This window comes from Hathewaya limosa (assembly GCF_030815255.1).
Lineage (GTDB): Bacteria > Bacillota > Clostridia > Clostridiales > Clostridiaceae > Hathewaya > Hathewaya limosa.
Genome location: NZ_JAUSWN010000006.1, coordinates 1 through 115,343, shown reverse-complemented (window position 1 = coordinate 115,343; position 115,343 = coordinate 1). Strand labels below are relative to the sequence as shown.

Sequence of the window (115,343 nt, the reverse complement as noted above, 5' to 3'; positions counted from 1 at the left end):
TTCTCTTCTGGCCTTTCTTGACAAATTAGTAAATTTCTCTATTATATCAGTACCAGCCATAGCACTATTTTTAAAGCCTTGAACAAAAACTTTGAATAAAGCTTTTATTTGATCCATTGGATATGTTATTAATAATGCTGCAAAAGATCCTCCAACAGTAATACCAACACTGGCTGGATCCCAGAAAATTGCTATGCTAGCTTTCCCTGAAGCCATCCCCCAAATCATTAGTGCTATACCTATTACTAGCCCTATGGAAGTTGCAATATCGCTTTTTTTCATTTTTCTATTCCCCCTGTTAAAGAGTTTATTGGTCTTTACTTAATTATGTATGAGTTAACGTAATTTATCAAAATACCTTCTTTTGAATTGTAATATTTTTTCCATTACCTCATCTATGTTTTCTTTAACTAAATACTTTTTGTCATTACTCATAGTAATAACTGTATCAGGTACTTCTTCAATTTTTTCTATGTTATCTTCATTTAAATAAAACTCTTTATTATTTAAACTTGTCAATCTTATCATAATTGCAAGAACCTCCCTAAAATTAAAGCATATGGCATACATAGGATATACATGTATACCCTATGTTGCCTTATTTAATTAACTATCTTTTTAAGTTAATAATATCTTGAAGAATTTCATCCCCTGTTGAAATCATCTTAGAACTTGCTTGGAAAGATCTATTTGCAACTATCATATCTGTAAATTGAGCTGCAATATCAACATTTGACATTTCAAGAACACCTTGAACCATGTCTCCAAATCCTTTTGTTTTATCAGCTGCTCCACCAACACCAGCTCTTATTCTTGGTTCCCCTGAATTAGCAGAGTTAGTATAAAGATTTTTACCTTCTGTTTTTAATCCTTCAGGATTTTTAAAAGATGCCATAGCAATTTGACCTAAAATACTAACTTTTCCATCTTCAAGAACAGCTTTAAGTTGTCCATCTTTTTCAATACTAAAACTAATAATTTTGCTATCTTTACCTGCTCCATCTTTAACAACATCTGGAATAGCTAATGGTACTAAATTTGTTCCATCTGCTGTAGGACCTGGTTTACTATCCGCATCAACAAAATTGCAAGTTGGTTTTCCTGTAGCAGGATCATGTACTATACTGTCCTTACCACCAGCCTTTACCATGTATCCAAGAACTCTATATCCATCAGAATTTAATAGATTTCCTTGTTCATCGAGTGCAAAAGCACCATCTCTAGAAAACTTTATTTCCATTCCAGCACCATCTTGTATTCCATCATAACCTGCTTTTAATTTTACTACAGATTTGTTTTCACCCCTAGCTACCATAAAATAACTATTACCATCCATAGCTACATCAAGATTTCTTCCTGTTGGTTGCATCATTCCTTGAGTTACAACCCTATCAATTCCTGAAACCTTAACTCCTAATCCAACTTGTTGTCCATTAGTACCACCAACATTTAGTGATGGACCTGTTGCAGTTGCTTCACTTTGATATAACATATCTTGAAATCTTGTTCTTGAACATTTAAATGCTGTTGTACCAACGTTTGCAAGGTTATTTCCTATAACGTCTAATTTTACTTGATTAACTTTCATTCCTGAAATACCAGAATACATAGATCTTAACATTTTAAGTTCCTCCTTAAATTACATACGTACCTTGAAATTATTTTTTTATTACTAATATATTGTCACTAGAAACATCTAAATTATCTTTAGTTATTCCTGTTATAGTAGCACTCCATTGAACATCATTAGAAGGTTTGTTCTTTGGAAGTGTAAACTTAATACCATTTACTTCACTACCTGCTTTATACTCACTCCATTTATCTTCATCACCAAAACTATATTCATATACATCTTTAGCTTTTACATACCTTAAATTTAATGATGTACCCTTATCTTCTGCATATTTGCCGTTAAATTCAACCTTTTCAGTTGAAAATCCCTTACTAGGCTTCATCTCACCTTTAAAAAATTTATTTTCTATGTCTACATTCAAATTTATATTTGCACCATCTTTATACACTGAGTTTACTTTAGCAGAATATACTCCATCTTTCAGTGCAATTTCTACACTTTTTCCAATTAGTGAAGAAGATAATAGAAAGTTAATATTATTATTTATGTTATAATTTTGATCTGGCGCATTTATAACATCACTAACATCTTTAAGATCAAATTCCTTAGGTACATATTTACCATTCTCTAAAACATTCACTTCTAATTTCACATTATCTCCTTGCCTAATAACATCTTGTACTACTCCACCATATTGATTTCCGTACATATCATAAGAATTAAATGCAACAGTTTTTCCTACAAGTCCATATGCACTTGATGCTGTCATGGTAGAATTTAAGTTTGTAATCTGTTCCATAGATGCAAATTGAGCTAACTGAGATACATATTCTGTACCATCCTTTGCATTAAATGGATCCTGATTTTGAAGCTGAGCTGTTAAGATTCTCAAAAATGTATTCTTGTCTATTTCATTTTTCTTAACTATTTTAGTTCCTCTATCAGTTGCCCCATTCATCTTACTTGTCATAGTTCTTTTAAAAAACTTTGAATTATTAGTTGTAGATCCTACCTTAGTAGAATTACCTACCCCAATATTATTATCAGGCATCTCTACATTCCTCCTATGCTAATATATTAATTACATCCTCTATGTCCACAGTTTCCCTATTACTACCTTCTTCAACTACAATGTCTTCTATTGTATTGCTCGAATGTTTCCATGACTTTTGATTATATGAGTTAAAGTTCTCATTTCTATCTTTTAAATTTTGACTATTATTTGCTGTATTGTTTTGATCATATATATCAACGGAAAATTCTTCAACCTTTATTGATTCTGCTTGTAGCTTACTTAAAATTTCCTTAGCATTGTTTTGCAATAATTGATAAGTTTCTTTTGTTGTAGATGATATATTAGCTTTCATAATACCATTTTCAACTGAAACTTTAATTACTAATTCTCCTAATTCTCTAGGAACTATTCTTACAGAAAGTTCTTTTAAATTATTTAAATTCATAAATTTTATAGATTTAATAATATCATTGTTAAAAGTGTATTTATTGATAACTGGCATTTTAATTTGTTTTGCAATTTCCTGATTATCTATCTTTAAGTTACTTAGTTTATTCAATCCTAAGTGTACTTTATCCATGGAAATAGCTTTATCTTCCTTTGGATCTTTAGTTAATATCTTCAAAAAATCTTTTTCATCGCTATTTATAGAAGATAAGAAAGAATTATTATTTTTCAACTCTGTCTTAGACTTATCATCAAGATCTTCCTTAAAAGAAACCATATTTTGTTTTAAAGAATTCTTTATATCCTCTATGCTTTTAAGATTTTCTATTCCCTTAAACTTTTTTAAACTCTTTGTATTTTTTACTTTATCTATAGAGTTATCTCTGTTAAAATCCTCTACTTTTTTAAGTAGCCCTTCAATGTCACCTTTTAACTTTTCAACCGAATTAATATTTTCTTGATTATCATCTAAAGATAAAAAAGAACCTAAAATCTTTTTTAACCCATTATCATCTAAATTATATTTTTTTAATACTTCATTTAATACTTCTTTTTTATTGATATTTTCTATACTCCCTAAATCCTCTAAGATACCTATGCTTTCTTTTAATTTTTCTTTTATTTTATTTATAGTATCTTCTTGATTAAAAATTCCCAATATACTATATAGTAGTTCTTCTGCTTGTTTTTTTATTTTTCTTTTATTTTCTTGTTCTTCTTTCGCTTCATCTTTTATAGTATTTATCTTTTCATCTTCAGTTTTATAAGAATCTTTTTTTTCTTTAATAGAAGCTTGTTCAACATTCTTTGAAGATCCTTTTATATTTTTATCAAAAACTTTAGTAAAATCTTCACCAAATTTTTCACTACTTTTTTTATTATTTTTTAATTTAACATCTTTTTTTAAATCTAATTCCTTTAAATTAACTCCTGTTACTTGCATCATTTAACATCTTGCCCCCTTTCTTAAGATCTTGCTCTAATAAAACCATATAAAGCAAATTCATCATTAGCTTTTTGTTCTATACTATTTTGTTCCTTTTGAAATTCCTCTAACTTTTTTTGCTTTAGAATTTCAACTGTTTTTCTACTTACCTGTTTTTCTTTTAAAACTATACGTTTTTCTTCTACAAACTTATTTTTATGCTTTAGCTCTTCATTAACACTATTTATAGTAGAATTTAAGCATTTTAAATAATTTAATTTAAGTTTTCTTTCTATTATACTTTCTTCTTCATCAAATTTATTAAATTTATCATAACTATTCTTCAAGTTATTTAGTTTAATTTCTGTATTCCTTTTTTCTTCCATGGCTTTTTTAAATTCCATCTTGCTCTGGTCTTCTTCTTTCATTCTTATATCTAAGACTTTTTGCAATCTAAATTGAAATCTTCCCTGCATTTTTAAACGCCCCTAAAATTTACATTCTTGCACTTCTACATTCCTATACCTTGAAACATATTTAAAAGTGTACCTACACTTTCTTCTATTGAAGATTTTTCATCAACATACTGTCTCAAATATTTAATTAAGGCAGGATGATACTTTATAGCCATATCTATATCTTTACTACTACCACTAGCATAAGCTCCTATATTAATAAGATCCTCCGCTTCTTTATATGTAGACAATAAATTTCTAGCAAAAGATGCAGCTTTTTTATGCTCTGGTATTGCTATTTCAGACATCAATCTACTTACAGAACTTAAAATATCAATGGCTGGATAGTGATTTTGAGCCGCTAATTTTCTAGATAAAACTATATGTCCATCTAATATACCCCTAACGGCATCAGCTATTGGTTCATTAAAATCATCACCATCTACCAGTACTGTATAAAACGCTGTTATAGATCCTTCTTGCGATGTACCTGCTCTTTCCATAAGTCTTGGTAACATAGCAAATACTGAAGGTGTATATCCCTTAGTAGCAGGTGGTTCCCCTATAGCAAGTCCTATTTCACGTTGAGCCATGGCAAATCTAGTTACAGAATCCATCATTAATATAACCTTTTTACCTTGATCTCTAAAATATTCTGCAATAGCTGTAGCAGTAAACGCACCTTTTAATCTTACAAGAGCTGGTTTATCAGAAGTTGCACAAACAATAACTGATTTTTTAAGACCTTCTTCCCCTAAATCTTTTTCTAAGAAGTCTTTTACCTCTCTTCCTCTTTCTCCAATAAGTGCTATTACATTAACATCAGCTTTAGCTTCCCTTGCTATCATACCTAATGTTGTACTTTTTCCTACTCCACTACCAGCAAAAATACCAATTCTTTGCCCTTCTCCACAAGTTAAGAAACCATCTATAGCTCTTACCCCAGTAGGTAATATATCTTTTATTCTTCTTCTTTTTAGAGGATCTGGAGGGCATGCATCCATTGCATACCTTTCTCCTCCAACTACTTCATACTCTTCCTCATCAAATGGGTTCCCAAGCCCATCTAGAACCTTCCCTAAAAGTTCATATGAACAATTAACATTTAACGCTTTTCCTGTTGGAACAACCCTACATCCTGGAGCAATACCTGTAAGTTCTCCTAAAGGCATTAGAATAACATTCTCCTCTTTAAATCCAACAACTTCGCAATTTATTTTATTATTATCGGTATATATTATACAAACTTCCCCTACAAAAGCTTTTATACCACATACCTCAATAGTAAGCCCTATAACATTCTTAACTATGCCTTCATAGTATGTTACATTAACATCTTTAATTTTTTCATTTAATTTGTGAAAGTTAATATTCAATATTATCTCTCCTTAGTTTTAATACTATTTTAAAAGTTCATCTTTTATTTTATCCAAAGCATAATTAAGACTTAATTTACATTTCCCTTTTTCTTTTTCAATAACAACTGTACCCAGTTCTAAACTTTCATCTGGAATAAGAAATACTTCTCTAAGGGAATAAGCTTTTTTCCATGCATCTAAGTTCTTTTTTATTTCGTCATAATATTTAGGATTGAATTTAAGAACTATAGTGTCAGCATTATGAATTTTTTCTAATTCATCTTTTACCATACTTGTTATAACATCTTCATTCTCAATCTCTTTTCTTAAATACTTATAAGAAATTTCTAATATCATATTTATGATATCCTTTTCTTTTTCTTTAAGATAATTTTGATATTGTTCTTTACATGCATATATAATTTTTTCAGACTCTTCCATTAGCTCTTGCTTTTTCTCTTCCATTTCATCTAGAGCTTTTTTTATACCTTCATCATATCCTTTTTTATGTCCTTCATCATAACCAAAGTCATAAGCTTCCTTTTGAAGTTTTGTTCCCTTATTTTTAGCATCGTCTATTATATCTCTAGCTTGACTTCTAGCACTTTCAAGTATATTTGCCCCGATTTTCTCATAACTTTTTTTAAAATCTGGCAATTTTACTTGAAACTTTTTTTCCTCAGCCTTCTCTTCTTCTTCAGGAATTTCATACTCTGTATCAATTAAAGTATCACCTTTAAAATCCACATTAGGACTTTTTATAATGCTATACGATGATTGCATCTTCACCACCTCTTGCCATAATTATTTCTCCAGCTTCATCTAATCTTCTTATGATGCTAACAATTTTTTGTTGTGATTTTTCAACATCCATAAGTCTAACTGGTCCAAGGAATTGAATATCCTCTTTCAATGTAGCACCGGCTCTCTTAGATTGATTTCTGAATATAATTTCTTGAACATCCTCTGAACATCCCTTAAGCGCAAGAGCAAGTTCTTTATTATCAACTTCTCTAAGAATTCTTTGAATAGATACATCATCAAGATTAATGATATCTTCAAATACAAACATAGACTCTTTGACTTTTTCAGCAAGTTCTACATCTTCTCTTTCTAGTCCTTCTGTAATATTCTTTTCAGTAGTTCTATCTACTTGATTTAAAATATCAACAAGTGGAGGTATACCACCAAGATTTGTAGATTCTGTTTTTATTACAGATGATAATTTACTATCTAACACTTTTTCTATTTCTTTTACCATAATTGGAGAAGTATTATTCATAGTAGCTATTCTATATGCTACTTCTGCCTGTAACTCTTCTGATAATGCAGACATTATTTGTGCTGCCTTATCCGGTTGTAAATAACATAATACTAAAGCTATAGTTTGCGGATGCTCATTTGATATAACATTTAAAAGTTGATGGGCATCTGCCTTTCTTGCAATAGAAAAAGGTCTAAATTGTTGAGTAGCCTCTGTAACCTTATCTAAAATTTCTGAAGCTCTTTGACTACCTAATGCCTTAGATAAAAGTGTTCTAGCATATTCTATACCACCTTCTACAAGATAGTCTTTAGCCTTATTCATTTCTATAAATTCATTTAAGATTTGTTGTCTTTCTTCTGATTTAACTGAATTTATATTTGCTATTTCAAAAGTAATCTTTTGAATTTCTCTTTCTGGTAATTTTTTAATTATATCTGCCGAAGCCTCTGGCCCTAAGGTTATAAATAAAATGGCCGCTTTTTGAACTCCGCTTAACTCTTCCTTTTTCGCCACTTATAATCACATCTCATCCTCAGCTAACCATGACTTAACAATATCAGCAACTTGGTCTGGTTTACTTTGAGCATATTTTTTAACTTCTGATTCTATATGAGTCTTTGGATCATTATCTTCAAATACTATTGGTTCAAATTCAACTTCTGTTTCATTTGGTAAAATTTCTGATTCTAAAGTTTCATCTAAAAGATCATCATCATCTTCATCTTTACCCCATACTTTTTTATAAACTATAAGTAGTACTATTAAGGCTATAATTGAAGCGATTGCAATAGCTATTCCTTTTTCCATCATAGCTTTCTTTTGATCTAGTTCATTCTTTTGCATTTCAGCTTTAGCAGAATCCATAATATCTTGTCCACCATTTTTAAAGCTAAATCCTTGAACACTAATAGTATCTCCTCTTTGTTCATCAAATCCTATAGTTGAAGCTACAGTATTTCTTATTTTTTCCTTTGATAGATCATCTAATTTTTTATTAGTTTCATCTACAGCAATAGAAGCTGTAATTTTTTGAATTTTACCTGGTGCTTGCACTTCTGTTTTAGTAACTTCAGGCACATTATAGTTTTTTGTTACATCTTCATGACTTGAAGTATTATTTTTATCATTATTAGATGCCTGTCTATTAGTCATATTATTATCAACCGGTGAACTAGTTATATTTTTATTATCACCTGTCTTTTCATTATTTTTAATAATATGTTCACTTACTACAACACCTTTTGCATAATCTTTACTTTGAGTTTGTACAGCATCAAAGTTTAAGTCTACATTAACAGCAGCCTTAACACCCTCACCATATATTGGTTTTAAGATATCTAAAATATTCTTTTTTAAAGTTTCTTCCTTTTTCTGCTTCATTTCTAATTGCTTACCATTTTGCAATCCATCTTTATCTTTATCTTGGAATAAATCTTCTGTTACAAGTTGCATATCATTAACTGCAATGTGAACGTTTTCCTTAGGTAAATTAGGTATTGCTCCTGTTAGTAAGCTTACAATTGCTTTTACTTGTTCTTTTTTTAATTCCTTTATACCTGGATTTAATTTTATATATACAGCGGCAGTAGAATTTTCCGGATTTTCCTTTATAGCAAAAGTATCTTTTTCGGGTAACTTTAAAATAACCTTACATTCTTTTACTTCTTCAAAGGATTTAATCATTCTCTCAACTTCACCTTGAAGAGCTTTTTGATACTTTACACTATTCTCAAAATCCGTGGAAACCATTCCATCTGAATTAAATAATTCTAATCCCTTACTTCCATTAGAAAAATCTACTTTAGATAACATCTCCATTTTTATGGCAGATACCTTTTCCTTTGGAACTAGTATAGAACTACCGTCTATTTTATAATCTATTTTTTCCTCTTTTAAAGCTTCTACAACATTTCCAGAATCTTTAGGATCTAAGTCTGAAAAAAGTATTGAATACTTTGGTTTAAATGTGGTAATACCTAAATAGATTAGTATAAGTATAACTCCAGTTATAACAGATATTATTGCTGCTTTTTTACCCACACTAAGCTTTTTCCATTTTTCCAAAAGCTTATTAAACATTTCTGTTATTTTTCCCATTTTTAGCACTCCTAACTTTCTTCATACTATAACTGCATTCTATTTAACTCGTTATATGCGTCTACAAGTTTATTTCTAACCTCTACTGCTAGCTGTAAGGAAAGTTTTGCCTCTTGAGATGATATCATTAAATCATGCATATCTACATCTCCGCCATTTATGTACTTTTGTAGCATTTGCTGATTTTGTACTTGTTTATCATTTACATTATTGAGCTCTTCTTTTAATATGTTAGTAAATTGTTTTGGGTTTTCTTTTTGATCTATATCTGTTTTTAAAGTAGCTTTATTTAACATATCTATAGTTTGATTTGGTATAAACTCATTTATCTTCACTTAATTTCCCCCCCTATTTTCCTATTTCAAGGCTTTTCATAAGCATACTTTTCTCTGCATTTATAGCTGTAATATTGGCCTCATACGCCCTTGCTGATGCCATTAAATCAGCCATTTCATTTAATACATTAACATTTGGTTTTTTTACATAGCCATTTGCATCTGCATCTGGGTGAGTAGGATCATATACAACCCTTAGTGGTGAAGGATCTTCTTCTATACCTACTGATTTAACCCCTAAAAGCTTGTCTTCATTCTTTCCTGTTTTAGGATTAAGTACTTTTTGTAAGTTTTCTTGGAAAACAGCTATCTTTCTTACATATGGCTTTCCATCTTTACCTCTTGTTGTATTAGCATTAACAAAATTAGATGCTATGGTATCCATTCTAAGTCTTTCTGCTGCAAGACCACTTGCACTGATTCTAAGCGTATTAAATGCTTTCATCCCCCTATTTTCCTCCTCGTATTACATTACTTTTCATTGCAAACTCATTATTAATTTCAGTAACTAATGAATTAAATAGTATAGTATTTGATGCCAAATTTGTCATTTCTATATCTACATCTACATTGTTACCGTCATTACGCATACTACTACTATTGTCTTGTACAACTTTATATGGTTCATCAAAATCTACAAGTGATAAATGTTTTTTGTTAGTTCTTTTTAAATCTAAATCACCATTATCTAGATTCTCTTTTAACACTACATCAAACCTTTTATATCCCTTAGTATTAAAGTTGGATACATTATTAGAAATCGTTTTACCCCTTGTTGCAGTTGCATCCATTGTATTTTTCATCTGATTATATAATTTTCCACTTTGACTAGAACTATTAAAAAGACTTGTTACAAAACTCATACTCATCCTCCTATTCTTAAATGTTTAATTTAGATTATTACAGTATATTTTTAGTATATTTTATACATACTATTATATTATCTTTTTTAATTATCTATTATTCATAAAAATACAATTATTACATATATAGATACATTTATATTATACCCTAAATAATTTGAATTTTAAATATTAATTTAAATTTAGTTATAAAAATAATTCAAAAATTTTTTACATCTTTTTTTAGACAAGACTATTATATCCAATTTCAAACATTTTATTTGCTTTTTCAGAATATTTAACATTTTTTTCTTTTTTATTTGTTATTTGTTAAAAACAGTAAATTTATTTTATACTACTTAAAACATTATAAACTTCTTATAATCTTTTTTCAAATAATAATATTATTTATTTTTCATTAGTATAAATTTATTCACAATATATTTACAAAAGCAAAAAAAATTATACCATATTTTCGACTATGGTATAATTTTAAATAGAAAAATAATTATTTCATATTTCCTAGTATCGACAAAACATCCATAGGTAATTTATTAGTTTGAACCATAATAGCATTTCCAGCTTCCATTAAAATATTATTCTTAGCAAGTTCTACAGCTTCTTCTCCAACATCAGCATCACTTATTAAACTTAAAGATCTTTCAACTGCTGAATAACTTTCTTGAATATTATTATAAGTATCCTCAAGTCTGGAACCTAATCCACCAATTCTTCCTCTTGTTTCACAAATACTTTTTATAGCCTTATCAATACTATCTAAAGACCTACTAACATCATTTACATCTGCATTTAAACCTAAATCATGAACCGTAGCTTTTATATCAGGTATAACCACTTCTTCATGCTTATCTATAAGACTTTTTTTCTTTGTAAAACTTCCATCTAAAAGAGATACTTTATTAAAATTTGTACCTTTAGCTAAATAATCAATATCTGCTGTAACTTGATTAATTTCATTCTGAAGAACATCTTTATCTTTATCTGATAATGAACCATCGCCAGCCTGTACCATAAGTTCTTTAAGTCTTATTAAATTATCATTTATCTCTTGAAGTCCTCCATCAGCAGTTTGTAACATACTCATAGTATCTTGAACGTTCCTAGAAGAACTTTGCATAGTTCTAATACTCATAGTCATTAATTCTTTTTCACCAATTTTAGTTGGATCATCACATGCCCTATTTAATTTACTCCCTGTATTTATTCTAGTCATGCACTTGCTCTGCTTTGCTTCTGTTATTTCCATATTTCTATATATATTTAGAGAAGCTAAATTATGTGATATTCTCATTATTACACTTCCTTTTAAATTTAATCTTACTATTTAAATTATCGTTATCTTATAATGTTTCTTTATTATAGAAATAAGTCTAGCATAAATATATACTAGACTTATCCTAAGTTATTATTTTAATAACTGAATGGTATTATTAGTATCTTGATTTGCATGAGCCATCATAGCGTTTGTATACTTAACCAAAACATCATTCTTAAACAAATTCATACTTGCCATTGCAGTTCCTATATCTTCTATTCTAGATAAAGAAGCTGTTGTATTATTTTCAGCATTAGAACTATCCTTAAGAAGACTTTCAAATCTATTCATTGCAACTCCTAGACTTTCCCTATAATCAAGAACTTTTTCTAATGAATCATCAATTTTTTCTAAACACTTAGAACTATTTTGCCTAGAACGTATATTTTCTGAAGATAAATCTAAAGAATCTAAATTTATTTTTCTTAGACCTATTTCTTCTACTTTATATGGTTCATATCTTACCTGAATTTGAAGTTTTTTATCTTCACCCATAACTTTTATACCATTAACTTCTGCCGTTTCGGATATATAAGTTATATCTTTTTTCAATTGTTGAAATTCCTTATCTGCAACTTCTCTATCAGAATCACTATAAGTATCATTTGAAAATCTTACAGCCATTTCTCTCATTTTTAAAAGATTCTCATGTACACCTTCAAGTTGACCTTCAGCATACTGTAAAAATGAAAGTCCATCTTGAGTATTTCTTTGTCCTTGAGATAATCCTCTGATTTGAGCCTTCATACTTTCACATATTCCAAGCCCTGATGCATCATCTGAAGCTTTATTTATTCTCTTTCCTGATGCTAAAGTTTCAACATTTTTTTCTCTTCTTTGAACATTATTGTTATGTCTATTAAAAGTTCCTAATACTAGCGCATTGTTTATTAGCATTATTATGTCACCTCCTACTAATATGTAATATTACCTTTCATTACATATTATCGAATATTGTTTAATAAATTTTAATATTTTTTAAATTATTTTTTATTTAAACTTAAACAAAGTATCTTAATCCTTATTAATTTTTAAATAATTATATATTCTTTAATATGTTCAAGAATTATATGCATATATTTCTCAACTTTTTCTCCGTATAATTCAGTTTCATCTTCATCAGTTTCCTTATTTATTAATTGAAATTTATATCCATCTATTTTAAACCTTCCATCAACTTGGCATTCTTCTTTTGTTTCAAAGAAAAATTTATGTGTTAAATCATTTATAGTTGCTCTATATGGACTTTTAGGAAAAATACTTTCTGAATAAGTATATTCTCTTTCTCTTTCTCCACCAAAATATTTAGGCACATTTCCATCATTTAAATTTTCATTTTTTACATTTATTGCATTTAAAATTATAGGAAATAAATCTAACCCTTGAATCATTTCATTGCATTGTCCCTTAGGAATATTTTTTCCTCTAAACATCATAGCTACTTTAGTTCTCCCATCATCCAAGAATCTATCAGGTTGCACAAAATAGCCTTGACCATGATCTGCAATTAAACTCATTATATATTCATCTTCTTCATAATTATCTTTTATATAATTAAATAACAAACCTAAATATCTATCTATTCTTTTTAGCTGAGTTCCATATTTATATATTTTTCTTTCATCATAGCCTTTCCTAACACTTGTTTCATCTGTTTTTTCAAAAATACGGGTTTCAATATTATTATTAACTTGAACACTAATCCTATTTTCAAACTCATCTGCTATATCATGTAGATCAGGAAGACATATCCAAACAAAATTATTTTTTTCTTTAAATGCATCTAAATGTTCAATAGTTTCATTTATCACTTCATCAGTATGCATACCCATAACACATGGCTGATATAAATATCTATCAATTCCCTTTACATATGCCATAGTAGGTGTACTTCTCCAATCACCATCTATTTTTGCTGTAAAATATCCATTATCCTGAAGAATCTCACTAAATAATTTTTTATCATAAAGAGAAAAACTACTAAAATCAGGATGATAAAACTTATGATGATTTGAGTACATTCCTGTAAAAAAACTTGCCAAACTTACATAAGTCCATTCACCGCTTACATATGTATTAGTACATATAGTTCCTTCTTTAAAAAATTTATATGCATTAGGCATAACTTTTTGCAATCCATTTTCTTCAATAAATTTTTGTGATAATCCATCTATAAATATATTTAAAATTAGTTTAGGACTTTCTGTTTTCTTTTCTTCTAATTTTATAATTTTACCCATAATAAATTCTTCATTTGAAGTTATTTCAACAACATCATTTAAATAAAAAGCATAATAATAAAATCTATTAGTTAATGATTTATTTAATGTGTACTGTTCTTCATTTACCTTAACTTTAATTTCAGCTTTATTGTCTATTGTCATAATAGGAATTACTATTTTTTTATTTTGTACTTTTGTTTTATATGTTTTTAATTTCTTAGAATTAAACAATTCTAATTTATACATGGTATCTAATTTTAAATCAAAATCTTTAAAAATCCCTGTTCTCTCAGCAAAATAGTTATCATAAATGCCGACACCATAATTTTCATTGTTTATATCAAAAACTTTTCCTACATAATCACCCTGATTTTTAGCCTTCGGAAAACCTTTTTGATAGGTAGAAAATACCTGAAAAATTTCTTCTTTTATTTCATTAAACTTTTCTCTTGAAAATCCATTAAGTAATATATTTTCAACTTGATCCATAATCATATTAAATTTGGAATTATCTATACACATACTTCTTATAAAATACTTAACTGCTTCTTCATCTTTTCCTAATGTCATATATACAATACCTAGATTTAAATTTACATCCAAATTAAATTCAAATTTTTTGTATATATTTAAAAGTTTTCTTTCAGCTTTTTCTAAATTTCCTTTATAAAATTCAACGATAGCACTTATATTTTCAACTTCTATATCATATTTTGCGTTTAATTGATATTTATTGATTAATTCGTCTGCCCTATTAAAATCTTGTTTTTCTACTGAATCTTTTAATTTATTTTTCAATAATCTTAATTCTTCTAAATTAATCATTATTTTAAAATTCTCCTTTTATAATTCTTTTATTATCCTTTTACATCTATTATATCTTTCTTTAGAATATTCTTTCAAATCTTCTCCATAGCTAATTTTTATATTAGACCATAAACTCCATAGAAAATCCTGTAAAACCTTATATAATTTCATACGCCATTTTATACTTTCTTCGCATTTATTACCATAATATATTTCTAAAAACCTCATTTCATCTTCATATGTAAATCCACATTCTAAACTATGCGCTGCTAAATCCCAAACTAAATCATTCATACCACTATATTCCCAATCAATCATATTTAATTCTTCTTTATTTATTACAAAATTTTCAGGTACTGTATCATTATGACATGAAACTAATTTGATTTCATACTTTCTTAATTTTTCTTCAAAACTAAAAATTTGTTTTCTAATCTCATAATAGTCTTCAAAAAAATATCCTTTATTTTTTATTAAGATTTTTTCATATTTACAAATCATTTCATAAGGATTAAATACGTTATTAAACTTTACATTAGAATTATGTAATTTTTTTAATGCTTGTACTACTTTGATCATAGTTTGCTCCTTTAAAGCTGTCTTAGGAGTTAAATTTTCTCCATTATCGATGAACTTAGTAATCTTCGTTCCTAAGCATTCATCCATAAATAAAAAACTTTTATCTATTCCGTATTCCGATACTAATTTAGAATTTATAATCTCATCTTTTCTATTAATCATCTCACTAGTATCTTCTTTGCATATTCTAACAACAAAAATACCTAATTCACTAAAAACTTTTATATTTAGATTAGTCATTCCCCCTATTTTTTCACATTTTTGAACTTTACCTACATACTTATTTAATATATTAGAATCTATATATTTATTTATTTCTATCATGCTCTCTCTCCTTAATCTTTAATTTTTTTATTCTATAATCCTCTATTTTTAAGAATACTATGTATTTTATTTAGGTCTTTTATATTATCTATTTCATAACAACTATATTCATTTAATGGTTTTAAATATACATTAAGCTTTTGTATATTAATCCTCACTATATCATCCCAGTATAAATCCTTTATCTCTTTATTTTTTACATATTCTTCTAATTCTTTCTTTATAAATTTTCCAGCTTCACGATTCCAATAAGAAATACCAGATAAAATATATTTGTTTTTTGTACTTTCGATTGATATACTATTAACTTTTAAATTTTCATCGCTATTTATTACCCATTCATTATTAAAACAACTTTTATAAATGCCAAAATAAGTAGAGCGACTTATATCCTTAGTAAAAACATTTTTATCTATATAAACATCTCCATCTAATACATAAGAATTTTCCAAATATTGTCTAACTAAATACATGCTATAAATATTATTAAATTCATTATAATAAGGATTATGTATTATTTTTATTTTAAACTTCTTTTCTAAATATAATAATTTTTCTCCCTTATATCCTGACACAACTATAATATTCCTTATACCTACGCTTATCAAATGTTCTATTTGAGTTTCAATTATAGGTTTATCCAATACCTTTACTAACGGTTTAGGAATTTCATTTGTTAAAGGCCTAAGCCTAGTTCCCTTACCTGCTGCTAAAATTATTGCATTCATATATAAATACCACCTAATATTAAAGTTTATTAGTACTATTATCGTGTTAATTTTGAAAATATTGATTAATGTACAGAATAAAATGAAATGTTACAAAATAAAACTGATTTTTGTAACATTTCATTATAGAAATTTAACTTTTGATCTATTTAATATTATACTGATTTAATTATTATAAATTTTGCTTAATCCATTCTTCAGTTTCAGCTATTCCTTCTTCCAAAGTATATTCTGGCTTCCATCCAATTAACCTTTCTGCTTTTTTATAATTACATAAAAGTTTCATAATCTCACTTTGAGGATGGATGTGTTTTACATAATTAACTTTTACTCTATCCCTTGCAATAATTTTTGCAAGTTCACTTATAGTTACATCTCTTCCTGTACCTGCATTTACAACTTGTCCATTAACTTTATCTAAATATCCTGACATAACAACAAATCTAGCACAATCTTTAACATATAATAAATCTCTAGTTTGTTCTCCAGTTCCATAAATATTTAAATCAATATCTGCTAATGTATTTTTAATAAATATGGCTACAACTCCACCTTCTCCACCTGTCTTTTGGAATGGTCCATATGTATTAAATGGTCTTATAACAACTGTTGGAAGTTTATATGCATTATAATATGAAAGGACCATATTTTCTGCTGCTATTTTAGCTCCTCCATAAGGTGATACAGGTTTAACAGGATGATTTTCATCTATTCCTTCTGCTCCTGCTTTATCATAAACCATACAAGTACTCATAAATACAACTTTACATGGATGAGTTTTTTCTTTATCATCTAAAATCCATTCTTCTCCATCCATTTTTGCATTTTTACCAAACATTTGAACTTTAGCTTTTTCTAAAATATTAAAAGTTCCTACCGTATCATTATAAAATGTTGTATTTGGATCATCTATAGAATCTTGTACATTTATAGATGCACCTAGGTGATATATAATATCAAATTGTTCTTTTTCAAAAATATTATCTAACAATTTAGTATCTTTTATATCACCTTCTATAAAACTAAATTTGTTATTAACCTTAAATTCTTGTATATTTTCAATTCTTCCATTTGACAAATTATCTAATGCTAAAACTTTATGTTCTTCATCCAATAATCTTTTCACTACCCATCTTCCGATAAATCCTGCTCCGCCTGTAACTAATATATTCATATATACTTCCTCCAAAATATTTTTTTATTTACAAAAATTAATCTTTTATAAATATGATTATATGCGCCATACTATCTAGCTTTTCATCTTTTATACTATTAAATATCCATTCAATATAATTGTAATTATGCATTACTACTTTTGAGAATTTTTGAATAAACTTTACTACTATATCTTCCGAAAAATTTTCTTTATAGTATCCACTAAGACCTACCAAATGAACTTTAATAAGTGCATAATTAATAACCATTATAATATATTCATCAAATAATTTTTTATTTGTTACTGGAAATGTATTCTGAAACACATAATTCACCAAAAAGTTTTCCATTATATGTTCTTTATGTAAAATAAAATCTTTATAGTATTTTTTATAACATAGATTGTATCCTTTTACTAAATCAATTTCTTGATGTTCTTTTTCATATCCGAGTCCTGTTTTAGTCTTATAATAAAATTCCAAAAATTCTCTATCTATATTTAGATCATTTTCTATCTTTGCATCTATAATTTGTGTTAATATATGTAATTTTATATCTTGTAATTGTGAAATATCATTTAAAAATTTCTTATATACATTATCTAGTATTCGGTTTTTGAATTTTTTTATGACATCATCTACATTGGAATTTTCACTAATTTCTTTATAAAACATACCTAAAATAATTAATCTATCTTCTATTGAATAATTTCTATTCTGTAATAAATCTATAGTAAAAATCCTTATTTCCCAAAAACATTTATTAATATATTTATTACTTTGTGTATCTACATAGTTTATTATATTACTTATTTTTTCATTAGATTGAATTTCATCAAACTCCATTAACTCTTTATTTAGTAAAATCTTTTTAGCCGCAACAGGGCAAGATAAAGTTAATGACTTTTCAATCTTACTATCAATTCTATTATAAATTCTAGGATATTCAGTACAAACCTTAGATAAGTTATGTTCTCCTACATTTATAAATACTTCACATAAATTTTTATTATTTAAAAAAGGGCATCTTTCATTTTCTAATAACTTTATTTGAGCATAACTATTTTCATTTGTAGAATGTCTATTTCTTTTTATATATTTATCAACCTTTGCTTTAAATTCTTTATTATAAATCCTTTTATAATTTTTAAATGTATTTTTATCAATAAATACCCTCCACCCAATACAACAACTATCTTCACATTCTCCTCCTATACACTTAAATTCTTTTGTATACGAAGGTGTTAATATGATATTTTGCACTGTTTATACCTCCTTTATTCAGTAAACTTCCAATTCATAGGGGTTCCTTTTTTTATACTACATGAAGCCTTTTTACCCAATATATCATTTATATACTTCGTTTCTAATCCAAATCCTGGTCTTATGCTTCTTACATTCTCTTTTGTGAAAACTTCTCCTTCTTGAATATCTTGTACTACAAATAAACTTCTTGAATGTTCTCTTGATTTTTTTTGTTTTTCTGTTAAATCATAGGTAACAGTTCCAAGTGCTTTTTCTAAACCTCTTATGTTATCTACCATTATTTTAAATTCTTCTGGTTCCATGGAAAACTTAGAATCAGCTCCTCCATCTGTCCTTTTTAATGTTAAATGTTTTTCAACTATTTTAGCTCCTAATGCTACTCCACCAATGGCCACAGTATATCCCATAGTATGATCTGAAAGTCCTGTTATTACATCAAAAGTTTCTTTCATATTAGGAATAGTATTTAAATTTATATCTTCTAACGGCGATGGATATGCTGATGTACATTTAAGTAATGCAACATTTTCATTACCCATTCTCTTACAAGCATCTATAGCCTCTTGAATATCGCCCATTCTAGCTATACCTGTAGACATAATAATAGGTTTACCTTTTGATGCTATGTATTCTATAAATGGTATATCATTTAATTCGAAAGATGCTATTTTATATGCAGATACATCCATTTCTTCCAAAAAATCTACTGATGTATAATCGAAAGGTGATGAAAAAAATACAAGTCCCATCTCCTCTGCAATTTTCTTTAATTTAGGTTGCCACTCCCATGGAGTATAGGCTGTTTGATATAACTTATGTAATGTAGTACCATCCCAAATGGTTCCTTGTTTTATTTGAAAATATTCATTATCACAATCTAATGTTATAGTATCTGGAGTATATGTTTGAATTTTTATAGCATCTGCCCCTGATTCCTTAGCTGCTTTTATTATTTCCACTGCTCTATCATAATTTTGAAGATGATTTGCAGACATTTCTGCTATAATAAATGTTTTTTGACCCTTCCCAATCTTAATGTTATCTATATCAAATGAGGTATTCATAATTTCATCCCTTTCTTAAAATAAAACGTTTCATTTTTATTTATCGTATTATATATCGTACTTTTCAATCTCTTTCTTTACTCTATATACACCTTGTCCATCTATTATACTTTTCATATTATCGCTTAACTCTAATCTTTTCTCATAAGTTATTTTGTTTACTTTTTCTCCTATTGTATAAATATCAGATAAAATTATAGACTTTGTTTTATTCATATATTCTCCACTGGCCTTTTGATTATCCGCAACTATAACCCCTATAGTTGGAATTCCTAAAAAACTTAATTCATATAATGTAGAACCGCATGAAGATATAACTAAATCAGCCTTTTTCATAAGATTACTAATATTAACATTTTCATATAATCGTATGTTCTTCTGTTGATATTTTTTTAAACTATCTTTATATTTAAATGCGGGTCCTATAACTATATGTAAATTAAAATTAAAATTTTTAAGTTGTTTTAATATATTTTCTGTTATATTAAAATCATCACTACCACCTAATGTTATAAGAACATCTTTAACTTCCTTATTTATTGAAATAGGATTATTATTTCTAAACTCTTCCCTTAACATAGTATAATTTTTACCAAGTAAAAGCTTAGTTTCTTTCAAAGTATTATATTTTAATTGTTTTGCATATATATTTTGATTTATAATCATATCTACAGGATAAAAATCAAGTTCATTATTATCATCAAAATATATAACATTAAATTTTTCTTTTAAAGATGATAAATAACCTTTATCTATTCCATACTTATCCACAACAATAAATTGTCCACTTATATCCTTAATTTGCTTTAACTCATCTTTACAATCTATAGATATAACTTCAATACCTTCACTTTTAATCTTTTCTATTCCTTTTGAATACTTATCTGCATTATTACATATATATTTGATTTTATGATGTTTTAAAAGCTCCTTAGCTAAAACAAGCGTTCTCATAATATGTCCTAAACCTATACCTTCTCCACCATCAGCTCTAAATAATATTTCCATACTTAATTACACACCTTTTATTAGTATTATTAAAATAAAAGAGGCTAGTATAAACTATCCTCTTTTATTTAATCTTTTATAATACATCATTTTATTATTTAAATCTTTTTCAATATATCCTAAATTTTTAAATATCTTTTTAGATGGTTCATTATCTTTTTTTACATATCCAATAATCTCATCTATTTCATATAATTCTTCTATTTTTTTTTCTATTAATTTAATAATTAAAGTACCTAACTTTTGACCCCTAAACTCTTTATCAATACTATAACTAATTGTTGCACAATTTTCAATTACATCTATTCTTACTTGTCCTACAGAATTACTTCCATTATCCATAATATACATAAAGACATTAGGGCTTAAAATCATTTTTTTAAACCATTTAATATGTTCATCATATGAAATTTCCGTATTATTAAATGAATTTTTTCTTACTTCTTTATTATTAGCCCATTCAAATAATAAATCACAATCTTCTTCTTCAACTTGCTTTAAATAATAATTCACCAAACTCACCACTTACCTTAATAATTAAATTTTCTTCTGTAAGATAGTTCCATTAATATTCCTTAGTTCTGGATAATATTTGTACAAATCTAATATTTCTTTCATTCCAAATAAATTGTTTTTACTAGGGTATAATTTTTCATATATTTTGTTAACTAAATCAAAATCTTCTTTTGTATCCACTGTCCATCTGAAATCAGAATAATTTATATCTCCTTTAAATTGTTTAATTCTAAATTTTTCAGGATTATCCCAAATATAAGGTGTAACATGTTCTCTATCCCTCAATAATACCGATTCATTAAAAGCCTTTTCTAATACATCAAAACTAAAAACCTCTACATCTAATCCTCTTGGGAAAGTTCTCTCTAATGTATTACTTAGATAATCACATGTTTTAAAATTATTTAAATATAGTTTAATTATATCATTTGTAATATCCGTATCTATTAAAGGACAATCGCTAGTTATCCTTACTACTATATCAGCTTTGTTTTGTTTAGCAGCATAATAATATCTCGATAAAACATCCTCCTCTGAACCTCTAGACACACTTATTCCACATTTTTTAACCTCTGCTTCAATAATATCATCTCTTTTTAAGTTGGAAGTAGCTACTATAATTTCATCTATACTTTTCACACATTTTATTCTTTCTATATCATGTTGCAAGATACTTTTTCCACAAATTTGTTTTAGTACCTTTCCTGGTAATCGTGTTGAACCATATCTTGCCTGTATTATACATACTACTTTCATACTATTTGCACCTTCTTTTATTCTATAACAATTGCTCGGTTATAAATAATGAATTAACTTTTTCCCTACTTATAGGTTGCATATTATGCGATGAATAATTTCCTACTATACAATTTTCATAATTTGTATAGGCATTTGTATATTCATTCATATATATAGAAGAAAGTACGGCATACATTTCACCTAAATCTTTGGCATATTTGGATTCTTCTTCCGTCATAAGTTCTTCATATACTCTTTCTCCTGCTCTACACCCGATAACTTCTATCTTAATATGTTGTTGATTTAATTTATTCTTTTCACAAACTTTTTCTACTACAACTTCAGCTAAATCTTTAAGATTTATTACAGGCATTTTAAGAACGAATACTTCTCCTCCAACAGATATTTCACAGGATTTTATCATTAGTTTTACCGCCTGTGATAAACTCATCATAAATCTACTCATACTTGGATCTGTAACCGTTATTTTTTTATTTTCTAATATTTGTTTTTTAAATAATGGTATAACCGATCCTCTTGATCCCATTACATTTCCAAATCTCACGGCAATAAATTTAGTTTTAGCCTTTCCCTTACTAAAATTTGCAGATTGTACCAACTTTTCTGCAAGCATTTTTGTAGCACCATACGTATTAGTTGGACTTATAGCTTTATCTGATGATGTAAATAAAACACATTCAACATTATTCTTCATTGCAGACTTTATAACATTTTGCATACCATCTACATTAGTTTTTATAGCTTCATCTGGATTATACTCACAAGATGGAACATGTTTCATGGCCGCTAAGTTAAATACTATATCTATCCCTTCCATAGCCCTATCAACTCTTTCAAAGTCTCTCACATCTCCAATTAAAAATCTAAATTTTTCATTATTCTTTTGAATAATTGCTGAATGTTCCATTATAAATTGTTTATACTCATCCCTGCTAAATATTCTTATAACCTTAGGCTTATGATTTATAAGTTCCTTTACAAGACCTTTTCCAATGGTTCCTGTACCCCCTATTATAAGAATACCCTTATCTTTAAAAAAACTCATATTATCCCTCTTTACTCAAGTTAATTTGCAATTATTTTTTTTATTTCTTTATGAATGTTTTCTATAATTAGTAAAATTTCATAATTGAATAAATCTCCAACTAAAATATAATCTTCATTTTCTATAGCCTCTACAACTTCATCCAACTTTTCATCAATCATAGATATATCAATAAAATTAGGTTGACTTTCTCTTGTCAAGTTTACAATATCAACAATCCATTTAATTCCATCTGCCACAAGTGGTATTATTGAACATCCTTTATTATTATCTTCTTGCTGAAATGCTTCTACTAATTGATTTATTCCATTTTCTAAATTATATAGATAATCATTTGCTGTCATTAATGCTTGTATTTGCTCATTCATAAATATTCCTCCGAAGTTTAATTCTTTTATTTTAATTATCGTAATTACTTATTATTTCTTTATGTCATCTCTAAATATAAAAGTTAGTCGTAATTTTCTTACGACTAACTTTTATATTTAGAGATGTATTGTTTAAACCCCATATGTTTGGCTCCTTTTATAAAGGCCCCCTTACTACAGTTAATAAATTTCACATTTTCATTTAACTCAATAAGTCTTTCTATCTGTTCTTTAAAATAAATATATCCTTTAGTTGTTTCTAGCATTGTACCATCTACACCTTTAACTAATTTATTATATTTATTTATAATAGGATTATCTTTAGATCCATATATTCTTTCATAAGTATTAGTATGAGATTTACCATTTAAAAAAGCTAAATCTTGACCTAATAAAACTATCTCTTTTGCCTTACAGTGTAGTGCAATACTAATTGCTGCAACAGCTACTGTTTTTCCAGTTTCTATTACTATATTATCCTCATCTTTACTATTAAAGAATATATACTTAGGTCCATTATAATTTGCAACGGCCCATCTAGATGCCGTGGATAAAAAACATAGTGGAATTCTTTCATTTTCAAAACCTTGTAACTGTTTTGCCACTGCTTCTTTTCCATCTATAATAACAATTACATCTGGTTTTACATTATTATGCATTAAAGCATTAAGGGATGTACCTACAGCAATAATTATAAATTTATCCCTATTTTTACTTAATAAATCCAATTCGCCATCTAAAGATGGTCCAGCAGATGTAATAATAAACTTTTTATTATTTTTGTTAAACTGATCTATTAAAATCTCTATATCTTTATAATCACTTTGCAAATTTTGAATATAGTTACATTTTAAAAGTCCACTTTGATCTACAGATTCTATTGATACTATATAATTATTAATAACCCTATATAATTTAGAATTACTATCTTTTATTATTTCTAACGAAGGTTTGTGAATTATAATCTCTTGCACCTCTTCAATCTTTTTAATAAATAAATTGTAAAAATTTTCATGTGAAATAGAGACTATTTTTACATTTTTCATGTGAAATATCTTTTTATTTATATTTTGACATATTTTTATTATCTCCTTGTTTCCTTCAAAAACATAGATCTTAGCCATAGGATTTCTTCTCAAGATCTCTTCCACATGATATCCTAAGCCCAAACCATAAACAACTACTGCAGTATCTTGAAGTAAATGTTCATATTTATCAATTAAAACTTTACATTCTTTAATAGGATCATATCTACTATGAATATATTTATTATTATATTTTATTGTATATAATCCACTCCTACTCTCTTCAACCTTAATCATACTTAATCTCCATCGTTTCAATTTCATTTTTAACATTTTTTATAGGCTCTAATACCTCTTTTGATACATCTAGTATAGATTTGTAAAGGAACTTATTATTCTCTATAATTTCTTTATGAGTTTTAGGTTTTTTTCCACTTAAAATATTATAAATAGTAGGATATATTATACTTCTTAAAATATCTAATTTCTCATAATATTCTCTTATTTCATCATCTATATTATTTAAACTCTTAAGACATTTATTTATTTTCGACTTTTCACCAGTCCTTAAACAAATATTTAAATCTTTTATAACATCTAAAGCCTTAGTACCTTGTTTAATTATTTCCTGATCTGATTCTATTATCTCATTTAATATTTTAATAGTATTATTCTTGATTTTATTTCCATCTACTTGCTCTATATTTTGCATAAAACTAATCTTAGAGTTTAATTTATATTTACTAATGGCATCTTTAAGTGTCATCTGAACAGTTCCTTTTATCTTAGCTCCACCTTCTGTTGCATTTATAAAAGTAGTATCCTTATTACTTTCAATAAAAATTTCCATTTCTCTTCTGAAATTATCTAAAACTTTACTAGTTTTAACTTTATGTCCATTTATGTCTTCAACATATATATTTTCTTCATCATTAGCTACACTATTTTCATCAACCTTTTTAAATTGATTAATGGCAATATCTGCATGATATTTTTCTCCTGTATAGGCTAAATCTTGTCCTATAAAAATTATAGGATTACACCCTAAATATTTTGCAGTAGCTGTAAGGTCATGAGCAATTGATCCTCCAATCCCTATATCTTCTATTTCCATTCCGAATACATTATGCATCATAGAATTTTGAGTGAAAATAATTTTTTGCCCTTTATGAGCTTCAACAACTTTTTCATTTGTTCCTTCATAAAATAATAATGGAGATTTTGTTTTTTCTATATAATTCTCCACTAATTTATATGAAATTTCTCCTGGATCAACTACCCCTATAAGGCTAGGCTCTATATTTTTTTCGACTAAAGATCTTAAAGTTCTTCCTCCAGAAAAAATCAAAATATCTTTGTTTATGTTATGTAAATCATCTATATTTTTATTAAGCGATGGACCTGCAGACACAATAATGGCTGGTGTATTTTTGTACTTATCTTCTAATAAGTTTATAGGTGTTGCTCCTATCATATATTTTAAATTTTTTGTCAATGTTTCAAACCATCTTTTATAAAAATACATTTGAGTATTTCGCTTTATTGCAATATCGTTAATGGCATTTTTTACTACTTTGTTAAATTTATACATTTGTTGTTCATATATTTTATCATAATTTAAAAAAGATTTATAAATTATCTTAGTAAGATCAAATTCTTGTATCAATTTTTTCAAGCTCAAATATACTTCTTCTTCATTTTTAGCATTTAATAAATATATATTTTCTTCTTGTAAAAACTTATATTCTTCATAATTGTTTTTTATATATTCTATTAAATTGATATTAGGTTCAAAAATTATTACTTTTATATTCTTATGATTCTTGCAAATACCTTTAATATATTCCTCCATTGGTGTTCCAAAAATTATAAATGTAAAACCATCTTCCCCCTTATAATCTTCCTTTAAAATTTTATCTATACATTCTTTCATTCTATACTTGCTACCTATATATATTTTTTTATCATTTTTATGTATTTTTAATATTTTTAATCCATCTTTACTTTCTTCTATATCAAAATCATAATTTACTATCATTCTAAACACCTCTTTCCTTTACACAATTTTATTATCGATACTAATTATTTTTTCTTAAGCAAAAAGAGCCAAGGATTTTCCCCGACTCTCTTAATATATACATTAATTATTAAAACTATCTTAATAATTGAAGTACTCCTTGTGGTTGTTGGTTAGCTTGAGCAAGCATAGCTTGAGCTGCTTGTTGAAGGATATTCTTCTTAGAGAATTCCATCATTTCTTTAGCCATATCAACGTCTCTTACTCTTGATTCTGCTGCTTGTAAGTTTTCAGATGCATTGTTATCAGAATTGATTGTATGTTCTAATCTGTTTTGAACTGCTCCTAAATCTGCTCTTTGTCCTGAAACTGTGTTTATAGCTGAATCTAAAGTTGCTATTGCCTCTGAACATTTAGCAGCTTTTGTTGCTAATGTAATGTTAGAAACTGCTAATCCTTTAGCTCCCATACTTGCTATTGTAACTTTTATAGTTTGATCTTTGTTAGCACCAATTTGGAAAGTAACATCTTTAGCAGATCCATTTAATAATTTCTTAGTATTAAATTCTGTTTGAGAAGCTATTCTAGTTAATTCTGATTGTAATTGTGAAACTTCTTTTTGTATATTTTCTCTATCTTTTGTTACGTTTGTATCGTTAGCTGATTGAACTGCTAATTGTCTCATTCTTTGAAGGATTTCATGAGTTTCGTTTAAAGCACCTTCAGCTGTTTGGATTAAAGAAATACCATCTTGAGCATTTCTTGAAGCTTGGTTTAATCCTCTGATTTGGCCTCTCATTTTTTCTGAGATAGCTAATCCTGCAGCGTCATCTCCAGCTCTGTTAATTCTTAAACCTGAAGATAATTTCTCCATAGCTTTTCCAGCTGCGCCAATGTTTGAACCCATCATTCTGTGAGCGTTCATTGCATTTAAATTGTGATTGATTATCATTTTAAAATTCCTCCCTGAATTTTCTTGCACATCCATGTGCTTTTTATTTTTAATTACTTTTATATTATCGGTATAAGTTTTTTAAACTTTATACCTGATAAAAACTTTTTTATTATTTTTTTAAGCTTATTTTGACCTCAAACTTACATTTATATAATCGTCTCTATTTTTGTAAACTTTAGATATTTTTTTAATTTTAATTATGAAACGATATTACTTATTTATTATCGTTTCTTTTATTTTAAACTTTAGATATATTACTAAATTTTTTGATTTATAAAAGTTGGAGTTCTTCCTGCAAACTTATTATAATTATTACGCGCTTCTTTAGATGCATTAAACTCTCTTAATTGCTCTTTTACATCTCCTATATTTTCTTTTAATAAGTTTTCTAATTTTTTATCTAACTGCACTAACTCTAAGTTACTTACTATCTTTTGAAATTCACCTTTGGTATACTCTAATAACTTTAGCTCTTCAATGATTTCTTCTCTTTTTTTTATATGCAATTCTGCATTTTCTAAATCACCTTGTTCTAATGCTCTTATAGAATTTTTAGTAACTTCTATAAAATATCTTAGTATTTGTTCTAATTTAGGCATATATTATTATTTTCCTCCACCAAATTGTGCAGCTAACCAACTTGATTGTGCATTATAGGAATTCATCATTTTTTCTAATTTAGAGAATCTAATATATAACTCATTTTCTCTTTTATCATTTCTAGTGTTTAATCTTTTAATTAGTTCATCTTTTTCTTGCATTTGTTTTGAAATTATATTATTAAATTCGTTAAAGCTACCATACTCATCCTTCATACCAGCTTTTTCAATCAATGAACCTTTAGTTTTAGCACCATATCTAATTGTTCTTGTATAATCTAGAAATACATCATTAATTCTTTCTAGTATCCCTTGACTATTAAATCTATCTGATCTATTTTTTCTGTTATTTATATCTACCTTTCCCGCTGAATCTCTTTTATTAGGTGGTGTATATAATGTATCGCTTTTTTTAGTAAACAACTTAATTACTTCTTCTGGATTTTCTTCTAAATTCTTTTTAAATTTATCTTCATCCAAAACTATTTGACCTGGTTTTGTATAATCATTAGTCAAATTTATACCTAATTTATTGTCAAAATTAACATTACAACCCTCAACCGTAGCATAATGTCCAGCCTTCGGATCATTTCCAAAGAAACATTTTCTTAGATCATTTAACATATTTCTTAGGTCTGAATCATCTCTTAATACACCTTGATGAGCTTTTTCTTCCCAGCGTTCAATGTCTTCTTTTTTCATTTCTTTTTTTTGTTCTTCTGTTAGTGGTTGATATTTAAATTGTTTCTTTTCACAAGTCTTTGTATAAATTTTATCTACTAATTTATTATAGTCATCAACAAATTCTTTAAATTTCTTATACACAGCTTCTGTATCTTTTTTTACATTAACACTTGTTTTTCCCGCATCTAATAAGGTTATTTTTAATCCATCAATTTCATATTTATTTTCTGAAGATGTTAGTTCTTTAGATACTTTTCCATCTGGATTTTCTACTGTAAATCGTGCATCTTTTCCAGATTCCTTTAATTTTTGAGTAAATCCAGCTCCTGTTACATCAAGTGATGTCTTAACACCGGTTTCTTTAGTTTGAAATACTAATCCACCTTCTATTTCTGAAAATCTAGCTACTAATTTTCCTTGTAAGTCTTTATTATTTTTTATGCTACTATTAATATTTCTTACTACTTCATCAACATTTTTTCCTGTAAAATCTATAGTCACTTTTTTACTATCTATATTAATATCTACAGATTTACTGCCAGTAATACTATAATTTTTATCCATATCTAATATTACTTTAGAAGTTGTAGCTTTTTCGATTACATTAACTGTATACTTTCCCTCTTGTGCTGTACCTTTCACTACCTTAATTTCAGCTGCTGTACCACTTTGAGTTTCTGTAGTTAAAATATCTCCTGATTTTAAACTTAAAATATTTTTTTCTCCACCTTTTCCATCAAGATAAGTATATTTTAATTTATTAACATCTTTTATGATATCTCTAACTGCATCTTGCTTCCATTTAATCAATTCTCTTTGCTGTTTTACTTTATCTACTTTCATTTTATACGGTTTCATCATATCTGATACCATTTTATCTACATCCATACCAGTTGCAAGTCCTGTAACTCTCATAACCTTTCCCCCTATTCAGCTATTTTACTTCTTTTATATGCCTCATTCCAAGTATTTCTTATATCTTCTATAAGTATTATGGTTTCATCTAAGATCTTTATATCTTTCTTCATATTTGCCTTAGCTAAATTATCAACTATAAATTGATATATATTATATACATTTTTAGCCCATTCACCACCAAGATTTAAATCTAATGTGGCCATAAGTTCTATAAAAATATCTTCTGTTTTAACTATATTAGTATGAGCTTTCATTATATCTTTATCTAATATACCTTGTTTTGCCATTTTAGAAAATTTCACTGCACCGTCTAGTAACATTAATAATAATTGTTCCTTAGATGCATAATTTACACTATTATTTTTATATACATTATAAGCATTACCACCAAAGGCCATTATAGAACCTCCTATTTTCTTAAACATAAATTTTAATTCTTAAGTTCTTTTATCTATAAGTAAACCTTTATGAATTTCTTTTGGAACATCTTCTAATTCTTGTTCTCCATCTACTAAAACTCTTTTATTATTTTTTTCATTAAAATAATAAAACTTATTTTTGTTTTCTTTTTTCAAATCATTACTTATAGATATTTCATCTTTTGTATGAACTTTATCTGATTTAGTTTTTTCATTTATTTCTCGCCTTAACTCCGGATCGATTTTATTAAGCCTAAGTTCCATATACTACACTTCCCTAAACTTTTTCATCAATCATAATTCCTACCATTTCACACATTTTTGCTACCATATCCAAAAGTTTTTTTGGAGGAATTTCTTTTATAATTTCCTTTGTATCTGTATCTACGATTTTTATAATAGTTACAGATTTAAATTTATCATAGGTTTCATATTCTATATGAGATTTATGCTTTTTTAAAAGTTTATCCATTATTTCTTTAGCATCTTTTAAATCTTCTTCACAGTATATTTGTTTTTCTATAAAATTACTTTTATCAATTTTTTTATTTACATTCTTTATTTTATCTTCTGTAGGATTGTTAAAAGGATTTAATAGCGAACCGTTTATCTCCATATTATTCCTCCCACTACTTTTTTTCTAAATTTAATTTTTTAAGCATATCTAAGTCAAAATTTATAGCACTTTCGTTTTCATTTTCTACTTCTTTTATTAATTCACTTCTTAAAACTGTTATATCTTTTGGAGCTTTTATCCCTAACTTTACAGCTCCATTTTCGTAACCTAATACTGTAATTTCAACATCTTCTCCTAAAACAAAGGATTCTCCAAATTTTCTTTTTATAACTAACATTATTTTTCCTCTCCAACTATAGGTGTCTTAATCTTGTACTTTTCTGTACCGAGTATTATTTGTTCACCTAATTTCTCTTTTATATTTATTATAACTGGAGCTCGCAAATTTATAGTAGTTTTTTTCATATCAGAGTTAACATTTACAATTCCTAATACTAACACATTTTCTGGGGAATCAATTTTTAATCTTTCTAATGTACTATCACTAAGTCTTAATTCATAATTGTTATTCACAAAGAAAGGAGATGCTACAACAAATCCTGTGGCTGGATCTTCTATGGAATGTAAAACTTGAAAAATCTCATTTCCTTCTATAGAAAATTTAATGAACTTTTTTAAATGTTCAAAAGCTAACACACCCTTAGGAAATTCGATTATTTCACTTTCATCATAATTTATATCACCATGGTATTTTGTCTTTAAAATCATTTTTTATCTCCTATTTATCTATCTTAAATAATCCATTAAGGTAGGTTGTAATATTTTTGAACTTGTTTGAAGCGATGCTAAATACACAGATTGCATTACAGCATATTCCATATATTTCTCACTTACATCTATATCTTCAGTTTTAGATAAAATCTTAGTTAGATTAAAGTTTTGCTCTTTATTTTTATCTCTTGCAGATTCCATTCTGTTTTGCTTTGATCCAACCTCTGAACGCAATTTCAATAAATTTTCCATAATGTTATCTATATTATCTAAATCTACATTTAATTCGCCTGTTCCTGCCTTTGGATTATTAAGATTGTCTATTACCTTACCTAAAACATCTCTTACATCTACAACTTTTCCATTTTTATCTTTAAAGCTTAATAATTCTTTTGCAGTTATGTTATAATCCAAAACAACACCTTGTGATATCTCTACTGTTAATTTTTCTTCTAACATTTTTTCTTCATCTGGATTTGCTAGTTTGGTACCACTTCTTCCATTAAAATCTAAGGTAGTTTTATTTCCGGTATTTTCTACTGTTATAGGTTTTGTAGTTGCTCTTGTACCTGCAAAAATATACTTTCCATCAAAATTCGAATTAAGTATTTGTCCTAATTCTGACACTTTTTGATTTATTTCATCCCTTATAGCTTTTTTTTCATCTTCTCCATAAGCACCATTTCCTGATGTAACTAATAATTCACGTACTCTATGAACTACATTGGTTACCTGTCCTAATGCGGTATCTGTTACATCTAAAAAATTTATAGCATCTTCTATGTTTTTATTATATTGTTTGTTTATTCCTATGTCAGTATGAAGTTGCATAGCTCTTGCTACTCTAAAAGGATCATCTGAAGGACGTTTTATTTCTTTACCTGAAGTTAATTGTTGTTGTAATGTTTTTAAATTATTTAAATTAACGTCTACATCATTTAAAAAACTGTTTGATAACATTTTATTTGTAATTCTCATATTATATTAATTTCCTTTCTCTATTTAATTAATCCATTTACTACTACATCCAACAATTGATCTACTATAGAGATCATTTTAGCATTTGCTTGATAGGCATGTTGGAATTGAACTAAATTTGCCATTTCTTCATCTAAAGATACACCTGATGATGAATCTCGACTTTCTTGCAGACTTGATAAAAGTGTTTTTGTATTAGTAACTGTTTTTTTAGCTTCTGATTTTTGAATACCTAATTCGTCTACTATATCTTTAAAATAAGAATCAGCTTTAGTAGTTCCTACTTTGTTTTTAATAGTTAATACATTATTTAACTCTGAATTTTGTACTAATTTTCCAGTTAATTTATTAATAAATGTACTCCTATCCATTTTTTCTCCTAGCACAACACTACCATAATCCATTAATGTATATTGAAGTTGTGCAATAGCTAATGCCCTGTTTCCATCAGATTCTCCATTTTTACTATCATCATTGTTAGTTCCTGTTTTTATCTTCATTACATCATCTAATAATTCTTTGTTAATTTCAATATTTTCAGCTGTAATTTCTTTTTCTAGATTCTCTGTATAATTATTATTTAATACTAACTTGCCAGTAATCGGATCTTTATCATATATAGATATAGGTTTTTTAATATCAACTGTACCATTAACAAAAAATGGTTTATTAAATCCAGTAGCACTTCCTTTATCATCACGAACAAAATTTTGGTTGCCACTATGGACAGTATTTACAGACATTGCAAAACCTTTGGCTAATTTATTTAATTGTTCTTGATATTTATCTACATCTTCTTGAACAGTCATTAATCCTTTTAATTCTCCTGCATTTGGATTAAACAAGCCTAATTCTTTATCTAATTGATTAAAATTTGCAAAACCTATAGTTTTTGATTCTGAATAAGCCTTTCCTGTTTTATCAGCCCATACTACTCTACCTTCATCAATATGTCTTTTTACTTCTTTAATGTTATCTTTAGTTAATCCTGTTATGGTTATTTTTTGCCCTACTTTATTAGAATCTCCTAGCTTTAAGTAAGATATTTCAAGTGTTGTTCCCTTTTCTTCAATGTTATTAATGTAAGAAAATCTACTTACTGCTGCATTAGGGTCTTTTCTTACTAAAAGTTCATTTCCTGCTATTCCTGAATAACTTTCTGTATTTTGAGGCTTTACATCATAAGCATTAAATTCTTTTTCTTCTCTGTCAATGTTTAATACACTACTTAATTTATCTAAAATAAGATCTCTTTTATCCATTAAATCATTAGGACGTTGTTTTGTTATAGTTACTTGCATTATTTGTTGATTTAAATCATTTAATTTATCTAATCTCTCGTTAGTATCAAAGATATGTTGTTTAATTTCATCATGAACATTATTTTTAACTTCTTCCAATTGAGAATAAGTATGACGTAATTCCTTTGCTAATGCATCTGATTGTTGTGCTACTACCGTTCTTGTATTAGAACTCTCTGGTTGTTTAGATAAACTATACCATGCTTCATAAAATTTACTTATTTCTGTTGAAAGTCCATATTCTGTTGGTTCATTAAAAATACTTTCAACTTCACCTAAATATTTATCACGTGCTGAGAATCTTCCTAAAGTTGAAGTTTCTCTACGAACTTGAAAATCAAGAAATTTGTCTCTTACCCTATCAATTGCAGTTATTTCTACCCCAGTTCCCATTTGACCTGGTCCTATAGCACTATTCATTGATGGCGTATAAAATGGTTTTGTAGTTTCTCTCTGTACTCTTTGCCTTGAATATCCTTCTGTATTGGCATTAGCAATATTATGAGAAGTTACACCTAAAGCTTTTTGTTCTGCAAACATTCCTCTTTTTGATATACCAAAAATAGACATTAAATCTGACATATTATCACCTTTTGACCTTTCCGTAAGCATTATAAGTTTTAGGAGTACCGCTCTTTGGATTTAATAAATTTAACATCTGAGTTGTAAATCCTAATTCTTGTTTTATTAATACTTCATTTGTTTCTTTTTGAAGCTTAAGTTCATTTAAGACTTTCTTAATATCTCTATATAGCATGCTAAGCTCTTCATCTTCATATCTAGAAACTATTTCATTAACACTTTCTTCTCCTGTTAATTTTCTTCTTTCCATTTCACTTAGAGCTACACCTTTATTCATTTCTTCTATTTTACTTTTTATCTTTTCTAACTTAAAAACTTCATTTTTTACAATGTATTTATGCTGTTCTTCTAAAGTTTCTAATAACCTATTTAAAGCTTCTAGTTCTCTTATAAAAATATCTTTTAACTTTTTTTTCATATACTAAAAACTCTCCTTGCTTTAAATATCCCTATTTCTTATTACATCTATTAATTTTTTTGCTATAAGCTTGGAATCTCTATTATAAGTACCTTGTTGTACTTCTTTTCTTATTTCTTCAACCCTTTTATCCGAATTCTTTTGAAGAATATCACAGTTTAAACTACTTAACTTTTTTCCTAAATTAGAAATTTCTATTTTATCCTTATTTTCTTTAGATATTTTACTTTCTATTTTTTGTTTCTTATTATCATAAATGTTTATAACCTTATTAATAGAAACATTATTTATTTTCATTTTTTTCACTCCTAAACTAGGTTTAATTAAAATCTTGGAACTTTAAAAGGACTACTTGATTTAATTATATTATCGTATATGATACTTAAAAGTTTATATACTATTTTCCATAAACATGAAGCATTTAATACAAATTTCACAGTAATTTACTATATGTAAACTTTTTCATAAAAAAAAGACATGCACTCTATACATGTCTTTTTAATTACTATTTTCCTAAACTTCTAACTCTGTCTTCTGAACTTATTATACTTGTAATTCTTACACCAAAGTTTTCATCTACTACTACAACTTCTCCATAGGCAATTTTCTTTCCATTTACAAGTATTTCTACTGGTTCTTCAGCTAATTTATCTAATTCAATTAAAGAACCTACTCCAAGTTCTAAAATATCTTTTATATTCTTTTTAGATCTACCTAATACAACAGAAATATTCAAAGGTACATCTAATATTAAATCTATGTTTCTTGGTACATCTTGTACTCCTGTTCCTTGTAATGGAGCAAAAGTAGCCTGTTGAACATTTACAGGTGCACGTTCAATTGGTTTTTCATAAACTGGAGCTTGAGTATAATTAGGCGCAGGTGTTTCATAAACTGGCTGCTGTCTTACTGGCTCCTCATAAATTGGTTGATTATTTTGCACTGGTAACTGTTCTTCTACTGATTTAGCTGAAACCTGTGCATTATTTCCTTTTTGTTCATTACCCATCATTATATTTATAATAGTTTTTGTAGTATCCATAGGAAGAATTTGCATAATATTACTGTCTACTAAATCTCCTATAGTCATTCTAAATGAAACTCTAACTATTTCTTCATCTCCGTCAATACATTGAGAAAAATCAACTGTTTGATCATCCCAAACTTTTGATGTTGGAGGAGATATATTTACTTCTCTCGTAAACATAGTTGCCATTGAAGTAGCAGCAGAACCTATCATTTGATTCATAGCCTCAGATACAGCACTAATTTCAAGTTCTGACAGTTCTGTAGGTTTTTCTTCTATCTTACCGTCTCCACCCATCATTAAATTAGCTATAACTGCTGCATCTGTAATTTTCATAACAAATAAATTACTACCTGCTATTCCACTAGTATATTTCACATCTAATGCAACATTAGGAATTTCAAATTCATTCCTCATTTTATTTAAAGTAGTTGTAGATACTGTAGGAGTAGTTATATTTACAGGTTGACCAATAATTGTAGACAACGCTGTTGATGCAGACCCCATGGAAATGTTTCCAACTTCCCCCAAAATATCTTTTTCTATATTAGTTAAATCTTCATTATTATTTGCTTCTTCCACTGGCATACTACCTGAATTTTCTGTGTCATTGCCACCATTTAATAGTGCATTTATCTCTTCTTGTGAAAGAAATCCATTATTCATAGCTTTCCACATCCTTATCTATAATATCAAGAACTTGTACTCCTTTGTTTTTGCCTAATATTCCTGGTTTAGCATAATAATAAGGCTTTTCACCTATGTAAATTTCAACTGGATCTATAGCCTTTTGCTCTAACGAAACCACATCGCCAACAGAAAGTTTTAAGAAATCTTCTATTGTAATTTTACTTTCTCCTAAAACGGCTAACATCTTTACATCTACTATATCTAAACGTTTTCTAAGCTTAGTTGTTTCTACTTCTTCTTCTACTTCTTCATTATTTCCTCTAAACCAATATTGTACTTCTAACTTATCAAGCAACTTCTCTACGCTAAGATAAGGAATACAGATATTTATAAAAGTATTATATTCACCCATTTCCACTGTAAAAGTAATTAAAGCAACTGGCTCATTAGGTGCCAAAGTCTGATTTAGAGCAGGATTAGTTTCAAGCCCTTCTATTTCTGGTTGAACTTGTACTATATCCTCCCAAGCTAACTTCAAGTTTTCAATTAACCCTTGATTAACTCTCCACATTATCTTTTTATCTATGTCTGTAAATTCTCTAATTTCATTTTTTCTAGTACCACTTCCACCTAGAAGCATGTCTATAATTTGGAATACAAACTCAGGGTTTGTTTCAAAAAGTAAAGTACCATTTAGTGGTGGCATTTTGAAAATTGTAAGCATAGTAGGATTAGATACTGAATGTATGAATTCCTCATATGTTATTTGTTGAATCGTTTCAATCTTTACTTTTATATTTGTTCTTACTTGCCCTGTTAAATATGTGGAAATTATCCTACCATAGTTATCGTGGATTAACTCTAGAGTTCTTAAATGCTCCTTAGAGAATTTTTGAGGGCTTCTAAAATCATACTTTTTAACCTTATGTTCCTCTTCTTCTTGAAGCTCATCAGGTTCTAACTCCCCTGATGATAAAGCTGATAAAAGGGCATCTATTTCATTCTGCGATAATACATCAGCCATACTCTTCCCTCATTTCTGTTTTCAAATTGATATTAATAGTTTGGTATCATTTTATTAATGTCAATTAAAGTTACTATTCTATCTTTAAAATTAATTACACCTTTTAAGTAAGGTTTTTCTTTTAGTTCTTCGGTTTTTTCTATTAGACTTTCTTCTATATCTAATACTTCACTAACTTCATCTACTGCAATTCCAACAGATTCTTCTTGTAAATTTAATATAATAATACTACTTTGTTCTTTGCTCTGTTCCAATCCTAATAAAAGATTTACATCTAAAAGTGAACTTACATTACCTCTTAAGTTTATAAGCCCCTTAATATATGCTGGCGCCTTAGGCACAGCTGTAACTTCCATCATATCATTTATACTTTTAATCTTTTCAGTTTCTACTGCAAACTGTTCATCCAAAATTTTGAATATAACTACTTGCATATCACTGCCTCCTAGCCAACTACTTTTTTAATGGCTTCTATTACTCTATCTGCTTGGAATGGCTTTACAATAAAGTCTTTAGCTCCTGCCTTTATAGCATCCATAACCATTGTTTGTTGTCCCATAGCACTACACATAATAATCTTAGCATTTGGGTTTATTTTACGAATTTCTTTAACTGCCTCTATACCATCCATATCTGGCATAGTTATATCCATTGTAACTACGTCTGGTTTTTCTGCTTTATAAAGTTCTACAGCTTTCAAACCATTATCTGCCTCTCCTACTACTTCAAAGGAATTCTTTTCTAAAATATCCTTAATCATCATTCTCATAAATGTAGCGTCATCAACTATTAAAACTCTTGTAGACATTATAATACCTCCATAATTTGCTTATATTCCTAAAGCATTTAATATTTTTTCTAGTGAACCTGGCATTGGAACATAATAAAAATGTCCACTTAACTCACTTTCATCTTCTAGGAAAGATGTTTCTATATCAAGTACATGATCATCATATTGTCCAGATTCTATAAATGTAGTAGATAAAATTGCACCTAGCATATCATAAGTAACTGCTGGTACTGACGGAATTAAAGTTGTATTAGTAAATACCCCTATAGAATTCATATATGAACTTGAAATAATATTTCCTATTTCACATAATACTGATTTTCCCATATCATCAAATTCATCAGCTTTAGAACCTGTTAAGTCATTTATAATACTTAATGCAGAATCTTTACTAAATATAAATAATATATTTCCTGGTGCATCTCCTAAAACTCTCACCAAAACTCCAATAACTATTTCTTCAGCTCCTATTTTATTATATATTTCTTCGAAAGAAACTATATTTATATTAGGCACTGTAATATCAACTTTCTTATTTAAAAGCTGAGATAATGCTGTAGCAGAATTTCCTACCCCTATATTCCCAACTTCTCTTAATGCATCCAATTGTATGGGAGTTAATGATTTATAATCCATTAAACTCACCTCCTAAATAAGAGCACCAACGTCTAAAATTAACGTAACTAATCCATCACCTAGAATAGTTGCTCCTATATATTCTGTTAGATTTTGAAGAGTTTTTCCTAAAGGTTTAATTACAATTTCCTGTTGCCCTAACAATGAATCAACTAATAAGCCAACTGTTTTCTCTCCAACCTTTGTAATTACAATATATTTTTTACCACCTTTAACTTCTTCTAATCCCAATTTTTTACTAACTCTTATTAATGGTATAATATTTCCACTATACAGAATAACTTCTTTATTATTTGATTTCTTAATAAGTTCTTCTTTGAAATCAATTACTCTATCTATATATCCTAAAGAAATCGCCATTGTTTCAGTTCCAACTTTAACTAAAAGAGCTTGGATAATTTGAAGGGTCAATGGCAATCTAATTGTGAAGATTGTACCAACACCTTCTTGTGATGTAACATCAACAGTTCCTCCTAGTGTTGTAATTTTAGTTTTAACAACGTCCATTCCAACACCTCTACCTGATATATCTGTTACTTCTGTATTTGTACTAAAACCTTGGTTAAATATTAAGTTTTTAATATCATTTTCATCCATACCTTCAGTATTGATGCCTTTTTCTTCTGCTTTTGATCTTACTCTCTCAACGTTTATTCCTGCACCATCATCTACTACTTTAATTACAGCCTTTGTCCCCTCTTGATAAGCTATTAATTTGATCTTTCCAACAGGATCCTTTCCAGCTTTAATTCTTTCTTCCTTTGACTCTATACCATGGTCTGCAGAATTTCTTAATAAGTGAATTAGTGGTTCACCTATTTCATCAATTACAGTCCTATCTAGCTCAGTATCTTGTCCTTCGATTATAAGTTCCATTTCTTTGTTAAGTTCTACAGATAGGTCTCTTATCATTCTAGGGAATCTACTAAATACCACTTCAAGAGGCAACATTCTGATTTTCATAACTAGGTCTTGCAGGTCAGAAGTCGTTCTAGCTATTTGTTCTAGTGTTTCATTTAAATCAGTTAACTTATGATTACTTGCAAGTTGCTCAAGTCTAGTTCTATGAATAACTAATTCTGATACCATAGTTAAGAACTTATCTAATCTTTCTAAATCAACTCTTACTGATTGGTGAGCCTTCTTATGTTCACCATCTGAAGATTTCCTAGCACTCTTATTTACTTTAGCCTTTTTAGGTTCAGCTTTAGGAGTAACTTCTTTAATTTCTTTTTCTTTAACTTCTTCTGATTTTTTTTCTTTAATTTCTTCCTTTGGAGTAGATTCACTTAAATCATCTAAAGTAATCTCTTGTATGTCAACATTTTTAATTTCTGAAACACCCATAACTCCAGTCTTAACTGTTTCTTTATCACTTGTAGTTACAAAAACTAATTCTATATTAAACTCAAAATCCTCATTTTCAATATCGTCTGTTGATGGTATAGACTTTATAATTTCCCCTAAATCTTCTAATACTCTGAAAACTAAGAATGCTCTGGCTGTTTTTAAAATTGTGTTTTCATCTAGCTCCACATTTAATCTAAAAACATTAAAACTTTTCTCTATAGCTTGTTTTATAATATCTCTATCATACTCATTTAATTCTATACTATTAGCCTTTTGAGAATTATCACTTACTTCTACTTCTTTTTCTTTTACTTCTTTATTTGTCTCTTCTTCTTTAGTTTCTTGTTTTTCAGAATTTAAACTTACATTTTCAATATTTTTAAGTTCATTTATTATTTCATCTATTTCAACTTCATCTTCTATACCTTCTGAAATATTGTCCACCATAAGTTCTAAAGTATCTAGGCATTTAAATAAAGTAGTGACTACGTTTTCTGTTACTTTAAGTTCGCCTTCTCTAAATTTTGATAATACATCTTCCATCTTATGCGTAAGCTCTGCCATTTCAGAAAATCCCATAGTAGCTGCCATACCTTTTATTGTATGTGCTACTCTAAAAATTTCATTTAGCTTATCTACATCATCTGGATTTTGTTCAAGTTCAAGAAGAGATTCATTCAATGTTTGTAAATTATCCATAGACTCTTCTAAAAACATAGACATATATTGTGATGTATCCATCTCGCATCCCCCCTATAATTTTCTATAGATAAATGTAGAAGCTTTTTCAAATCCATAATCTTTATAATTATATATACTTTCTGTAGCTCCTACAAAAAGTAACCCTCCTTTTTTAAGGGAAGCACTAAATTTTCTATAGATTTTATCTTTTACATCTTGATTAAAATATATAACTACATTTCTGCAAATAATAATATCGAAGTCCTTTTCATAATTATCTAATATAAGATCTTGCCTTTTAAATGTAATCATTCGTTTTAAATCTGAATTAATTATATAATTATCGTCTGACTTTGTAAAATATTTATTTAAAAGTTCTGGCTTTATATTTTTAACTTCTAATTTTGTATAGCACCCTTCTTGTGCACGTTTTAAAATAGTAGCATCTATATCTGTTGCTAATATTTTAGGACTTTGTCTACTATTTACTTCCTTTAGTAGCATAGCTACTGAATATGGTTCTGAACCAATGGAACAGGCTGCACTCCAGATTTTTATACCTCTATTATTTTTAGCTATATAGTCTTTCATATTTTTTTCGAAATCTTTAAATATATCGGGATTTCTAAAAAATTCTGTAACGTTTATAGTTAAAAAATCTAAAAATTTTTGTTTTTGGGATTTATCTCCTTGTAATATATCTACAAATTGTTCTGCATTTTTGGCCCCTACTCTTGTTGCAAAGCTTTCTATTCTTCTATGCAATTGATTAGACTTATATGCTGTAAGATCTATACCATATTCCTTTTTAACCCATTTTTCTAAATATAAAAAATCCATCTAAATTATGCCCCTCTCCTTAAAACTACTTCAGTAATTCTACTTACCACTTCATTTAAAGGTATAACTTCATCTACTTTTCCAGTATTAAACGCTGCTTTAGGCATTCCATAAATAGTACATGTTCTTTCATCTTCTGAAAATGTTACGCCACCACCATCTTTTATAGCTACTGTTCCTTCTGCACCATCTTTACCCATACCTGTCAAAACTACACTTAAAATATTTTGTCTATATACTTTTGATGCTGATATAAATAGCTTATCTACAGCTGGTCTTACACCCCAAATTGCCGGTTCAGTATTAAGATGAATTTTTTTATCATTCCATATTTCCATATGATATCCACCTTTAGCCACATATACTGTGTTTCTTGAAACTTCCATTTTATCTTCAGCCTCTACAACTTTTAATACACTATTTTTATCCAATCTATCTGCAAAAACCTTTGTAAAGCCTACTGGCATATGTTGCACAACAAATACCGGCACATTTAACTCTGGTAATTTTGTTATTACTTCATAAAGTGCTTTAGGTCCACCGGTAGATGCACCTATTACAACCGCATCTATCTTTTTATTATCTATTACTCTTCTATTTAATCTAGAACCTTCTATATGATTATTAATTAAGTTCTCTTTATGTTCAACATGCTCCATTTTATACTCTTTATGCATAGTTGTTGACATAGTATTATGTTTAAACAAAGTCTCTCTTTCTCTTAGAGTTTCCTTATTTCTGGAGATTTTTTCTCTTGAATTAATAATTTCTGATGATTTATTATATGTCTTTTCGAAAGGACTTTTTGTGTTTCTAATAGCCCTATTAGCAAGGAATTTTCTTCTCCCATAGGCTGCTCTAATTTTTTCCACTAAGTTTTCTTTTACCTTCTCTATATCTAATGAAATAGATCCTGAAGGCTTTGCTACAAAATCAAAAGCTCCTAACTCTAAACATTCTAATGTAGTTTCAGCACCTTTTTTTGTTAAGGAACTTAACATAATAACCGGAATATTTATATTGCATTTTTTTAATATTTTAAGAGCTTCTATGCCATCTACTTTGGGCATTTCTACATCTAAAGTAATTACGTCTGGAGCTTTATCTAATTTTTCAAATAGATCATCTCCATTTCTAGCCGTATTAATTACTTCCATATCACTTTGCTGATTTATCATATCTGAAATTATTTTTCTCATTAAAGCTGAATCATCAACAACTAATACTTTAATTTTATTCAACTAAATCACTCCATAATTAAATTTCTTTTATTCCTAAGCCAGCAGTTTTAACTGTTACTATTCCATTAGAAGTGTCAAAAATTAAAGTTCTTCCTTTATTCCCTCCTACATCTTCTGAAATAATAGGAATTGATAACTCTTTTAGGGATCTCTTTACAGCATCTGCATTTCTACTTCCAATATCCATTGTCATTTTTTGATCAGGAAAGTTAAACATAGAAGCTCCACCTGCAATTTTTGCCTTCATTCCTCTTTTATTAGCTCCAAATTTTACTAATTTATCAACTAACATTGGTATAGCTAGATTCGCAAACTTCATTTCATTATTTATCTTAGAAAATTGTGTACTATCTGGTAACATTATATGTGCAAGTCCACCTATTTTATTTATTTTGTCATATATAGCTATACCTATGCAGGAACCCAATCCTACTGTTATTAAAATATCTGGGTTCTTTCCTACGTTTAAATCCCCTATGCCTATTCTTATATCGCCTTCCATAATTTCACCTTAAAATTCTAATGAGGCTTTTTCTTCATCAGATAATATAGAATTTAAATTTAAGAAAATTATTATTCTATCATCTAATTTAATAAGCCCCTTTACATATTTTTTAGAAATTCCAGATGCAATATCAGGAGTTTTTTCTATAACATCCTCCTGAACATTTATAACTTCGGATACTGAATCTACTAATATACCTATTTTTTGTTCTCCATTTTTAGTAACAATAACCTTTGATTCATTTTCAATACCATTAAATTCAACATTAAATTTTTTTGCAAGTATCATTACTGGAAGAATATTTCCCTCATAGTTTCTAACTCCATCTATAAAATAAGGTGCTTCAGGAATTTTAGTTGTCTCTTCATATCCTAAAATTCTTTCTACTTCCATTATATCTGCTGCAAAATATTCTTCATTTACCTTAAAAACTAAAACCTTAACTTCGTTATTATTCAACTTTATCTCCTCCCCATATTAAATCATATTAAATTTATCAATTTGTAATTCTCCATGTCTATCTAAATAAACATGTATATCTTTGCTAGGTTGTTCCAATATATATTCTAAATCACCAACTACAAATCTTGTGTTATTATATGCAAATTTAGCCCAAATTTCTCCACCTGAATCTACAATTAATTTAGTAGGTACTCCCGCATCACTTCCTACTTGATTGCATTGTATCTCATTCTTAGCTTTTATAATTCCACCTCTTGCCACTGAATTAAATCCTTTGAAGAATATACTATCATTTGAGAACATATTTGAAATATATTCCCCTTTTCCTGTAATATATATATTTCCTGTAGCTCTTAATACACTATCCTGACAATATGCTATCTCAATATCTGCTGGTTTTATAGAATCTAATGCTATGAATTCCTTCTGTTTAGCGATTAGATGTTCAATATCTAAAAGTTTTGAATAATTTTCTATATTTAAAGGTCCAAAACCTAATAAATTAGATTTTAAAACTAAGGTGAAATTTCTATCTAAATTTGGATGTTCCGCATATATTTTGTCCATTTCCTTTACTATCCTTGGGATATCATGAAATTTGTTTTCTATTAAAATCTTTATAATTTCTCCATCCCTTGCTTTTCTACCTAAAAGCTTATTTTTCAAAACTTTCTCTGTAGATTTTCTCAATTCTTCTAGATCACCTAGTAATTTACCCATATCCTTCTCTAATTTAATATTCACATTATTTTTTCCACCAGCAATAACATCTGATAATAAAACGTTCCCACCTATTTTTATATGATGGTTAGATTTGATTTCTGCACTAGCTACAGACTTATAAACCTCAACACCATTTAATCCTTCTACCTTCATACCTTCTAAAACATTTCCATAAACTATTACATCACCATCGAATTTTATGTTTCCTGTAGTTAAATCTACATTAGATTTAACTTCATGTACTGATGTTACTGTAAACAATCCACCCTTATACATAGGCTTTCCCTCAATAGTAGATTTTACTGTATTACCATGTAATTCACATCCACCACCACATTTAATACGCAACATCTTTCCCTTTTTAGCTTGGATAATTTTCCCTTTTACACTAACTCCATTAGTTCCTAATTTACCTTTATGAATTATTGCTAGAGTTTGTCCCTTTTTTACGGATTGAATACTACCAATAGCCTTATAGTCTATATTACCTTTTAAATCTACAGAATGTTTTTTTAAATTCTGTTCAAATTTAACTTCTAAAGTATCATCTTCACTATCTACAACAGGCTTTCCCTCAGCGATTACTAAATCTCTAACTTCATCAGCCTCTGAACATTGTTTTATTTTTTCTCTATCAATTCCAAACATTATTCCTGCGGCTATTAATTCCTTTTCTATCTCACTTACTGAAAAATTAGGAGGATATATTCTATCCTTTTCTACCTCTTCAAGAGCTATACATTTTTTTTCTTCAGTATCCTTTAATTTATAAGATATTTCTGGCTCATAAGAAATATCTATATGAGCACCCATGCAATCTCTTGATACAGAAATATTTAAATTTCTAACTGCTTTTTGTTCTTTAAATATAACATCTATTTTACTATTTTCATAAACTTCCGATATAGTGGAAATTGGCTTATCATCTACCATTACTTGAATATTTCTACCAGTAGAAATCATAGCGGGTTTACCACCGTTTTTACCGTTTTTCACAATTATTTTACCATCTATTACACATGCTTTACCATCAACTTTTTCACTATTTTCTATATCTTTTGAGGAAATGGATATAGTAACTTTATCTTGTGTCATAGTTTCTTCCTCCACTACTTTGTACTCAATCTCTTCAACAGGAATATTTAATTCTTTGGATGCTTGTTCTAAACATTTATCTATACTTACATTACTATAAATAAATTTCTCCATTTCCTTCACTCCCCATTTTTATTATTCTAAACATAGGATTGTGCCTTTACACAATCCTATGTTTTATTCTTATTATCGTATAAATAATAAATTACTTTATTATTAACTTTATTTCATATAGTAGTTTTTTATACTATTTATATCATCTTTTATAACCTCTTCAAAGGCGTTCTTTATTTGTTCTATAATTTTATTTTTAATATCAAATTTATAATTTTCTACAAAACTTATAGGTAACACTTTAGGAGATGTACCTGATATAAATAGCCCATCTAAATCCTTTATGAATTTTTCATGATAATTTATTTGTTCTAATTCTAAATTCAAAGTTTCAATTACTTCTAAAATTTTAGCACGTGTAATTCCTGGTAGTACTCCTTCTACTGGTGCTGTTAAAACCTTACTATTTTGTACCATAAATATATTGGATTTACTCCCCTCTGTAATATATCCTTCATTATTTATTAAAATAGCTTCAAAGGCTCCTGTTTCTTTGATCTTTTCATTAACTTTTCCTCTAAAATTATTATCTACTACTTTAGCGTTTGGATTATTTCTTTCCCCATGATATAGAATAGTTTTAACACCCTTTTCATATTGTTCTTTTTCAGGATAACTATGATGAATAAAATATATTGAATATTTTTTTGTAATAGAATTGATGATCAATTTAATATTTCCTATTTCCACATTATTATAAGTACATAATCTTCTAATATTTTCGAATATTTCTTTTCCTTCTATTGGACACTTTATATTCATAAGATTACATGAATTAATTAATCTTTCCATATGTTCTTTAAAAAATAATGGATATCCATTAATAATTCTTATAACCTCATAAATTATTTTTCCTTCTTGTAATATAGTATTTATTTTTTCTTCAGAAGTTTCTAAGTTTCCTTCTAAAATGTAATACTTATTCTCAAAAATTTTCATGTAGTACCTCCTTAGTATTATTTCCAATTCAATATCTCTATTGAATCATGTCCTTTTTTATAATTTATTAAATAAGGATTTCCTACTAAATTAAATAAAGGCAAATCTGATAGTGAATCTGAATACATATAAGAATTTTTAAAATCTACTTCAATTTTTTCTTCTTTTAGATATTCTTCTAATCTTTTCACCTTTTCCTGACCCTTGCAATTTTCACCATCCATCTTATTTTCATAGGAACCATCTCTACACGAAATTTTACTTCCTATTACTTTATCCACTTCTTTTATATTATAAAAACTCTTTAAATAGAATTCTGGAGAAGCTGATATTAAAACTATTTTACATCCTTCATTTTTCAACTTTCTAATGGTATCAATTGCATCCTTGTAAAGAATTTTAGATAAATTAGTTTCATAAAATTCTTTTACAAGTTCCTCCATATTATTTTCTTTTATGCCCCTTATAAATCTTATAAAAATCTCTTTTGTTCTTTTTTCATCATGTAATCCAAAGGCATAAAATACACCAGAATAAATCGCTCTAGGTATATATATTAAAAATTTAGGATTTTTCTTCATCATAAATTTATAAAACTGAAGTAATGTTTCCTTTTTAGTTAAAGTAAAATCCACATCAAAAATAGCTAGTTTAACCAAAATATTTCCTCCAAATAATAAAATTTAAAAAAGAAAAACCGCTGCGGAAGCAACGGTTCATTTTTTCTATTCTTCTTCTGCAGCAAGTAAATTTTCGTAGTAATCTCTAACTTCATCAAACTCTTTTTCTTCTGGAACTACTAATTCTCCACTTTCCTCGTCGCCTTCTACACCTTCTACTCTGAATATATAGTAAGAATCATCCTCTGGATTTACAACTACAGCATATTCCTTTTCTTTATAATCAAAACCATCAATTATTTCACAAGTTACTACATTTCCATTTTCATCTTCAAGCTCTACTGTTAAAACTTCCATGTCATCACATCCGCAACCACAACCACATTCATCATTATGTGTATGTTCTCCACAGTTACATCCCATTTCTTCGTGACAGTTGCAATTATGTTCTTTATCCATCATTTTAATATACCTCCTAATTTGGTTTATGTTATAATGATACCCTTATTTTGATAATATTAAAAGCATTTTTTTTAAACTTTTTTTATTTTTTATGATATTTCTTTATAAAAACCAAATTATTATGATATTTAACTTGTCTATTTAAAATTTATTCATATATCTTTTTATAAAAATTGGGATATGGCAATCCATATCCCAATTTCTACTTAGTGATATTATTTTAAATTATTAGTAGTTACAACTTTTATATTATTGATTATTAGAAAGTCTTTTATAATTTTCTAATCTTTCCATAGCATCTTTTTCTGTCTTAGCATATAGTTCGTCGGCAATTTCAGGTTTTACTTTTTGAAGTGCTGCAAATCTTACTTCGCCTTTTAAGAAATCAACGAAAGATGCTTTTGGATCTTTTGAATCTAATGAGAATGGGTTCTTACCTTCATCTTTCAATGTTGGATTATATCTATATAATGCCCAGTAACCACATTCAACAGCTTTTTTCTGTTCTAATTGGCTACAACCCATTCCTATTTTAATTCCATGATTAATACATGGAGCATAAGCTATAATTAAAGATGGTCCATGGTAAGCTTCTGCTTCTGCAATAGCTTTTATTGTTTGGTTCTTATCAGCACCCATAGCTATTTGAGCAACATAAACATATCCATAACTCATAGCCATCATTCCTAAATCTTTCTTCTTAGTTCTCTTACCACCAGCTGCGAATTTAGCTATTGCTGATGTTGGAGTAGATTTAGATGATTGTCCACCTGTATTTGAGTAAACTTCTGTATCAAATACAAAGATGTTAACATCTTCACCTGATGCTAATACGTGGTCAACACCACCGTAGCCTATATCATAAGCCCAACCGTCTCCACCAAAGATCCATTGAGACTTTTTAGCAATAAAGTCTTTTAATTCTAATATTTCAACTGCTAATTTATTAGATTTTTCTGCCTCTAACATTGGAATTAATTTATCTCTTAATTCTTTAGTTTTTTCTCCATCAAATCTATTATCTAATAATTCTTGTAATGCTTTCTTTAAGTCAGCACTTAGAGCACTTTCTTGAGCTTCTGTTGCAAGACTAAATAATTTTTCTCTCATTTGAGTTGAACCTAGGAACATACCCAAACCAAACTCAGCATTATCTTCGAATAATGAGTTAGCCCAAGCTGGACCTTGTCCTTTTTCATTACAAGTATATGGAGTTGAAGGAGCACTTCCGCCCCAAATTGAAGAACATCCAGTAGCATTAGCCACCATCATTCTATCTCCAAATAATTGAGTGATTACTTTTGCATATGGAGTTTCACCACATCCTGCACAGGCACCTGAGAACTCGAACAATGGAGTTTCAAATTGGCTTCCCTTAACTGTGTTTTTATTCATTGGATTTACTTTCTTAGGAAGTCTAACAGCATAATCATAAGCTTCTTGTTTATGAACTTGAGTATGAGCTGGTTTCATAACTAAAGCTTTTTCTGGAGCTGGACAAACTTCAGCACAGTTTCCACATCCTGTACAATCTAATTCACTAATAACCATTGTGAACTTATATTCTTTAATTGCTGGTCCACCATTAGCTTGTTTAAATTCTAATGATTTAGGCGCTTTGTTAGCCTCTTCTTCAGTTAATAAAACTGGTCTTATTACTGAATGAGGACATACGAAAGCACATTGATTACATTGGATACATTTATCAACATTCCATTCTGGTAAGTTAATAGCTATACCTCTCTTTTCATATGCAGCTGTTCCTGGAGGGAATGTACCATCAACATTTTCTATAAATGCACTTACTGGTAACTTATCTCCTTCTTGTCTATTCATAACTTCAACTATGTCAGTGATGAATTTTGGTTTTTCTACGTTTTCTTCACATCCACAGTTACATTCTTTAGCATCTTTCCATTCTGTTGGAACTTTAACTTCTACTATAGCATCTATACCTTTATCTATTGCATCATGATTCATTTTAACAACTTTTTCACCTTTTTTACCATAAGAAGTTACAACAGCATCTTTTAGATATTTAATAGCTTCTTCTAGTGGAATTATGTTAGCTAACTTGAAGAATGCTGCTTGCATAATCATGTTAATTCTTCCACCCAATCCAATTTCTTGGGCTATTTTAACGGCATTAATTGTGTAGAATTTAATATTATGTTCTGCAATATATTTTTTCATACTACCTGGTAGATTTTCTTCTAATTCTTTTGCATCCCATATACAGTTAAGTAGGAATGTTCCACCATCTTTTATACCATCTAAAACATCATATTTATTTACATAAGATTGATTATGACAAGCAACAAAATCTGCTTTATTAATTAAATAAGTGGATCTAATCTTATCTTTACCAAATCTTAAGTGTGATACTGTTATACCACCTGATTTTTTAGAATCATATGAGAAATATCCTTGAGCATACATATCTGTATGGTCACCAATGATTTTAATTGCAGATTTATTAGCTCCAACTGTTCCGTCTGAACCTAAGCCCCAGAACTTACAAGCTGTAGTATGTTTACCTGCAACATCTATCTCTTCTCCAACTTTTAATGAAGTATGAGTTATATCATCAATTATACCAATTGTAAAGTTATTTTTAGGTTCATTTTCTTTTAAATTATCAAATACAGCTACTACTTGAGCTGGAGTTGTATCTTTTGAACCTAATCCATATCTTCCACCAACTATTACTGGTTTTTGTTCACAGTTATAGAATGCATGAGTTACATCTAAGAATAATGGTTCTGCCATAGCTCCTGGTTCTTTTGTTCTATCTAATACAGCAATTTTCTTAACTGTTTTTGGTATATATTTATGGAAATGTTCAAGTGAGAATGGTCTATATAGGTGAACTGAAAGTAAACCTACCTTTTCTCCCTTAGCATTTAAATAATCTACTGCTTCTTCTGTAGCTTCGCATACAGAACCCATAGCAACAATCATTCTATCAGCATCTTTTGCTCCATAGTAGTTAAATAAATGATAATCTGATCCTATCATTTCATTAACTTCTCCCATAAAATGTTCAACTACTTCTGGTAATCTATCATAGTATTGATTTGAAGCTTCTCTGCCTTGGAAGTATATATCTGGATTTTGAGCTGTTCCTCTTGTTACTGGATGTTCTGGATTTAAAGCTTGTCTTCTAAATGCTTTAATTTCATCTTGAACTTCTTCTGCAAGTTTTCCAAGTTGATCATAACCCCAAGTTTCAATTTTTTGAATTTCATGAGATGTTCTGAATCCATCAAAGAAATGTACAAATGGTACTTTTCCTTTTATAGCTGAAAGATGTGTAACAGCTGCTAAGTCCATTGATTGTTGAACACTATTTGAAGCAAGTAGTGCAAATCCTGTTTGTCTAGCAGCCATTACATCTTGGTGATCCCCAAATATTGATAACGCATGAGTTGCTAATGCTCTAGCACTTACATGGAATACGCCTGGTAATAATTCTCCTGATATTTTATACATATTAGGAATCATAAGAAGTAATCCTTGTGATGCTGTAAATGTTGTTGTTAAAGCTCCTGCTTGTAATGATCCATGTACTGCCCCTGAAGCACCAGCTTCTGATTGCATTTCCATAACTTTAACTGTTTGTCCAAATAAATTTTTTTGTCCTTGTGATGCCCACTCGTCAACTTTTTCCCCCATTGGAGAAGAAGGTGTTATTGGATAGATTGCAGCTACATCAGTAAATGCATAAGCTACGTGTGCAGCAGCTGTGTTACCATCCATTGTTTTCATTTTTCTATTCATCCCAAACCCTTCTTTCAAAATAATTTAATTATTTTTCAACAATTCATATCAATTTTTAATTGAATGATGAGCCTAAAGGCTTGTAACTTTTTTATATTGTTAGAAAGTTTTTTATTTTTGAAAACCTTCTCTCTTTATAAATATACCACTTTAAAACCTATAATGTAAATAGTAAACATAATATTTGTTATTTTTTTAATTAGTCTGATTATTTATTATTTACATTTTTCTTCAAAAAACAGCTTGTTTTCTCTTGTTTTCTACACCTTCTATTATATACTCTCAAATTGGTTTATCAAAGTAGTTTCAATTTTAATATAATTCATTCAAAATATCTAATATCACTTATTACACATAATACTTATTTAAATATCCATTCTTATTTTTATATTTAATTTTCAATTATTCAGTTAAAATATCTTGTAACTTCTGAAGAATTAAATGTTTGTTTATTTCATTAATTTCACCAAAACCTTCAATAGTTTTTATTAACTTATCTCTTATTGAATAATCTATAATTTCTTCCTCTTCTATAAAATAAGTCTCTCCCAAACTTGCAATCCTTACTTTATACTCATTACTTTTTAAAAGATTATAAAAACTCTCTTGTTCTTCTTTATCTCCATGAACTAAAATAATTTCCTTAGGCTTTTGTTTGAAAAAATCAATAAATTTATAAAGCCCTGCTCTATCTGCATGTCCAGACATTCCTTGTAATGTATATATTTCAGCATTAACAGCTATTTCTTCCCCAAATATTTTAACCTTTTTATTTCCTTCCAATAGCGAACGCCCTAGTGTTCCTTCTGCTTGATACCCCACAAATACTATTGAACATTCTTGTCTCCATAAGTTATGTTTTAAATGATGCCTAATTCTTCCTGCTTCACACATACCACTAGCTGAAATTATAATAGCTCCTTCTTGCATTTTATTAAGTCGCATGGAATCTCCTGGTGTAGATGTGAATTTTAATCCATTAAAATCTAATGGATTGTCTCCATTTAGAATTTCATTTCGTACTTTATCATTAAATTCATTTTCATTTTTCTTAAAGATTTCTGTAGCTTGTGACGCTAATGGACTATCTACATAAACTTTTATATTATTTAATATTTTATTTTCCACGTAATTTTTTAATACATATATTACTTCTTGCGCCCTTCCTACTGCAAAAGAGGGAATTATTACATTCCCTCCTCTTCTGATAGTTTTTATTATAATTTCTGCTAACTTTGAAAATTCTTTTTGAATTCTATCATGATATCTGTTTCCATAAGTAGTTTCCATAATTACATAATCTGCATAATCTATTTTAGAAGGAGATTTAATAAGAGGTAGATTTTCATTACCTAAGTCTCCTGTATAAACTATTTTAATTTCTTCTTTTCCTTCTTCTTTTATAAAAAGTTCTGTTATGGCAGAACCTAAAAGGTGTCCTGCATCTTTGAATTTAATTTTAAGTCCTGGGAATACTTCTATAAGTTCTTCATAAGGATAACCTGTAAAAAGATAGGTAGAAAGTTCTGCAATCTTAGAAGTATAAAGAGGTTCTATTGGTTGCAAACCTTGTCGTCTTCTTTTTCTATTTTTCCATTCTGTTTCCATTTCTTGAATATACCCACTATCTGGCAACATCACAGAACATAAATCCTTAGTAGCATTAGTACAAATTACAGTTCCTTTAAATCCTTTTTTATAAAGTAATGGTATTCTTCCGCTATGATCTATATGTGCATGAGATAATATCACAAATTCTATTTCTTTCGGGTTAAAATTAAAATTTTCATTTCCTACTTCACTTTCATCTTTACCCTGTAATAGTCCACAATCTAATAATACCTTTCTTCCATTAATAATAAGCATATGGCAAGATCCTGTAACTCTTTTTGCAGCCCCAAAAAACTTAATTTTCAAAGTAGCACCTCCAAATATAATTATTTTGTATTTTTTCTAGTATACTCTTTAATTAAATTTACGATGTTTAAAACTGCATCTCTACTATTACTATTTTTCATAGCATTTACATATTTATCTTTATCTTTTTCTAATTCTTTTAACTTTTCTACTAAAAGTTCTCCATTAAGTTTTTCTTCTTCAATTATCATACTGTAACCCATTTTTTCAAAGGATCTTGAATTTAAAATTTGATCTCCTCTACTAGCTTTTTGGGATAATGGAACTAATATATGAGGTTTTTTTAATGCTAATAATTCAAAAATTGTATTAGCACCAGCTCTTGATATAAAATAATCTGCAGATTTCATTAAATGTTTTAATTCATCACTTACATATTCAAATTGTTTATATCCTTTTAAACCCTCTTTATTTTTATCTAAATGTCCCTTTCCACATATATGGATTATATTATATGTTTTTAAAAGTTTATCTAAAGAATCTCTAATTGCATTATTTATAACAACTGAGCCTAAACTTCCACCTATTATAAGTAAAACTGGTTTATTACCTTTAAAATTACAGATTTCTAATCCTTTTTCTTTGCTACCTTCGAATAATTCTTCTCTAATTGGTAGTCCTGTTAAAACTCCCTTATTATCTTTTATATGTTTTAAAGTTTCGGGAAATGTCACACAAACTTTATTACAATATGGTGTTGCTATTTTATTTGCAAGTCCTGGAGTCATATCACATTCATGTGCTATAACGGGTATTTTATTAAAATGTGCACCCATAACTACTGGAACTGAAACAAATCCACCTTTTGAAAAAATTATATCTGGTTTTTCCCTTTTTATAATTTTCTTTGCTTGAAAAATTCCCTTAATTACTTTAAATGGATCAGAAAAATTTTTGATATCGAAATATCTTCTAAGTTTTCCGCTTTCTATTGGAAAATACTCTATTCCTGCATCTTCAATAATTTTTCTCTCAATTCCATTAATACTTCCTATATATTTTATTTCATATCCTTCTTCTTTTAACTTAGGAATCAAAGCTAAATTTGGTGTTACATGTCCTGCTGATCCTCCACCTGTCATTATAATCGTATGTTTACTCATAATCATCAACCTACCTTTTATTTTAGCTTTTAAAAAAATTTATTAAAATTTTAATTGCTTATTCATTATAAAGCATTTGAAAAAAAATTTAATCTATTTCTTTAATTATACCCTATATTTCTCCACTATTAATATACTATTAATCCTATTTAGATATTGTTATTTTAAACTTTATTATTTTAAACTTTATTTTTTATAAATCTCTTCATCCTAGAACTTACAAGGCTTTTTCTCTTATAACTCTTCTATTTTTCAACTATTAAATGGAAATATTGGTATACAATTTCTATAATTACCGCAAATACACTAATATAATATTTTACCTATCGGACAAAATAAGATTACAAAGGAACAAAGGAGGTGAAAAACATGAGCTACTCAAATAAAACATTAGTTCCAGAAGCTAAAGGTAAATTAAGCCAATTCAAAATGGAAACAGCTAAAGAATTAGGTGTTCAATTAAAAAATGGTTACAATGGAGACTTAACTGCTAAAGAAGCTGGATCTATCGGTGGAGAAATGGTTAAAAAAATGGTTCAACAATATGAAAACGGTATAAAATAATTAAACTTTTAAATGATTGTTTTATACTAAAATTCTAATATAACTTTGATAAGGGTAAAGGGAGGAATTTAAAATGGCTAAGACTTTAGTACCAGAAGCAAGACAAGGATTATATAACTTTAAAATGGAAACTGCAAAAGAATTAGGAGTAAACTTTACAGAATACAATGGTAACTTAACTTCTAAAGAATGTGGATCTGTTGGGGGAGAAATGGTTAAAAAAATGGTAGAACAATACGAAAGAAATCTATAATTTCTAAGTAATCTACTAGATAACTTTAAAATAGTTTATATAAGCATTAATCTAGAATAGAAATTAGTGCAATAACTTTAAGATAGAACATATTATATGTTTTATTCTTAAAAATTATATAAACTAATACTTTTAAAGATAAACTGATGTTTATTAGTTTATAAATTTAAAATAGGATGTATAACTTTTAATAAGCTATACATCCTATTTGCATTTTCAACCTTATTTTTGTTATTCTATATCTCTTATAGAATCTACTATGCTTTTATTATTTATTAATTTGCTAGCACTTAGACTTGCTATAAAGCATATGCCTAGAACTATTAAACTCATAAAAATAATTAAAGTTATTGATATATTCCATGTCATATTAGGCATCAAATTTTTCCTAGTACAAATATAAAATATATACGTACCAATACTACCTAAAATAATTCCCATTACTACAGAACTAATTCCATATATATTTCCTTCACATTCTATCATTTCACTTAATTCTCTCTTACTCATACCAACTGCCCTTAACATATTCAATTCTTTTTTTCTTAAAATAACATTCATACCCATTATATTAAATATATTCACTATACTTACTAAAGCTACAATTCCTACAAAGCAGTATAAAACTAAAGAAGTTTTACGATTAGATTGTTTTACTTTATTTAACTCTTCTTTGTAAGAAACTAAATTTAGATTTGGTTTTCCTTTTATTAATGATTTTAAGTTTTTTTCTACATAATCATAACTTTTTTTTGAATCTAAATTAATTTTAATCTCTTGATACCCTGTAAAGTTCAACTTTTGTTCCGCAGTCTTATTATCCATTATTATAGCTAAAGATAACATTCCATCCTTTATCTGAAAAAACTTTTCTTTAAGTATTGCTCCTACTTTCACCTTTTTAGTAGCTGTATATGCAAACTTTCCTTTTTTAAATACAGGAACTTCAATTTCTATATTATCCCCTACCTTTAAATTGGTATAGTTATTATAATTAACATTTTGCACCAAGATAACACTTGGTTCTTTATTTGTTTTATCTAAGATATTATTTTTTTTATCTATATTTTCTTTTATTTTTTTAAATTTTTCATCATCAAAAGCATGTATTTCTCCATGAAATCCATATATATTATTTTTCAGATTACTTTCTAAGTATTGATCACTCTTACTCACTTCTTGTAAGTGCTTAATTCCATCCTTTGTAACACCTTCTTTAGAAATTTTTATAAATGTATTTTGTATTTTATTCTTTTTAATTTTCTTTACATGATCTAAGTTTTCTATTTGTTTTATATATCTCTCATTTATATAAAAATCATTGCAGTTTACAATAAAATCTCCACCCATATTATTTTTTAAATTCTCTATTGGATCTGAACAATTTATTATATAATTTACCAATAAAAACATCATTATACTTATACTTAATGAAATGACTGTAGAGATAAATTTTTTTCTGTTTCTATTAATATTAAGATAGGCCATATTTTTTATGAATTTCTTATTATTTTTAAATAAGATTTTGTTTGTTTTTTTGATTTTTGTATCTAAAGAGTCTTTTGTTCTTATAGCTTCCATAGGTGAAATCTTTGCTGCTTTTCTTCCAGATGAAAACGTACCTAAAAATATACACAAAAATCCAAATATAAATGAAAATATAATAGTTTTTTTAGGAACTATTATTCCTCCTGTAAATAATCCATTAAGCTTATTTACACTCATAACCATTTTGCAAATATAATTACCTAATAAAACACTTATAGGTATAAATATAATTCCTAATAACACTCCTTCTCCTATTATTAATATCATAATTTCCATAGGAGTACTTCCCAACGCCCTTAACATGCCTAATTCTTTAACTCTCTGGACTATGGAAGTATTAAAAACATTATAAATTAATATACTAGATATAACACAAACAACCAAATTTAATGTAAAATTTATATACTTAATAGATTTTAATCCATTTAAAACAAACTCTTTATCGGTATTTTTTTTCACATCAACCTTATTTTCTTCCGTTATAGATGTAAACTTTTTATATGCATTTTGAATAGACATATCCTTTTTTAATTTTATGTTTTCTTGGTATACCTTAAAATTATTAGATACTTTTTTCTCTGCTGAATTCATGGTAATATACCCTTTAGATATGTTTTTATTACAATTATTATTAAATTTATAATCAAAGATACCTACTAGTGTGAATTCATTGTCTATGCCAATATCATTTTTCCCTCTTTTCAATTCACAGGGTAAATTTATTTTATCACCTATTTTAGGAGTACTCTTAAATTGTTCTAAAACCCAACCTTCTAAAGCTATTTCATTATCTTTTTTAGGAAAACGTCCTTTTAATAACTTAAACTTAAATAAATCTTTAGCTTGATCATCATATCCCACAATATTAACAAAATATTCTGAATTATCTACTTTAGCATCACCTATTTCTAAAAACTTCGTTCTATTATCTATATAATCTTGTTTATATATAGATTCAACTTGTTTTTTATTGCTACTTGCATACGAAATTGTTAGATCATAATCACCTCCATTATCATAAATTAATTGCTTCAATTTAGATGGTTTAAAAGTTTGAATTATTATGCCTAAAGATGTTATCAATGTAATTGCTAAGACTATACTTATTGCTACAAATAAATTTCTCTTTTTATTTTTAACTAAATATTTCGGTATAAGCCCCCAAAAACTTTTCATATTTACTCTCCTTTTATTTATTTTTGTATTTCTTAAAATAAAAATATATTCTAGAATAAATAATTATAGCCTAACATTGTATATTAAATATTATTATATCAGACTTATATGATATTGCTTTAAAATTATAAAAAAATATACTTATTTGTTATATTCTATAATATTAGTATATTTTTTCATGTATATTGCGTTTAAAAAATTTATATCACTTAATTTTAATGCTTTTAAATTCTTATCATTATAGTTTTTTAAATTTTCAAACACTCAGAAATTATAATTTAAATTTTAGGAGGATTATTATGGATATATTAAAAACTACCTACTTGCAGAAAACTTATGGTATAGGAACCAATGCTGTAAAAGCATTAAAACCTACTAATATTACTATAAAAAAAGAAGGATTTACTGCTATAGTAGGCCCTAGTGGTTCCGGCAAAAGCACTCTATTACATCTTTTGGCTGGTCTTGATAAACCTTCTGCTGGCCATGTATATATAAACGGATTTGATTTATATAAAATGGAAGAAACAGATTTATCAAAATTCAGAAGACGTAACATAGGCTTTATTTTTCAATTTTTTAATCTGATTCCAATACTAACTATTGAAGAAAATGTTAAACTTCCACTTCTTATGGATGGCAAAAAAATAGATGAATCTTATATACAAGAATTATTAAACCATCTTGGTCTAGAAAATCGAAAAACTCATCTTCCTAATGAATTATCTGGTGGACAACAACAAAGAGTTGCTATTGATAGAGCTTTAGCATCCAAACCAAAAATAATTTTTGCCGATGAACCTACTGGAAATTTAGATTCACAGAATAGTAAGGAGGTCTTGGAAATTTTAACTTCCTCAATAAAAAAGTATAATCAAACCCTTGTAATGATTACCCATGACCCTAGTATAGCCAAACTTGCTGACAGAGTAATAACTATTAAAGATGGTGAAATCATAAAAGATTTTCTTTGTTCATAGTTTCTGAAATGTTTAAAAATAAGGATGTACACTATGTAAAAGTATACATCCTTTATATATCTATATTTATATATGATTTAATTTATTTAGTTTTCTAGCTATACCTAGCATAACTTGCTTAGCCATATATATCTTAATCCTATAACTATTTATATTCTAAAATCCTGAACCCTAAGTTCTACGGATTTACGTCCCATGTATTCGTTTATATCTAACGAAAAAACAAAATCCATATATAAATCTTGTACTCCTTCATTTAGAATTTGTTGAACATACAATTCGCCATAAGCCTCTTTTAAATTTTCTATGAACTCTTCCATAAGTTCGCTAAACATTATAGCCTTGACTATATTGTTATTAATATTCAAATTAAGCTTAAGTACATTCTTATTTTTTCCTAAAATACTTCCTTTAATAACTTTAATATTTTTAGCACCAAATAGTGGTTTTGGATTTCCTTTTCCATAAGGCTCTAATATTTCTAAATACGCTCTAAAATTATTTGAACTATAATTTTCAGGTAACACATTTTCCAATTTAATTTTAGGCATTAACTCTTCCTTTGATAAAGTACAATTTTGATTTAATTGTTGTCTTAATTTATCTATGTTACATTCCTCTATGGAAAGTCCTGCTGCCATTGGATGTCCTCCAAACTTATAAATTAAATCTTTGCATTTTAAAAGTTCTTCAAACATGTTATAGCCTTCTATAGATCTTGCCGATCCCTTTGGCATTTCTTTACCCTTAGTAAGTACAATGGTTGGTAAATTAAAGTTATCTTTTATTCTTCCAGCTACAATTCCTGCTATACTTTCATGAACATTTTCCTTATATATAACTAATACTTTTCCTAAACTATCTTTTTTCTTATTAAGTTCTTCTATTATTTCTTCTACATTTTCCATTGTCATTTCTTGTCTTGTTTTATTTAATTCATATAAAGTATTAGCAAGTTTCTTTGCCTTTTCCTCATCTTCACTTAATAAAAGTTCTATGGACAAATCTGCAGTTTTTAATCTTCCTGTAGCATTTATACATGGTCCTATATTAAACCCAACATTATATCCTTTTATTTCTCTTTCATCAAGATTTAACTCTTTTAAAAGACATCTTAATCCTAAATTATTTGTTTGATTTACTAATTTAAGTCCTTCTTTAACAATAATTCTATTTTCATCTACTAGATCTACTACATCACATATAGTAGCTATGGATGCGTATTGTAAAAGTTCATAGGTTTCACTATTATTAATATTAAAAAGTCTATAAAGAGCTTGGACAAATTTATACGCTATTCCTGCACCACAAAGTTTTTTAAATGGATACTCACAATCTTCTCTATGAGGATTTATTATTGCATGTGCCTCTGGAAGAATATATTTTTTATCCCCATTTTCTAAAGTTTTAAAACTTAGTTGGTGATGATCTGTAACTACAACTTCCATGCCTTCATTGACGGCATATTTAACCTCTTCTAAAGCCGATATTCCATTATCACAAGTTAAAATAACCTGTGCACCTTCTTCCTTTAATTTTTGTATTCCACTAATGCACATTCCATATCCTTCTTCTTCTCTATTAGGGACATAATAACTTACCTTAGCTCCACATCTTTTTAAACCCTTATATAAAATTACAGTACTACTAACACCATCCACATCATAATCACCATAAATAACTATATTTTTTTGCTCATGTATAGCATTTTTTATTATTGCTACTCCATTTTCCATATCCTTCATCATATAAGGTTCATATAAATCATCTAAATTACCTTTAAAAAATTTTATAATATCCTTTTGTTCCTTTATATTTCTGTTTATTAAAATTTTTATAAATAACTCTTCTATTCCTGTATTTTTAACTAAGGCTCTTAAATCCCCTTTAATTCGCTTTAGAATCCACAACCTTTCCATGTATTAAATTCACCTATCCCTCTTTTTAATTAATAAAAATTATTGTATAATATTAAATATTATTTTAAACTTATTATTACGTTTATATGCTATAATAATTGCACACAATATTTATTATACCATAGGAAATTGGAGTGATTATATGGAAAAATTATTATTTGGTATCTCTGGTCTTCCACTAGGAACTGGAGAAGAAAAATTCACATACAAATCCGGTATCTACTATCTTCATAGTATAGGATTGGATGCCATGGAATTACCCTTCGTACGTTCCGTTAATGTTACAGATAAAAATAAAGAAGGAATTCTAAAAGAAAAATTAGATAAGGATTTTTATCTTTCGGCCCATGGTTCTTATTATATAAATTTAAATGCAGATGAAGAAGAAAAAATAGATAAATCTCTTGAAAGAATCTTAAAAGGAGTTCAGGGTTTAGAAAAAGTTGAAGGAAGAAGCTTAGTATTCCATCCTGGTTTTTATCTTAAAGATTCAAAAGAAGAAACTTATAATACAATAAGAAATAATCTTTTAAGGCTTCCTAACGGAAAAGTTAATTACAGATTAGAAACTACAGGCAAGGGAACTCAATTTGGTTCTTTAGAAGAATTAGTTGCTTTATGTAAAGAGGTTCCTAGTTGTAGACTCTGTATTGATTTTTCTCATATTCATGCAAGATATAATGGTTCTCTAAAAACTTATGAAGATTTTTGCAAAATCCTTCAATATGTTAAAGATAATTTAGGTATGAATGCATTAGAAGATTTACATATGCATATGTCTGGTATTAATTATGGGGAAAAAGGTGAAAAAAATCATTTACCTTTTGAAGAAAGTGATTTTAATTATAAAGCTTGTCTTAAAGCTTTAAAAGACTTTTCAGTAAAGGGATGTATTATTTGTGAAAGTCCTGCACTAGAAAAGGATGCTTTACTTTTAAAAGAGTTCTATAACTCTTTATAAAATTATGAGAATAGGTTATCCATGTATTCCCCTATGTATTGATGCCAAAACTACGAGAAGTCTTAAACTTAAAAACTTTTCAGAAGAAAAATTCTTAAGTTTAGCTAAAGAGAACTTAATGGACCTTGGGAAAATACTTAAATATAATAATGATAATAATATAAAATTATTTAGAATAAGTTCTGATATAATTCCTTTAGGTAGTCATCCTACAAATAATATTAACTGGATTCATATCTTTAAGAAAGAACTCAAAAATTTAGGAAACTATATAAAAAAAGAAAATTTAAGAGTGTCTATGCATCCTGGTCAATATACAGTATTAAATTCTAATTCTTCAGATGTAGTAAAAAAGGCTATAAAAGATCTAGAATATCATACTAATTTCCTAGATTCTCTTAATTTAAATTATGAAAACAAAATCATTCTTCATTTAGGTGGAGTATATAATAATAAATCTGAAGCTATAAAGAATTTTATAACTAACTTTAAATATTTAAGTGAAAGTACTAAGAAACGATTAGTTATAGAAAATGATGAGCGAAATTATAATATAGAAGATGTGTTAGAAGTATCTAAAATTTTAAAAATACCAGTTATCTTTGATAATTTACATCATTTTTTTAATAATACCTCTTCTCTTTCCTTAGAAGAAATTTTAAACTTAGTTAATCTTACATGGACTACAAAAGATGGTCCTATGAAAGTTCATTATTCCAATAGTGATCCTTATAAAAAAAATGGTGCTCATTCTAAATTTATATATACTAAAAATTTTATGGAGTTTTATAAGATACTAAAAAATCTTAACTTAGATATAGATATAATGCTAGAAGTAAAAGATAAGGATATCTCCTGTTTGAAAGTATTAGATCTTATAAAAACTATTGAAAATAAAAATAATCCTAAAAATACATCTTTAATACAAAATTATATAGATAAATATAAATTTGAAATTATGGAAAGAAACTTTAACTTTTATAATAATTTTTTCTTAGATATAAATAATTTTTCAAATTTATTAGATTTTTTATCCGTTTTAGATAAGGAACTTATTAAAAAAATTAATAAACAAGACTTTCTACAAACTCTAATATTTTTAAAAGGACTTTTTAAAAATAAATTAACTTCTAGAGAAGAACTTCAATTTAAAAAATATTTTAATGAACTCCATGATAAATCAGATACTAAATTTTTAAGTAATGATCCTTTATGCTCAAGAATTAAAAATTATATTTATAAGTTAAGTAAAAAATATGATATTTGTATTATTAAAAACTCATATTACTTTTATCATTAGGAAATTTTATTTCTCATTAATTTTATAATTTTTTCTTATAAAAATTAAATACTAGGAATATATCATATGAACTCATATATTCCTAGTATTATCTATTACTCTAGTATTTGTATAGTAGGATTTTGAAACACCTTTTTTATGGTATCCATTATAATCTTATCATCTATACTCTCTAACTCATTAAGTTCTTTATATAATGGTGATATATAGTTTTCCTCTATAACTAAATCATTAAAAACCTTTTTATTTCTAAAATCACCATACATTATTTCATAATTAGCTAAACTTGCACTTTCCTGAATAGATCTTTCTAATAAAAGACTTCTTTTTAACTTCAAGGATTTTACAAGTTCTTCAATCCTACTTTGAGTAAAATAGGTATTTGAAGCTTTTAATTCTTCTGTTTTTCTTAATATAATATCAATAGCTTTTTCAGCATTTTCCTTAGAAGTCCCTAAATATATTTTTAAAATTTTTATACCTTTTTCATTTTTAATAGTACTTCCAACATCATAAGCAATTCCCTTTTTAGTTCTTATTTCATCATATATAAAACTACTAGTTCCTTCTCCAAAAGCCACATTAAATACTCTTAAAGCTTTTATTTCCTCTTCGCTTAAGCTATGTATAGGATATATAATTTGAACCTTTGCACCCTTACTACCTATTTGACTTTTAAAAGTTCCATGTTTATTTTCTTCATATATACTTTCTGTTTTATTTAAAATATAAGGTGATTTATTCTTTAATTTTTTTGTAAAATCCTTAAATGTATCCTCTACTAAATTTAAAACCCTTTTAAAATCTAAAGATGAAATAACCGAAATAACACAATTATCCCCAGTATAATATCTTTCATAAAATTCTTTTATATGATTTAATCCTATATTTTTTAAAGATTGTTCATTGCCTATGATTAGTTCTTTTATTCTCCTGTTAGTAAAAGCATTATAAAACGCCTCATCTTCACAAGCCTGATATAAATCTTCTTTCCACTCTTTTAGTTCCTCTAAAATAACTTTCATTTCTTCTTTAAATCCTTCTTCTGCTAAAGACGGATTTTTTAATATATCTCCATATAATTTAATACCTTCTTCAAAATCTTCTGAAAGGCAAGTTCCATAATAAACTACATAGGGATAATTAGTCATGGCATTATTAAATCCAAAAAGTTTATCTAATTTCTCATTAATTTCATCTTCAGTATAATTTTTAGTTCCCTTATAAACCATATGTTCTAGTGCATGTGCTACTCCATAATATTGTGGATCACTTTCCAAGTTGGCACCAGCTTCAAAGGCTATAGAAAAAGATGTTAAATTATTAGGATTATATTTATAAATTAAGGTCATACCATTTTTTAAAAATACTCTTTTCATATTATGTAATCACCTTTACTTTAATTATAACTTTTCTTATTTAGACTCTATTCAACTTCATTTTGATTTTCTTCTTCAAGTTGATTTTTAACAATACTTTCTTTATACCAATTAAAAATCGTTTCTGAACATTTATCTAAATCTGTAATTTGTAAGTTTAAATCATATTCATATGTATTAGATGTATGTGTGTACATAGGATCATAATACTTTTTCATAAGATCTTCTACTACAAATTCATATTCATCATTTTGCACAAGTTCCTTATACCTAGCAATATTTTCTTTTGATATGTATCTTTCTAGTTTATCTAAACATCCTAAAATATCTTCCTTAGCATTTTCTCCTTTTAGATACTCTTCTAAAATAACTTTTGCTCTAAAATTAAGAGATGCATCTAAAAATATATGTATACCATTTTTCATTTTCTCATGAATATAAGGAGGTATAAAAACATTCCCTATTCTTCTACTTTCTGCCTCTACAAATACAAAAGGAGATTTGATTTTCACTAAGCTATGATAAATATTAGACTCAAATTGTTTTTGGCTTTGTTTTTTAGGAAGACCTACATCCCCTAAAAGAGAACCTCTATGATTTGCACATCCTTCTAAATCCAATACATCACAACCTAATTCTATTAATTTATGAAGTATTCTTGTCTTTCCTACACCTGTATTTCCATGTAATACAATATAAGTTATATCTTCATTTATCTTAGGAATAGCTTCTAATACAAACTTTCTATAGCCCTTATACCCATCTTTAAGCTTATATAACTTTATTCCCAATGCTTCTAACATAGAACTTAAAACACCACTTCTCATTCCTCCACGTGCACAAAAAAATACAAGATTTTTATTTCCCTTGTATATTTTTAATACGGTATTAAAAATTTCAGGTAGCTTTTCCGATCCTATTTTTACTCCTAAAATTTTAGCTTGTTCTACATTTTCTTTATATAAAGTACCAATTAATTTTCTTTCTTCATCATTTAAAATAGGTAAATTAAAGGAGCCGTTTATCGTTGCTTCTTTATATTCTCCTTCACTTCTTACATCAATTAAAAAGTGATCTTCACTTATGTCTTTGTATTCTATAAGTTGAAGCATATTTATCCTCCGTTCAAGAATTTATTCTATAAAACTTTTTACTTACTAATTTTATTCACAATTAATTATAATAGCATAAAATTTAAAAATTTTAAAGCACCATGAACTAAAATCCATAAGTTAATATAAGCTAATAAAAGAAGTTTATATTTCCTCTCTTATTAGCTTATATAATAATTCTATATTGTTTTATCAATGTTCTATTTAAAGTTGTTATATTTTTTTGATTTCCTTTAATTTTGCAAAAATTTTATCGTATTCTGTATTAACAAATTTTTTATTTTGTACATCTTGTTTACAGGGTAGCATAGCTGCACAGATCCTTATTAAATATCTTATACTGTTATCATCTATATGACTTTCAAATCCTGCATTTTTAATGATACTTCTCGATAATTTCAAAGCTTTTTGTTCTTTTATTTCATTAGGAGAATTTAAAAATTCTACTTCCACATATCTTACTGCTTCCGATACCATTCTCAAAATATTTTTCATATTTTCCTTTGTGGATTCATCACTTTGGAGAGTATTTAAAATAGCATAGGTAAATCCAAAGTAATCTTCAAATAGTTGCAAACCTTTATCTTTAATTATATATATTAAGTATCCTAAACCAAATACTAAAAGTATTACAAGAGCATATTGAAATATTATTTCCTTCAAAATACTTCTCCTTTTTATATTGCTATATAATACTTTTATATGCCATAACTTTAAATTTAGCTACTGAAAAATATGTCATCTTTATTTAACTTGTATATCAGTAACATCCGAAAACTCTATATTGATTAGCTCGTTATTTTTATGTCTTTTTATAACTTTCTTTTCCGATTTTTCATCATCTACAATAGGTAAAGTCATAATAAAATTACTTCCTTTTCCATATTCACTCTCTACAGTAATTTTCCCTTTATGCTGTTCAACTATATTTCTTACTACAGCTAATCCTATTCCAGTTCCTCCGCCTTCGTTATTTCCTTGCTTATACATATCAAAAATGTTATCCATTAACTCCTTCTTTATACCTTCTCCTGTATCTTTTACAGAAACCATAAATTCCTTTTCATTTCTATATAAATTAACATAAATATATCCGTCTTCATCTGTATGTTTTACTGCATTAGAAATTAGATTCAATAAAACTCTTTCCATTTTATTAGCATCTATACAACTATATAGCTCTTCTACTTGCGTATCAAAAATTAATGTTATATTTTTACTTTTAGCATATTCAATTACGGACATAGTAATATCCTCAATTACACTAACTACTTCATACCTTTGAGGAAAAATTTCAAAAAATCCACCTTCTATTTTATTTATATCTAAACAGTTATTAATAAGTTGAACTAATCTATAACAATTTCTTTTAATAATTTTTGTATATTTATATATATATTTAAGATCTTCAACTTCACTGTCTTGTCTATGTTTTCTTTCCAAAAGCTGTATAGACGATAGAATTATATTTAAGGGATTTTTCAAATCGTGAGATACAGTGTATAAAAAGTTTATTTTAGAGTTTTCATAGTTTACTTTTTCTTTTAAATCTATATTTTCTTTTTGTAATGTTTCATATTTATTTAAAAGTTTCATCTTTGGTGTATAATCTTCAATAGTAATTACAGAAATTCTATCCTCGGTTCTTTTTAAAATTTCTTTTAATACAAAAATACGTTTAGTAGTTTTTTGATAAAAACACTTATCTAAATTTTCCAAAAACTTATAAGGTACGAAAATGTTTTCCATACTTATAAGTTTCTCTCCCATTTTTAGTTTTGTTAAACTATTGAAAATTTTATTTCCATATATTATATTACCATCTTTAACCAAAAAAGCTCCTACACTTAATTGTTCTACAAATTTATAACTTTCACTTATTTCATTTATATTATTGTAGATACTCTCCATATACATTCCCCTTTCCTAATTTTTTAATAAGTACATGGATACCTACGGCATTATATTATTCAAAAAAATTATTTATACCTTATGAGTAAATTTTATCACAATTAATCTTTGTGTCAACTAATTTTGTATTTTGTCAACTTTTAGTTTATTTTATCTCAACATAAACCGATTAAATACAACAAAAAGAGCTTAGAATCCTATAAATTGCATAAAATTCCAAGCTTTTTAGTATTGATTATTTGTTTACTTTATTTAAATCATACAACTTTCTGTACATTTCGGCAGTAACCTGTACTTTTTTTACATATTCATCTGTTTCTTTATAAGGAATGCTCTCTAATTTCTTTCCATCCTTAGAATACTTTTTATTTTTAAGCCATTTATTTACGTTTCCTCTTCCCCCATTGTATGCCGCTAAAGTTAATGTTGTATCTTGATTAAATTCTTCTTTTAGATTATTTAAATACCAACATCCCATCTTTATATTGGTTTGAGGATCATAAAGATCTTTTTCTTCAAAGTTTGTCATTTTCATTTTTTCTGCTATCCATTTACCTGTAGGCATTGTAATTTGCATAAGTCCTATAGCATCTTGGTGTGATCTGGCATCAGGATTAAATGCACTTTCTGTTTTTATTACACCAAAAACTAAATAAGGATCCAAATTATATTGTTTTGCACTATCTATAACTGTTTGTGAATATGTAATTGGATACATTTTTCTTTTAATCTGTTTTCTATTAATATATAATGATCCCGCTATTAGAATTATTATAAGCAGAAAAACAGCTATTATCTTCTTCTTCATGCCTTATCCCCCGAACCTAAGTGTTTTTTATAAGTTTTTAATTCTAGTAAAATTTCCTCTACTTTTTTATAAGTATCTTCTAAATCTCCTCCATTGTCAATAAAATATTGAACTTTTTTCTTTTTCTTTTTTAAAGAAATCTGGGAGTCTATTCTTTGTTTTACTTCCTCATATGTTAATTTATCTCTATCCATAACCCGTTTTATTTGAGTGCTTAAATCCACATATACTAGAATATTTACATCCATCTTTTTATGTAAATTATTCTCTATCAGTGTTGGTGCATCTAAAATACATATGTGATTTTTTTTTAATTCTAAGTTGTTTATTCTATTAAAAATTTCCTTCTTTATATATGGAATAACTATTTTTTCTAATTTTTTTCTTTTGCCCTTAAATTTAAATATAGTTTTTCCAAGCTTTCTCCTATTTAATTCTCCATTAGAATCAAAATATTTTTCTCCAAATACTTTTTTAATTGTTTCAGTTATTTCAGGATATAGAGAATAAATTTCCCTGCTTATATCATCTGCATCTATAACAGGGATATTCTTTTTTCTGAGATAATTAGATACAGTACTTTTTCCCGATCCAATACCACCCGTTAAACCTACTTTAATCATTATTTCACCTTCAATTTATAACTTTTATTCCTCTATTTTGCTTCGTACCAATTATCCCCTATATTCATATCAGCTTCTAAACGTACACTTAAATTCATGGCATTTTCCATTTCACTATCTACAATTTGCTTTACTAATTCTAATTCATCTTTATATACATTTAAAATTAATTCATCATGAACTTGAAGAATAAGTTTCGATTTTAAATTTTTTTCTTGTAATGATTTAAATACTTTCACCATAGCAAGTTTTATTATATCTGCAGCACTTCCTTGAATAGGAGTATTCATTGCAAGTCTTTCTCCTAAAGCAACAATCATTTTTTTAGAATTTCCTATTTCAGGTATAAATCTTCTTCTATTTAAAAGGGTTTTTACCATTAAATCCTCTTTTGCTTCTAATACAATATTATTCAAATACTCTTTTACCTTTGGATATCTTGCAAAATAAGCTTCTATATAAGTCTTGGCCTCTTTTCTACTTATATTTAAATCTTTAGCTAAGCTAAAATCTCCAATTCCATATACTATTCCAAAATTAACTGCCTTAGCATTACTTCTCATAAGAGAGGTTACTTCATCTAACGGTACTTTAAACACTTCTGAAGCAGTCTTAGTGTGTATATCACTGTGTTCCTTAAAAGCATTAATTAAATTTTCATCTCCTGAAATATGAGCAAGAACTCGTAATTCTATTTGAGAATAATCGGCAGATAATATTACAGCTTCTCCTTCTGGAACAAATACCTTTCTTATTTCTCTTCCCATTTCATATTTTATAGGTATATTTTGAAGATTAGGTTCTGTACTTGAAAGTCTTCCTGTTGTAGTAACTGTTTGATTAAAACTTGAATGAATTTTATTATCTGTATCAATTACATTTTTTAATCCTTCTACGTAGGTTGAAAATAACTTTGTAAGTTGTCTATAATATGTTATTTTATTTATAATTTCATGTTTATCTTTTAAACTTTCTAATACTTCTGCATTAGTAGAGTATCCTGTTTTTGTTTTCTTAATTACCGGTAAATCTAATTTTTCAAATAATATCTTTCCTAATTGCTTAGGAGATTTTATATTAAATTCTTCCCCGGCTAATTCATAAATTTCTTTTTGAACTTTATCAATTGCTATACTAAATTTATCTCCTAAGGAATTTAACATTTCTTTATCTACTTTAAATCCTTCATATTCCATAGAGGAAATTACATTAGTTAATGGAAGTTCTACTTCATACATTAATTCTTCCATATCTAAAATATTTATAGTTTCTTTAAAATTATTATAAAGTTCTTTTAAATATACAATCTGCAATAATTCAGATTCTTCATTTAAACTTATATGAAATAATCCCTCAATTAAAGATTTTAAATCATACTCTTTTTTACCTGGATCTATTAAATATGCTGCTATTTCTGTATCAAAAGTAACTTGTCTTGGTTTTAAATTACATTTTCTCATAAAAGTATAAAAGTTTTTAACCCCATGAGTAATTAAATTTTCATTTTTGTTAATATCTTCTACTAATTCTAATATATTTTCTTTACTAATTTTTTCGAAGTTAATTTTATAAATTTTCTTTTCTTGTCTTATTTCTAAACTTTCTAATTCCATTTTAGATAAAACATGTTCATCTTTCATTTTATATATAAAGTACAAATCTTTATTATAATCTAATACTAAATTTTTTAATTGATCATCTTCGTTTATTTCAAGAATTTCATATTCATCTAAAGATTTTATTTTGCCTGTAGCATTTTCACTTGACTCTTCATCATGTACATGATTTTTATGATTTTCTTTATCAAATTCCTCGCTTTGACCTTTTATTTCCGGTAATTTTTTAAATAAAGTTTTAAATTGTAGTCTGGCAAATAACTCTTCTATACCTTTAAGATCTAATTCTTCCTTAGATTTAATTTCTTCTAAATCTATTTCAATTGGAACTTCTGTTACTATTGTAGCAAGTTTTTTACTAAAAATAGCTTGTTCTCTATAGGTATTCAAATTTTCTTTTAACTTATTTCCTTTAAGATTATCTATATTATTTAATACATTTTCAATAGAATGATATTCTTTTATAAGCTTAAAAGCCGTTTTCTCACCAACACCTGGAACTCCTTTTATATTATCTGACTTATCTCCCATAAGCCCTTTAACATCTATAAATTCCTTTGGCGTAACTTCCATTTCTTCTATGATTTTTTCTCTATCATATACATTTATTTCCGTAATGCCCTTTTTATTAATAACAACTTTTACATTATCTGTAGCTAATTGTAGGGCATCTTTATCCCCAGTTACAATAAATACTTCCATTCCTTGTTTTTCTGCAAATACAGATAAAGTTCCTATAAGATCATCCGCCTCAAATCCATCAATTTCAAATATATTTATAGCATAAAGTTTTAAAAACTCCCTTAAAAAAGGTATTTGTTCACTAAGTTCTTCTGGCATTTTCTTTCTACCAGCTTTATATTCATCATACTCTTTATGTCTAAAGGTAGGGGCTTTTTTATCAAAAGTTGTAACTATGTAATCCGGTTTAAATTCATTTTTAATTTTAAGTAACATATTTATAAAGCCATAAGCTGCATTAGTATGTAACCCTTCTGAATTAGTAAGATCTGGCATAGCAAAAAAAGCTCTATACATTAAACTATTTCCATCTAAAATAACCAATTTTTCTTTGTTCAAATTTTTCTCCATCCTTTCTTCTTGGGAGATATATACCTTATTATATATTATTAGCAATAATCCTTCAAATACTATAATTGTTGTATTTTATATTTAAAAAATATGTAAATTCACACTATTTAATATAAAAAAATAAATGCTATGTTTAATTTTATAAAATAAAATTTTAAAAACATAGCATTTACCTTAAATTTGTATACAATTTCCGTTGGTTAAAAAATACTAAGATCAAATTCTTTTGATAAATTTTCTAGAACTTTAATTCCACCTATGCTATTTCCTTTTTTGTCAAGAGCTGGTCCAACTACTCCTATACCCATACGTCTAGGAACTGCTGCCATTATTCCTCCACCAACACCACTTTTAGCCGGTATTCCAATATGTACTGCAATATCCCCAGATGCATCATACATACCACAAGTAACCATAATTGTCTTTATAATTCTAGCCACTTCCCTAGATACAACTCTTTGATTATTCCAAGGTGTAACTCCTGCATTTGCAAGTGTAGCACCTATCCGAGCTATATCTTTACAATCTACTTCTATAGAACATTGTCTAAAATAAACATCAAGTATTTCCTCTACATTACCCTCCATACAGCTCGTACTTTTCATATAATACGCTAAAGCTCTATTCCTATCTCCTGTAGCCTTTTCTGATTTATATACATCTTCATTTATATTTATATTAGGATTTCCTGTTATCTTTTTAGTGAATTTTAAAATTCTTTGAATTTTTTTTTCTGATGTATCACCATTAATTAAAGATACTACTTGAATAGCACCTGCATTAATCATTGGATTTATGGGCTTATTATGATTATGCACTTCTAAGTTAGTAATAGAATTAAATGATGCTTCTGTAGGCTCCATATCAACTTTTGAAAAAACATAATCTTTTCCATTATCACATATAGCTAACATTAATGTGATTACCTTCGAAATACTCTGAATTGTAAATTTAGTTTTATAGTCTCCTGAAAAATACTCTTCTCCATCTAGGGTAGTAACACAAATTCCTAATGCTTCTTTATTTGCTTTTGTTAATTCTGGTATATATGAAGCTAAAGCCCCTTCTTTAGTCCATTTTTTATTTTCCTCTATTATTGTATCTAATATTCTCTGCATGCTAAATCACCCTTTACTCATTATGATTACATCTTATATTATAATGATATAATTACAAACTGTAAATAAACTTTGAAAATTTAAATTATTTTAAAAAATATCATAAATTTTCAAATACGAATAGTACGTAAAAAAAACGGTTACAGTAAATCAAATTATACAATTTAATTTACTGTAACCTAAATTTTATACTAGATGGTTTAGTATTTAGACTAATCTATAGGTTCTCCTTCAAAATTCTCATATCCTGAAGGTATTTTCTTATTGCCTTTTTTATCTTTTGAACTATTAGGCTTATTTATTTCTACATGTTTGCTACTTGCTCTATTTTTTTTAAACGCACTTTTACTCATACATTAAACACCCCTTATTGTGTTTTATTCTTCCCCTGTTATTACTCCCTCTGATTTATGTTTTTTCATTTGTGACTCATGAATCGTAACAGGCTTTGCACTTCTATTGTTAGTTTTTTTAGCTTTTCTTGTTTCCTTTTTGTTATATGGCTCTGGCATGAAAACCACTCCTTATTATAATTTGTTATTTTTACTTTATTAAATACTACTTATTTTCCATACCAAAAACTGTTCTTGCACTTTCTTTGTGACCATGTTTTATGTTTTTCTTCTTAAATTTTCCGTCTTCTTTTTTATTATTAACTGTATTTTTTAATTTATTGTCCATTTTAAACTCCCCTTTCATTCATAGATTATCCACTAAGAATTTTTTTATTCTAGTAATTTTTTATTCTTACTTTAGTGTAATAATATATCTTCTTAATTCATAAATTTTAATATAACAATTACAATTATAGGAAGTGATAATAGATGAAATTTTTTAAAAAAACTATATGTATTTTTATTATATTTTCTTTATTTATTACAGGCTGTTCATCTTTGCAACTATATAATCTTAAAAATAAAAAACCTTCAAAATCATATTATACTGAAAAATTATTATCTTGCTTTGAGAAAGATGATAACTGCGAAATAAATGTACTCTATACAAATTTTTATAAAGGAAAAAGGATAAATGAAGGTGAAACCTTAATAATACGAAAATTTTTTAAATATCAAAAAAGTGATAGCTTTATAACTAAACCTAAAAACCTTCCCAAAAACCCAGAATATAAATTGTTTTTAACTTTTAAAAAAGATAAATTCGTAATAGATGTATATAATGATAAATTAATATCAGTATATCCTTGGGATGGAAATCTTGAAAAAGACTATATATCCATGGAAAATACATACGTTTCTTATAATCTTTTTAATTTATGCAAATATGTAATTGATAAGTCTAAAGAATAATTTATAATATTTTTCTTATCATTCCAAGAAATTATAATTACTTCTCTCCTAAAAATAAAAAACAACGTACTAAACTTAAACATTAATTCAGTACGTTGTTTTTCAAAGTTATAACATAGAGTAAATATATGTCTCATTTAATTTTATTTATTCTCTAAATCCTCTTTGATTTCCCATATTCTCTTGTTTAATAAGGGATGAAGCACAAAAGGTGCGATTTCACATAATGGTTCTATAACAAATAATCTTTCATGCATTCTAGGATGTGGAACTATAGCTATCTCACTAGTATTTATTTTATCTTCATATAGAATTAGATCTAAATCTATAGTTCTAGGTCCCCATTTAATTATACGTTCTCTTTTTAATTCTTTTTCTACACATAATAAGAACATTACCAACTCTTCCATAGAATACAATGTTTCAACTTCCATAACAGCATTTACAAAATCATCTTGATCTAGATATCCCACTGGTTTAGTTGAATAAAAATTAGATACTTTTTTCACATCAATATATTCACTTTTATCTGTATTTTCTATGGCCATTCTTATATTTTGCTCTTTGTCTCCCATATTAGATCCTAAAGCAATATATGCTGTTACTCTTTCTCTTTCTATCTCTACAGCAGCATATTTTAACGATTTTCCTATAGGTGCCCAAGGCTTTTTAACTTTAACTTTAACTTTTTTAACTTCCTTATGTGTCTTTAAAACAAATGTAGCCAAATGTTCAGTTGCTTTTTCTATAAGATCAAAAGTTTCTTTTTTAAATTCTTTCTCTATCTCTTCACACAGAATTCCATAATGAACTGTTTTATTTAAATCATCTTCTTTTGCTGCCTTAGTAAAATTCAAAAAAACTTCTATAGATATTAAAAATTTTTGTCCTAATGCTTTTTCTTCTTTAAAATAGCCATGGTTGGCAAATACTTCTAAATCTTTTATTATTATCTTATCCATATTTTCTTTAATTTATCTCCTTACTATAGCATCCGTCATTTTTGCGGCTCTAATATTTTCACGAACATCATGTACTCTAATAAAGTCACAACCTTTCATAATTCCAATTACTGTTGTTGATATAGTTCCTTCTACTCTCTCATTTACAGGTAATTTTAAAGTATTACCTATCATTGATTTCCTTGAAGTTCCTAATAACACTGGATATCCTAATTCTCTAATAAGTTCTAAATTATTCATTAATACTAAATTTTGCTCTAAGGTTTTTGCAAAACCAATTCCCGGATCTAAAATTATATTTTCATCTAAAACTCCTGCACTTTTAGCTATATAAATACTCTCCTTTAAATCCTCTAGAACATCTTGTAAAAAATTTTTATAATTGATTTCTTCTCTATTATGCATAAGGCAACAAGGTACTTTATAAAAAGCTGCTACCTTCGCCATTTCACTATCTTTTTTAAATCCCCATACATCATTAATTAAGTTTGCACCAGCCTCTATAGAACTTTCTGCTACCCTTGCCTTATATGTATCTATGGAAATTGGTATATCTATTTTAGCTTCTCTTATAGCCCTAATAGCTGGAACAACTCTTTCAATCTCTTCTTTTTCTTCTACTGGCACATGGTTAGGTCTTGTTGATTCACCACCAATATCTATTATAGTAGCTCCTTCTTTTATCATTTCTTTTGCATGTTTAACTGACATATCTATAGAATTAAATTTTCCACCATCAGAAAAAGAATCTGGAGTTACGTTTAAAATTCCCATTATATAGGTCTCTTTTCCCAAGCTAAAATTTTTACTTCCTATTTGTATGTTATCTATCATATATATTTATCTTTAAAAGATATATTATCTTATCCTCTAAAGATTTACACCTCCATTATAAAAATTTTTAATAAACTTTTATTTAAATGATTATTTAATCATATTTAAAATCTGATTTTGTAAATTATAATCTTTTTCTATATCACCTTTTACAAACTTAGTTACTGTATTACTTCCAGGTTTTTTTACCCCCCTCATACTCATACAAAGATGTTCTGCTTCTACTACAACCATAACACCTTTACAATCTAAATACTTTATTAATGCCTCTCCTATTTGCTCCGTTAATCTTTCTTGTAATTGAGGACGCTTGGCAAAAACCTCTACTGTTCTTGCAAGTTTACTAAGTCCTACAACTTTACCATTAGGAATATAGGCAATATGTACATTTCCAAAGAAAGGTAAAAAATGATGTTCACACATAGAATAAAAATGAATATCTTTTTCTATAACTAAATTATCATTATCTACAATAAAAGTTTTACTTAAATGTTCCTTTGCATCTTCATGTAATCCTGAAAAAATCTCTTCATACATACGTGCAATTCTTGAAGGTGTTTCTATAAGTCCCTCTCTACTATAATCTTCTCCTACTGCTTCTATTATATCTTTAACCGCATTTTCGATTTTCTTCTTATTAGTCATTAATGTTCACTCCTCTAAATACCTAAAGTTTTTCTATATAAATTTCCTAGTTCATCTATTTGTAGGCTTTGTTTTATTTCTTTATTATTAATACTTTTAACTTTCATAATTCCTAAAAGACTATTAGTTAAAAATACGCCCTCTGACTCATATAAATCTTTTAAATTATAATATCCCTCTTCAAATTTGTAAACTCCACAAAATGTGTTAATTAAGAAATCTCTTACCGTACCGTTTAAGATCCCTGTATCTATTTTAGGTGTACAAATTTTATTTTTTTTTATAAAGAATATATTAGTTGTAGCTCCTTCAGTTATATAACCATTACCATTCAAAAATATTACTTCATTGTATCCTTCTTGTTTACCCTTTTGCTTTTCTAATATATTTTCATAATAATTAAATGTCTTTAAAAAAGGCATACTAGAACTTTCATTTCTTCTTACATTGCTAACTTTTACGGAAAAACCATTTTTATACTCTTCTTCTTTGTAACTTAATTCTCTTGTACTAAAAATTATATTTTTTTCCGAAACCATAATTTTTAATACTCCTTCATAAAATCCACCTTTTTTTATCATAGAAAGCACATATTCTTCTTTTATTTTCTGTTGTTTTATATTTAAAAAGTTTAATCCCTTATTAAGTCTTTTTAAATGTGATTCTAACATAATAGGAATTCCTCTACGTAGTAAAATAGTTTCAAAAACTCCTTGTCCAAAAAAATATCCAGCATCTAAAACAATTTTAGGTTCTAATGTCTTTTCACCATTAATAATATACATATTTCTACCCCTTTATTTAATTAATGCCTCAACCATTGCCTTAGCTTTATGGAGTGTCTCTTCATACTCAAACTGTGATTCTGATTCACAGGTGATTCCTCCACCTACCCCAAAATAAGCTTTATTATTCTTTTGTAATATAGTTCTAATTATAATATTTAAATCGCAAGTATCATGAAAACTTATATATCCTAAAGCACCCGTGTAAATGTTTCTTTTTACTTTTTCTAATTCTTCTATAATTTCCATAGATCTTATTTTAGGTGCTCCCGTTATAGATCCTCCAGGAAAAGTAGCTTTTATACAATCAATCATATCATTATCTTCTCTTAACTTTCCTTCTATATTAGATACAAGATGAAAAACTGTACTATACTCTTCTATTTTAAATAATTCTGTAACATTTACAGTATGTTGTTTACATACTTTACTTAAATCATTACGCTCTAAATCCACAATCATAAGTAATTCTGATTTATCTTTCTCACTATTTATAAGTTCTTTTTTATTATTTTCATCTTCTTTTATTGAATTTCCTCTAGGGCGTGTACCTTTGATAGGTCTTGTTATGACTTTGCCATTATTAATTTGTATAAATCTCTCTGGAGATGAACTTATAATCTTAAAATTTTTAAAATCTAAATAAGCAGAAAAAGGTGCTGGGCTTAATTCCATTAAATCTTTATAAACTTCATAAGGATCTTTATCTGTACTTTTTACAAATTGTTGTGTTAGATTAGTAATATAAATATGACCCTCTTCTATATATTTTTTTACTTTATCTATAGTTTCTTTATATTCATCTTTTTTAAAATTAGATTTAAAACCTTCATTTATAAGTTTTTCTGTAGTAAGCTCTATATTTTGAGGTTTTTTATTATCTAAAATTACATTTTCAAATACATCTAATTTATTAAAATAACTTTTTTCATAAGAAGAAATTTTATTTTTTATTTCTTTCAAACTTTCTTGCTCTTCTTCTAAAATCCCTAATGAAGATATGTATGTCTTATTTTCTATATGATCAAATATAATTAAATTATCATAAAAGTTGAAACATCCTAAAGGAATATCCACATTTTCCTTTGCAGTATCATCAAATATTTCTAAGGTTCTTCCTAAATCATATGATAGATATCCTATTCCCCCTGATATAAAAGGCATATGTGTATAATTTTCAACCTTATATTTTTTTAAAATACTTTTCAATGCTTTGAAGAAATCTCCTTTTTCTTCTTCCCCATTAAAAAAATATTTTCCTTTAAATCCTTCGATTTTTAAAAAGGAATTTATACCTATAAAAGAATATTCACCTAATTGTTTTGTTTGTAATGAACTATATAAAAAAGCACTTTCATCATTATCTGATTTCATTAAATTATATATCAAATCAATAGAAAGTTTAGTTTTTATCTCTTTTAATAACACATTATCTTCCTCTCTTCTTTTTTCTATTAAATTCTTTACTTTGTATTATAAAATTTTCTAAAAGCTCATGTCCCATTTCTGTTAGGAGTGCCTCTGGATGAAATTGTACTCCTTCTATAAAATCTTTTTTATGTCTTATTCCCATTATAACATTATCTTCTGATTTTGAAGTTATTATAAATTCACTTGGTAATGTATCTTCATCAACTATTAAGGAATGATACCTAGTTACTTTTAAAGGATTTTTTATATTTGTGAAAACTCCCTCATTATTATGAGTTATTAAGCTAACCTTTCCATGTACTGGAACCTTACCTTTTACTATTTTAGCACCATATGCATATGCTATACTTTGATGACCTAAGCAAATCCCCAAAATAGGAATTTCACCTTTGAATTCTTCTATAATTTCTAATAAATTTCCTGTATCTTTAGGATCTTTAGGCCCTGGAGAAATAATAATACCTTCAGGCTCTAATTCTTTAATTAAGGATGTTGTTATCTTATCATTCCTAATAAGTTTTATTTCTTCCCCTAATTCTTTAAAATACATAAACAAGTTATAAACAAATGAATCATAATTATCAATAATTAAATACATTGCGTCACCTTTTCCTCTACATACGTATATATTATTACAGTTTATATATGATATAATAAATTATGTCATATTACGTTTTAAAATTCAATATTAGAAAGAAGGTCAAAAAATATGCTACGAGCAGATTTACACACACATACTATAGCCTCTGATGGTGTCTTAACTATAAATGACCTGCTTTTAAAAGCAAAGCAAAAAAATTTAGATATAGTAGCTATAACGGATCATGATTCCATAGGCTCTTTGGATGAAGCTCTGAAACTTTCTAAAACTTTAAATATAAAAGTAATACCTGGAATAGAATTAACTACTTTATATAATAATGAAAATATTCATCTATTAGGCTATTTTAAAGATTCTAGTTTTAAAGATAAAACTTTTCAAGATTTTTTACTCAATACTAAACTAAAACGTTTAGAACGTGGAAAAGATATATTAAAAAAATTAAAAGAATATTTTAACATAGATATAAATGAAGAAAAACTTCTTAAAAAAAATAAAGGTATAATAGCCAGACCACACATAGCCCATGCTATATTGGAAGCAGGTTATTGTAATGATTTTTGTAAAATTTTTGATACTTTTTTAAGTAAAACAAGTCCTGCTTATGTACCTAATAATTGTCCCTCTCTTTTAGAAGGCATAAACATATTAAAATCTGTAAATGCGTTAAGTGTAATTGCTCATCCTACCTTGATTAAGAAAAATAATATAAAAGATTTAATGGATTTACAATTTGATGGAATGGAATGCTTATATCCTTTGAATAAGGAAGGAGATTTCGAAAAGTTTTCTCAGCTTTGTAAAAAATATAATAAAATCTCTACAGCTGGTTCAGATTTTCATGGAATTCCAGGTGACTATAATCACGGAGATTTAGGACAATGTTTCTTAGGTGGAAATTCATTAGAAAAGTTTTTACAAATGTTATCTAAATAATTCATTCTATATTTTATTCTAATAACTAAAAAAAGATAGCTATAAAATTTAGCTATCTTTTTTTTAATTTTTTATTAAGCTTCCATTAAGAATACTTTATAAGCTCTGTATGCTTCATATATATCAGCTTTACTTGCTATTTCATATGGAGCATGCATGCTGTGTAATGCAACACCTGAATCTATAACTTCCATACCATATTGAGCTAGTATATAAGCTATAGTTCCTCCACCGCCTTGGTCAACTTTTCCAAGTTCAGCTGTTTGGAAAGAAACATTATTTTTATCTAAAATATTTCTCAAATGAGCTAAGTATTCGGCATTAGCATCATTACATCCACCTTTACCTCTTGCTCCTGTGTATTTATTAAATACTATACCTTTTCCAAAATAAGCTGTATTATTCTTTTCATATACAGATGAGAATGTTGGATCATAAGCAGCACTAACATCTGAAGATAACATTTTTGAATTTGCAAGAGCTCTTCTTACTTTCATATCACTGTAATCTTCTTTTAAGTTAATAACTTCAGCTAATGCATTTTCAAAGAATTTAGAATGCATTCCTGTAGCCCCAATACTTCCAACCTCTTCTTTGTCTACAAGTAATGTAACACAAGTTTTAGTTGTTTCTGGAATTTCTAACATAGCTTCAAAAGAAGTATATGAACATACTCTATCATCTTGTCCATATGCCATAACCATTGAATTATCAAGACCGTAATGTCTTGCTCTTCCAGCTGGTACTATTTCTAATTCTGCTGATATAAAATCTTCTTCATCTATATTATATTTTTCATTTAAAATTCTTAAAACATTTAATTTAACCCTATGCTTAGATTCTTTATCATCTACTGGAATAGATCCTATACATACGTTAAGATCTTCTCCTTCAATACCTTGAGCTAAAGTCTTTTTCATTTGATCCCCAGATAAATGTATTAATAAATCAGAGATTCCTACAACTGGTTCATTCTCATCTTCACCAAATACAACTTTAACTATTGTGCCATCTTTTTTAGCAAAAACACCATGAATAGCAAGTGGAATAGTAACCCATTGATATTTCTTTATACCACCATAGTAATGAGTTTTAAAGAATGCTAGGTCGCCTTCCTCATATACTGGATTTTGTTTTAGGTCTAATCTTGGTGAATCAATATGTCCTCCTAAGATTCTTAAACCTGTTTCAATTGGATCTGTACCTATTTTAAACATTGCTAATGATTTTCCCATGCAGTTAGCGTAAACTTTATCACCAGCTTTTAATTTAGTTCCTTCTTTAACTAAAGAATCTAAATTTTTATATCCATTCTTCTCTGCTATAGCTATAAATTCATCAACACATTCTCTCTCTGTCTTACATAAAGACATAAAGTCTACGTATTTTTTTGATAATGCTTGAACGTTTTCTAAATCTTCTTGAGAATATTTTTCCCAAGCTACATCATTCTTTTTCTCTAATTTTTTAAGATCCATTTTAAATCCCCCTTTACTTTTTTGACTAATTCTATTTTACTAGATATTTATATTAATTTCAAATTTCACAAATGATTAAAACAATTTTTCATAGTATTTTTTTCATCTTTTATCGACATGTAAAACTTCCTATACATCTCTTTTTTCAACACTTGTAATATTTTTCCATAATTGTTTTTTATTATTTTTTTGCTGCGTTATGACATATCTTGGTATAACTTATCAAAAATGCTGTTTTTATACCGAAGGAAAGTGTTTAACATTTGTATTAATTTTTGGTAATATAAAAATATGCCTCTTAACATTTAAGTAGCAAAACAAATTTACTATATTATATTAAAAAAATATAGTATTTATTCTTTTATTTTATTTTATTTATTATTTTATTTTTTTATTTATTTTTTATTGGTTTAAATAACATATAGAGAGGGGTCATTTAATGATTAAATTTTATATTAAATTAAAAATTTTATTGTTAAAAAAATGCATAAATTTCTTTTTAAAATTTATGCCTACAAATTCAGTTGTTGTACTTTATATCAGTCGCAAATTAGATACCTATATAGTAGAATATCAAAACTACATATTTAGTAATTTTAAAAATAATAATTTTCCCAGGGAAACATTTATAAAAATATATTCGTAACTTTTTACAAATAAAAAAGGATGTCTAAATAGACATCCTATTTTTCTTATATGGTTTAGGAATTAAATAATAATACCCAAAATGTCGTCCCCTTATATGTTCAATACCCGCTCTCTAAGGCAGGTGGGTTCTTCTCACATTACTTCTGCCTCCTTCTGTAAATTAAATGAAGTTTGACATCCATAATGATATCGAAAATCCCGAATTTAGTCTGTCGGTTGAACATTATAAGTTACACGTGCATCTCAGGCCCTGTAATTATTATATCATAAATTTTATATGTTTCAAGAGATTCTATATTACAAGTAAAACTTTTTATGGTTATATTATTTCTGTAATATAATCCTCTAATTCAAACTCTTTATCCCTTTCATAGAAAGCTACTACAAAAGAGTTCATATCATAATCTTCTAGATCTATATCAAAACTTAATAATTGATATTCTAGGTCTAATTCTTCCGCTATATCTCTTACAATATCATCTACATTATCTACTGCTATATCACTTAAATAAGGAATCACATAATCTTCATAATATTCATAGGAGTCTTTACCTTCTACACATTCTTCATCTGCATAAGCTTCTGCACCCTCTTTTTCTAAACCATCAAAATAATAATTTAGTTTTATAACTAAGGTATCCTTTTCAGATATTTTAATTTGTTCAAGGTCTTCTAGGTCATTCTCCATTAAGTAGTTTAATATTTTGTATTTCATTATTTTCCTCCTATTAAAAGAACTTTTGAGATAAGATTATATAAATATTTATAATAACTTTAAGTACTCTTCTATAAATTCGTCTGCTTGTTTAAATTCTTTATTATGTGGTACAAACTTAAACCGAAAACCTGATTGAATAACCCTAAATTTTAATTCATTTAGTCTTTCTATTAGCATAGGTACTCCTTCTCCACTCCATCCAAAGGAGCCAAAAGCTGAAGCGACTTTTCCTCTATTTATAGGAACACAAATTAAAGATGTTAGATCCCAAGCTGGTTTAACAGCATCGCCATTTATAGTAGGTGATCCAATTAGTATACCTGAAGCTTTATTAATCTTTTCAGAAAGATTATCTAAATTAGAAGAAGTTATTTCATTAATTTCACATTTTATACCTTTTTTATTAATTTGTTCATTTAAGTACTTTGCTATTAATTCTGTATTTCCATAAGCACTAATATAAAATATTTGTACGTTTTTTTCTTGTATAACTTCTTCCTTAGACCATTCTTTATATAAACTTATACTTTTATCAATATCTTTTATATGTATTGGACCATGGCTTGGTGCAATTATATCAAAGTTCAGCCCTTCAATTTTCTTTAAAGCCATATTTACAAATTTTTTAAAAGGTCCCATTATTGTATCAAAATAATATTTCATGTATTCATAATATTCTATAGGTAAATCATTAATTATATTATCTTTAGGACAATAATGGCATCCAAAAACATCACATGTAAACAATATTTTTTTATTAGGAACACATGTAAACATAGTATCAGGCCAATGAAGATTAGGTACTGATATAAATTTAAGAGTATTTTCCCCTAAATTTATATCAACATTTGCAATTTTATATTTAAATTCACAGTTTAAAATCTCTTTTAAATAGTTTATAGCAGCAATAGACCCAACTATCTCAGCGTTTGGATACTCAGATATTAGATTTTTTAATGCACCACTATGATCAAGTTCTGTATGATTTACAATTATATAATCAACACTTTTATTACCTATTACAGATTTTATATTTTGTAGATATTGTGTAAAAAAGTTTTCTTTCACTGAATCAATGATAGCAACTTTTTCGTCATCTATTAAATAAGAATTATAGGTAGTTCCTTTTTTAGTTTCCATTATTATATCGAAAATTTCAAGTTCAGGATCTGTTACACCTATCCAATAAACCTGCTCTTTTAATTTAACTGGCTTCATATTATAAACACCCCTTTTTAATACTAAATTTAAAGTGATGTTTTTATTGTTGACTATTCTTCTTCTTTATAAACATACTTACTTCTATCTGTATAAACAATCCCATCTAAATGATCAATTTCGTGACAAAAACATCTAGCTAATAATCCTTTAGCTTTATATGTTACTTTTTCACCCTTTATATTAGTTCCAAAAACAGTTACTTCTTTGGGTCTAATAACTTCACCTGCATATCCTGGATAACTTAGACAACCTTCCATACAAGTTTCTTTACCCTTTTTAGAAATTATTTTAGGATTTATTAAAAGAATAGGTTCCGTACCATCTCTTAAATCAATAAATATCATTTTCTTTAAAACACCTATCTGTGGTGCGGCAAGACCTACTCCTGTTGAATCATATAATGTCTCTTGTAAATCCTCTGCCAAATTTATAATTTCTTCATTTATATCTTTTACTTTATCACATGGTCTGTGAAGTACTTCGTTGTCAAAAGTTAATATCTTTCTTACTGTCATATAACATTATAAAGTTAATTAATAACTTTATAATTCCTCCCTTCTAATTTTCAAGTATTTTAGTCTAAATGTATCCTTCAGTATATTCTGAGTTAACATAGATTTCGAATAATCTTAACGCTTCATCTTCACTAATTTTTTTGTCTTCCAATTTCCTATATAAAATATATAGTTTAACATTTAAATCTTTATCTGTAGTGTCTTTCATTTTTTGTTTTATACGATCTAAAATAGTCATCTCTACAATCTTTTTACCTGTTGTAAGATCTCTTTTTTCTAAAATTGATAGAATTTCATCTGCTATTACTTTTATTTCTTCTTCATTTGATAGAATTTTTATTTTATTTACATCAGTTTTAACTTTTTCTAATATATCTTTATTTATTAAAATACTATTGCTTTCTACGTCCATAAATTACTCTCCTTTAAGAAATTTACTTATTATGATAATAGCATAAGTTATACCTTATTTCAAACTAAACATTAACTTTTCTTGAATTTTTATTAGATTGAAAATAAAAAGACATCCCGTAAATGGAATGCCTTTTTACCGTTAACTATGCTTCTTGTTGTAACATAGTTTTAACTTTCATAAGTCTAGTTAAAGCTCCTCTTTCGTTTTCATCAAGCTTCATTTTAATATACTTTATAGTCTCTTCTAATTGAGGAACAGTCATATACTCTAAAGCATTAACCCTTCTTCTAGTCTTTTCAATTTCATCAGCCATAAGCTGACAAGATTTTTCAACTTCTGCCAATTCCAAAAGATTTGGAAGTATATTATAAAGCTTTTCAAGTGAACCATCTAGTTCTGAAGAAGTATTTGCAAACCCATATGGATAAATACTGCCTCCATCTCCTTCTAATTCTCTTTTAAACTCCATTTCAGGGACATTAACACTCATGATGTTCTTTGTGTGTATATCAACAGATATATTTTCTTTTGGGTACATAATAGCTTCCTCTAAAAACTCAGATGACATTAATGCTCTTGCCATTACAAAATCCTTAAAAGCACCAGAAAGTTCTTTTTCAACACTCTTTCTAAGTTCGTTATTATGCTTAACAAGGTCAATAAATCTTCTCATAAGCTCATCTTGTTTGTCTTTTAGTAATTTATGTCCTCTTTTAGCTGTAACAAGTCTCTTCTTTAACTTAGAGAGTTCCATTCTGGTGGGATTTACGTTAAGTTTAGCCACCTTTACTCACCCTCTCTTTTAGGTAGGTATTTCTCTAAATATTCATCTCTAATTCTCTTAAGTTCTGTCTTAGGTAGAATAGATAGAAGTTTCCATCCTAAACTTAAAGTTTCTTCAATAGATCTATTAGCATTGAAGCCTTGAGCTACATACTCATTTTCGAAAGCCTCTGCGAATTTTGCAAATTGTTTATCTGTATCAGATAATGCTGATTCACCTAGGATAACTGCAAGTTCTTTAGCTTCTTTACCTTGAGCATATGCAGAGAATAATTGGTTCATTGTATCTGCATGATCTTCTCTTGTTTTACCTTTACCTATACCTTTATCTTTTAATCTTGATAATGAAGGTAAAACATCTATTGGAGGCATTATTCCTCTCTTATATAATTCTCTTGATAAGATAATCTGACCCTCTGTTATATATCCAGTTAAGTCTGGAATTGGGTGTGTCTTATCATCTTCAGGCATTGTAAGGATAGGAATTTGTGTAATTGATCCTTCAGCACCTTTAATTCTTCCTGCTCTTTCATATAATGTAGAAAGGTCAGTATATAGGTATCCTGGATATCCTCTTCTTCCTGGAACTTCTTTTCTAGCTGCAGAAACTTCACGTAAAGCTTCACAGTAGTTAGTTATATCTGTCATTATAACAAGTACGTGCATTCCTTTTTCATATGCTAAGTACTCAGCTGTAGTTAATGCCATTCTTGGAGTAGCTATTCTCTCGATAGCTGGGTCAGAAGCTAAGTTCATAAATAGAACTGATCTATCTATTGCTCCTGTTTTTGTAAATTCTTCAACGAAGTATTGAGCTTCTTCGAATGTTATACCAATAGCTGCAAAAACAACGGCGAATTTAGAATCAGAGTTTAAAACTTTTGCTTGTCTTGCTATCTGTGCAGCTAATTCTGCATGTGGAAGACCCGCTCCTGAGAATACAGGAAGTTTTTGCCCTCTAACTAAAGTGTTTAATCCGTCTATAGCAGATATACCAGTTTGAATAAACTCAGATGGGAAATTTCTTGCAACTGGGTTTATTGCTTCACCATTTATATCTAATTTCTTTTCTGGAAGTATTTGTGGACCATTATCTTTTGGTCTACCAAGTCCGTCAAAGACTCTTCCTAGCATATCTTCTGATACACCTAGTTCTAGTGGTCTGCCTTGGAATCTAACTTTACTTCCTTTAAGGTTGATTCCTGCAGATCCTTCGAATAACTGGATTAATGCTTTATCTCCGTTTATTTCTAGAACTCTTCCGTTTCTTTTTTCACCTGTTTGTATTTCAATTTCAACAAGTTCGTCAAACTTAACATTTTCAACTTGGTCAACAAGCATTAAGGGACCAACAACTTCTCTTACTGTTCTATATTCTTTAAGCATTAGCTATCCCTCCCTCTGCTATTAAGTTTTCCATAACTTCATGTAATTCTTCTCTTATTTCATCTATCTTATTAATTTCATCTTCATGTATATATTTTGCTCTGGCAATCTTATCTCTCATTTCTACTAGAGAAATAATCTTATCTAAGTATACACCAGCGTCTAATGCTCTCTTACCTTCATCATAGAATGCAAGAACTAATTTTAACATTTTATACTGTTTCTTTAATGAAGCATATGTGTCAACTTCGTGGAAAGCATTTTGTTGTAAGTAATCTTCTCTTATTGACTTAGCTACTTCAAGTTTCAATCTATCATTTTCTGATAATGCATCTATACCAACAAGTCTTACAATTTCTTGTAATTTAGATTCATCTTGAAGAAGTGCCATAGCTTCTGTTGTTAATTTTGTCCAATCAGGAGCTCCATTTTCATTTACCCAGCTTCCGATTTTATCTAAGTATAATGAATAAGATGTAAGCCAGTTAATAGAAGGGAAATGTCTTCTATAAGCAAGTTGAGCATCTAATCCCCAGAATACTTTAACTATTCTTAAAGTAGATTGTGTTACTGGCTCTGAAATATCTCCTCCTGGAGGTGATACGGCACCTATTGCTGTAACTGCTCCTTCTCTTCCATCATTACCTAAACAAACAACTTTACCGGCTCTTTCATAATAATCAGCAAGTCTTGATCCTAGGTATGCAGGGTAACCTTCGTCACCAGGCATTTCTTCAAGTCTTCCTGACATTTCTCTTAGCGCCTCTGCCCATCTTGATGTTGAATCAGCCATGATTGATACTGAGTAACCCATATCTCTAAAGTATTCAGCTATTGTAATACCTGTATAGATAGAAGCTTCTCTGGCTGCAACTGGCATGTTTGAAGTATTAGCTATAAGTACTGTTCTCTTCATTAAACTTTCACCAGTTTTTGGATCCTTTAATTCTGGGAACTCATTAAGAACGTCTGTCATTTCGTTACCACGTTCTCCACATCCAACGTAAACAACTATTTCAGTATCTCCCCATTTAGCTATTTGGTGCTGAACAACTGTTTTACCAGCTCCGAATGGTCCTGGTACTGCTGCTGCTCCTCCTTTTGCTACTGGGAAGAAAGTATCTATAACCCTTTGTCCTGTTACCATTGGCTCTACAGGATTCATTTTTTTTGCAAATGGTCTACCTTTTCTTACTGGCCATTTTTGCATTAAAGTTAATTCCTTGTCACCTTTTTCAGTTGTAACTGTATACACAACTTCTTCAACATTAAAGTCTCCTGACTTTATGTCTTTAATTGTCCCTTCTATACCATAAGGAACCATTATCTTGTGCATAATAACAGCAGTCTCTTGAACTGTACCGACTATATCTCCTGATGAAACTTTATCTCCAACTTTAACTGTTGGATTAAAGCTCCATTTCTTAGCTCTGTTTAATGCTTTTACAGAAACCCCTTTTGTTAGGAAAGCGGATTTTGCAGCCTCCATGAAAAGGTCAAGTGGTCTTTGAATTCCATCAAACATTGATTCTATAAGACCTGGTCCAAGCTCAACACTTAATGGTTCTCCTGTACTTACTACTGGGTCACCAGGACCGATACCTGAAGTTTCTTCATAAACCTGAATAGAAGCTTTATCGCCTCTCATCTCTATGATTTCGCCTATAAGGCCTTTATCTCCAACTTTAACAACGTCATATACATTAGCTTCATCCATATCCATGGCAACAACTAATGGACCTGAAACTTTTATAACCTTACCAATCTTCAAGTTCTCCTACCTACCTTTCTATAATATATTCACGCCTACAGCCTTTTCAACGTTATCACTAATTCTTTGTAATCCAATATTTAGTGATCCCTGATTACTTGGTATTAAAATTACGGCAGGAAGCATTTCTCTGTTATATCTTTCAATAGTTTCAGGAATTTTTGCAGCTACTTGTTCAGTTACAAATACTACCGCATACTCTTCCTTAGCTAATCTATCTATAGTTTTTTGAGCTTCATCTGACTCAATTACAGGAAATGTACTAATTCCTATTGCTTTAAAAGCTAATATAGAATCTTTATCTCCTACAACTCCAATTTTATACATATACATCACGCAACCTTTCTCTGATTACGCTACTTTGAACATTGTTAAGTTTAGCTACCATTATGATTCTTATAATCTTAATTTCTGTTTCCTTAGCTAAAACATAACAGAATAGTGGCTCTGGTCCAAAGTGAACTAATTTCCCTTTTTTAATATGGGCCATTATATGGTCTTCAAATAGCTTTTCAAATAAAGTAAGTTTACCACTTTCCATAAATTCGCCTAAGCCTTCTTTAATTACATTAGTATATCTCTTAGAAGCTAATTTTGTAGTTATATTTTCTACAGTATCATTATAAAGGCCTTCTAAGAATTTAATATCAATGTAACCACCTTTTAAAAGTACTTCTTTTAAAAAGTTTAAAAGCTTATCTTGCATTTTAACTCTTAAAAGAGTTCTTATATTTATGAAATCAATGTTTTCTTTCACATATTCAAGAATAAACTCTTCTTCTATTTCTTCAGCCCTTTGAACCATATCTTCATACATATATTTATCAACTATAATATCTATAATTTGCGGGTCTTTAGACTCTTTATATTTATCTTCAGATAATTTAATTGCATTTTTAAATTGTTCTGGAAGATTTTTAAAATTTCCAGATAATATAGCTTCTTTTAAACTGCTAGGATTCATAATACCCATAGGCATTATTAAATCGTCAAACTCCTTAGAAAGTGCTTTAGCTTTTAAAAGCACTTTGATATTGTGATAGTCATACTTAATACCTAAAATATCTATTATAGAACTTTCTGGAGTTACATCATACATTAGTTTATATACTCTTTTAAGTTCTTTTTGTAATAGTATTTCATAGTCCTCTGCTCTTTTAACATCTCCCATTAATGAAGAATATTCTGTTTCACCTAAAACTTTTAATGCTTCATCAGCAGAGGAACTATCTATCATTCTTTCTATCTTTACTTTATTAAGGAGTCTTTTTTCTAGCACTCTAAGTCTGGATACAGCTTGCGTAAAATCCATTCTATCCATAGGGCTATCCTCCTTAAGGTTAATTGAATAAAATACCTGCAACTTCATACTCTAATTCTTCTCTTAAAGAATTAGCTAAAGCTTTGAAAGTATAGTTATATTCAATCCCCTCATTAATTATTATAAATCCTGATGGAATGTTTCTGTCATCCTTACAAAGTTCTAACTTTAATTCTGTTAAAACTTCTGGAGTTATAGCTTCTTTAAAATCTTTAGAAACTAATATTTCTTCTCCACCTTGAAGATTTAATGAAGAAATACTTTCCTTTAAAAACTTCACAAAGTCTTCTTTGCTCATTTTTGAAAGTTTTTCTATAGCTTTTTCAAAAGTTGATTCCATAACTTGTTGTTTTGCTTTTAATTTTTCATTTCTTCCTTGAAGCTCTGCGCTTGAAATTAATCTTTGTTTTCTACTTTCCGCCTCAAGTTTTGCTTTTTCTATAAGATCATTTTTTACTAACTCTGCAGATTTTTCTTTAGAACTTAGTAAAGAATCTGCTTCTTTTTTAGCTTTTTCTAAAATTTCGTTAGCTTCTCTTTTAGAGTCTTCTAATATCTTAGAAGTTAAATTTTCTAGATTAGACATATCTTCACATCCTTAATTTAAGATATTTTAAGGTACTCTATTAAAATGATTTAAATACTAATAATAGAGAAATAACGAATCCTAAAAGAGCGTAAGTTTCAACCATTGCTGATAAGATGATACCTTTTGTAGTATGTTCTTCGTTTTTAGCTAATATTGCTATACCAGCTGCAGCTGTTCTTGCTTGGGCAATTGCTGATTTCCAACCTACAAATGCTATTGGTAAACAAGCCATGAATAAGTATAAACCTTGACCTAAAGTCATATTACCAGTAAGTTTTAAGAATACCATAAGACCGATAACGAATCCGTATAAACCTTGTGTACCTGGTAATAATTGAAGAACTAAAGCTTTACCAAATTTTTCTGGTTCTTCTGTTAATAGACCGGCAGCAGCCTCACCAACCATACCAACACCTCTAGCTGATCCTATACCTGACATAATAACTGCAAGTGCAATTCCTAATGTTGCAAAAATAAGTCCTCCATTTTGAACTAAAAATTCCATGAATTTCATAATTTCTTCCTCCTATTTGCTCTTTATATTTATGAATTTATTTCTTGATTTGAACGGTTTGAACTCTTTACCGCCACCCTCATAGAATTTACCAAAATACTCAACGTATTGTAATCTACATGTATGAACATAAGCTCCTAAAGCTGATAATAATAAGTTGAATACATGACCTAAAATAAATATTATTGGTCCAACAATCCATTTTACTGGACCATTACCCAATAAAGAAATCATAAGATTAAATGCACTTCCTATGAATCCACCTGCTAGCCCTAAGGCCATAAGTCTTGAATAAGAAACTAAATCTCCTACGTATCCTGAAATACCATATAGCGAATAAAGTCCTGCTCCAAGTCTTGCACCAATGTTTTTATTTTCTCTACCACCAGTTAATACTATTAAAATCATACCTACTATCATTACCCATTTACCTATAGTAACTACCATAGGTGATAATCCTAATGGACCTCCACCAAGTAATAAAAGTGCTCCTGTTAAAGCGGCATACCAAGAAAATACATCATATACAGCATCTAATGGTTTATGTTCTTTAATTAACATATAAGCTTTTACACCTAAACCAAAGTACAATTGAATTAATCCTAATACCATTGAAACTATTAAAATTATTACAACATCTTTAGCGGGATCAACAACACCTTTTAATCCTTTTATGATATCTCCAAAGAATCCTCCATAAAGGGCTCCTACTATAAATGTAGGGAAACCTAAATAAAAGAAAAATCTAATAAAATCTTTTTTAGAGTCTTCAAGATTAAAGCATTTAAGTGCTATTGCTGATGCTATTATCATCAATAATCCATATCCCATATCCGCCATCATCATCCCAAAAAATACTAGGTAGAATGGTGTTAAAAGCGGAGTTGGATCAACTTCAGAATATTTAGGTATACTATACATTTTTGTAATAGATTCAAAAGCTTTTACTATTTTATTATTTTTTAATAAAATAGGTACTTCTGGATCTCCTACTTGTGCATCTTCAAAAGTTAAATAATAATCTTCTCCTGCTACACCTTTGATAGTTTCCTCTAACTTATTTATAAGATTTGTTGGAACCCATCCTTCTATAGCAAGTACATTATTACTATTTAAGAAGTTATCAGAAGCATTTGCTATATCATGAATGTTAGAATAATATTCATGAACTATTTCAATTTCTTCTCTATTCTCACTGTAGTTCTTAATAAATTCCTTAATATCTTCTTCTTTTTCATTAAGTTCCTTAAGATCATTAGTTAAAGATTCAATAACTTCATTTGGAGAATTTTCATATGTGAAATTCACATTATTGAAGCCAAATTGCTTTAATATTTTCTCAGCTTCTTCTGTTTCATTCTTATGAACTAATACGAAAATATTAGAATCTGATTTAACATCACTAATAAATTCAACATAAGAATTTAATATACTAGAAGAAAATTCCTCTAAGAAAGTTTCCTTAGCTAATTTAGGAATGCTTCCTAAAAAATAAGAAACTTTTCTTAAGTTTCTCATATCTGAGAATTTAGCATCTAATTGACGCCAAGGTATTAATGCCTCAATTTCTCCATTTAATTTTGTTTTTTCATTTTTAATTTCATTTAATTTTGTTTCATTTTCCTTTAAGACCTTATAGTACTCTTGCCAATGAGATGTTGTACCAATTTGCTGAAGCTCTTCATATGAAATAGTCTTTTTCCCTTCTTTAAGGGCTTTTAGACCACCTTCTTTAGGAGAAAACTTATTTAAAGTATCTATACAGAATTTTAATTTAGCTTGAATTTCTTCAACTTCCGAAATTTTAACTTTTTCAGAATCAGCACTAAAAAACTTTAAGTCTTCTTCTTCCTTTTCTTGAAGATTTACAAATTGTACATTTTCAAACTTATGCAGAGTTTCTAATAAAGTTTCTTTTCTTGACTTAAAGGAAAGCAAAGAAAATTTACTCATTTTAACTATTGCCATGAGACTTCACTATCCTCTCATAGATTAAATTTACAGCTTTATTAACTCTGTTTTGTTCCATGTCTAAATACTTTTTACTGTCTTCTTTACCTCTTTGAAGAATTGGCCCAGCGGCTTCTTTTCCTTCATTTTCTGCAACTTCCAAAATCTCTTTTGTCTTTTGTTTTGCATCTTTTAAAATACTTTCATATTTTAATGTGCCATCTTTTTCGGCACTTTTTGAAAGTTCCCTCGCTTCAGCTTTTGCCTTAGCAATGATTTCGGCACCCTTTTCCTCTGCCTCTTTAATTTTTTGAATCGCTTCTAATGCCAAGTTATCACCACCTTTTCAAATAATAAAAATAATATTATTTTATTTTGAATAATACTTAATATAGTATTAATTACAACTTAATTAATTAGATTATACTAATATTTTAATATACTTTCAAGTAGATTAACATTAATTTAATAAATATACATACTTAAAATAAGTATTAATTTATCAAACTTTATGGAATATTCTATATTTTACTACATATTTCGATTTTTTTCAAAGAAAATGTTACTATTATTTTAAATAAATTTTATACAATTTTCTACCTCATTAAACATTATATATGATTCTTTTGATTCTATAATATTATATGTTAAATACTTCTGAATATCTATAAAAAACTTTTCTATGTGTATTTTAGAAAAATTGATATTTTCATTAATTTCTTTAAGATTCTCTTTTATTTTCTCTATTTCTTTTTTATTTATTTCCCTCTTTAAGAAAGGTGGAATCCATTTTTTCTTATTGAAACATAGATAATCATATTTAATAATTTCTTTTAATTCTTCGTTACTTTTTTCTAATTCTTTATTAAAGTCTAAAAAAACATTATAATATTCCGTACTTGATATATTTTTATCAAAGTAACCTTTCTTTTCAAAAAACATCGATAAATTATAGTAGAATTCAAAAGGATTTTGAAACTTTTTCATAAAATAGTTAATAATATTTTTGAATTTCCCAGTATTATAATATTTATCTACCATTGCTTCTACTTTTTTTAGTATTAGTAGTTCTTCATAACTTATGCTATTTGTCTTTAAAATTTCATAGGGTGGTATATGTGAATAAACCATTCCCCATTTTTCCGCCTCCTCTCTCATAGGCGCACCTTTTAATAATTTTAAAAATCCTAACTGAACTTCTTCAGGTTGAAGTGCATATACATCATTAAATGATTTCTTGAAAGAATTAAAATTTTCATTAGGAAGACCTGCTATTAAATCAAGATGTTGTTTAATATTTTTAAGTTCCTTAACTTTTGCTACTTTTTTTTCAATAAAATGAAAATCTACCATTCTATTTATATGTTTCAAAGTATCTACATTAGTACTTTGGACCCCAACTTCAAATTGAAATAATCCTTCTCTGGCTTTTTTAAGCAATTGAAACTGCTCATCTCTTAGTATATCTGCAGAAATCTCAAAATGAAATGCAGTATCTGAATTGGCATTTTCTATAAGATAAGCCCATATCTCCATGGCAAATTTATGACTTGCATTAAAAGTTCTATCTACAAACTTAACCAACTTAACATTTTTATCTATAAAATACTGTAATTCTCTTTTTACCCTCTCTACATCTAAAAATCTTAAATTTCTATCCGTAGATGAAAGACAATATTTACATCTAAAAGGACATCCCCTTGATGCTTCATAATATACTATTTTATTTTCAAGATCTTCATCTTCTTTATATGGAAATACTATTTTATTCATATCCATGTTTTCTCTTTTTTCATTTATATGAATCCCATTTTTTTCTTTAAAACAAAGTCCTTTTATAATTTCTAGAGAAGAAACCTTTCCTAATTTATATTTTATAAATTCTCTAAAAGTCTCCTCTCCTTCTCCTCTTATTATATAATCTCCTTTTGATTTCTCTAAAAATTCCTTACTATCAAAGCTTACTTCTGGACCACCATATAGTATTTCTATCTTAGGATTTATTTTTTTAATAAGGATTGTTAAATCTTTAACCATGTTTATATTCCATATGTATGTAGAAAAACAAATAACCTCTGGTTTTTCAACCATTATTCCTTCCAAAATTTGTTCTATTCTATGATTTATAGTATACTCTGAGATTTTACATTCATATGGCAAGTCCTCTGTATAAGCCTTTAGATACCTAACCGCTAGGTTTGTATGAACATATTGTGAATTTAATGCTACTAATAAAACTTTCATTAGTTTCTTCCCTTCTTTATTTTTTATGTTTTTTATTTTACACTTTTTTCGTAGTAAAATCATATAAATACTATTATAATCTTATTTTCTTTTTTTTGCATTTAATATAGTATAAATCTTTCTCTCTTTTAAATGTTACTATTGTAAAATGCTCCTGAACAAGCTTTATCATAGTATCCATAGAATTATCTGTAAATAAATTAGTATTTTTAACTTCTATATCTTTTTCTTGCTGCTCTACTCTTATAGAAATTTGTTTTTTAAACATTTGCCCAAATTTTTTATTAATATCCCAAATATGCAAATATGCTTTTTCTTTTAAATACTCACTAATCTCTCTTAGTAAATCACTTTTTCCTCTCCTACTTTTTATATTTTGCAATGTAAAAAATAAAAGTGCTGTATCATAACTATTTTCTTGTATTAATTTTTTTCCATACATATTTTCTATGTAATCTAAATCTAGCTCATCATCTTTTTTAATGTAAGGATATATTAATGAAATATCTCCTAAACTTAAATCTAATATATCTCCTTTTAATATCTCTTTTTCAATATTTATAATGTTTTTTTCCATACTGCTCCCCCTAAGTATTTTTTCCTTTTTTTACTATTATACTTATAATGTAAAAAAAAGGCAAATAACCTTAGTTATTTGCCCAATATTTTTTAACTATATCATTATAGTAAGTTATCAAAAAACCTGCCGTAGTACTTTTAGCTCTGTAAATACTACTATTTGCCATCTTATAATACCTCTTATCTAAATCTAAAATATCTCTATAAAGCATATAAGTTGCATTAGCATTTTCAGCATTATTAACTATATAATTTTCTAAGTTATCGTATTTAATAACATTCCCTAGTTGAAAAAATCTTTTATTATATATAACTTCTGTAATAATCCATTGTTCAAATTTTCTATGTTGTTTTAAAAGCTTATTGTTTACATGATGAGGAACTGTGCAATCTTGAATTAAATGGCAACATGCCCCTAAGTAAAACATACTCTTTTTAATATCTCCTCTTTTTAAATATTTTAAACTTAGATTATAAAATTTCTCACTTTCTTGTAAAGCATTAGAAAATCCAAACAACCCTTTTTTATATTTATAGTGAAAAAAATGATTTATACTTCTAAAATCTTGATCTGCCCATGTAACTCCCTCATTTAAATTATCAATATAATTCTTATAAAAATTATATTCATCTAAGTATTCTTCTTTTTTTAGTATTTCAAGTGCCTGTTGATTTAAGAATCTATGCATTAAGCACTTTGTTTTTATTAATATTTTTTTTATGGGATTTACCATTTTAAATGCCTTATTTGCAGTAAATCCATAAGCTTTCTCTACCTTGTACTTTATCATTATTCTCCCCTTTTCACATGTTTATGTTTATTATTTGTTTTCTACTTTATATAGTATTCCTTTTTTCTTATCTAGTGCTAATAATTTATTACTACAAAACTTTATACTACATATCATACTATCTTTGGGCAGTTTAACCACTGGCTTAGTAACATTACTTTTATTTATTTTATATATTATATTATCATTAATTTCATAAAAGTATATACTATCTTTTTCTTTTAATATAGCATCTTTATCAATAGCTAAAGTTCCTAAAGAATTTAATTTTTTATGTTGATAATATGGACCTGGAGGATTTGTACTAGGATGATTTGCTAAGATAAATGGTATTCTACCACCATTTTTATTTTTAAATCTTGGAGAATTTATTGGATCTCCTCCACTATAATCTGGCCATCCATACCAAATGTTCTTATCTATACGAAATATATAATCACAATCACCCTTTACCGGCCTTAAACCTCTATTTTCCATTCCTCCTACTACTCCAAACAACTTTTCTTTACTATTAAAATCAAGACCTTTTATATTTCTAATGCCCCAAGCAAAAGTTTCCATAGCTCTAGTTTTTAAATTATATATAATAATAGATGAATTTCCTGGGAAAGAACTAGTTAAAATTTGTCCTTTTATATTTTGAGTTTTATATGGAACAAATGCACCTGTCTTTTCATCTCCAAAATTATCTCCCTTAATAGTAAGTGCCTTAGGAGTTATATCATGATTATGAGAATATTGTTCTATCCATTTATTATCTTCTCCTACTACGCCAGAATTAGTAGCAGAACCTATGCTTACATATAAATAATTCCCCTTAACCTTCAAAAGACTTTTTCTATAGTCCCCATAATTAGGAATATCTTTAATAATATTTTTTTGTTGTTTATTTTTTAAATCATAATAATATACTTTTGTTCCCGATACATAATATAACTTATCATCCTTATATTCAATACTTGTTATATTAAGATTATTATTTTTTAGTAAAACCTCGCTATATCCCTTTTCATTTAAAATTTGTATTTTGTTTTTATAGGCTATAAAATATGTATTATCTTCATTATAGGTAAAATCTACTGCATCTTTAAATCCTTTAAAATACATATCACCTTTAAATTCTTCAGCACAAGTAAATGAATCTAAACCAATATTTCTTCTTCCATAAGTAATTAATGTAAATATACATATCAAAAATAATATTCCTAAAAGTCCTTTAACTAAATTTTTATATATTTTACTCAAAAAGTTCACCCCATAAAATTAATTCTTATTTATATATATTTATATTTTTCTATCTATATGAATATATAATTTAAATTTTAATTACTCATATAAAAAAAATTTTTTTCATATGAATTAATAATTGCAATAAATTTAGGAGGAACATATGAGTAAAGACAACTTCTACAAAAATTCTATTATTTTAACATTATCAAACTTAGCTACTGGAGTACTACGATTTTTATTCTCTATTATTTTATCTAAAGAGTTAGGTTCTGAAGGTTTAGGACTATATTCTTTAGTTATGCCTATATATGATTTATTCTGTTGCTTAATTTGTGGTGGAATGATTACAGCAATTTCAAAAGAAGCATCCCATTACTATAGTAAAAATGACTATGGAAATTTAATTAAAACTGTACATATTTCTTTTTTATTTGATTTAATTTGGGGAATTTTAATTACAGTTTTATTTTTAATTTTTTCTCCTTTAATTTCAAAATACATTATAAAAGATAATAGAACTATTTATTCTCTTTGGGCTATTTCACCTGCCCTAATTTTCGTTGCATTATCCTCTATATTTAAAGGTTACTTTTATGGAACTTCTAAAGTTAAAGTTCCTGCTTTTATAGACGTTTTTGAAAAAGCCATAAGAATGATTGCCATAGTAAGTTTAATTAAAGCTCTTAGCGTAAAACATATAACATATGCTGTAACCGTTTCCTATATAGCCTTAACATTAGGAGAATTACTTAGCTTTATACTTTTAGGTCTGTATTATAAATTTCATAGTACTAAGGTATATTTATCCACACAAAAGGAGGAATCTAGTATTCAATTATTGTTTAATCTTTTAGTTGTAGCTATTCCTCTTTGTATAAACGGATTTTTAACTACGGCTATTTCATCTTGTTCTACTTTACTAATCCCACGGCGTCTTGTAGCCGCTGGAATTGAATATACTACTGCTCTTAGTATGATAGGTAAATTTTCCGGAATGGCATTAACTATAGTATTTTTTCCTATGGTAGTAATAATGTCTATTTCCACTTTACTTATTCCTGATATCTCCAAAAGTATTGCTATAAATGACTTTTATGGACTTGAAAAAAGAATCAAAGAAGTAATGCTTATATCACTTTTATTAGGCCTAGGAAATTTAGTTATTTGTCTTTGTATACCTAAAAATTTAGGAATTATGTTTTTTGGGAGAGATGATTTAGGAGAATATATAAAATTGGCAGCTTATTCAGCACCTTTTGTATATATGTCCTCTTCCAGTTATAGTATCTTAAATGGACTTGGAAATCAAAAAAAAGTTTTAATAAACTCTCTTATAAGTTCAGTTTTAGAAATATGTTTATTTTATGTTCTCTTAGGAATACCTCACATAAATATCTATGGATTTGGAATAACCTTTTTAATAGTTGGAATTGTTTCTCTTACCTTAAACTTTATAGATATTCATAAAATGTGTCCTATTCATTTTAGTATACCAAATATAATAATAAGTTTACTTTCCTCTTGGTTTTTATATTATATATTAAAAATTTTAAATAAATCTATAACTCACTTAAGTTTTTTCTCAAAAAATATGCTAATAATTTTTTTAGGTTTTTCTTTATTTTTTATTTCTGTTTTCATTATACAAAAAGGAGAAGAATGATAATAAAAATAAAAAGAGCACTGAATTTAAAGTGCTCTTTCATTATATACTATTCAATTATATATAATTTATTTTTGTAGTTACTATATTAAATCTACAAGCATAAAATTAGGAATAAATTTTATTAATCTTTTTGGTAATACATCAAAATCCTTTTTTCTTATCCCTGCAGTTAATATAAGTACATATAAATAAATGTATACAGCTGCTATAATAGCAACTATTGTAGCTATAGCATTAAATATATATGAAGTTCCTAAAAATATATGAAATACTGAATAAATTATATAGTGCATTAAAAAGGCTACTAATCCCATTACCAACGATGAGAAAGCTATTTTTATTGCCTTTTTAGCTATATGGAATTTAATTCTAAGAGTAGATTTTATAGCTCTACAATTTAATAATATTTGAACACCGAAACATATAAAATTTCCTAATAAAATAGCATTTATATTTATATATTTCATAGTAATAATCTCTATTATAACTTTAAATACTATACCTATAAAAGCATGCACTGTAACTAATCTAATTCTTCCTACTCCTTGCAATATAGATGTTTGTATTTGCACTACTCCCATTAAAATTAGGTTTAATGCTCCTATCCTTAAAAGTGGTGCTACATTTTCACTATATGCTAAAAATCTACAAATCCCACCACTTAAACTAAATAATCCAACTGCTGAAGGTATAGCAATTAAAAGACATAGTCTATATGCATAACTTATTTTACTTCCTAATGCTTTTTTGTCATTTAAAGCGGCATATCCTGAAATAGCAGGTAAAACAGCTACAGCTAGTGAAGAAATTATAGCTATTGGTACATTTATTAAAGTATTATATTGATATATTAATCCTACCATTACATCAACATTATGTTCACTAATTCCTATTGTTGGCAACACATGAGTAATTATTTTATTGTCTAATAAAGCACCAATATTTAAAAGTGCGACACAAACTGTCATAGGAACAGAATATGCTAATATTTTTCTTAGCAATCTTTTATTAGAATATCTAGTTTTTACTACTTTATGTTCCTTCACTACTCTTATTTTTTTATTTTTCTCATAAAATAAAATTAAAATTATTACAGCTACAAGTGCTCCTACAAAAGTACCTACTGTACCTCCTGCAACACCTGCCTCCACACCAAATTTATTATAAAATATATATGCAAAAAATAAACTAAAAATAATATTAAAAAGTTGTTCTACAACTTGTGATATAGCCGTAGGTGTCATATTACTTCTACCTTGAAAGTATCCTCTATAAGTACTTAAAATAGACGTTACAAGTAGTGTTGGTGCCAATGCCATTATAGCTAACTTAGCAGTTGTTTTTCCATCTTGCATATATTTACTCAATGGTTCGGCAAAAACAAACATACCAATAGACAACACAAGTCCTATTATAAATAATAGCATTCTTGAAATTTTGAAAGCTCTAATTGCATCTTTGTAATTTCCTAATGCTATTAACTCAGAAATGCTCTTAGATATAGCAACTGGAATTCCTGAATTGGCTATAACATATAAAAATACATAAATGGTATATGCTATATTATAAACTCCTATACCTGCTTCTCCTATAATCTTTCTTAAAAAAGGAATATATAATATAGAAAGAACTTTTCCTATTATACCTGCCATGGATAAAATGGCAAATCCTTTGGTGGTTGATTGTTGATCGATTGAAATATCACTCATAAAATAACACCCTTATCTTTTTAAAACTTCATTACATCTTTTTTTATTCTTTTAAAAATAGGCGGTAAACTTTCTGCTATAGTTTTACTCTCCAAGTACTTTAAATTCTCTGTACATTCTCTAAAGACAAGTTTATATGAATATAAAAATTGATAGTTTAATCCATATTTATTATGGAAATACTCATTTGATTTTTTATCTCCATATTTAGGATCTCCTACTATTGGATTACCAAGGAAACTTAAATGTGCTCTAAGCTGATGACTTCTTCCTGTTAAAAGTTTCATTTCTATAAAGGAAAAAATTCCAACGCTTTCTAGCACCTTGACTTCCATGGCAATTTTTTTGCAATCTCCATTTGGCTTTAAAGATACTTTAGATTCATTGGTATTATGATTTTTTTCTATATAAGCCTCATAACGTCCATCTTTTATTCTACCTTTTACTAAAGCTACATAATATTTATCTATCATGCGTTCTCTTAGCATCTCATTCATATCTTTAGTAGCTAAAAAATTTTTACCAAAGATAACAATACCAGAAGTATTTTTATCTAACCTATTACATGATGATGGTCTAAACGTAAGTTCAGTTTCTGGTGTATAATCACCTTTTTCATCTAAATAAGAAAGAACATGATCTGTTAAAGTTATTTCATTAACATTTTTATCAGCATGCACCAATACACCTGGCCACTTTTCAACTAATAATATGTTACTATCTTCATAAGTTATTTTTATTCCATTTTTCTCTACTTTTATATAATCTTTTTTGTTTTCTTTATTATTTGATTGTAAATACTTAATTTCTACTACATCACCTTCTTGTAGCATATACTTTTCTTTACCTTTTTTACCATTTACCTTAATATCACCTTTTCTAATACCCTTATAAATAGCACTTAAAGGAACATCTTTAAATAACTTTCTACAAAATTTATCTAATCTTTGATTACCTTCATTTATTCCAATATCAATTTTCATCTTTTTCCTCCTAGGGTTCCTTATGTTTACAAGGACTTTTAATATTATACACTAGTACACATTAAAATTCCATATTTTTTCATAAAGTTTACTTTGTTACCACCTTATTAACTATTCAAGAAATTTACAGCTGCTGCACAGTGAATAGCAGTCCCTATACATAAACAATCTTCATCAATATTAAATTTACAATTATGAAGTGGATAAACTATTCCTTTCTCTGCATTCCCACACCCTAAATAATAAAACACAGCTGGTTTTTTCATAGCAAAATATGCAAAACTTTCTACGCCCATATTAGGTACATCTAAAATTTCTATATTTTCTTTTCCTATAACATTCTCTGCAGAATTTATAAGTAAATCTGCCATATTATCATCGTTATATAAACAAGGATAACTTTCCTCTATATCTATTTCACATTCACCTCTCATGGAATGCACTGTACTTTCAGTAATCTCTACCAGTCTCTTTTTTACATACTCTCTATGTTCTGTTCTCACTGTTCTCATAATCCCTTGTAATGTAACTTCCCCCGGAATTATATTTTGTGCTGTTCCACCATGAATAGATCCTATTGTTATTACCCCTGCATCAGTTGGAGGCAATTCCCTACTTATTATACTTTGTAAATTTAGTATTACTTGTGATGCCATAACTATTGGATCCACAGTATACTGTGGTGAAGCACCATGGCCACCTTTTCCTATAATTTTAATAGTAAAAGGATTTGATGCAGCATTAACTACGCCTTTTTTTATTCCTATTTTTCCACATGGAATCCATTCCTCTACATGAAGTCCTATAATTCCATCTATTTTAATGTCACTTAAAGCACCTTCCTCTATCATAACTTTAGCTCCACCAGTAGTTTCTTCCGCAGGCTCAAAAAAAATTCTTACATTTCCATTTAAAGAATCCTTTATAGAATTTAAAATTTTAGCTGCTCCTAAAGCCATAGTAGTATGGGCATCATGTCCACAAGCATGCATAATACCTTTTACTTTAGATTTATATCCATGATCATTTTCTTCTAAAATTGGCAGTGCATCCATATCTGCTCTTATACCAACAGTTTTATTACCTTTTCCTCTTATGGTAGCACAAATCCCTGTTTTTGCACATTCATAATATTCAATTTCCTCTTTTTCTAGAAATTCTTTAATTTTTGCATTTGTTCTATATAAATCAAAATCCAATTCTGGATTTTCATGAAAATCTCGTCTTAGATCTATTAATATCTTTTTTATATCTTTAGCTTTTTGTAAAAATTCCATACACTCTCTCCTTTCAAAACATAATGATTAGGCTCATATTTTAATAACCAAAATATGAGCCTAATCATTTTTATTATATACCACTTATATGTATTATTCAATAACCATTGATTTCTCTAACCTTTATTTATTTAACCTCAAAACACCGGATTCTTCGGTAACATAAGGCAGCTTCTTAAGAATTTCATATACGTACTTTTGTTTAAAATGTTCTTTATCATTTAAGTTTAATTCTATTTGATTATAATATAGCATTTTACACCATAGATCTACGAAGTCATCCCTAGTTACAAATGTAGTAATATCTTCTTCCTTTACTGTAAAACCACTATTATATTTTTCAATAATCTTAATATTAAGTTCCTCTTCTTTATTTAAAATAATTTTTACATCTTCCCACATATCCTTAAAAAATATCATAGAATTCCCCTCCATAATTGAATACCCACTTAAAGTATAACACATTAATGTTGTAAGTCAATTAAAGTATGTATTTTTTTGTTTTATTCGCATTTTAAAGTTAATTAGTATAGCACATTTATTTTCTAAGATCTAACTTAATATTTCTATAAGTCCATTATAATATGTTATTTGAGAATCCAATTTTCTACACATACCATCATCAAAATCAATAATTATAGTATTTTCATCTACCTTTGAAATAATTCCCTTTCCAAAAGCTTTATGATTTATTTTTTTCCCTACTTTAAAGTTTAAAAAACCTTCTTTTACACCTATATCCATTTCTTTTAAGAATCTAGAAGGTTTTTTTTCTTTTCCCCCTTTATCCTTTAAGGTATTTAACCATAAATTCTCCTTAGCTCTTGTAATCCCAACATAAAAAAGCCTCCTCTCTTCTTCAACTCCTTCTTCAGTATCCATAGAATTAACATGGGGTATAACTTCCTCATTACAATTAATTAAAAATACATTTTTAAATTCCATCCCCTTAACACCATGTATTGTACTAAGTAATACCCCCTCTTGTCTTTTATCTTTCTTTTTGTTAAGTTTTATTTCCTCCTTTACCTTCTCAATATGAGATAAAAAGCTTAAAATATTTTTAAATTCACTAGCTGATTCCCTAAAAGAATTAATAATTTCATCAAATTCACTTAAATCTCCTCTATATCTTTCACAATATTCCTTTATATATTTATAATAGTCTAGTTCATATAAAACATAATCTATAGCAGAACTTAAAGACATTTTATTTAAATATACAATTTCTTTTTCTAATTCTCTTAAATTTTTAAGTTGAAATGGTTTTAATTCTTCCATATCACATAAAATATCAAAACAATTTTCCTTATAAATGTTATGTTTAAATTTATAAAGTGTATCTCTTCCTATATATCTAAAAGGTTTATTAATTATTCTAAAAAAACTTCCTTTATCCCTTATATCTAGACCAAGTCTTAAATAAGCAAGTATATCTTTACATATAAAATTATCATAAAAATTATATTCTCTATCCATTAATGTAAAAGGTATGCCTTTTTTAATAAAAGAATCTATAATACTTCTACTTTCCTCATTTGTCCTATACATTACAATATTGTCTTCAAATAAATATTTACTTCCGCTAACCAATTTTATTATATTATCACCTATAACATTACTCTGTTCACCTTCGGAATTAAACAATGAAAATTTTATGTTTCCATGTTCTAAATTATTAGAATTTATATTTTTTTTATTTCTAAGCTTATTATTACAAATTAAACTTTTAGATGTATCTACTATATTTTTAGGACTTCTATAATTTATATCTAAATAAAGTTTTTTTCCATTTTCAAAAATTTTATCAAATTGCACCATACATTCTGGTTTAGATCCTCTAAAACCATAAATACATTGATCTTCATCTCCAACTGCAAAAATAGAAGATCCTTCTTTACTAAATAACTTTAAAATTTCCATTTGTATAGCATCACAATCTTGGAATTCATCTACAAGAATAAACTTAAATAACTTGCTATATCCTAATTTAAGGTTTTCATTTGTTCTAAAAAGTTTTAATACCTCTATTTGAAGATCATCAAAATCAAATAACCTATGTTCCTTCTTATAATTTTCATAATTCTCATAGCACTTTTTAAAAATCTTTTTAGAAAGATTTAAAATTGAAAATTCTTCTATACTTAAATTAGAAGTCTTAAAACATGATATATAATTAAGAACTTCTCTAACTTTATCTTCACTAACTTCATCATAATAAGTTAATAATGTCTTTTTAATAAGTTCATTACTATGTATTGATGAAATAATCTCAAATTCATAACCTGCTCTTTTTAGAATTTTATAAAAAAGGCTATGGAAAGTTCCAAAAAATGGAGATACTTTTGTATTAAACTTATTCTCATATCTTTGTCTCATATTAATAGCTGCCGCTTTCGTAAATGTTATTACAATAATATTATTTCTACTAATTCCCTTGTCCACAAGATAAAAAACCCTATGTATTATAGTAGTAGTTTTTCCTGATCCCGGTGCAGCTATTATTATAGAATTTTTATCCTTACATAATACAGCTTTTTTCTGATTTTCATCTAAATAACTTAAATCCACCATAGTTTCCTCTCCAACCTAATTAAATAATCTTTAATCTATACTATACCCTATTTTAACCTTTTATTAAAATCACTAATAAATTATTAAAATAAAGCTTTAATTTAAGTAATCTTTTTAACATTTCCACATAAACTAAGTGTAATTTTATAAGTTGTCAAAATCTTAATTTCATATTAAAATTAAAAATGTATATCTTTTAATATTATAGACAATATTTTACTTAATTAAAATAATAGAGGAGATAATTATGGAATATAATAATACATTTAATGTAGAATGTGAGAGAAATCTTACTATGTTAGTAGATTTCTATGAACTTACCATGGCTAATGGATATCTAAATAGCAATGTAGGTAATAAGATTGCTTATTTTGATATGTTCTTTAGAAGAGTTCCAGATGGTGGTGGATATTGTTTAATGGCTGGAGTACAGCAATTAATTGAATATCTGTCTGAACTTACTTTTACTGAAAAAGATATAGCATATCTACGTTCAAAAAAACTTTTTTCTGAAAAATTTCTTAAATATTTAAAAAACTTTAAATTTGAATGTGATGTATGGGCTATTCCTGAAGGAAATCCTGTTTTTCCTGGTGAACCTTTAGTAACAGTTAAGGGACCTATAATACAGGCACAATTTGTAGAAACTATGATCTTATTAACTATAAATCATCAAACTCTTATTGCTACAAAAGCAAATAGAATATGTAGAGCAGCTAAAGGAAAACCTGTTATGGAGTTCGGATCTAGAAGAGCCCAAGGATATGATGGTGCTATTTTTGGTGCAAGAGCTGCAATAATCGGTGGTTGTTCGGCTACTGCGTGTACCATTGCTGAACAAATGTTTAATATTCCTGCTATAGGAACCATGGCACATAGTTGGGTTCAATTATTTGAAGATGAATATAGTGCTTTTAAGGCTTGGGCTGAAGCTTATCCAGATGACTGTTTACTTTTAGTTGATACCTATAATGTATTAAAGTCTGGTCTTCCTAATGCTATAAAAGTTTTTGATGAAGTATTGAAACCTTTAGGTAAGCGTCCTATAGGTATTAGAATAGATAGTGGAGATATTACATATCTTACAAAAGAAGCTAGAAAAATGTTAGATGAAGCAGGATATACAGATGCAAAAATAACTATTTCAAATTCACTAGATGAATATATAATTAAAAGCGTTTTAGATAATGGAGCCAAAATTGATAGTTTTGGCGTTGGAGAACGTTTAATTACTGCTAGATCAGAACCTGTATTTGGTGGTGTTTACAAATTAGTAGCAGTAGAAGATGAAAATAATGAAATATTTGCAAGAATAAAAATCAGCGAAAATCAAGAAAAAATTACAAATCCCGGTTTTAAAAAGATTTATAGAATCTTTGATAAAAAAACTGATAAAGCCATAGTAGATTTAATATGCTTAAACGAAGAAGAAATAAATGAAAATAAACCTTTAACCATTTTCCATCCTATTTTTACTTGGAAAAAGAAAACTTTAACAAATTTCTATATTAAGGATTTAAGGGTTAAAATTTTTGACAAAGGAAACCTTATATATAAAAATCCTAGTGTAAGTGAAATTAAACAAACAGTAAAACAAGAATTATCTAAGTTTTGGCCTGAAGTTTTAAGATTTCAAAATCCACATACTTATTATGTTGATCTTTCTAAGGAACTATGGGAATTGAAACATGATCTACTTCATAAGTATTCAAATAAGTTTAACGAAATAAAATAAACTTCTATTAATATGAATACAGAAAAACTTAAGATCAGAATTTCTGAGGAGGCTTATGAAAAAATACTAAGTCTTTTAAAAGATAATCTTGAATATACCCATCTTAGATTGAAAAAAGGCCATTGCTGTAGAAATAAGGTAGAACTGTTATTAGATATAAAAAAAGATACTGATTTAGAGGATAAAATTGATGATTTACAGATTATTTATTCTGAAGATCTATTGAAAGTAATTAAAGAAGTTACTATAGTATATAGAAATAATTCTTTCTTAATTAAAACTATTATGACTAATAATTCTTTTTGTGGCAAGAAATGTTCCTCAAATTGTAAATCAAATTGTAAATCATCTATAAATCAATAACCAATAATGCTCAATATATAACAAAAAACGTCTTACAAGTAATATTTTTACCATAGTAAGACGTTTTTAATTTCTATAACTACTTTTTCCACATATGAAAACTTAAAAATTCTACTTCATTATCTTTATGATTTAACAAATCATATTCATCTAGACCCTTTAACCTAAACTTTTTAATTGGATCAAGTTGTTTAAAAGGACACTTCTCTCCCTTACTTCCTTCATAAAAACAGCACTCCTTAAAACAACCAACTTCTTCTTTAGAAGTTGATAAAAATGGGCATCGTGACATAGTAACACCTCATTCCTTTCAACATATCTAAATTGATTATGTTATTATGAAATATATTTTTATTTTTTTGAATTTTATTTCATTTTAATTATTATATCATTATTTTTATAAAATGCATACATTTTATAAAAAATATATCCATTTTGTAAACTTTTGAGCCCGTACTTACCTCACTAAAAGCCTTGTTATATTATGTCTATAGTGATATACTATTTATGTTTAAAAATTAAAAAAATGGAGAGATGTAAATTGAGGAAAAAAATTTCTGCACTATTATTAACACTAACTCTTTGTTTTACTACTACATCCCAAGTATTTGCATCAGAAACAAAATTACCTAACTTAAAAGGCAGAGCCGCTATTTCTTACGATTTAGATACTAAAGAAGTTATATATACTAGAAACATTGATCAAAAAGTTTATCCTGCATCTATAACAAAGATGCTTACGGCTTTGGTTTTTGCTGAAAAGAAAACTAAAACTGATAATTTAAAATATACAGATTCAGCATTTAAACAGCCTCCTTTTTCATACAGATTGAATGTTCATCCCGTTAAGGTTGGAGATGAAATAAGTGCTGAAAACGCTATGGATGCGTTACTTCTTTTTTCTGGTAATGATATTGCATATATGATTGCAGATAATGTAGGTGGAGGTCAAAAAGGTTTTGAAAAACTTATGAATGATAAAGCAAAAGAACTTAAAATGACCAATTCTCATTTTATTACACCTAACGGATTAGATGATAATACAAATGATCACTATACTACAGCTTATGATTTAACAAAATTAGCTGAAGCTTCATATAACAATGCTTGGGTATTAGAATCAATGTCTAAAAAACAAAGTGAGGTTAATTTTCAAAATGGAAATAAAGCACTTTTAGACAATAGAAATAAGTTAGTGGGCAAAAATGGTTGTATAGCTGGTAAAACTGGTTATACAAACAAAGCTGGTAGATGTTTAGTAGCTTTATATGAGAGAAATGGAAGACACATGGTTGGTGTAGTTATGAATTCTGAATATAACTACCCAAAAGACACCATAGTTTTTGAAGACATGGAAAAGCTTATGGATTATAGTTACAATGTGAAAAAAGATGTCCTTGTAAAAAACAATTCTTCTGTTACATCTTTAAAAATTCCTTATAAGGTTTTACCTATAATAGGACCTACAAAAACTTTAGAAGTTCCTGTAGATGTAAAAAAAGATGTTACATACTATAAAAACGATTTGAAACCTGAAAAAGAGTACAAGTTAAATAATGTAAGTGCTTGGAAACTATCTCAAGATAAAGCTATTGGAAAATTAATAGTAACTCAAAAAGATTCTAAACAAGAATATGAATTATATTCAAAAGTTTCAAAAACACAAATACTTAAAGATAATATTCTAATATATACAGGAATTTTAGTAGTTTTAATACTAATAATCTTAGGTATAGTTTTATTAGTTAATACTATTAAAAAACATTCAAAGAAATTTTATTAATAGCAAAAAAGATCTATAAATTTATTATTTATAGATCTTTTTTATTATAATTTTCTAATTTACCTATAACCTTATATTATTTCTTTATAAGAGATTCATTAGCTCCTATAGGCCCTTCTAAAATAACATGTCCACCCAAACTTTCCATGGGTTTATTATTTAAAGTAAATGCTACCTTTTCTACATTCAATTGTTTATTTAATATGAATGTATTTGAAATACCATACATAGCTAAAGATTCACCTGTACTTCCTGCAATCCTTCCTAAAACGCTTTCATCAAAATCAACAGTAGCAACATTATCTTTAATAGTTACAGTATTTATTTTTATATCTGTATTAATACTTGGAAAAAGATTTTTGGTTTTAGGTCCTTTTAAAAGTTCCTCCAATACTTTTTTAGGTGTTGCATCATCAATGATTCTTTCCTCCGCAACTAATTTTTCACATTGTTCATCCGCAAAATAAAGCTTATACTGTTTATCGTTTACCTGATTATTTTTCTTTTCTTCTATTTCTTTTTTATTAAGATTCTTTTCAGCATCCTTTTCTTCAAACTCTTTATTAGTATCATTTTTAATTTCTTTGTTTTCTTTTGACATCGCTTCTACTTTTTTAACCTCTTTTTTATTTTTTTCCCCTGTATTGCTATTTGAACAAGCAATTAGTGAAAATGAAAAAGTCATAGCAAGTATTACACCTAAAAGTCTTTTCAATTTTTTGTTCATATTTTTTTCCTCCTAATAATAGAATAATAATATTCTAACCTACATAATAATAAATTTTACCCTCTTCTAGAGAACATTTAATAATTTCTTTCTCCTCAAGATAAGCTAAAAATCCAGATATTGTACACATATTCAAAAAATATTGCTTAACATTTAAAGGTAAATCATTTAGTATACTTATATTTTGTAATAAGTCCTCCTTTGTAGCAGGTTGTGCTAATAACTCTATTATTTGTTCTTCGTAATTTTTTAAATTTTCTTCATTAGAATCTATAAGTTTTAAAAATTTTTCTTTATCCAATACATCCTTATCATGTCCTAAAACAAAATAATCTGCGTCTATTTCCTTTATCTTTTTTAATGTTTTATAAGTATCATCTATATTAAATAAAAATGGAAAAGAATATTTTTCTAAGATATCATGACTAAATAAGCTATCCCCTAAGAAACATACCCTATCTGGTGTTACAATACCTATGCCATCTTCTGCATGTCCCTTTAACTCTAAAATTTGAAACTTCTCATCATTAATCTTTATAACTCCTTCTTGCAGCACTGAATCAACTTGTGTACAAATAGGTTTTCCTAATACTTCTTTTATAGGATATCCTCCATATAAAATCACAGACCCTAAGTGAGGATTTTCCAAAAATACTTTACAAGTTTCTGTGGTATATACTTGAACTCCTGGATAATTATCCTTAAAATATTTATTTCCACCTGTGTGATCACTATGATGATGCGTATTTATTATGTATTTAGGTTTAATACCTTGTTCATCTAAAGTAGATTCTATTCTTCTTGCAAAGGTATTTCCTATACCCGTATCTATAATTATACATTGTTTACTTTTAAAAGTGTACACCCCTATATTAGTTGGTGCTAATATTACACCTGTATTTCCATTAATTTTTTTTAATTCCATACCCTAAAACACATCCTATTCTCTTAATATAATTATTTATTTTTTAGATACATAAGGATTATCTTTTATATAAAAACGCCAAAGATAATCTTGTGCCTCTTCTGCATATCCTATCCCTATCCGAGTTGTTTCCACAATCTCAAAACTTTCGTGTTTCTCTTCAAATACATATATAGTATCATTTTCTAAAGATTCTCCATTTAAGCTTCTATCTATATTTAATGCCTTACAAAGCTTTCCTGGCCCATTAGTTAAATTAATCAATTGTTTTTTACTACATTCCTTTAAAGGCTTATTATATCTATTTTCACACATAAGTTCCATATTCTCAATAGGCTCTATTGCTCTAATAAGAATAGCCTCTGGATTATCTTTTTCCGAACATACAAAATTTAGACAATTATACATTCCATATATTAAATAAACATAACATACCCCACCCTCACTATACATGACCTCAGTTCTATTAGTCCTTCTTCCATTATAAGAATGAGCAGCTTTATCTATTATTCCACCGTAAACTTCCAATTCTACAATTTTACCTATTATTTTTCCTCTAGAAGTGTTATGTACTAAATATTTTCCTAAAAGCTCCCTACCTACTTCCATAGATGATTTTTTAAAAAACTCTTTATTTAACCTTTTCATAAGCACCTCAAATTTTCATTAATATTTTTAATTATATTATTGGTTTTAATTATATTAAATATTTTCATATTCTATTATATAATTAATCATTTATATATACAATAAGCTTATAAATGTATAAATTCTACTTGCCTTGACATTAAATATTTATTATACTATTATGTTATTATGTAAATTTTGGACTTTTACAAATTAACATTAAAATAAGACTAAATATAAATAAACTTAAATAGGAGTGAAAGCTATGTGTAAAAAAGTAAGAACTAGATTTGCTCCAAGTCCAACTGGAAGAATGCATGTTGGTAACTTGAGAACAGCACTATATGCTTATTTAATAGCAAAACATGAAGATGGAGATTTTCTATTAAGAATTGAGGATACAGACCAAGAAAGATTTGTTGAAGGAGCTGTAGATATTATCTATAGAACTTTAGCTAAAACAGGCTTAATTCATGACGAAGGTCCTGATAAAGATAAAGGTTATGGTCCATATGTTCAAAGCGAAAGAAGAGATATTTATATAAAATATGCTAAACAATTAGTTGAAGAAGGAAAAGCTTACTATTGTTTCTGCAGCAAGGAAAGATTAGATGGTTTAAGAACTGATTGTGAAGAAAAAAAAGAACAATTCAGATATGATAAACATTGTGTAAATCTTTCAAAAGAAGAAGTAGAAGAAAACTTAAAAAATGGAGTTCCTTATGTTATAAGACAAAATAATCCTATAGAAGGCACAACTACTTTCCATGATGAAATATATGGAGATATTACTTTTGATAACTCTGAATTAGATGATATGATTTTAATAAAATCTGATGGACTACCTACATATAACTTTGCTAATGTTATTGATGACCATCTAATGGAAATAACTCATGTTGTTAGAGGTAATGAATATTTATCTTCTACACCAAAGTATAACAGATTATATGAAGCATTTGGTTGGGAAATCCCAACATACGTTCATTGTCCATTAATTACTAATGAAGAACATCAAAAATTAAGTAAAAGAAGCGGTCACTCTTCATACGAAGATTTATTAGAACAAGGTTTCTTAACTGAAGCTATAATAAACTTTGTTGCTTTACTTGGTTGGAGTCCTGAAGAAAATAAAGAAATTTTCTCTTTAGAAGAATTAGTTAAGGCATTTAACTATACACATATTAATAAAGCTCCTGCTGTATTTGACATGACTAAATTTAAATGGATGAATGGTGAATATATTAAAAATCTTCCTAAAGAAGAATTCCATAAATTAGCTTTACCATATTATAAAGATTTAAAAGATGGAATAAACCTTGAATACGTTAGTGAACTTCTTCAATCAAGATTAGAGCAATTAACTCAAATACCAGAAAAAATAGATTTTATTAATGAATTACCACAATATGATATAGATCTTTATACTCATAAAAAAATGAAAACAAATCCTGAGGTTGCTTTAGAAAATCTTATAAAGGTTCTTCCTATATTAGAAGGAATAGAAGATTGGACTATAGAAACTTTAGAAGAAGTTGTTTTAGGTTTCGTAAAAGAACTAGGAATTAAAAATGGTCAAATGTTATGGCCTTTAAGAACTGCTTTATCAGGAAAAGGTATGACTCCTGGTGGTGCTTTTGAACTTGCTTATATTTTAGGTAAAGAAGAAAGCTTAGCTAGAATTAAAACAGGTATAGATAAATTAAAAATTAATTAATTTAAATAAAAAACCCCTTTCTTTAATTAGTAAAATGTATCCTATGAAGTAGACAATTTAAAAAAAGTCTATTTCATAGGATTTTTTTATGTATAATAGAATAAAAGAATTTTTTAAACGTGAGGTTATGAAAATGAGTAAAAAATTATTTACTAAAGACGAAGTTAAAATCTTATCTGAAAATAAGTATGTTAAGAAAGTAAGTTCAAAAGGAATTACTTATACTGATGAGTTTAAGAAAATTTTTATAACAGAAAATGAATTGGGTAAATTTCCGAGACAAATATTCGAAGAATGTGGATTTGATATAGAAATTTTAGGTATGCAAAGAGTAGGATCAGCGGGCAAAAGATGGAGAAGTTCTTATAAAAACGGCGGAGCCATTGCGCTTCAAGATACTAGAAGACTTAATACTGGCAGACCAAGTGAAAAAGAATTATCTTTAGCAGAAAAATATGCTCGTCTCGAGGCTAAAGTTGAGTTGCTTCAAGCTGAAAATGAATTATTAAAAAAGTTAGATATGTTAGAAAGGAGAGTGTTAAAGAAAAAATAAAATTATTATCTAGAGAAAAATTTATTGTTATTAAACAAGTAATTGAAAAATATAAACTTAAAAATTTAGTAACTTAT

115 protein-coding genes, 1 other RNA gene and 1 pseudogene (1 of these 117 running past the window's edge) are annotated in these 115,343 nt (G+C 27.4%); 13 read left to right on the top strand and 104 right to left on the bottom strand.

The window, feature by feature from the left end; all coding sequences use genetic code 11:
- The 57 genes from QOZ93_RS04995 to QOZ93_RS04715 all read right to left on the bottom strand — a co-directional run.
- On the bottom strand, positions 1-282 hold the beginning of the coding sequence (locus QOZ93_RS04995; protein ID WP_307355354.1) for a motility protein A. The gene continues 525 nt to the left of window position 1, outside the view; the window shows 282 of its 807 coding nt (coding positions 1-282); it begins with the start codon at positions 280-282; the stop codon falls past the left edge of the window.
- A 54-nt stretch (positions 283-336) separates the two neighbouring features.
- On the bottom strand, positions 337-528 hold the full coding sequence (locus tag QOZ93_RS04990; protein ID WP_307355353.1) for a flagellar FlbD family protein: 192 nt from the start codon (positions 526-528) through the stop codon (positions 337-339).
- A gap of 82 nt (positions 529-610) precedes the next feature.
- Positions 611-1,621 carry a flagellar hook-basal body complex protein gene (locus QOZ93_RS04985; RefSeq protein ID WP_307355352.1) on the bottom strand — a complete coding sequence of 337 codons (1,011 nt, stop codon included), beginning with the start codon at positions 1,619-1,621 and terminating at the stop codon, positions 611-613.
- 37 nt (positions 1,622-1,658) lie between these two features.
- Positions 1,659-2,624, bottom strand: coding sequence for a flagellar hook assembly protein FlgD (locus QOZ93_RS04980; RefSeq protein WP_307355351.1), 966 nt, complete (start codon positions 2,622-2,624; stop codon positions 1,659-1,661).
- A gap of 13 nt (positions 2,625-2,637) precedes the next feature.
- Positions 2,638-3,981 (bottom strand): flagellar hook-length control protein FliK, encoded by a 1,344-nt coding sequence (locus QOZ93_RS04975; protein WP_307355350.1) that lies wholly within the window; start codon positions 3,979-3,981, stop codon positions 2,638-2,640.
- Positions 3,982-4,001: 20 nt separating this feature from the next.
- Positions 4,002-4,436 (bottom strand): flagellar export protein FliJ, encoded by a 435-nt coding sequence (fliJ, locus tag QOZ93_RS04970; RefSeq protein WP_307355349.1) that lies wholly within the window; start codon positions 4,434-4,436, stop codon positions 4,002-4,004.
- 35 nt (positions 4,437-4,471) lie between these two features.
- Positions 4,472-5,794, bottom strand: a complete 1,323-nt coding sequence (gene fliI / locus QOZ93_RS04965; protein ID WP_307355373.1) for a flagellar protein export ATPase FliI — start codon at positions 5,792-5,794, stop codon at positions 4,472-4,474.
- A gap of 21 nt (positions 5,795-5,815) precedes the next feature.
- On the bottom strand, positions 5,816-6,556 hold the full coding sequence (locus QOZ93_RS04960) for a FliH/SctL family protein (RefSeq protein WP_307355348.1): 741 nt from the start codon (positions 6,554-6,556) through the stop codon (positions 5,816-5,818).
- Positions 6,540-7,553, bottom strand: coding sequence for a flagellar motor switch protein FliG (gene fliG, locus QOZ93_RS04955; RefSeq protein ID WP_307355347.1), 1,014 nt, complete (start codon positions 7,551-7,553; stop codon positions 6,540-6,542). The genes QOZ93_RS04960 and fliG overlap by 17 nt, the downstream gene beginning before the upstream one ends.
- Positions 7,554-7,559: 6 nt before the next feature.
- Complete coding sequence (fliF, locus tag QOZ93_RS04950; protein WP_307355346.1) at positions 7,560-9,137, bottom strand: flagellar basal-body MS-ring/collar protein FliF; 1,578 nt, start codon at positions 9,135-9,137, stop codon at positions 7,560-7,562.
- A gap of 26 nt (positions 9,138-9,163) precedes the next feature.
- Positions 9,164-9,472 carry a flagellar hook-basal body complex protein FliE gene (fliE, locus tag QOZ93_RS04945; RefSeq protein ID WP_422723869.1) on the bottom strand — a complete coding sequence of 103 codons (309 nt, stop codon included), beginning with the start codon at positions 9,470-9,472 and terminating at the stop codon, positions 9,164-9,166.
- A gap of 13 nt (positions 9,473-9,485) precedes the next feature.
- Positions 9,486-9,917, bottom strand: coding sequence for a flagellar basal body rod protein FlgC (gene flgC / locus QOZ93_RS04940; RefSeq protein ID WP_307355345.1), 432 nt, complete (start codon positions 9,915-9,917; stop codon positions 9,486-9,488).
- 4 nt (positions 9,918-9,921) lie between these two features.
- On the bottom strand, positions 9,922-10,335 hold the full coding sequence (gene flgB / locus QOZ93_RS04935) for a flagellar basal body rod protein FlgB (protein ID WP_307355344.1): 414 nt from the start codon (positions 10,333-10,335) through the stop codon (positions 9,922-9,924).
- A 487-nt stretch (positions 10,336-10,822) separates the two neighbouring features.
- Positions 10,823-11,626, bottom strand: a complete 804-nt coding sequence (locus QOZ93_RS04930; protein WP_307355343.1) for a flagellin — start codon at positions 11,624-11,626, stop codon at positions 10,823-10,825.
- 114 nt (positions 11,627-11,740) lie between these two features.
- On the bottom strand, positions 11,741-12,547 hold the full coding sequence (locus QOZ93_RS04925) for a flagellin (protein ID WP_307355342.1): 807 nt from the start codon (positions 12,545-12,547) through the stop codon (positions 11,741-11,743).
- 134 nt (positions 12,548-12,681) lie between these two features.
- On the bottom strand, positions 12,682-14,697 hold the full coding sequence (locus tag QOZ93_RS04920; RefSeq protein ID WP_307355341.1) for a sulfatase-like hydrolase/transferase: 2,016 nt from the start codon (positions 14,695-14,697) through the stop codon (positions 12,682-12,684).
- An 18-nt stretch (positions 14,698-14,715) separates the two neighbouring features.
- Positions 14,716-15,582, bottom strand: coding sequence for a choline kinase family protein (locus QOZ93_RS04915; RefSeq protein ID WP_307355340.1), 867 nt, complete (start codon positions 15,580-15,582; stop codon positions 14,716-14,718).
- Between the two features lie 32 nt (positions 15,583-15,614).
- Positions 15,615-16,310 carry a sugar phosphate nucleotidyltransferase gene (locus tag QOZ93_RS04910; RefSeq protein WP_307355339.1) on the bottom strand — a complete coding sequence of 232 codons (696 nt, stop codon included), beginning with the start codon at positions 16,308-16,310 and terminating at the stop codon, positions 15,615-15,617.
- A gap of 172 nt (positions 16,311-16,482) precedes the next feature.
- Positions 16,483-17,484, bottom strand: a complete 1,002-nt coding sequence (locus tag QOZ93_RS04905) for a dTDP-glucose 4,6-dehydratase (RefSeq protein ID WP_307355337.1) — start codon at positions 17,482-17,484, stop codon at positions 16,483-16,485.
- 37 nt (positions 17,485-17,521) lie between these two features.
- Positions 17,522-18,727, bottom strand: coding sequence for a flagellin lysine-N-methylase (fliB, locus tag QOZ93_RS04900; RefSeq protein ID WP_307355336.1), 1,206 nt, complete (start codon positions 18,725-18,727; stop codon positions 17,522-17,524).
- 14 nt (positions 18,728-18,741) lie between these two features.
- Positions 18,742-19,794, bottom strand: coding sequence for a pseudaminic acid synthase (gene pseI / locus QOZ93_RS04895; protein ID WP_307355335.1), 1,053 nt, complete (start codon positions 19,792-19,794; stop codon positions 18,742-18,744).
- 48 nt (positions 19,795-19,842) lie between these two features.
- Positions 19,843-20,802 carry a UDP-2,4-diacetamido-2,4,6-trideoxy-beta-L-altropyranose hydrolase gene (gene pseG, locus QOZ93_RS04890; RefSeq protein ID WP_307355334.1) on the bottom strand — a complete coding sequence of 320 codons (960 nt, stop codon included), beginning with the start codon at positions 20,800-20,802 and terminating at the stop codon, positions 19,843-19,845.
- A 54-nt stretch (positions 20,803-20,856) separates the two neighbouring features.
- Positions 20,857-21,315, bottom strand: a complete 459-nt coding sequence (locus tag QOZ93_RS04885) for a GNAT family N-acetyltransferase (RefSeq protein ID WP_307355333.1) — start codon at positions 21,313-21,315, stop codon at positions 20,857-20,859.
- 24 nt (positions 21,316-21,339) lie between these two features.
- Positions 21,340-22,074, bottom strand: coding sequence for a glycosyltransferase family protein (locus QOZ93_RS04880; protein WP_307355332.1), 735 nt, complete (start codon positions 22,072-22,074; stop codon positions 21,340-21,342).
- A 22-nt stretch (positions 22,075-22,096) separates the two neighbouring features.
- A complete protein-coding gene (locus QOZ93_RS04875) occupies positions 22,097-23,122 on the bottom strand; it encodes an SDR family NAD(P)-dependent oxidoreductase (protein ID WP_307355331.1) in 1,026 nt (341 codons plus the stop codon).
- Between the two features lie 20 nt (positions 23,123-23,142).
- On the bottom strand, positions 23,143-23,490 hold the full coding sequence (locus tag QOZ93_RS04870) for a DUF8042 domain-containing protein (protein ID WP_307355330.1): 348 nt from the start codon (positions 23,488-23,490) through the stop codon (positions 23,143-23,145).
- 104 nt (positions 23,491-23,594) lie between these two features.
- A complete protein-coding gene (locus QOZ93_RS04865; protein WP_307355329.1) occupies positions 23,595-24,812 on the bottom strand; it encodes a motility associated factor glycosyltransferase family protein in 1,218 nt (405 codons plus the stop codon).
- Positions 24,805-26,553 carry a motility associated factor glycosyltransferase family protein gene (locus QOZ93_RS04860; RefSeq protein ID WP_307355328.1) on the bottom strand — a complete coding sequence of 583 codons (1,749 nt, stop codon included), beginning with the start codon at positions 26,551-26,553 and terminating at the stop codon, positions 24,805-24,807. The genes QOZ93_RS04865 and QOZ93_RS04860 overlap by 8 nt, the downstream gene beginning before the upstream one ends.
- 115 nt (positions 26,554-26,668) lie before the next feature.
- The gene (locus QOZ93_RS04855; RefSeq protein WP_307355327.1) at positions 26,669-27,484 is read right to left on the bottom strand and encodes a flagellin N-terminal helical domain-containing protein; all 816 of its coding nucleotides are present in this window, start codon (positions 27,482-27,484) and stop codon (positions 26,669-26,671) included.
- Between the two features lie 260 nt (positions 27,485-27,744).
- A complete protein-coding gene (gene fliT, locus QOZ93_RS04850) occupies positions 27,745-28,086 on the bottom strand; it encodes a flagellar protein FliT (RefSeq protein WP_307355326.1) in 342 nt (113 codons plus the stop codon).
- Between the two features lie 6 nt (positions 28,087-28,092).
- Positions 28,093-29,685, bottom strand: a complete 1,593-nt coding sequence (gene fliD / locus QOZ93_RS04845) for a flagellar filament capping protein FliD (RefSeq protein WP_307355325.1) — start codon at positions 29,683-29,685, stop codon at positions 28,093-28,095.
- Positions 29,686-29,696: 11 nt separating this feature from the next.
- Positions 29,697-30,086 carry a flagellar export chaperone FliS gene (gene fliS / locus QOZ93_RS04840; protein ID WP_307355324.1) on the bottom strand — a complete coding sequence of 130 codons (390 nt, stop codon included), beginning with the start codon at positions 30,084-30,086 and terminating at the stop codon, positions 29,697-29,699.
- A gap of 39 nt (positions 30,087-30,125) precedes the next feature.
- Positions 30,126-30,371, bottom strand: a complete 246-nt coding sequence (locus QOZ93_RS04835) for a hypothetical protein (RefSeq protein ID WP_307355323.1) — start codon at positions 30,369-30,371, stop codon at positions 30,126-30,128.
- Positions 30,372-30,384: 13 nt separating this feature from the next.
- Entirely contained in the window at positions 30,385-30,723 is a 339-nt protein-coding gene (locus tag QOZ93_RS04830) for a flagellar protein FlaG (RefSeq protein ID WP_307355322.1), read from the bottom strand.
- A 13-nt stretch (positions 30,724-30,736) separates the two neighbouring features.
- On the bottom strand, positions 30,737-30,961 hold the full coding sequence (locus QOZ93_RS04825; protein ID WP_307355321.1) for a carbon storage regulator: 225 nt from the start codon (positions 30,959-30,961) through the stop codon (positions 30,737-30,739).
- Entirely contained in the window at positions 30,961-31,392 is a 432-nt protein-coding gene (fliW, locus tag QOZ93_RS04820; RefSeq protein ID WP_307355320.1) for a flagellar assembly protein FliW, read from the bottom strand. Before fliW ends, QOZ93_RS04825 begins: the two co-directional genes overlap by 1 nt.
- 18 nt (positions 31,393-31,410) lie before the next feature.
- Positions 31,411-32,373, bottom strand: coding sequence for a flagellar hook-associated protein FlgL (gene flgL, locus QOZ93_RS04815; RefSeq protein ID WP_307355319.1), 963 nt, complete (start codon positions 32,371-32,373; stop codon positions 31,411-31,413).
- 20 nt (positions 32,374-32,393) lie between these two features.
- Complete coding sequence (gene flgK / locus QOZ93_RS04810; RefSeq protein ID WP_307355318.1) at positions 32,394-34,286, bottom strand: flagellar hook-associated protein FlgK; 1,893 nt, start codon at positions 34,284-34,286, stop codon at positions 32,394-32,396.
- Positions 34,261-34,674, bottom strand: a complete 414-nt coding sequence (locus QOZ93_RS04805) for a flagellar protein FlgN (protein WP_307355317.1) — start codon at positions 34,672-34,674, stop codon at positions 34,261-34,263. Before QOZ93_RS04805 ends, flgK begins: the two co-directional genes overlap by 26 nt.
- A gap of 21 nt (positions 34,675-34,695) precedes the next feature.
- Positions 34,696-34,971 carry a flagellar biosynthesis anti-sigma factor FlgM gene (locus tag QOZ93_RS04800; RefSeq protein WP_307355315.1) on the bottom strand — a complete coding sequence of 92 codons (276 nt, stop codon included), beginning with the start codon at positions 34,969-34,971 and terminating at the stop codon, positions 34,696-34,698.
- Between the two features lie 208 nt (positions 34,972-35,179).
- Entirely contained in the window at positions 35,180-36,367 is a 1,188-nt protein-coding gene (gene fliY, locus QOZ93_RS04795) for a flagellar motor switch phosphatase FliY (protein ID WP_307355314.1), read from the bottom strand.
- On the bottom strand, positions 36,360-37,355 hold the full coding sequence (fliM, locus tag QOZ93_RS04790; protein WP_307355313.1) for a flagellar motor switch protein FliM: 996 nt from the start codon (positions 37,353-37,355) through the stop codon (positions 36,360-36,362). Before fliM ends, fliY begins: the two co-directional genes overlap by 8 nt.
- A 32-nt stretch (positions 37,356-37,387) precedes the next feature.
- Positions 37,388-37,789, bottom strand: a complete 402-nt coding sequence (locus tag QOZ93_RS04785; RefSeq protein ID WP_307355312.1) for a chemotaxis protein CheW — start codon at positions 37,787-37,789, stop codon at positions 37,388-37,390.
- Between the two features lie 11 nt (positions 37,790-37,800).
- Positions 37,801-38,163: a response regulator gene (locus tag QOZ93_RS04780; RefSeq protein WP_111941642.1), complete on the bottom strand. Its 363-nt coding sequence runs from the start codon at positions 38,161-38,163 to the stop codon at positions 37,801-37,803.
- A gap of 21 nt (positions 38,164-38,184) precedes the next feature.
- On the bottom strand, positions 38,185-38,781 hold the full coding sequence (locus QOZ93_RS04775) for a chemotaxis protein CheC (RefSeq protein ID WP_307355311.1): 597 nt from the start codon (positions 38,779-38,781) through the stop codon (positions 38,185-38,187).
- A 12-nt stretch (positions 38,782-38,793) separates the two neighbouring features.
- Positions 38,794-40,872 (bottom strand): chemotaxis protein CheA, encoded by a 2,079-nt coding sequence (locus QOZ93_RS04770; RefSeq protein WP_307355310.1) that lies wholly within the window; start codon positions 40,870-40,872, stop codon positions 38,794-38,796.
- Positions 40,873-40,884: 12 nt separating this feature from the next.
- The gene (locus QOZ93_RS04765) at positions 40,885-41,652 is read right to left on the bottom strand and encodes a CheR family methyltransferase (protein WP_307355309.1); all 768 of its coding nucleotides are present in this window, start codon (positions 41,650-41,652) and stop codon (positions 40,885-40,887) included.
- A gap of 5 nt (positions 41,653-41,657) precedes the next feature.
- Complete coding sequence (locus QOZ93_RS04760; protein ID WP_307355308.1) at positions 41,658-42,893, bottom strand: protein-glutamate methylesterase/protein-glutamine glutaminase; 1,236 nt, start codon at positions 42,891-42,893, stop codon at positions 41,658-41,660.
- A gap of 16 nt (positions 42,894-42,909) precedes the next feature.
- Entirely contained in the window at positions 42,910-43,395 is a 486-nt protein-coding gene (locus QOZ93_RS04755) for a chemotaxis protein CheD (RefSeq protein WP_307355307.1), read from the bottom strand.
- 9 nt (positions 43,396-43,404) lie between these two features.
- Positions 43,405-43,857, bottom strand: coding sequence for a chemotaxis protein CheW (locus tag QOZ93_RS04750; protein WP_307355306.1), 453 nt, complete (start codon positions 43,855-43,857; stop codon positions 43,405-43,407).
- 18 nt (positions 43,858-43,875) lie between these two features.
- On the bottom strand, positions 43,876-45,792 hold the full coding sequence (locus QOZ93_RS04745; protein ID WP_307355305.1) for a flagellar assembly protein A: 1,917 nt from the start codon (positions 45,790-45,792) through the stop codon (positions 43,876-43,878).
- Positions 45,793-45,900: 108 nt separating this feature from the next.
- The gene (locus QOZ93_RS04740; protein ID WP_307355304.1) at positions 45,901-46,731 is read right to left on the bottom strand and encodes an aminotransferase class IV; all 831 of its coding nucleotides are present in this window, start codon (positions 46,729-46,731) and stop codon (positions 45,901-45,903) included.
- Between the two features lie 17 nt (positions 46,732-46,748).
- Positions 46,749-47,390, bottom strand: a complete 642-nt coding sequence (locus QOZ93_RS04735) for an HAD-IB family hydrolase (protein ID WP_111941624.1) — start codon at positions 47,388-47,390, stop codon at positions 46,749-46,751.
- Positions 47,391-47,456: 66 nt separating this feature from the next.
- Positions 47,457-47,810: a DUF1292 domain-containing protein gene (locus QOZ93_RS04730; RefSeq protein WP_307355371.1), complete on the bottom strand. Its 354-nt coding sequence runs from the start codon at positions 47,808-47,810 to the stop codon at positions 47,457-47,459.
- Positions 47,811-48,062: 252 nt separating this feature from the next.
- On the bottom strand, positions 48,063-51,593 hold the full coding sequence (gene nifJ / locus QOZ93_RS04725; RefSeq protein WP_307355303.1) for a pyruvate:ferredoxin (flavodoxin) oxidoreductase: 3,531 nt from the start codon (positions 51,591-51,593) through the stop codon (positions 48,063-48,065).
- A 402-nt stretch (positions 51,594-51,995) separates the two neighbouring features.
- Entirely contained in the window at positions 51,996-53,510 is a 1,515-nt protein-coding gene (locus QOZ93_RS04720; RefSeq protein WP_307355302.1) for an MBL fold metallo-hydrolase RNA specificity domain-containing protein, read from the bottom strand.
- Positions 53,511-53,530: 20 nt separating this feature from the next.
- Entirely contained in the window at positions 53,531-54,613 is a 1,083-nt protein-coding gene (locus QOZ93_RS04715; protein ID WP_307355301.1) for an undecaprenyldiphospho-muramoylpentapeptide beta-N-acetylglucosaminyltransferase, read from the bottom strand.
- Between the two features lie 369 nt (positions 54,614-54,982).
- On the opposite strand from QOZ93_RS04715, the gene QOZ93_RS04710 reads away from it, so the two are divergent.
- Complete coding sequence (locus tag QOZ93_RS04710) at positions 54,983-55,177, top strand: alpha/beta-type small acid-soluble spore protein (RefSeq protein WP_111941614.1); 195 nt, start codon at positions 54,983-54,985, stop codon at positions 55,175-55,177.
- Between the two features lie 73 nt (positions 55,178-55,250).
- Complete coding sequence (locus tag QOZ93_RS04705; protein ID WP_111941612.1) at positions 55,251-55,430, top strand: alpha/beta-type small acid-soluble spore protein; 180 nt, start codon at positions 55,251-55,253, stop codon at positions 55,428-55,430.
- A 231-nt stretch (positions 55,431-55,661) separates the two neighbouring features.
- On the opposite strand, the gene QOZ93_RS04700 is transcribed toward QOZ93_RS04705, so the two are convergent.
- Positions 55,662-58,154, bottom strand: coding sequence for an ABC transporter permease (locus QOZ93_RS04700; protein WP_307355300.1), 2,493 nt, complete (start codon positions 58,152-58,154; stop codon positions 55,662-55,664).
- A 299-nt stretch (positions 58,155-58,453) separates the two neighbouring features.
- Between QOZ93_RS04700 and QOZ93_RS04695 the strand changes: the two genes are divergently transcribed.
- Positions 58,454-59,134: an ABC transporter ATP-binding protein gene (locus QOZ93_RS04695; RefSeq protein WP_307355299.1), complete on the top strand. Its 681-nt coding sequence runs from the start codon at positions 58,454-58,456 to the stop codon at positions 59,132-59,134.
- A 149-nt stretch (positions 59,135-59,283) separates the two neighbouring features.
- Here QOZ93_RS04695 and recJ read toward each other — a convergent pair whose 3' ends face one another.
- Positions 59,284-61,053 (bottom strand): single-stranded-DNA-specific exonuclease RecJ, encoded by a 1,770-nt coding sequence (gene recJ / locus QOZ93_RS04690; RefSeq protein WP_307355298.1) that lies wholly within the window; start codon positions 61,051-61,053, stop codon positions 59,284-59,286.
- Positions 61,054-61,195: 142 nt separating this feature from the next.
- On the opposite strand from recJ, the gene QOZ93_RS04685 reads away from it, so the two are divergent.
- A complete protein-coding gene (locus QOZ93_RS04685) occupies positions 61,196-62,014 on the top strand; it encodes a TIM barrel protein (RefSeq protein WP_307355297.1) in 819 nt (272 codons plus the stop codon).
- A gap of 4 nt (positions 62,015-62,018) precedes the next feature.
- Positions 62,019-63,314: a UV DNA damage repair endonuclease UvsE gene (gene uvsE / locus QOZ93_RS04680; RefSeq protein WP_307355296.1), complete on the top strand. Its 1,296-nt coding sequence runs from the start codon at positions 62,019-62,021 to the stop codon at positions 63,312-63,314.
- 95 nt (positions 63,315-63,409) lie between these two features.
- On the opposite strand, the gene QOZ93_RS04675 is transcribed toward uvsE, so the two are convergent.
- From QOZ93_RS04675 to QOZ93_RS04625, 11 genes are all read right to left on the bottom strand, one after another.
- A complete protein-coding gene (locus QOZ93_RS04675; RefSeq protein WP_307355295.1) occupies positions 63,410-64,693 on the bottom strand; it encodes a M16 family metallopeptidase in 1,284 nt (427 codons plus the stop codon).
- Positions 64,694-64,740: 47 nt separating this feature from the next.
- Positions 64,741-65,805 carry a tRNA 2-selenouridine(34) synthase MnmH gene (gene mnmH, locus QOZ93_RS04670; protein WP_307355294.1) on the bottom strand — a complete coding sequence of 355 codons (1,065 nt, stop codon included), beginning with the start codon at positions 65,803-65,805 and terminating at the stop codon, positions 64,741-64,743.
- A 213-nt stretch (positions 65,806-66,018) separates the two neighbouring features.
- Positions 66,019-66,468 (bottom strand): hypothetical protein, encoded by a 450-nt coding sequence (locus QOZ93_RS04665; protein WP_307355293.1) that lies wholly within the window; start codon positions 66,466-66,468, stop codon positions 66,019-66,021.
- 81 nt (positions 66,469-66,549) lie between these two features.
- Entirely contained in the window at positions 66,550-67,716 is a 1,167-nt protein-coding gene (locus QOZ93_RS04660; protein WP_307355292.1) for a sensor histidine kinase, read from the bottom strand.
- A 235-nt stretch (positions 67,717-67,951) separates the two neighbouring features.
- Positions 67,952-68,524 (bottom strand): lytic transglycosylase domain-containing protein, encoded by a 573-nt coding sequence (locus QOZ93_RS04655; protein WP_111941590.1) that lies wholly within the window; start codon positions 68,522-68,524, stop codon positions 67,952-67,954.
- Positions 68,521-69,147, bottom strand: a complete 627-nt coding sequence (coaE, locus tag QOZ93_RS04650) for a dephospho-CoA kinase (RefSeq protein WP_307355291.1) — start codon at positions 69,145-69,147, stop codon at positions 68,521-68,523. The genes QOZ93_RS04655 and coaE overlap by 4 nt, the downstream gene beginning before the upstream one ends.
- A gap of 32 nt (positions 69,148-69,179) precedes the next feature.
- Positions 69,180-71,843, bottom strand: a complete 2,664-nt coding sequence (gene polA / locus QOZ93_RS04645; protein WP_307355290.1) for a DNA polymerase I — start codon at positions 71,841-71,843, stop codon at positions 69,180-69,182.
- Positions 71,844-72,055: 212 nt separating this feature from the next.
- Positions 72,056-72,973, bottom strand: coding sequence for a glutaminase A (glsA, locus tag QOZ93_RS04640; RefSeq protein ID WP_111941584.1), 918 nt, complete (start codon positions 72,971-72,973; stop codon positions 72,056-72,058).
- Between the two features lie 212 nt (positions 72,974-73,185).
- A complete protein-coding gene (locus tag QOZ93_RS04635) occupies positions 73,186-73,326 on the bottom strand; it encodes a hypothetical protein (RefSeq protein WP_162630357.1) in 141 nt (46 codons plus the stop codon).
- 24 nt (positions 73,327-73,350) lie between these two features.
- Entirely contained in the window at positions 73,351-73,485 is a 135-nt protein-coding gene (locus QOZ93_RS04630) for a hypothetical protein (protein ID WP_307355289.1), read from the bottom strand.
- A 46-nt stretch (positions 73,486-73,531) separates the two neighbouring features.
- Complete coding sequence (locus QOZ93_RS04625) at positions 73,532-73,654, bottom strand: CPC_1213 family protein (RefSeq protein ID WP_307355288.1); 123 nt, start codon at positions 73,652-73,654, stop codon at positions 73,532-73,534.
- 143 nt (positions 73,655-73,797) lie between these two features.
- Between QOZ93_RS04625 and QOZ93_RS04620 the strand changes: the two genes are divergently transcribed.
- A complete protein-coding gene (locus tag QOZ93_RS04620; RefSeq protein WP_111941582.1) occupies positions 73,798-74,280 on the top strand; it encodes a DUF4883 family protein in 483 nt (160 codons plus the stop codon).
- Positions 74,281-74,423: 143 nt separating this feature from the next.
- Here QOZ93_RS04620 and folK read toward each other — a convergent pair whose 3' ends face one another.
- The 6 genes from folK to QOZ93_RS04590 form a co-directional block, all read right to left on the bottom strand.
- The gene (gene folK / locus QOZ93_RS04615; RefSeq protein WP_307355287.1) at positions 74,424-75,242 is read right to left on the bottom strand and encodes a 2-amino-4-hydroxy-6-hydroxymethyldihydropteridine diphosphokinase; all 819 of its coding nucleotides are present in this window, start codon (positions 75,240-75,242) and stop codon (positions 74,424-74,426) included.
- A gap of 12 nt (positions 75,243-75,254) precedes the next feature.
- Positions 75,255-76,076 (bottom strand): dihydropteroate synthase, encoded by an 822-nt coding sequence (folP, locus tag QOZ93_RS04610; protein ID WP_422723868.1) that lies wholly within the window; start codon positions 76,074-76,076, stop codon positions 75,255-75,257.
- Positions 76,077-76,166: 90 nt separating this feature from the next.
- Entirely contained in the window at positions 76,167-76,721 is a 555-nt protein-coding gene (gene folE, locus QOZ93_RS04605; protein WP_307355286.1) for a GTP cyclohydrolase I FolE, read from the bottom strand.
- 14 nt (positions 76,722-76,735) lie between these two features.
- Positions 76,736-77,506 carry an aminotransferase class IV gene (locus QOZ93_RS04600; protein WP_307355285.1) on the bottom strand — a complete coding sequence of 257 codons (771 nt, stop codon included), beginning with the start codon at positions 77,504-77,506 and terminating at the stop codon, positions 76,736-76,738.
- Between the two features lie 12 nt (positions 77,507-77,518).
- Positions 77,519-78,934, bottom strand: a complete 1,416-nt coding sequence (pabB, locus tag QOZ93_RS04595; protein ID WP_422723867.1) for an aminodeoxychorismate synthase component I — start codon at positions 78,932-78,934, stop codon at positions 77,519-77,521.
- A gap of 1 nt (position 78,935) precedes the next feature.
- The gene (locus QOZ93_RS04590) at positions 78,936-79,535 is read right to left on the bottom strand and encodes an anthranilate synthase component II (protein ID WP_307355284.1); all 600 of its coding nucleotides are present in this window, start codon (positions 79,533-79,535) and stop codon (positions 78,936-78,938) included.
- A gap of 111 nt (positions 79,536-79,646) precedes the next feature.
- Between QOZ93_RS04590 and QOZ93_RS04585 the strand changes: the two genes are divergently transcribed.
- The gene (locus tag QOZ93_RS04585) at positions 79,647-80,474 is read left to right on the top strand and encodes a PHP domain-containing protein (protein ID WP_307355283.1); all 828 of its coding nucleotides are present in this window, start codon (positions 79,647-79,649) and stop codon (positions 80,472-80,474) included.
- Between the two features lie 74 nt (positions 80,475-80,548).
- Here the strand turns inward: QOZ93_RS04585 and QOZ93_RS04580 are convergent, their stop codons facing one another.
- The 19 genes from QOZ93_RS04580 to QOZ93_RS04490 form a co-directional block, all read right to left on the bottom strand.
- On the bottom strand, positions 80,549-81,952 hold the full coding sequence (locus QOZ93_RS04580; RefSeq protein ID WP_307355282.1) for an aminopeptidase: 1,404 nt from the start codon (positions 81,950-81,952) through the stop codon (positions 80,549-80,551).
- Between the two features lie 715 nt (positions 81,953-82,667).
- Positions 82,668-82,853: non-coding RNA, 6S RNA (ssrS, locus tag QOZ93_RS04575), on the bottom strand.
- A gap of 66 nt (positions 82,854-82,919) precedes the next feature.
- Positions 82,920-83,315 carry a hypothetical protein gene (locus QOZ93_RS04570; RefSeq protein WP_307355281.1) on the bottom strand — a complete coding sequence of 132 codons (396 nt, stop codon included), beginning with the start codon at positions 83,313-83,315 and terminating at the stop codon, positions 82,920-82,922.
- Positions 83,316-83,363: 48 nt separating this feature from the next.
- A complete protein-coding gene (locus tag QOZ93_RS04565) occupies positions 83,364-84,536 on the bottom strand; it encodes an FprA family A-type flavoprotein (protein ID WP_307355280.1) in 1,173 nt (390 codons plus the stop codon).
- A gap of 53 nt (positions 84,537-84,589) precedes the next feature.
- Positions 84,590-85,054, bottom strand: a complete 465-nt coding sequence (gene def / locus QOZ93_RS04560; RefSeq protein ID WP_111941564.1) for a peptide deformylase — start codon at positions 85,052-85,054, stop codon at positions 84,590-84,592.
- A gap of 64 nt (positions 85,055-85,118) precedes the next feature.
- Positions 85,119-85,466: a hypothetical protein gene (locus QOZ93_RS04555; RefSeq protein WP_307355279.1), complete on the bottom strand. Its 348-nt coding sequence runs from the start codon at positions 85,464-85,466 to the stop codon at positions 85,119-85,121.
- A gap of 145 nt (positions 85,467-85,611) precedes the next feature.
- A complete protein-coding gene (locus QOZ93_RS04550; protein ID WP_307355278.1) occupies positions 85,612-86,253 on the bottom strand; it encodes a V-type ATP synthase subunit D in 642 nt (213 codons plus the stop codon).
- Positions 86,254-86,255: 2 nt separating this feature from the next.
- Positions 86,256-87,638, bottom strand: coding sequence for a V-type ATP synthase subunit B (locus QOZ93_RS04545; protein WP_307355277.1), 1,383 nt, complete (start codon positions 87,636-87,638; stop codon positions 86,256-86,258).
- A complete protein-coding gene (locus QOZ93_RS04540; RefSeq protein WP_307355276.1) occupies positions 87,631-89,409 on the bottom strand; it encodes a V-type ATP synthase subunit A in 1,779 nt (592 codons plus the stop codon). The genes QOZ93_RS04545 and QOZ93_RS04540 overlap by 8 nt, the downstream gene beginning before the upstream one ends.
- Positions 89,410-89,427: 18 nt before the next feature.
- Positions 89,428-89,736 carry a V-type ATP synthase subunit F gene (locus QOZ93_RS04535; RefSeq protein WP_111944359.1) on the bottom strand — a complete coding sequence of 103 codons (309 nt, stop codon included), beginning with the start codon at positions 89,734-89,736 and terminating at the stop codon, positions 89,428-89,430.
- Positions 89,729-90,730 (bottom strand): V-type ATP synthase subunit C, encoded by a 1,002-nt coding sequence (locus QOZ93_RS04530; RefSeq protein WP_307355275.1) that lies wholly within the window; start codon positions 90,728-90,730, stop codon positions 89,729-89,731. The genes QOZ93_RS04535 and QOZ93_RS04530 overlap by 8 nt, the downstream gene beginning before the upstream one ends.
- Before the next feature lie 19 nt (positions 90,731-90,749).
- Complete coding sequence (locus QOZ93_RS04525) at positions 90,750-91,316, bottom strand: V-type ATP synthase subunit E (RefSeq protein ID WP_111941552.1); 567 nt, start codon at positions 91,314-91,316, stop codon at positions 90,750-90,752.
- A gap of 40 nt (positions 91,317-91,356) precedes the next feature.
- Entirely contained in the window at positions 91,357-91,833 is a 477-nt protein-coding gene (locus QOZ93_RS04520) for a V-type ATP synthase subunit K (protein WP_111941550.1), read from the bottom strand.
- A gap of 12 nt (positions 91,834-91,845) precedes the next feature.
- Positions 91,846-93,801, bottom strand: a complete 1,956-nt coding sequence (locus QOZ93_RS04515; protein WP_111941548.1) for a V-type ATP synthase subunit I — start codon at positions 93,799-93,801, stop codon at positions 91,846-91,848.
- Positions 93,788-94,114: an ATPase gene (locus QOZ93_RS04510; RefSeq protein WP_111941546.1), complete on the bottom strand. Its 327-nt coding sequence runs from the start codon at positions 94,112-94,114 to the stop codon at positions 93,788-93,790. Before QOZ93_RS04510 ends, QOZ93_RS04515 begins: the two co-directional genes overlap by 14 nt.
- Positions 94,115-94,356: 242 nt before the next feature.
- Positions 94,357-96,027, bottom strand: coding sequence for a B12-binding domain-containing radical SAM protein (locus QOZ93_RS04505; protein WP_307355274.1), 1,671 nt, complete (start codon positions 96,025-96,027; stop codon positions 94,357-94,359).
- A gap of 73 nt (positions 96,028-96,100) precedes the next feature.
- Entirely contained in the window at positions 96,101-96,604 is a 504-nt protein-coding gene (locus QOZ93_RS04500) for a hypothetical protein (protein WP_307355273.1), read from the bottom strand.
- A gap of 70 nt (positions 96,605-96,674) precedes the next feature.
- A complete protein-coding gene (locus QOZ93_RS04495; RefSeq protein WP_307355272.1) occupies positions 96,675-97,397 on the bottom strand; it encodes a zinc dependent phospholipase C family protein in 723 nt (240 codons plus the stop codon).
- A 30-nt stretch (positions 97,398-97,427) separates the two neighbouring features.
- Positions 97,428-98,642, bottom strand: coding sequence for a PQQ-dependent sugar dehydrogenase family protein (locus QOZ93_RS04490; RefSeq protein ID WP_307355271.1), 1,215 nt, complete (start codon positions 98,640-98,642; stop codon positions 97,428-97,430).
- A gap of 145 nt (positions 98,643-98,787) precedes the next feature.
- Between QOZ93_RS04490 and spoVB the strand changes: the two genes are divergently transcribed.
- Positions 98,788-100,290 carry a stage V sporulation protein B gene (spoVB, locus tag QOZ93_RS04485; protein ID WP_307355270.1) on the top strand — a complete coding sequence of 501 codons (1,503 nt, stop codon included), beginning with the start codon at positions 98,788-98,790 and terminating at the stop codon, positions 100,288-100,290.
- Between the two features lie 83 nt (positions 100,291-100,373).
- Here spoVB and QOZ93_RS04480 read toward each other — a convergent pair whose 3' ends face one another.
- The 5 genes from QOZ93_RS04480 to QOZ93_RS04460 form a co-directional block, all read right to left on the bottom strand.
- Positions 100,374-102,002, bottom strand: a complete 1,629-nt coding sequence (locus tag QOZ93_RS04480; RefSeq protein WP_307355269.1) for a putative polysaccharide biosynthesis protein — start codon at positions 102,000-102,002, stop codon at positions 100,374-100,376.
- Positions 102,003-102,022: 20 nt separating this feature from the next.
- On the bottom strand, positions 102,023-102,985 hold the full coding sequence (locus QOZ93_RS04475; protein WP_111941534.1) for an RluA family pseudouridine synthase: 963 nt from the start codon (positions 102,983-102,985) through the stop codon (positions 102,023-102,025).
- Positions 102,986-103,092: 107 nt separating this feature from the next.
- On the bottom strand, positions 103,093-104,262 hold the full coding sequence (locus QOZ93_RS04470) for a M20 metallopeptidase family protein (protein WP_307355268.1): 1,170 nt from the start codon (positions 104,260-104,262) through the stop codon (positions 103,093-103,095).
- 123 nt (positions 104,263-104,385) lie between these two features.
- Complete coding sequence (locus tag QOZ93_RS04465) at positions 104,386-104,682, bottom strand: hypothetical protein (RefSeq protein WP_111941530.1); 297 nt, start codon at positions 104,680-104,682, stop codon at positions 104,386-104,388.
- Between the two features lie 132 nt (positions 104,683-104,814).
- Positions 104,815-106,836 carry an ATP-dependent helicase gene (locus QOZ93_RS04460; protein WP_307355267.1) on the bottom strand — a complete coding sequence of 674 codons (2,022 nt, stop codon included), beginning with the start codon at positions 106,834-106,836 and terminating at the stop codon, positions 104,815-104,817.
- A gap of 247 nt (positions 106,837-107,083) precedes the next feature.
- Between QOZ93_RS04460 and QOZ93_RS04455 the strand changes: the two genes are divergently transcribed.
- A complete protein-coding gene (locus QOZ93_RS04455; RefSeq protein WP_307355266.1) occupies positions 107,084-108,571 on the top strand; it encodes a nicotinate phosphoribosyltransferase in 1,488 nt (495 codons plus the stop codon).
- Positions 108,572-108,583: 12 nt separating this feature from the next.
- A complete protein-coding gene (locus QOZ93_RS04450) occupies positions 108,584-108,934 on the top strand; it encodes a hypothetical protein (RefSeq protein WP_307355265.1) in 351 nt (116 codons plus the stop codon).
- A 79-nt stretch (positions 108,935-109,013) separates the two neighbouring features.
- Here QOZ93_RS04450 and QOZ93_RS04445 read toward each other — a convergent pair whose 3' ends face one another.
- Complete coding sequence (locus QOZ93_RS04445) at positions 109,014-109,226, bottom strand: hypothetical protein (RefSeq protein WP_111941522.1); 213 nt, start codon at positions 109,224-109,226, stop codon at positions 109,014-109,016.
- 249 nt (positions 109,227-109,475) lie between these two features.
- Here QOZ93_RS04445 and QOZ93_RS04440 point away from each other — a divergent pair, with 249 nt between their 5' ends.
- A complete protein-coding gene (locus QOZ93_RS04440) occupies positions 109,476-110,717 on the top strand; it encodes a D-alanyl-D-alanine carboxypeptidase family protein (protein ID WP_307355264.1) in 1,242 nt (413 codons plus the stop codon).
- Between the two features lie 76 nt (positions 110,718-110,793).
- Here the strand turns inward: QOZ93_RS04440 and QOZ93_RS04435 are convergent, their stop codons facing one another.
- Genes QOZ93_RS04435 through QOZ93_RS04425 form a run of 3 tightly spaced genes read right to left on the bottom strand, consistent with a single transcriptional unit; the run spans position 110,794 to position 113,017 of the window.
- On the bottom strand, positions 110,794-111,444 hold the full coding sequence (locus tag QOZ93_RS04435) for a GerMN domain-containing protein (protein ID WP_307355263.1): 651 nt from the start codon (positions 111,442-111,444) through the stop codon (positions 110,794-110,796).
- Positions 111,445-111,478: 34 nt separating this feature from the next.
- Positions 111,479-112,369 (bottom strand): MBL fold metallo-hydrolase, encoded by an 891-nt coding sequence (locus tag QOZ93_RS04430; RefSeq protein ID WP_307355262.1) that lies wholly within the window; start codon positions 112,367-112,369, stop codon positions 111,479-111,481.
- A gap of 36 nt (positions 112,370-112,405) precedes the next feature.
- Entirely contained in the window at positions 112,406-113,017 is a 612-nt protein-coding gene (locus QOZ93_RS04425) for a DNA-3-methyladenine glycosylase (RefSeq protein WP_307355261.1), read from the bottom strand.
- Between the two features lie 244 nt (positions 113,018-113,261).
- On the opposite strand from QOZ93_RS04425, the gene gltX reads away from it, so the two are divergent.
- Both gltX and QOZ93_RS04415 read left to right on the top strand, forming a co-directional pair.
- On the top strand, positions 113,262-114,713 hold the full coding sequence (gene gltX / locus QOZ93_RS04420) for a glutamate--tRNA ligase (protein ID WP_307355260.1): 1,452 nt from the start codon (positions 113,262-113,264) through the stop codon (positions 114,711-114,713).
- A 133-nt stretch (positions 114,714-114,846) separates the two neighbouring features.
- Positions 114,847-115,343: pseudogene (locus QOZ93_RS04415) on the top strand (HTH domain-containing protein); the annotation flags it as partial.

What these genes read in the sequence shown, in the direction of transcription:
- QOZ93_RS04675 (WP_307355295.1), bottom strand. Translation starts at nt 64,693, where the DNA reads ATGAAAAGAGTATTTTTAAAAAATGGTATGACCTTAATTTATAAATAT.
- QOZ93_RS04770 (WP_307355310.1), bottom strand. Translation starts at nt 40,872, where the DNA reads ATGGATACATCACAATATATGTCTATGTTTTTAGAAGAGTCTATGGAT.
- QOZ93_RS04805 (WP_307355317.1), bottom strand. Translation starts at nt 34,674, where the DNA reads ATGAAAAAAAAGTTAAAAGATATTTTTATAAGAGAACTAGAAGCTTTA.
- QOZ93_RS04870 (WP_307355330.1), bottom strand. Translation starts at nt 23,490, where the DNA reads ATGAATGAGCAAATACAAGCATTAATGACAGCAAATGATTATCTATAT.
- QOZ93_RS04505 (WP_307355274.1), bottom strand. Translation starts at nt 96,027, where the DNA reads ATGAAAGTTTTATTAGTAGCATTAAATTCACAATATGTTCATACAAAC.
- QOZ93_RS04730 (WP_307355371.1), bottom strand. Translation starts at nt 47,810, where the DNA reads ATGGATAAAGAACATAATTGCAACTGTCACGAAGAAATGGGATGTAAC.
- QOZ93_RS04775 (WP_307355311.1), bottom strand. Translation starts at nt 38,781, where the DNA reads ATGGATTATAAATCATTAACTCCCATACAATTGGATGCATTAAGAGAA.
- flgC (WP_307355345.1), bottom strand. Translation starts at nt 9,917, where the DNA reads ATGAAAGCATTTAATACGCTTAGAATCAGTGCAAGTGGTCTTGCAGCA.
- QOZ93_RS04525 (WP_111941552.1), bottom strand. Translation starts at nt 91,316, where the DNA reads ATGTCTAATCTAGAAAATTTAACTTCTAAGATATTAGAAGACTCTAAA.
- QOZ93_RS04660 (WP_307355292.1), bottom strand. Translation starts at nt 67,716, where the DNA reads ATGGAGAGTATCTACAATAATATAAATGAAATAAGTGAAAGTTATAAA.
- QOZ93_RS04925 (WP_307355342.1), bottom strand. Translation starts at nt 12,547, where the DNA reads ATGCTAATAAACAATGCGCTAGTATTAGGAACTTTTAATAGACATAAC.
- QOZ93_RS04865 (WP_307355329.1), bottom strand. Translation starts at nt 24,812, where the DNA reads ATGATTAAGGTTGAAGAGAGTAGGAGTGGATTATATACAATAAAATAT.
- QOZ93_RS04880 (WP_307355332.1), bottom strand. Translation starts at nt 22,074, where the DNA reads ATGAAAGTAGTATGTATAATACAGGCAAGATATGGTTCAACACGATTA.
- QOZ93_RS04765 (WP_307355309.1), bottom strand. Translation starts at nt 41,652, where the DNA reads ATGGATTTTTTATATTTAGAAAAATGGGTTAAAAAGGAATATGGTATA.
- QOZ93_RS04520 (WP_111941550.1), bottom strand. Translation starts at nt 91,833, where the DNA reads ATGAAATTCATGGAATTTTTAGTTCAAAATGGAGGACTTATTTTTGCA.
- QOZ93_RS04545 (WP_307355277.1), bottom strand. Translation starts at nt 87,638, where the DNA reads ATGCTTAAAGAATATAGAACAGTAAGAGAAGTTGTTGGTCCCTTAATG.
- nifJ (WP_307355303.1), bottom strand. Translation starts at nt 51,593, where the DNA reads ATGAATAGAAAAATGAAAACAATGGATGGTAACACAGCTGCTGCACAC.
- QOZ93_RS04455 (WP_307355266.1), top strand. Translation starts at nt 107,084, where the DNA reads ATGGAATATAATAATACATTTAATGTAGAATGTGAGAGAAATCTTACT.
- QOZ93_RS04975 (WP_307355350.1), bottom strand. Translation starts at nt 3,981, where the DNA reads ATGATGCAAGTAACAGGAGTTAATTTAAAGGAATTAGATTTAAAAAAA.
- QOZ93_RS04445 (WP_111941522.1), bottom strand. Translation starts at nt 109,226, where the DNA reads ATGTCACGATGCCCATTTTTATCAACTTCTAAAGAAGAAGTTGGTTGT.
- QOZ93_RS04700 (WP_307355300.1), bottom strand. Translation starts at nt 58,154, where the DNA reads ATGAAAAGTTTTTGGGGGCTTATACCGAAATATTTAGTTAAAAATAAA.
- flgK (WP_307355318.1), bottom strand. Translation starts at nt 34,286, where the DNA reads ATGCTTACGGAAAGGTCAAAAGGTGATAATATGTCAGATTTAATGTCT.
- def (WP_111941564.1), bottom strand. Translation starts at nt 85,054, where the DNA reads ATGACAGTAAGAAAGATATTAACTTTTGACAACGAAGTACTTCACAGA.
- recJ (WP_307355298.1), bottom strand. Translation starts at nt 61,053, where the DNA reads ATGGAAAGGTTGTGGATTCTAAAGCGAATTAAAGGGGATTTAAGAGCC.
- fliS (WP_307355324.1), bottom strand. Translation starts at nt 30,086, where the DNA reads ATGGCCTTTGGTGGTAATGCTTATAATGTATATAAAAATAATAGTGTA.
- QOZ93_RS04430 (WP_307355262.1), bottom strand. Translation starts at nt 112,369, where the DNA reads ATGGAATTAAAAAAAATTAATGGAAATACAGGTGTAATATTAGCACCA.
- QOZ93_RS04800 (WP_307355315.1), bottom strand. Translation starts at nt 34,971, where the DNA reads ATGAAAATAAATAATGTTTCTATTAATAAGGTTATAAACATTTATGAT.
- QOZ93_RS04620 (WP_111941582.1), top strand. Translation starts at nt 73,798, where the DNA reads ATGAAATTTTTTAAAAAAACTATATGTATTTTTATTATATTTTCTTTA.
- gltX (WP_307355260.1), top strand. Translation starts at nt 113,262, where the DNA reads ATGTGTAAAAAAGTAAGAACTAGATTTGCTCCAAGTCCAACTGGAAGA.
- QOZ93_RS04920 (WP_307355341.1), bottom strand. Translation starts at nt 14,697, where the DNA reads ATGATTAATTTAGAAGAATTAAGATTATTGAAAAATAAATTAAAAGAT.
- QOZ93_RS04500 (WP_307355273.1), bottom strand. Translation starts at nt 96,604, where the DNA reads ATGGAAAAAAACATTATAAATATTGAAAAAGAGATATTAAAAGGAGAT.
- pseI (WP_307355335.1), bottom strand. Translation starts at nt 19,794, where the DNA reads ATGAATACCTCATTTGATATAGATAACATTAAGATTGGGAAGGGTCAA.
- QOZ93_RS04985 (WP_307355352.1), bottom strand. Translation starts at nt 1,621, where the DNA reads ATGTTAAGATCTATGTATTCTGGTATTTCAGGAATGAAAGTTAATCAA.
- QOZ93_RS04435 (WP_307355263.1), bottom strand. Translation starts at nt 111,444, where the DNA reads ATGAACAAAAAATTGAAAAGACTTTTAGGTGTAATACTTGCTATGACT.
- QOZ93_RS04740 (WP_307355304.1), bottom strand. Translation starts at nt 46,731, where the DNA reads ATGAAAATTTTTGAGAATAAGTATTACATTTTAGAAGGAAACTTAGAA.
- QOZ93_RS04785 (WP_307355312.1), bottom strand. Translation starts at nt 37,789, where the DNA reads ATGCAAGTAGTTATATTCAAAATTTTGGATGAACAGTTTGCAGTAGAA.
- QOZ93_RS04425 (WP_307355261.1), bottom strand. Translation starts at nt 113,017, where the DNA reads ATGAAAAGGTTAAATAAAGAGTTTTTTAAAAAATCATCTATGGAAGTA.
- QOZ93_RS04600 (WP_307355285.1), bottom strand. Translation starts at nt 77,506, where the DNA reads ATGTATATTATTAATGGTGAAAAGACATTAGAACCTAAAATTGTTTTA.
- QOZ93_RS04515 (WP_111941548.1), bottom strand. Translation starts at nt 93,801, where the DNA reads ATGGCAATAGTTAAAATGAGTAAATTTTCTTTGCTTTCCTTTAAGTCA.
- fliY (WP_307355314.1), bottom strand. Translation starts at nt 36,367, where the DNA reads ATGAATAATGGATTTCTTTCACAAGAAGAGATAAATGCACTATTAAAT.
- QOZ93_RS04625 (WP_307355288.1), bottom strand. Translation starts at nt 73,654, where the DNA reads ATGGACAATAAATTAAAAAATACAGTTAATAATAAAAAAGAAGACGGA.
- fliT (WP_307355326.1), bottom strand. Translation starts at nt 28,086, where the DNA reads ATGCCTAAATTAGAACAAATACTAAGATATTTTATAGAAGTTACTAAA.
- QOZ93_RS04835 (WP_307355323.1), bottom strand. Translation starts at nt 30,371, where the DNA reads ATGGAACTTAGGCTTAATAAAATCGATCCGGAGTTAAGGCGAGAAATA.
- QOZ93_RS04630 (WP_307355289.1), bottom strand. Translation starts at nt 73,485, where the DNA reads ATGCCAGAGCCATATAACAAAAAGGAAACAAGAAAAGCTAAAAAAACT.
- QOZ93_RS04450 (WP_307355265.1), top strand. Translation starts at nt 108,584, where the DNA reads ATGAATACAGAAAAACTTAAGATCAGAATTTCTGAGGAGGCTTATGAA.
- QOZ93_RS04855 (WP_307355327.1), bottom strand. Translation starts at nt 27,484, where the DNA reads ATGATAATCAATCACAATTTAAATGCAATGAACGCTCACAGAATGATG.
- QOZ93_RS04745 (WP_307355305.1), bottom strand. Translation starts at nt 45,792, where the DNA reads ATGGAGAAATTTATTTATAGTAATGTAAGTATAGATAAATGTTTAGAA.
- pseG (WP_307355334.1), bottom strand. Translation starts at nt 20,802, where the DNA reads ATGGAAATATTATTTAGAGCTGATGGTGGAGAAGGTATAGGTTTAGGA.
- QOZ93_RS04530 (WP_307355275.1), bottom strand. Translation starts at nt 90,730, where the DNA reads ATGGATAGAATGGATTTTACGCAAGCTGTATCCAGACTTAGAGTGCTA.
- QOZ93_RS04830 (WP_307355322.1), bottom strand. Translation starts at nt 30,723, where the DNA reads ATGGAGATAAACGGTTCGCTATTAAATCCTTTTAACAATCCTACAGAA.
- QOZ93_RS04825 (WP_307355321.1), bottom strand. Translation starts at nt 30,961, where the DNA reads ATGTTAGTTATAAAAAGAAAATTTGGAGAATCCTTTGTTTTAGGAGAA.
- QOZ93_RS04860 (WP_307355328.1), bottom strand. Translation starts at nt 26,553, where the DNA reads ATGATAGTAAATTATGATTTTGATATAGAAGAAAGTAAAGATGGATTA.
- QOZ93_RS04495 (WP_307355272.1), bottom strand. Translation starts at nt 97,397, where the DNA reads ATGATAAAGTACAAGGTAGAGAAAGCTTATGGATTTACTGCAAATAAG.
- fliD (WP_307355325.1), bottom strand. Translation starts at nt 29,685, where the DNA reads ATGAGAGTTACAGGACTTGCAACTGGTATGGATGTAGATAAAATGGTA.
- QOZ93_RS04910 (WP_307355339.1), bottom strand. Translation starts at nt 16,310, where the DNA reads ATGAATGCAATAATTTTAGCAGCAGGTAAGGGAACTAGGCTTAGGCCT.
- coaE (WP_307355291.1), bottom strand. Translation starts at nt 69,147, where the DNA reads ATGATTAAAGTAGGTTTAACGGGTGGTATTGGATCGGGAAAAAGTACT.
- fliJ (WP_307355349.1), bottom strand. Translation starts at nt 4,436, where the DNA reads ATGCAGGGAAGATTTCAATTTAGATTGCAAAAAGTCTTAGATATAAGA.
- uvsE (WP_307355296.1), top strand. Translation starts at nt 62,019, where the DNA reads ATGAGAATAGGTTATCCATGTATTCCCCTATGTATTGATGCCAAAACT.
- QOZ93_RS04465 (WP_111941530.1), bottom strand. Translation starts at nt 104,682, where the DNA reads ATGATATTTTTTAAGGATATGTGGGAAGATGTAAAAATTATTTTAAAT.
- glsA (WP_111941584.1), bottom strand. Translation starts at nt 72,973, where the DNA reads ATGCAGAGAATATTAGATACAATAATAGAGGAAAATAAAAAATGGACT.
- QOZ93_RS04590 (WP_307355284.1), bottom strand. Translation starts at nt 79,535, where the DNA reads ATGTATTTAATTATTGATAATTATGATTCATTTGTTTATAACTTGTTT.
- QOZ93_RS04475 (WP_111941534.1), bottom strand. Translation starts at nt 102,985, where the DNA reads ATGAAAATTGATATTGGAATAAATGAAGGTAATCAAAGATTAGATAAA.
- QOZ93_RS04930 (WP_307355343.1), bottom strand. Translation starts at nt 11,626, where the DNA reads ATGAGAATATCACATAATTTAGCTTCTCTAAATATATATAGAAATATG.
- QOZ93_RS04480 (WP_307355269.1), bottom strand. Translation starts at nt 102,002, where the DNA reads ATGAGTGATATTTCAATCGATCAACAATCAACCACCAAAGGATTTGCC.
- QOZ93_RS04635 (WP_162630357.1), bottom strand. Translation starts at nt 73,326, where the DNA reads ATGAGTAAAAGTGCGTTTAAAAAAAATAGAGCAAGTAGCAAACATGTA.
- QOZ93_RS04655 (WP_111941590.1), bottom strand. Translation starts at nt 68,524, where the DNA reads ATGAAGAAGAAGATAATAGCTGTTTTTCTGCTTATAATAATTCTAATA.
- fliW (WP_307355320.1), bottom strand. Translation starts at nt 31,392, where the DNA reads ATGATTTTAAAGACAAAATACCATGGTGATATAAATTATGATGAAAGT.
- mnmH (WP_307355294.1), bottom strand. Translation starts at nt 65,805, where the DNA reads ATGCTTCAACTTATAGAATACAAAGACATAAGTGAAGATCACTTTTTA.
- flgB (WP_307355344.1), bottom strand. Translation starts at nt 10,335, where the DNA reads ATGAGTTTTGTAACAAGTCTTTTTAATAGTTCTAGTCAAAGTGGAAAA.
- QOZ93_RS04710 (WP_111941614.1), top strand. Translation starts at nt 54,983, where the DNA reads ATGAGCTACTCAAATAAAACATTAGTTCCAGAAGCTAAAGGTAAATTA.
- QOZ93_RS04570 (WP_307355281.1), bottom strand. Translation starts at nt 83,315, where the DNA reads ATGAAATACAAAATATTAAACTACTTAATGGAGAATGACCTAGAAGAC.
- fliM (WP_307355313.1), bottom strand. Translation starts at nt 37,355, where the DNA reads ATGGCTGATGTATTATCGCAGAATGAAATAGATGCCCTTTTATCAGCT.
- spoVB (WP_307355270.1), top strand. Translation starts at nt 98,788, where the DNA reads ATGAGTAAAGACAACTTCTACAAAAATTCTATTATTTTAACATTATCA.
- QOZ93_RS04470 (WP_307355268.1), bottom strand. Translation starts at nt 104,262, where the DNA reads ATGGAATTTTTACAAAAAGCTAAAGATATAAAAAAGATATTAATAGAT.
- QOZ93_RS04695 (WP_307355299.1), top strand. Translation starts at nt 58,454, where the DNA reads ATGGATATATTAAAAACTACCTACTTGCAGAAAACTTATGGTATAGGA.
- flgL (WP_307355319.1), bottom strand. Translation starts at nt 32,373, where the DNA reads ATGAGAATTACAAATAAAATGTTATCAAACAGTTTTTTAAATGATGTA.
- QOZ93_RS04990 (WP_307355353.1), bottom strand. Translation starts at nt 528, where the DNA reads ATGATAAGATTGACAAGTTTAAATAATAAAGAGTTTTATTTAAATGAA.
- QOZ93_RS04980 (WP_307355351.1), bottom strand. Translation starts at nt 2,624, where the DNA reads ATGCCTGATAATAATATTGGGGTAGGTAATTCTACTAAGGTAGGATCT.
- QOZ93_RS04755 (WP_307355307.1), bottom strand. Translation starts at nt 43,395, where the DNA reads ATGGAAGGCGATATAAGAATAGGCATAGGGGATTTAAACGTAGGAAAG.
- QOZ93_RS04460 (WP_307355267.1), bottom strand. Translation starts at nt 106,836, where the DNA reads ATGGTGGATTTAAGTTATTTAGATGAAAATCAGAAAAAAGCTGTATTA.
- fliF (WP_307355346.1), bottom strand. Translation starts at nt 9,137, where the DNA reads ATGGGAAAAATAACAGAAATGTTTAATAAGCTTTTGGAAAAATGGAAA.
- QOZ93_RS04585 (WP_307355283.1), top strand. Translation starts at nt 79,647, where the DNA reads ATGCTACGAGCAGATTTACACACACATACTATAGCCTCTGATGGTGTC.
- QOZ93_RS04905 (WP_307355337.1), bottom strand. Translation starts at nt 17,484, where the DNA reads ATGAATATATTAGTTACAGGCGGAGCAGGATTTATCGGAAGATGGGTA.
- folP (WP_422723868.1), bottom strand. Translation starts at nt 76,076, where the DNA reads ATGATAGATAACATACAAATAGGAAGTAAAAATTTTAGCTTGGGAAAA.
- folE (WP_307355286.1), bottom strand. Translation starts at nt 76,721, where the DNA reads ATGACTAATAAGAAGAAAATCGAAAATGCGGTTAAAGATATAATAGAA.
- QOZ93_RS04715 (WP_307355301.1), bottom strand. Translation starts at nt 54,613, where the DNA reads ATGAGTAAACATACGATTATAATGACAGGTGGAGGATCAGCAGGACAT.
- QOZ93_RS04780 (WP_111941642.1), bottom strand. Translation starts at nt 38,163, where the DNA reads ATGTCTACAAGAGTTTTAATAGTTGATGACGCTACATTTATGAGAATG.
- QOZ93_RS04915 (WP_307355340.1), bottom strand. Translation starts at nt 15,582, where the DNA reads ATGATAGAAATAAATAAATATATAGATTCTAATATATTAAATAAGTAT.
- QOZ93_RS04960 (WP_307355348.1), bottom strand. Translation starts at nt 6,556, where the DNA reads ATGCAATCATCGTATAGCATTATAAAAAGTCCTAATGTGGATTTTAAA.
- QOZ93_RS04565 (WP_307355280.1), bottom strand. Translation starts at nt 84,536, where the DNA reads ATGAAGCCAGTTAAATTAAAAGAGCAGGTTTATTGGATAGGTGTAACA.
- QOZ93_RS04685 (WP_307355297.1), top strand. Translation starts at nt 61,196, where the DNA reads ATGGAAAAATTATTATTTGGTATCTCTGGTCTTCCACTAGGAACTGGA.
- QOZ93_RS04705 (WP_111941612.1), top strand. Translation starts at nt 55,251, where the DNA reads ATGGCTAAGACTTTAGTACCAGAAGCAAGACAAGGATTATATAACTTT.
- QOZ93_RS04555 (WP_307355279.1), bottom strand. Translation starts at nt 85,466, where the DNA reads ATGGACGTAGAAAGCAATAGTATTTTAATAAATAAAGATATATTAGAA.
- QOZ93_RS04535 (WP_111944359.1), bottom strand. Translation starts at nt 89,736, where the DNA reads ATGTATAAAATTGGAGTTGTAGGAGATAAAGATTCTATATTAGCTTTT.
- QOZ93_RS04875 (WP_307355331.1), bottom strand. Translation starts at nt 23,122, where the DNA reads ATGAGTTTTTTTAAAGATAAGGGTATTCTTATAATAGGGGGTACAGGA.
- QOZ93_RS04580 (WP_307355282.1), bottom strand. Translation starts at nt 81,952, where the DNA reads ATGGATCTTAAAAAATTAGAGAAAAAGAATGATGTAGCTTGGGAAAAA.
- folK (WP_307355287.1), bottom strand. Translation starts at nt 75,242, where the DNA reads ATGGATAAGATAATAATAAAAGATTTAGAAGTATTTGCCAACCATGGC.